The organism is Arthrobacter sp. B0316-5-4 (assembly GCF_059090325.1).
Map to the genome: position 1 here is coordinate 1 of NZ_JBNHFN010000007.1, position 90,980 is coordinate 90,980.

The 90,980-nt window shown below is 59.1% G+C and carries 82 protein-coding genes and 2 pseudogenes; 28 read left to right on the forward strand and 56 right to left on the reverse strand.

Annotated features, from left to right (window positions below; genetic code table 11):
• A partial coding sequence (locus AC5RU9_RS20055; protein WP_494017859.1) for a hypothetical protein occupies window positions 1-1,577 on the forward strand: 1,577 nt, incomplete at its 5' end.
• Between the two features lie 335 nt (window positions 1,578-1,912).
• Here the strand turns inward: AC5RU9_RS20055 and AC5RU9_RS20060 are convergent.
• The 5 genes from AC5RU9_RS20060 to AC5RU9_RS20080 all read right to left on the reverse strand — a co-directional run bounded on the left by AC5RU9_RS20060 (window position 1,913) and on the right by AC5RU9_RS20080 (window position 8,902).
• Entirely contained in the window at window positions 1,913-3,622 is a 1,710-nt protein-coding gene (locus tag AC5RU9_RS20060) for a CBM35 domain-containing protein (protein WP_494017860.1), read from the reverse strand.
• A 74-nt stretch (window positions 3,623-3,696) separates the two neighbouring features.
• A complete protein-coding gene (locus tag AC5RU9_RS20065; RefSeq protein WP_494017861.1) occupies window positions 3,697-5,631 on the reverse strand; it encodes a glycoside hydrolase family 127 protein in 1,935 nt (644 codons plus the stop codon).
• 141 nt (window positions 5,632-5,772) lie between these two features.
• Window positions 5,773-6,591: a carbohydrate ABC transporter permease gene (locus AC5RU9_RS20070; RefSeq protein ID WP_494017862.1), complete on the reverse strand. Its 819-nt coding sequence runs from the start codon at window positions 6,589-6,591 to the stop codon at window positions 5,773-5,775.
• Window positions 6,588-7,553, reverse strand: a complete 966-nt coding sequence (locus AC5RU9_RS20075; protein WP_494017863.1) for a carbohydrate ABC transporter permease — start codon at window positions 7,551-7,553, stop codon at window positions 6,588-6,590. The genes AC5RU9_RS20070 and AC5RU9_RS20075 overlap by 4 nt, the downstream gene beginning before the upstream one ends.
• Window positions 7,554-7,645: 92 nt before the next feature.
• Window positions 7,646-8,902 carry a sugar ABC transporter substrate-binding protein gene (locus tag AC5RU9_RS20080; protein ID WP_494017864.1) on the reverse strand — a complete coding sequence of 419 codons (1,257 nt, stop codon included), beginning with the start codon at window positions 8,900-8,902 and terminating at the stop codon, window positions 7,646-7,648.
• Window positions 8,903-9,155: 253 nt separating this feature from the next.
• Here AC5RU9_RS20080 and AC5RU9_RS20085 point away from each other — a divergent pair, with 253 nt between their 5' ends.
• Window positions 9,156-10,196: a LacI family DNA-binding transcriptional regulator gene (locus AC5RU9_RS20085; RefSeq protein ID WP_494017865.1), complete on the forward strand. Its 1,041-nt coding sequence runs from the start codon at window positions 9,156-9,158 to the stop codon at window positions 10,194-10,196.
• 1,957 nt (window positions 10,197-12,153) lie between these two features.
• Here AC5RU9_RS20085 and AC5RU9_RS20090 read toward each other — a convergent pair.
• Window positions 12,154-13,011, reverse strand: a complete 858-nt coding sequence (locus tag AC5RU9_RS20090) for an SDR family oxidoreductase (protein ID WP_494017866.1) — start codon at window positions 13,009-13,011, stop codon at window positions 12,154-12,156.
• Between the two features lie 62 nt (window positions 13,012-13,073).
• Here AC5RU9_RS20090 and AC5RU9_RS20095 point away from each other — a divergent pair, with 62 nt between their 5' ends.
• A complete protein-coding gene (locus tag AC5RU9_RS20095; protein WP_494017867.1) occupies window positions 13,074-13,499 on the forward strand; it encodes a winged helix-turn-helix transcriptional regulator in 426 nt (141 codons plus the stop codon).
• A gap of 152 nt (window positions 13,500-13,651) precedes the next feature.
• Here the strand turns inward: AC5RU9_RS20095 and AC5RU9_RS20100 are convergent, their stop codons facing one another.
• The 9 genes from AC5RU9_RS20100 to AC5RU9_RS20140 all read right to left on the reverse strand — a co-directional run bounded on the left by AC5RU9_RS20100 (window position 13,652) and on the right by AC5RU9_RS20140 (window position 21,444).
• Window positions 13,652-13,786 carry a hypothetical protein gene (locus AC5RU9_RS20100; protein ID WP_494017868.1) on the reverse strand — a complete coding sequence of 45 codons (135 nt, stop codon included), beginning with the start codon at window positions 13,784-13,786 and terminating at the stop codon, window positions 13,652-13,654.
• Window positions 13,787-14,603: 817 nt separating this feature from the next.
• Window positions 14,604-15,182, reverse strand: coding sequence for a serine O-acetyltransferase EpsC (gene epsC, locus AC5RU9_RS20105; protein WP_494017869.1), 579 nt, complete (start codon window positions 15,180-15,182; stop codon window positions 14,604-14,606).
• Window positions 15,179-15,805, reverse strand: a complete 627-nt coding sequence (locus AC5RU9_RS20110; RefSeq protein WP_494017870.1) for a LysE family translocator — start codon at window positions 15,803-15,805, stop codon at window positions 15,179-15,181. Before AC5RU9_RS20110 ends, epsC begins: the two co-directional genes overlap by 4 nt.
• Before the next feature lie 55 nt (window positions 15,806-15,860).
• Window positions 15,861-16,103, reverse strand: a complete 243-nt coding sequence (locus AC5RU9_RS20115; protein WP_494017871.1) for a cupin domain-containing protein — start codon at window positions 16,101-16,103, stop codon at window positions 15,861-15,863.
• Between the two features lie 89 nt (window positions 16,104-16,192).
• Entirely contained in the window at window positions 16,193-16,906 is a 714-nt protein-coding gene (locus AC5RU9_RS20120; RefSeq protein ID WP_494017872.1) for a 2OG-Fe dioxygenase family protein, read from the reverse strand.
• Between the two features lie 97 nt (window positions 16,907-17,003).
• Window positions 17,004-17,384 carry an SgcJ/EcaC family oxidoreductase gene (locus tag AC5RU9_RS20125; protein ID WP_494017873.1) on the reverse strand — a complete coding sequence of 127 codons (381 nt, stop codon included), beginning with the start codon at window positions 17,382-17,384 and terminating at the stop codon, window positions 17,004-17,006.
• A gap of 72 nt (window positions 17,385-17,456) precedes the next feature.
• Window positions 17,457-18,164 carry an SDR family NAD(P)-dependent oxidoreductase gene (locus tag AC5RU9_RS20130; RefSeq protein ID WP_494017874.1) on the reverse strand — a complete coding sequence of 236 codons (708 nt, stop codon included), beginning with the start codon at window positions 18,162-18,164 and terminating at the stop codon, window positions 17,457-17,459.
• A 789-nt stretch (window positions 18,165-18,953) separates the two neighbouring features.
• On the reverse strand, window positions 18,954-20,204 hold the full coding sequence (locus AC5RU9_RS20135) for an acyl-CoA dehydrogenase family protein (protein ID WP_494017875.1): 1,251 nt from the start codon (window positions 20,202-20,204) through the stop codon (window positions 18,954-18,956).
• A 226-nt stretch (window positions 20,205-20,430) separates the two neighbouring features.
• Window positions 20,431-21,444: an AraC-like ligand-binding domain-containing protein gene (locus tag AC5RU9_RS20140; protein ID WP_494017876.1), complete on the reverse strand. Its 1,014-nt coding sequence runs from the start codon at window positions 21,442-21,444 to the stop codon at window positions 20,431-20,433.
• A gap of 228 nt (window positions 21,445-21,672) precedes the next feature.
• On the opposite strand from AC5RU9_RS20140, the gene styD reads away from it, so the two are divergent.
• Window positions 21,673-23,136: a phenylacetaldehyde dehydrogenase StyD gene (gene styD / locus AC5RU9_RS20145; RefSeq protein ID WP_494017877.1), complete on the forward strand. Its 1,464-nt coding sequence runs from the start codon at window positions 21,673-21,675 to the stop codon at window positions 23,134-23,136.
• Between the two features lie 48 nt (window positions 23,137-23,184).
• Here the strand turns inward: styD and AC5RU9_RS20150 are convergent.
• From AC5RU9_RS20150 to catA, 4 genes and pseudogenes are all read right to left on the reverse strand, one after another.
• Window positions 23,185-23,575 (reverse strand): annotated as a pseudogene (locus AC5RU9_RS20150) (IS3 family transposase); the annotation flags it as partial.
• 1,272 nt (window positions 23,576-24,847) lie between these two features.
• Window positions 24,848-26,704 (reverse strand): glycoside hydrolase family 15 protein, encoded by a 1,857-nt coding sequence (locus AC5RU9_RS20155; RefSeq protein ID WP_494017878.1) that lies wholly within the window; start codon window positions 26,702-26,704, stop codon window positions 24,848-24,850.
• A gap of 191 nt (window positions 26,705-26,895) precedes the next feature.
• A complete protein-coding gene (locus AC5RU9_RS20160) occupies window positions 26,896-27,180 on the reverse strand; it encodes a winged helix-turn-helix transcriptional regulator (protein ID WP_494017936.1) in 285 nt (94 codons plus the stop codon).
• A gap of 943 nt (window positions 27,181-28,123) precedes the next feature.
• Window positions 28,124-28,972: a catechol 1,2-dioxygenase gene (gene catA / locus AC5RU9_RS20165; protein WP_494017879.1), complete on the reverse strand. Its 849-nt coding sequence runs from the start codon at window positions 28,970-28,972 to the stop codon at window positions 28,124-28,126.
• Window positions 28,973-29,454: 482 nt separating this feature from the next.
• On the opposite strand from catA, the gene AC5RU9_RS20170 reads away from it, so the two are divergent.
• Entirely contained in the window at window positions 29,455-29,721 is a 267-nt protein-coding gene (locus tag AC5RU9_RS20170; protein WP_494017880.1) for a hypothetical protein, read from the forward strand.
• A gap of 80 nt (window positions 29,722-29,801) precedes the next feature.
• Here AC5RU9_RS20170 and AC5RU9_RS20175 read toward each other — a convergent pair whose 3' ends face one another.
• The 3 genes from AC5RU9_RS20175 to hpaC form a co-directional block, all read right to left on the reverse strand.
• Window positions 29,802-31,232, reverse strand: a complete 1,431-nt coding sequence (locus tag AC5RU9_RS20175) for an MFS transporter (RefSeq protein ID WP_494017881.1) — start codon at window positions 31,230-31,232, stop codon at window positions 29,802-29,804.
• A 98-nt stretch (window positions 31,233-31,330) separates the two neighbouring features.
• Window positions 31,331-32,650, reverse strand: a complete 1,320-nt coding sequence (locus AC5RU9_RS20180; RefSeq protein WP_494017882.1) for an amidase — start codon at window positions 32,648-32,650, stop codon at window positions 31,331-31,333.
• Window positions 32,647-33,165, reverse strand: coding sequence for a 4-hydroxyphenylacetate 3-monooxygenase, reductase component (hpaC, locus tag AC5RU9_RS20185; RefSeq protein ID WP_494017883.1), 519 nt, complete (start codon window positions 33,163-33,165; stop codon window positions 32,647-32,649). Before hpaC ends, AC5RU9_RS20180 begins: the two co-directional genes overlap by 4 nt.
• A gap of 224 nt (window positions 33,166-33,389) precedes the next feature.
• Between hpaC and AC5RU9_RS20190 the strand changes: the two genes are divergently transcribed.
• Window positions 33,390-34,010 carry a response regulator transcription factor gene (locus tag AC5RU9_RS20190; RefSeq protein ID WP_494017884.1) on the forward strand — a complete coding sequence of 207 codons (621 nt, stop codon included), beginning with the start codon at window positions 33,390-33,392 and terminating at the stop codon, window positions 34,008-34,010.
• Window positions 34,011-34,123: 113 nt separating this feature from the next.
• On the opposite strand, the gene AC5RU9_RS20195 is transcribed toward AC5RU9_RS20190, so the two are convergent.
• The 7 genes from AC5RU9_RS20195 to AC5RU9_RS20225 are packed head-to-tail and all read right to left on the reverse strand — an operon-like array spanning window position 34,124 to window position 39,779.
• A complete protein-coding gene (locus tag AC5RU9_RS20195; protein ID WP_494017885.1) occupies window positions 34,124-35,083 on the reverse strand; it encodes a PDR/VanB family oxidoreductase in 960 nt (319 codons plus the stop codon).
• A 57-nt stretch (window positions 35,084-35,140) separates the two neighbouring features.
• Window positions 35,141-35,881, reverse strand: a complete 741-nt coding sequence (locus AC5RU9_RS20200) for an SDR family NAD(P)-dependent oxidoreductase (RefSeq protein ID WP_494017886.1) — start codon at window positions 35,879-35,881, stop codon at window positions 35,141-35,143.
• 7 nt (window positions 35,882-35,888) lie between these two features.
• Window positions 35,889-36,446: an aromatic-ring-hydroxylating dioxygenase subunit beta gene (locus AC5RU9_RS20205; protein ID WP_494017887.1), complete on the reverse strand. Its 558-nt coding sequence runs from the start codon at window positions 36,444-36,446 to the stop codon at window positions 35,889-35,891.
• A complete protein-coding gene (locus tag AC5RU9_RS20210) occupies window positions 36,436-37,716 on the reverse strand; it encodes an aromatic ring-hydroxylating oxygenase subunit alpha (RefSeq protein ID WP_494017888.1) in 1,281 nt (426 codons plus the stop codon). Before AC5RU9_RS20210 ends, AC5RU9_RS20205 begins: the two co-directional genes overlap by 11 nt.
• The gene (locus AC5RU9_RS20215; protein WP_494017889.1) at window positions 37,713-38,240 is read right to left on the reverse strand and encodes a nuclear transport factor 2 family protein; all 528 of its coding nucleotides are present in this window, start codon (window positions 38,238-38,240) and stop codon (window positions 37,713-37,715) included. Before AC5RU9_RS20215 ends, AC5RU9_RS20210 begins: the two co-directional genes overlap by 4 nt.
• Window positions 38,241-38,243: 3 nt before the next feature.
• Window positions 38,244-38,618 (reverse strand): hypothetical protein, encoded by a 375-nt coding sequence (locus AC5RU9_RS20220; protein WP_494017890.1) that lies wholly within the window; start codon window positions 38,616-38,618, stop codon window positions 38,244-38,246.
• Window positions 38,619-38,639: 21 nt separating this feature from the next.
• A complete protein-coding gene (locus AC5RU9_RS20225; protein ID WP_494017891.1) occupies window positions 38,640-39,779 on the reverse strand; it encodes an acyl-CoA dehydrogenase family protein in 1,140 nt (379 codons plus the stop codon).
• 52 nt (window positions 39,780-39,831) lie between these two features.
• Between AC5RU9_RS20225 and AC5RU9_RS20230 the strand changes: the two genes are divergently transcribed.
• On the forward strand, window positions 39,832-41,463 hold the full coding sequence (locus tag AC5RU9_RS20230; RefSeq protein ID WP_494017892.1) for a PAS domain S-box protein: 1,632 nt from the start codon (window positions 39,832-39,834) through the stop codon (window positions 41,461-41,463).
• Window positions 41,464-41,766: 303 nt separating this feature from the next.
• On the opposite strand, the gene AC5RU9_RS20235 is transcribed toward AC5RU9_RS20230, so the two are convergent.
• From AC5RU9_RS20235 to AC5RU9_RS20250, 4 genes are all read right to left on the reverse strand, one after another.
• Entirely contained in the window at window positions 41,767-42,678 is a 912-nt protein-coding gene (locus tag AC5RU9_RS20235) for a LysR substrate-binding domain-containing protein (RefSeq protein ID WP_494017893.1), read from the reverse strand.
• A 64-nt stretch (window positions 42,679-42,742) separates the two neighbouring features.
• Window positions 42,743-43,957 carry an acetyl-CoA C-acetyltransferase gene (locus AC5RU9_RS20240; RefSeq protein ID WP_494017894.1) on the reverse strand — a complete coding sequence of 405 codons (1,215 nt, stop codon included), beginning with the start codon at window positions 43,955-43,957 and terminating at the stop codon, window positions 42,743-42,745.
• The gene (locus tag AC5RU9_RS20245) at window positions 43,950-45,209 is read right to left on the reverse strand and encodes a CaiB/BaiF CoA transferase family protein (RefSeq protein WP_494017895.1); all 1,260 of its coding nucleotides are present in this window, start codon (window positions 45,207-45,209) and stop codon (window positions 43,950-43,952) included. The genes AC5RU9_RS20240 and AC5RU9_RS20245 overlap by 8 nt, the downstream gene beginning before the upstream one ends.
• Window positions 45,202-45,954, reverse strand: coding sequence for an SDR family oxidoreductase (locus AC5RU9_RS20250; RefSeq protein WP_494017896.1), 753 nt, complete (start codon window positions 45,952-45,954; stop codon window positions 45,202-45,204). The genes AC5RU9_RS20245 and AC5RU9_RS20250 overlap by 8 nt, the downstream gene beginning before the upstream one ends.
• Window positions 45,955-46,691: 737 nt before the next feature.
• Here AC5RU9_RS20250 and AC5RU9_RS20255 point away from each other — a divergent pair.
• The 5 genes from AC5RU9_RS20255 to AC5RU9_RS20275 all read left to right on the forward strand — a co-directional run bounded on the left by AC5RU9_RS20255 (window position 46,692) and on the right by AC5RU9_RS20275 (window position 50,630).
• Window positions 46,692-47,531, forward strand: coding sequence for an enoyl-CoA hydratase-related protein (locus tag AC5RU9_RS20255; RefSeq protein WP_494017897.1), 840 nt, complete (start codon window positions 46,692-46,694; stop codon window positions 47,529-47,531).
• A gap of 1 nt (window position 47,532) precedes the next feature.
• Window positions 47,533-48,273: a 3-oxoacyl-ACP reductase FabG gene (gene fabG, locus AC5RU9_RS20260; protein ID WP_494017898.1), complete on the forward strand. Its 741-nt coding sequence runs from the start codon at window positions 47,533-47,535 to the stop codon at window positions 48,271-48,273.
• Between the two features lie 92 nt (window positions 48,274-48,365).
• The gene (locus AC5RU9_RS20265) at window positions 48,366-49,175 is read left to right on the forward strand and encodes an enoyl-CoA hydratase/isomerase family protein (RefSeq protein WP_494017899.1); all 810 of its coding nucleotides are present in this window, start codon (window positions 48,366-48,368) and stop codon (window positions 49,173-49,175) included.
• Between the two features lie 82 nt (window positions 49,176-49,257).
• Window positions 49,258-49,755, forward strand: a complete 498-nt coding sequence (locus AC5RU9_RS20270) for a MaoC family dehydratase (protein WP_494017900.1) — start codon at window positions 49,258-49,260, stop codon at window positions 49,753-49,755.
• A 2-nt stretch (window positions 49,756-49,757) separates the two neighbouring features.
• A complete protein-coding gene (locus tag AC5RU9_RS20275; protein ID WP_494017901.1) occupies window positions 49,758-50,630 on the forward strand; it encodes an HpcH/HpaI aldolase/citrate lyase family protein in 873 nt (290 codons plus the stop codon).
• Between the two features lie 860 nt (window positions 50,631-51,490).
• On the opposite strand, the gene AC5RU9_RS20280 is transcribed toward AC5RU9_RS20275, so the two are convergent.
• Window positions 51,491-52,123, reverse strand: coding sequence for an isochorismatase family protein (locus tag AC5RU9_RS20280; RefSeq protein ID WP_494017902.1), 633 nt, complete (start codon window positions 52,121-52,123; stop codon window positions 51,491-51,493).
• Window positions 52,124-52,243: 120 nt separating this feature from the next.
• Here AC5RU9_RS20280 and AC5RU9_RS20285 point away from each other — a divergent pair, with 120 nt between their 5' ends.
• Window positions 52,244-53,185, forward strand: coding sequence for a GlxA family transcriptional regulator (locus AC5RU9_RS20285; protein WP_494017903.1), 942 nt, complete (start codon window positions 52,244-52,246; stop codon window positions 53,183-53,185).
• A 6-nt stretch (window positions 53,186-53,191) separates the two neighbouring features.
• Here the strand turns inward: AC5RU9_RS20285 and AC5RU9_RS20290 are convergent, their stop codons facing one another.
• Complete coding sequence (locus tag AC5RU9_RS20290) at window positions 53,192-53,575, reverse strand: winged helix-turn-helix transcriptional regulator (RefSeq protein WP_494017904.1); 384 nt, start codon at window positions 53,573-53,575, stop codon at window positions 53,192-53,194.
• A gap of 99 nt (window positions 53,576-53,674) precedes the next feature.
• Here AC5RU9_RS20290 and AC5RU9_RS20295 point away from each other — a divergent pair, with 99 nt between their 5' ends.
• Window positions 53,675-54,076: a nuclear transport factor 2 family protein gene (locus AC5RU9_RS20295; RefSeq protein WP_494017905.1), complete on the forward strand. Its 402-nt coding sequence runs from the start codon at window positions 53,675-53,677 to the stop codon at window positions 54,074-54,076.
• Window positions 54,077-54,326: 250 nt separating this feature from the next.
• Here the strand turns inward: AC5RU9_RS20295 and AC5RU9_RS20300 are convergent, their stop codons facing one another.
• Window positions 54,327-55,379 carry a PDDEXK nuclease domain-containing protein gene (locus AC5RU9_RS20300; RefSeq protein ID WP_494017906.1) on the reverse strand — a complete coding sequence of 351 codons (1,053 nt, stop codon included), beginning with the start codon at window positions 55,377-55,379 and terminating at the stop codon, window positions 54,327-54,329.
• Between the two features lie 217 nt (window positions 55,380-55,596).
• On the opposite strand from AC5RU9_RS20300, the gene AC5RU9_RS20305 reads away from it, so the two are divergent.
• Window positions 55,597-55,899, forward strand: coding sequence for a DUF4193 domain-containing protein (locus tag AC5RU9_RS20305; RefSeq protein ID WP_494017907.1), 303 nt, complete (start codon window positions 55,597-55,599; stop codon window positions 55,897-55,899).
• A 164-nt stretch (window positions 55,900-56,063) separates the two neighbouring features.
• On the opposite strand, the gene AC5RU9_RS20310 is transcribed toward AC5RU9_RS20305, so the two are convergent.
• The 10 genes from AC5RU9_RS20310 to AC5RU9_RS20355 are packed head-to-tail and all read right to left on the reverse strand — an operon-like array spanning window position 56,064 to window position 67,248.
• Window positions 56,064-56,444, reverse strand: a complete 381-nt coding sequence (locus AC5RU9_RS20310; RefSeq protein ID WP_494017908.1) for a DUF4913 domain-containing protein — start codon at window positions 56,442-56,444, stop codon at window positions 56,064-56,066.
• Entirely contained in the window at window positions 56,441-58,165 is a 1,725-nt protein-coding gene (locus AC5RU9_RS20315) for a type IV secretory system conjugative DNA transfer family protein (RefSeq protein WP_494017909.1), read from the reverse strand. Before AC5RU9_RS20315 ends, AC5RU9_RS20310 begins: the two co-directional genes overlap by 4 nt.
• On the reverse strand, window positions 58,162-59,802 hold the full coding sequence (locus tag AC5RU9_RS20320; protein WP_494017910.1) for a putative type IV secretion/conjugal transfer ATPase: 1,641 nt from the start codon (window positions 59,800-59,802) through the stop codon (window positions 58,162-58,164). Before AC5RU9_RS20320 ends, AC5RU9_RS20315 begins: the two co-directional genes overlap by 4 nt.
• The gene (locus AC5RU9_RS20325) at window positions 59,799-61,361 is read right to left on the reverse strand and encodes a hypothetical protein (RefSeq protein ID WP_494017911.1); all 1,563 of its coding nucleotides are present in this window, start codon (window positions 61,359-61,361) and stop codon (window positions 59,799-59,801) included. The genes AC5RU9_RS20320 and AC5RU9_RS20325 overlap by 4 nt, the downstream gene beginning before the upstream one ends.
• A 24-nt stretch (window positions 61,362-61,385) precedes the next feature.
• Window positions 61,386-63,242, reverse strand: coding sequence for a hypothetical protein (locus AC5RU9_RS20330; protein WP_494017912.1), 1,857 nt, complete (start codon window positions 63,240-63,242; stop codon window positions 61,386-61,388).
• 34 nt (window positions 63,243-63,276) lie between these two features.
• Window positions 63,277-64,059: a hypothetical protein gene (locus AC5RU9_RS20335; protein ID WP_494017913.1), complete on the reverse strand. Its 783-nt coding sequence runs from the start codon at window positions 64,057-64,059 to the stop codon at window positions 63,277-63,279.
• Window positions 64,060-64,062: 3 nt separating this feature from the next.
• On the reverse strand, window positions 64,063-64,407 hold the full coding sequence (locus AC5RU9_RS20340) for a hypothetical protein (protein WP_494017914.1): 345 nt from the start codon (window positions 64,405-64,407) through the stop codon (window positions 64,063-64,065).
• Window positions 64,408-64,421: 14 nt separating this feature from the next.
• Window positions 64,422-65,600 (reverse strand): MinD/ParA family ATP-binding protein, encoded by a 1,179-nt coding sequence (locus tag AC5RU9_RS20345; RefSeq protein ID WP_494017915.1) that lies wholly within the window; start codon window positions 65,598-65,600, stop codon window positions 64,422-64,424.
• A 41-nt stretch (window positions 65,601-65,641) separates the two neighbouring features.
• Window positions 65,642-66,175 (reverse strand): hypothetical protein, encoded by a 534-nt coding sequence (locus tag AC5RU9_RS20350; protein WP_494017916.1) that lies wholly within the window; start codon window positions 66,173-66,175, stop codon window positions 65,642-65,644.
• Window positions 66,175-67,248: a M23 family metallopeptidase gene (locus AC5RU9_RS20355; RefSeq protein ID WP_494017917.1), complete on the reverse strand. Its 1,074-nt coding sequence runs from the start codon at window positions 67,246-67,248 to the stop codon at window positions 66,175-66,177. The genes AC5RU9_RS20350 and AC5RU9_RS20355 overlap by 1 nt, the downstream gene beginning before the upstream one ends.
• 364 nt (window positions 67,249-67,612) lie before the next feature.
• Here AC5RU9_RS20355 and AC5RU9_RS20360 point away from each other — a divergent pair, with 364 nt between their 5' ends.
• Both AC5RU9_RS20360 and AC5RU9_RS20365 read left to right on the forward strand, forming a co-directional pair.
• A complete protein-coding gene (locus AC5RU9_RS20360; RefSeq protein WP_494017918.1) occupies window positions 67,613-67,948 on the forward strand; it encodes an ArsR/SmtB family transcription factor in 336 nt (111 codons plus the stop codon).
• Window positions 67,949-68,117: 169 nt separating this feature from the next.
• Window positions 68,118-69,278 carry an alpha/beta hydrolase family protein gene (locus AC5RU9_RS20365; protein WP_494017919.1) on the forward strand — a complete coding sequence of 387 codons (1,161 nt, stop codon included), beginning with the start codon at window positions 68,118-68,120 and terminating at the stop codon, window positions 69,276-69,278.
• A gap of 3 nt (window positions 69,279-69,281) precedes the next feature.
• Here AC5RU9_RS20365 and AC5RU9_RS20370 read toward each other — a convergent pair whose 3' ends face one another.
• The 3 genes from AC5RU9_RS20370 to AC5RU9_RS20380 are packed head-to-tail and all read right to left on the reverse strand — an operon-like array spanning window position 69,282 to window position 71,095.
• A complete protein-coding gene (locus tag AC5RU9_RS20370) occupies window positions 69,282-70,196 on the reverse strand; it encodes a hypothetical protein (protein WP_494017920.1) in 915 nt (304 codons plus the stop codon).
• 6 nt (window positions 70,197-70,202) lie between these two features.
• Window positions 70,203-70,649, reverse strand: coding sequence for a hypothetical protein (locus AC5RU9_RS20375; RefSeq protein ID WP_494017921.1), 447 nt, complete (start codon window positions 70,647-70,649; stop codon window positions 70,203-70,205).
• A complete protein-coding gene (locus AC5RU9_RS20380; RefSeq protein ID WP_494017922.1) occupies window positions 70,646-71,095 on the reverse strand; it encodes a hypothetical protein in 450 nt (149 codons plus the stop codon). The genes AC5RU9_RS20375 and AC5RU9_RS20380 overlap by 4 nt, the downstream gene beginning before the upstream one ends.
• 620 nt (window positions 71,096-71,715) lie before the next feature.
• Between AC5RU9_RS20380 and AC5RU9_RS20385 the strand changes: the two genes are divergently transcribed.
• The 3 genes from AC5RU9_RS20385 (at window position 71,716) to AC5RU9_RS20395 (ending at window position 76,094) form a co-directional block, all read left to right on the forward strand.
• Complete coding sequence (locus AC5RU9_RS20385) at window positions 71,716-71,949, forward strand: hypothetical protein (RefSeq protein WP_018779737.1); 234 nt, start codon at window positions 71,716-71,718, stop codon at window positions 71,947-71,949.
• A 111-nt stretch (window positions 71,950-72,060) separates the two neighbouring features.
• Window positions 72,061-73,986 (forward strand): MarR family transcriptional regulator, encoded by a 1,926-nt coding sequence (locus AC5RU9_RS20390; RefSeq protein WP_494017937.1) that lies wholly within the window; start codon window positions 72,061-72,063, stop codon window positions 73,984-73,986.
• Between the two features lie 1,337 nt (window positions 73,987-75,323).
• A complete protein-coding gene (locus AC5RU9_RS20395; RefSeq protein ID WP_494017923.1) occupies window positions 75,324-76,094 on the forward strand; it encodes a ParA family protein in 771 nt (256 codons plus the stop codon).
• A 632-nt stretch (window positions 76,095-76,726) separates the two neighbouring features.
• Here AC5RU9_RS20395 and AC5RU9_RS20400 read toward each other — a convergent pair.
• Window positions 76,727-77,533 (reverse strand): hypothetical protein, encoded by an 807-nt coding sequence (locus AC5RU9_RS20400; protein WP_494017924.1) that lies wholly within the window; start codon window positions 77,531-77,533, stop codon window positions 76,727-76,729.
• Between the two features lie 131 nt (window positions 77,534-77,664).
• On the opposite strand from AC5RU9_RS20400, the gene AC5RU9_RS20405 reads away from it, so the two are divergent.
• Both AC5RU9_RS20405 and AC5RU9_RS20410 read left to right on the forward strand, forming a co-directional pair.
• Complete coding sequence (locus AC5RU9_RS20405) at window positions 77,665-77,790, forward strand: hypothetical protein (RefSeq protein WP_494017925.1); 126 nt, start codon at window positions 77,665-77,667, stop codon at window positions 77,788-77,790.
• Between the two features lie 329 nt (window positions 77,791-78,119).
• Window positions 78,120-78,908: a MerR family transcriptional regulator gene (locus tag AC5RU9_RS20410; RefSeq protein ID WP_494017926.1), complete on the forward strand. Its 789-nt coding sequence runs from the start codon at window positions 78,120-78,122 to the stop codon at window positions 78,906-78,908.
• A 5-nt stretch (window positions 78,909-78,913) separates the two neighbouring features.
• On the opposite strand, the gene AC5RU9_RS20415 is transcribed toward AC5RU9_RS20410, so the two are convergent.
• Window positions 78,914-79,798, reverse strand: coding sequence for a DUF2268 domain-containing putative Zn-dependent protease (locus AC5RU9_RS20415; RefSeq protein WP_494017927.1), 885 nt, complete (start codon window positions 79,796-79,798; stop codon window positions 78,914-78,916).
• 350 nt (window positions 79,799-80,148) lie between these two features.
• On the opposite strand from AC5RU9_RS20415, the gene AC5RU9_RS20420 reads away from it, so the two are divergent.
• Complete coding sequence (locus tag AC5RU9_RS20420; protein ID WP_494017928.1) at window positions 80,149-80,727, forward strand: recombinase family protein; 579 nt, start codon at window positions 80,149-80,151, stop codon at window positions 80,725-80,727.
• Window positions 80,728-81,562: 835 nt separating this feature from the next.
• Window positions 81,563-82,465, forward strand: coding sequence for a DUF8370 family protein (locus AC5RU9_RS20425; RefSeq protein ID WP_494017938.1), 903 nt, complete (start codon window positions 81,563-81,565; stop codon window positions 82,463-82,465).
• A 157-nt stretch (window positions 82,466-82,622) separates the two neighbouring features.
• Here AC5RU9_RS20425 and AC5RU9_RS20430 read toward each other — a convergent pair whose 3' ends face one another.
• The 4 genes from AC5RU9_RS20430 to AC5RU9_RS20445 form a co-directional block, all read right to left on the reverse strand.
• Window positions 82,623-83,282 (reverse strand): GntR family transcriptional regulator, encoded by a 660-nt coding sequence (locus AC5RU9_RS20430; RefSeq protein WP_494017929.1) that lies wholly within the window; start codon window positions 83,280-83,282, stop codon window positions 82,623-82,625.
• A 113-nt stretch (window positions 83,283-83,395) separates the two neighbouring features.
• Complete coding sequence (locus tag AC5RU9_RS20435; protein WP_494017930.1) at window positions 83,396-84,424, reverse strand: transketolase family protein; 1,029 nt, start codon at window positions 84,422-84,424, stop codon at window positions 83,396-83,398.
• Window positions 84,421-85,284, reverse strand: coding sequence for a transketolase (locus AC5RU9_RS20440; protein ID WP_494017939.1), 864 nt, complete (start codon window positions 85,282-85,284; stop codon window positions 84,421-84,423). The genes AC5RU9_RS20435 and AC5RU9_RS20440 overlap by 4 nt, the downstream gene beginning before the upstream one ends.
• Window positions 85,285-85,322: 38 nt before the next feature.
• On the reverse strand, window positions 85,323-86,660 hold the full coding sequence (locus AC5RU9_RS20445; protein ID WP_494017931.1) for an MFS transporter: 1,338 nt from the start codon (window positions 86,658-86,660) through the stop codon (window positions 85,323-85,325).
• Between the two features lie 251 nt (window positions 86,661-86,911).
• On the opposite strand from AC5RU9_RS20445, the gene AC5RU9_RS20450 reads away from it, so the two are divergent.
• The 4 genes and pseudogenes from AC5RU9_RS20450 (at window position 86,912) to AC5RU9_RS20465 (ending at window position 90,469) form a co-directional block, all read left to right on the forward strand.
• Window positions 86,912-87,685: an SDR family NAD(P)-dependent oxidoreductase gene (locus AC5RU9_RS20450; RefSeq protein WP_494017932.1), complete on the forward strand. Its 774-nt coding sequence runs from the start codon at window positions 86,912-86,914 to the stop codon at window positions 87,683-87,685.
• Window positions 87,686-88,641: 956 nt separating this feature from the next.
• Entirely contained in the window at window positions 88,642-88,968 is a 327-nt protein-coding gene (locus AC5RU9_RS20455) for an ArsR/SmtB family transcription factor (protein WP_494017933.1), read from the forward strand.
• Window positions 88,965-89,798 (forward strand): cation diffusion facilitator family transporter, encoded by an 834-nt coding sequence (locus AC5RU9_RS20460; RefSeq protein WP_494017934.1) that lies wholly within the window; start codon window positions 88,965-88,967, stop codon window positions 89,796-89,798. The genes AC5RU9_RS20455 and AC5RU9_RS20460 overlap by 4 nt, the downstream gene beginning before the upstream one ends.
• A pseudogene (locus AC5RU9_RS20465) lies at window positions 89,795-90,469 on the forward strand (DsbA family protein). Before AC5RU9_RS20460 ends, AC5RU9_RS20465 begins: the two are co-directional and overlap by 4 nt.
• 330 nt (window positions 90,470-90,799) lie before the next feature.
• Here AC5RU9_RS20465 and AC5RU9_RS20470 read toward each other — a convergent pair.
• A partial coding sequence (locus AC5RU9_RS20470; RefSeq protein WP_494017935.1) for a hypothetical protein occupies window positions 90,800-90,980 on the reverse strand: 181 nt, incomplete at its 5' end.

Sequence of the window (90,980 nt, forward strand, 5' to 3'; positions counted from 1 at the left end):
TCGCGGACGACAGTGCCGCGGGTGATACCAACGGTGACGGTACCGCGACCAGACCCACTGGCAGTGCCTGGCAGGGAATAACAATCAACTCCGGCGCGGACTTGTCCGCTGCTTACTTGCAGCAACGATTTGGCGCGGGCATTCAAGGTAAGTCCTTCACGCGGTTCAGCATCGTGAACTCGACCCTAACCGATGATGACGGCGGGATTTCCGCAACTGCCTACGCCCCGGTTCCGATCCTGGTTATGGACAACACACTGACCCGAGCCCAAAGCATCAGGGTTCAAGCGGGCACGGGTACCGTCGATGTCCCGATCCAGGTCAAGAACAATAAGGTTTCTGGAATCACTACTGAAGCCCAACCATTCGACATCAACGACGCTAAGCTCCGGCCCTCAAACCTGACCGGCAACACGGCTACCGGGAATACCGTCAACGTCGTCAGACTCTCCGGAACACTGATCGAAAATTGGACCATCCCGACCACTGGAACCAGGTACGTCCTGGCAACCAACGACGGTTCGTGGGTCCCGTTTAAGGTTGCTGCTGGGGTGACGTTGACGGTGCAGCCTGGCACGGTGGTGAAGTTCACCGGCGGTACGAAACTATCCGTTGATGGTGTGTTGAAGATCAACGGTACTGCCCTGCAACCAGTCGTGTTCACCGCTTTCGCGGACGACAGTGCCGCGGGTGATACCAACGGTGACGGTACCGCGACCAGACCCACTGGCAGTGCCTGGCAGGGAATAACAATCAACTCCGGCGCCCGACTGACGGGCACTAACGCTGCTCTACGCTTCGCTGGGACGGTTTTGACTGTTGAAGATGCAAAGGCTGAGCTTTGGAAGTCCAAAATCTCATCCACATCGGGGACCGCTATAGTGCTTCGATTGGGCGCAGCAGCAAGCATCGAAGCTGCCTTCAGCCAAGTGGCCGGGATCCTGTCAACGGACAGCAGAAGCACGGCGCAGCTCAGGGGCAGCGCAAGGACTCTTCCGGCAACCGCGCCGTTCATTACGGCTTGTTCGTGGGGTTCAGGCGACTGCTTCGTGGACGCAGCGTATTTCGATTGGGGCACTGCAGAAGGTCCCCGCCCCGTCGGTAAGCCGGCTATGGCATGTGGTTCAGTCTTGGCCTCACCATGGAGCTTTCTTGGTCAAACAACTGGGGGATCCATTTGGGCCACCGGTAACTGCAACGGCGGTACTTATGACCCTGCAGGCAGTATCCAGTCGTCGAAAAATGCCTTCGACCAAGCACAGGCTACTTCCCAAGCACTGTGCTCACAGGGTCCGGCATACGCTGACGCTTGCAAGATTGTCACGACTCGGAAGAACTGCCTTTCGGCGGCAAGAGCGATAGTCTCCAGCCAGTCGATGTTCCCTTTGCCGGACGAGAATCAAGCTATTGGCTACGGAAAGGCAGCGGCAGAAGCCGGAAGTGACGCCCTGAAGTTGTCGAGCAATAGGACGGTACAGACCGTCGCCGCGACTGCCGGAGCCGGAGCAGCGCTGCAGGCGGGGCAAGTTTTGGAGACCTTTGGCGCACTGAAGACGGCCCATGACTCCTGCCGCTAGCACAAACCGTCGTCACAGGGCCCACGAACAAATCCGAGGACTCAGCATCAGCGGTCCGTCAGAGACCTCGAACAAGCCAAGGGAATGTCAATTGACGCAGAAGCGCTGAAGCTTGACGGAATATCCGTTATCGGCTTTTTCAGTGCGTTTCCAGGCGAGAGAATCGCGCATTACACGGCATATGCCCGCACTCAAACAGTGGGCACATATGCCCAGCCTTGCACGACATAGGGCGCTCAACTGGGACCGTTCTTCTTACGTGCCAAGCCGGGTTGGCATAACGTAAAGGCCCGGTTTCCTTCCCAACGGAAGGAAACCGGGCCCAGGATAAGTCGCTATTTGGTGAGCGTGACGGAGTCCAACTCGGCGAAGCCGGTCCCACCGCCAAAGTTCGGCGAACCTTTGGCAAGCCGGATGGTGTTGTACCCGGCCTTGAGGTTGAGTTGTGTGTTGACACTTTGGCTGAAGGTTCCCCAGCTGCCGGTGCTCGGGTAGGACACTTGGGTGAAGGGACCGCCGTTGTAGGCCAATCCCTGGGTAGCTGTGCCTGCACCGCCATTCGCGTAACGGATGCTCATGGAATAGGTGCCCGCTGCGGGGACCTCGACGACGAAGTCAACGAAGCTGCTGTTCCGTGCGTTGGCTGCTCCGTCGATCCTGCCTACGTAGCCGCCGTTGGATGCTGTCCCCGCGGTGAGGACACTGGCATTGACCACTGTGGCGTTCTCGGCCTCGTAGACCTGTTGGTAGCTGGTGGTGGGACCTGCTGCCGGTGTGACAACCAACTGGTAGGCACCCAGGTAGTCCTGGTTGACGACAGGGACGCTGATGCTGCCGTTGGTGATGGGAAGAGTTGAGGTTGAGACGGTAGTGGGGGCATCGACGTTGCTCTGCCGGCCGGAGCGGGGGGTGTACTTCAGGGTCACTTGGGCCGAGGCTCCGAAGGTTTCCAATCCCTTGACCTGAACTGCGTTGTCACCGTAGGTTCCGCCGAAAGCCACGTTGACAATTTTGCGGGTGGAATCGTAGGAAGCAAATCCGTCAAGGTCCCCCGACGGTGTGACGGCCAACATGTTTCCGGCCATTTCGCCGTACCACTTATAGAGCCAGTAGGAACCGGTGGGGCGGTTGTTCCATACGAGACCGCCGACGGTGCCTGACTCGTACCAGTAGGCGCGCTCGGCATCTTTGATGCCGTTCCGTTCGAATTGGGCGATGTAGTGGGCTGCCACGCTGGGAGTGTCTACTTGGTTGGGCGAGCCGTATTCGTTGATCGAAATGGGGCGCGGGGAGATTCCCAGTGACCGCTCGATCGCACGGTAATCGGCCACGTGTTCGTCCACCAGGTTCCACGTGCCATCTTCTAGCTCATGCCAGGAAATGACATCCGGCAGTGTGTTGTCCGCCTTGGCTTTGGTGAGGAAATCGCGCAGCCATTGGCTGTCATACCTGCTGTAGCTGGGGCCGACGATGGGAGTGATGGTGTCTTGGAGTTTGACCTGCCGGAAGGTGCGGGTCCACCCGTCCAGGAAGGATCCGGCCTTTGCTGTGTCCCAGGTCCAGTCCGGTTCATTCCACAGCTCCCAACCGTTGATATTGGTGGTACCCGTTGCGTCCAGCCGGGCCTTGACCATGGTGTCCACCTTGGACTCCCAGTCGGCCCAACTGACCCAGCGATAGGGGAAGTCCGCGTAGACGTCCGGCATGCGGGCGTAGGACTGGGCGCCGTCGGAGGTGAATTGAGGTGCGGTCTTGAGGATGTCGCCCGTGGGGGTGGTGGCTCCGTTGCCAAGCTGTTTGACGCCCGGGGCCGGTTGCGTGTGTTGCTTCAGACGCAGGGGTGTGAGAAGCCCTGGCGCCGGGTCTGTGGCGGTCGCCAGCGCGTATAGACCGCCGGCGCCTACCCGTGTTACCGGTCGAATGGGTGAGGAGGCGTCTACTATCAAGGTGTTTCCGGCGGCCTGGGCCGGCAAGGCAGGAACGGTCAGCGAGGATACGAGGACAGCCATCGCGGCTGCCCCAAGGACAAAGCGGGATTTTTTCACGAGTGCTCCGTTGCGTTGGTGAGGTTGCGTGTGGTTCTGCCGGCTTTGCTGAACCGGCAAGGTACTGCTCTGTGTCAGGCCTCCTTTCTCTGCGGAGCAACAGCGGCGCCGAGGGAAGGCTCTGCTGTGGGTATCCAGACGCGCATGGTTACCGGACCGCGGTTCCCCCAGGTTGAATAGGGAACCAGCGGCACATCAACGGTTCCGGCGGAGTGGCTGGTGTACTGGTCCTTATAGGGCCAAGCAGGATTCCCTGGGTTCCGGAGTTGGGCACGGGCAACACTGCGACCCTCAACGTCAACGCGCAGGCCTTCAATGGCAATGTCATTGACCGAGTACCCGTCCGGCAGGTCGACGTCCTCGACACACAGGACCAAGGGGCCGCGCTCCACGGCGACGGTGCCCCTGATCGCATCCATCCGCGGGTCAGGGTGGGTAACCCGCGGCTCCATGGGCACATCCAGGACCACAACGTCACCAGCAGCGAACGGGAACCGGAGCTTTTGGGTAGCGCTGACCTTCACACCATTGAAAGTCATGACGGCCCCCTCCGCCCACGCCGGTATCCTCAGCTCGATGCCGAATTCACGACCTGGTGCTTCGAGGACCTCTACCCGGATCTTTCCGTCGTGCGGATAAGCGGTGCGTATGGACAGTGTGACCTCCCCCACGTCAGGGAGCGTGGTGCAGATGTCGATATCGCCGAATTGGTGAATTTGGACCGCATCACGGGTGGCCGTGGCGAAGTACAGCTCGACGCTGGCAAGCGTCCGGGCAACGTTGGTGGGGCAGCAAGAAACCTCGAACCATGGTGCCCGCAGTGTGGATAAGGCACGAACGTTGACTCGGTCGTCATCAGGCACGGTGCTGGCCGTGCGCTGGTGGAGGGTGTTGGTGTAGAAGAAGCCGCGGCCGTCTTCCCTCGGCGAGGCGAGGATGTTGTTGAGCAGCGTCCGTTCCATCAGGTCCGCGTATTTACTCTCTCCAGTTCGAAGGAGGAGACGCCAGCTGAGCATGACGCTTGCAATTCCTGCACAGGTCTCCGAGTACGCCCGGTCTGAAGGCAGTTCAAAGTCGGCACCGAACGCTTCATCCTGGTGGTGCGAGCCCATGCCGCCCGTGATGTAGGTGCGCTTTGCCGCGGTGTTGGCCCACTGTTCCTCCACGGCACGCACAAGCTCCAGGTCGTTGGCTTCCGTTGCCACATCCAACGCACCCGAGGCAAGGTAAAGCGCACGAACTGCGTGCCCACGCAGGACGGTTGCTTCCCGGACCGGCATATCGTCCTGAAAGTACTCCTGCCCCCATTCAATGCTGGCCAACGTGCCTGTCCCCCGGCGATCCACGAACAACCGTGCCAGTTCTATGGCCTGGGCATTGCCCGTTGCACGGCCGAATTCCACCAACGCGAGCTCAATCTCGGGGTGTCCACAAACAGCCGGGCGCCCTTCCGGACCGAACTCCCGGTAAACGTGATCCACAAGGCGTCGCGCCACGGTGACCAAATCGTCGTCGTACCCTGTCCTTAACCGCGCGACGGCGGCCTGCAGCAGGTGCCCGAAGCAGTACAGCTCGTGCCCCCACTCCAGGTCCGAATAGCGGGCCCGCTGGCCCGGCCGACCGAAACTGGTGTGTAAGTATCCGTCCGCTTCCTGTGCAGCGGCCACCCTCTGGACAAGTGCCGCGTACCGGTTTGCCAAATCGAGGCTGGATGCTCGGCCGAGTTCCCACGCCATGGCCTCAAGAAGCTTGTAAACCTCGGAGTCAACAAATTCAATCCCGGAGTGGTTGGTGGCCACGGTGCCTTCCGCTGCACGGTCAAAGTTGGCAATCCACCCGATCCGTTCCATCCAGTCTTCGCAGTGGGCAAGGATGACTTTCGCATTGAGTTCCTTGAGATCGCCCCAGAAACCTCCGGCCACTCTGACCTCGTGGGCACCAAGGGGGCGGAGGGTGGCGGTGCTTGGCTGGACGGGACCGCCGATCACGGACATTTTGGTGATGGTCACGAGGATTCTCCCGGATTGTTGAGGTGGTGGGGCAGGGTGGCGGGCACGCCGAAAGTACCCGGTGACTGCAAAGGGGACGGAGACCGGCTTCAAGATGGACGGGCTCAGGAATTTGGTAGCTGGTGCGGTGTTCGGCCGGTGCTAGTCCTTGACGGCACCTGCGGTCACGCCGGCCGCGACATACCGTTGGGCGATGACCAGCAGTACCGCTGCCGGAACCGACGCGATCACAGCCGTGGCCATAATGGCGTTCCACTGGGTGGTGTTGTTGCCGATGTACTTATAGATGCCCAAAGTGATGGGGATGAGGTCACCGCTCCGGTTCAGCGTCGACGCGAAGATGAAATCGGACCAGGACCAAAGGAAAGCGAACAACGACACCGTGAGGATGGAATTCCGGCTGATGGGAAGCACGATCAGGGTGAAGGTCCGCCACACCCCGGCACCGTCCAGCTTTGCCGCCTGAAGCAGTTCCAAGGGTATTCCGGACATGAAAGCCCGGAACATCAGGACCGCGAACGGCACAGCCACTGTGGAGTTCGCCAGTACCAGGCCGGGCAGTGTGTTCAGCATGCCGAGCCGCAGGTAAATGGCGTAGAAACCCATGGCCATCACCACTGCCGGGATCATTTGGGCCACCAACAAGATGAAGCCCAGCGCGTTGCGTCCCGGCAACTTCAGTAATGACAGGGCATAACCGGCAGGTGCCGCGATCACCAGGGTCAGGATAACGGTGGCTGCGCCGAGGATCAGACTGGTGGCCAGGTGCGGTAATTGCTGGCCCAACGCAGCCGTGTAGCCTTCCAGCGTCGGGTTCAGCGGGAGGAGGTTGGGTGGTGACTTCCTCAGGTCCGAGGTTCTGGTCAGGGATACGTTCACGATCCAATAGACCGGGAACAGCATCAAAGCGGTGAAGAGAAGACCGAGTCCGGTTTTCCACCAACTGCGGGAGGTTGTCATGATTCCTCCTGGTTTTTCTGTACCCGGAGGTACAGAAGGCCAAAGGCAAGGGCGATCAGGATCAGCAGGTTGCCAACGGTGGCGGCGGGGCTGAAGTCCGGCGTTCCGGTGCCGAAAGCCTCACGGTAGGACCAAGTGGCGAATGTCGTGGAGGTATCCCCGGGGCCACCTGAGGTCATGACCCAGATAATGTCCACCACTTTCAGCGTGTACACCAGGCCCAGGAGCAGCGTGATGGCAGTGACCGGGCGCAAAAGCGGGAAGGTGATGCTGCGGAACTGCTGCCACGACGACGCGCCGTCAAGTGCCGCTGCTTCGTAATAGTCCTTGGGAATGTTCTGCAGTCCGGAGTAAAGGATGACCAGGTTGAAAGGGATACCCAGCCAGATGTTGGCGATGATCACCGACGTCAGTGCCAGGCCCGGGCTGGTGAGCCAGTTGAGCGGCTCCATGCCCAGGCCCACCAGCACCGAGTTCACGATCCCGTTGTCGCTGTTCAGCATCCAGGACCACGCAGAAGCGGAGACGATCAGCGGCAACAGCCACGGGATCAGGAAGAGTCCCCGCAGTACGCCCGAGAGCCGGAACGAACTGCGGAAGAAGACAGCCAGCCCAAGGCCCAGCACGTACTGGAACACCAAAGATACTGCAGTGAAAAGCGCAGTGTTGGCCAACGCCGTGCCGAAGGTGCTGCTGTTGATAACGGCAAAATAGTTGTCCAGCCCCACAAACTTCGCGTTGCCCTGGACAAAAGCGCGGAGCGTGTAGTCGTGCAGGCTCAGCTCAATATTCCTGTAGAGCGGGAAGGCGTAAAACACCAGCAGGTAGATCACCAGTGGTGCCGCGAACAGCATGGCCGCTGTCCGGGAGCCCGGTGAGCGCCTCCGTCGCCGGGCAGGCGTCGCAGTGGCTTGGGTCTCCCCCACGCCCTGCCGGCGCTGCGCCGTGTGGGTCATAGTCATTATCTTTTCCGTTCTGTCTGTCCTGGTACAGCTTTTTCCGACGCGGGTTGCGGTGACCGCCATTTACGGCCGCCGCTTCCCGATGTCGGCCGCTACTTAGCTGCCGCGGCAGCCTTCTGCTGGGCATCCTTCAGCGCGTCCTGCGCGGACTCTGCGCCGCTGAGGGACTTCTGCACCGCAGTCCATAGCTGTTCGGAAATCACGGGGTACTTGGTACCCAGGTTGTCGCTGGTACGTCCCTTTGCCTGGTTAACGGCATCCACCCAGACCTTGAGTTCGGGGTGCTCAGTAAGGAGGTGTTCCTGGCCCGGTGCGGTGGCAGGGATGTAATAGGCGAAAGTATTGGCTGTCTCCACCTGCCCCTCCGTGGTGCTCATGCATTCAATGATCTTTTTCGACGTCTCATACCGGGCTTCGTCTTTCTGCACCGGCATCAGCATGAACTCACCGCCCGTGGGAGCCGGAGCAACTCCGCCTGCCTTTGCAGGGATGGGGATGTAGCCGGTGGAAAAGGCGGCCTTGGCTGCGCTGTTGACCTGCCAGGTGCCGTTGACCACGAAACCGAAGTCACCGGTGAGGAACTCTTCCCACGTGGTGTTCTGCGAGTTGTTGATCACCGAGTTCGGCGCCAGGCCGTCCTTAATCCAGGAGGTCCAGAGGTTGATCGCATTGACTGCTTCGGGTGAGTCCAAGGCGGTCAGTTTTGCCCCGGCGCCCCAGAAAAAGGGCAGGAACTGGAAGGAGCCTTCTTCGGTACCTATGCCCGCAAAGGTGATGCCTTTGTGCCCGGTGCCCTTGACCTTCTGCAAGGCGGCTGTCAACGAGTCCCAGTTGGTTATGGAGGCCGGGTCGACGCCGGCGGCTGTCAGTACATCCTTGTTGTAGTAGAGAGCCAGGGTGTTGGCTCCGAGGGGGATTCCATAGGCTTTGCCATCCACTTCCCCTGCCGCCAGCAAGTTGGGCTCAATGCTTGAGGTGTCCAGGTTAACGCTCTTCATGTCCACCAGGGCACCTGTTTCAGCCAGGGTGGAGACTGCGGGGTTGTCCAGCAGGATCACATCCGCTGACTTTCCTTCTTGGGCGGCAAGTAGGGCCTGGTTGGTCAAGGCCTGGGTGTCGTAAGCAGTGCGCTGGATGGTGACGCCTGCGTCCTTTCCGCACTTGTCGATCCGCTGGGCCCAGGCAGAGGAGGCCTCATGCTGGGGGTAGGGGTCCCAGACGGTGAAGCTTCCGCCGTCCTGTTCGGAGGCGGCCTCCTGCCCGGAGGCTCCGGAGCATCCGGTGGCGGTCAGAGCGAGGGCCAACGCCCCCATGGTGGCCAGGGTGACTTGGGTGAATTTCTTTGGCACGGTCGGTGGTCCTTTTCTCCGTTGAAAGTCCGCTGCTGAGTTCATGATGGTGGTGGAAGGCTGTATCCGGAAGGGTTCAAGGAACTTCCGAAAAAACAGAAACTAGTTTCTGAAAGGGAAACTATCAGCAGGACTGGCGATGGTCAATAGCTCTCCAGAACCTAAACAACAGCAAAGTTGATGGAGTTGGCGTTTCCGAAAAAGTTTCGTATATGGCACCATAGAGGAAGACACCATTGCGAAGGGGGACGCCATGACCAAGACCAAAAAACGCCCGGTACTCAACGACGTAGCTGCGGCCGCGGGCGTTTCGGTGGCAACGGCGTCGAAAGCGCTTAACGGCAGGCAACACGTCAACGAAGCCACCCGGCAACGAGTGCTGCAGGCAGCCGAGCAACTCAACTTCACGCCCAACCCATTTGCACAGGCACTCAACTTTCCCATCACAGGCACCATCGGCGTGCTGACCGCCGACCTGTCCAGCAGGTTCGTCCTGCCCATCCTGATGGGCGTGGAGGAGGCCTTCGGCGCGGGCTCCACCTCCGTGATCATCAGCGACGCCCGCAACGACAGGGTACGGGAACAATTCATCCTTCAGACCCTGATCGCCAAGCGCGTGGACGGGATCATCGTGCTGGGCGCCGACGCAAACCCGCGCCAATCAATCTCACATGACGTCCCCGTCCCCGTGGTGTACGCCTACACGCCGTCCGACCTCGAGACAGACTGCTCCTACACACCGGACAACGCCATGGGTGCACGGCTCGCAATCGACCACCTGGTGGCCCGCGGCCGCAGGAACATCGCCATGCTCAACGGCGAACCCCGCTACGACGCCGCGATCGAACGAGGAAATGCCGCAGTCGAAACCCTCAAAGGCCACGGGCTTGAACTGGCAACCGGAGAAGTGCTGTACGGGGACTGGAGTGAACGCTGGGGCCGGCAAGGCGCACAGGCACTCCTAAACTCCGGGTTGCCCGTGGACGGCATCTTCTGCGGCAGCGACCAGATAGCCCGCGGCGTCGTGGACGAACTCCGCGCCGGTGGCATCAGCGTTCCCCACGAAATCGGGGTGGTGGGCTTCGACAACTGGGAGCTCTTCAGCACCACTTCCCAACCGCCCCTGACTACGGTGGACATGAACCTGGAAGACATGGGGAGGGCTGTGGCAGAGGAACTTCAGGATGCGATTTCAGGTAAGCCGAGCCCAGGCCTCCACCGGCTGCCCGTTCAACTCATCCCCCGCGAATCCACCGCCAGCTTGGCTAGGGGCGCGGGGATTTCAGCGGCGTAGTTCATTGGACAAGTTGGCGAAGCTACGCTCATAACGGCGGTGGATGAAACAGCTGAGCATACGGGCTCCGCAGGTGCGAGATGGCGATTGCTCATTCCGGAGGACTTCGGTCCCAACCCCCATGGCACCACCTATCGCCGGTTCGGCGCCATCTAGGTGTGGTTCGCTAAAGGCACGGCAGGTCCGGGCCTAGCCGATGCGCCATTCTGCCCGTCCCGGGAATTCGGCTGGGCCATTAAATCACCTCCAGACCTGGACCATCCGCAGAGATACGGGCAGTCTTTCCCCACGACGAACCGGCCATCAGCTCTTCGGCCAAGCGAGCGGGACGCGCTCCAAGCCTAAGCCTCCAAGGCTCCGAGCTGCTGGGCACGAATGTTACAGCGCCCGGGGAAAGGCAAGGCGTCCGGCCATCAAGTGAACCATCTCCGCACCGGGCCAGAAGTCAGCCCAGCCAACGTCGAATGTCCTCGCAACTCAAAGGTTGGCAGCTCGACCGAGCGAGTCAGGACGGTTTATGCCGTTGTGGTCAGGTGGCGTCCTCCGCACAGCCCAAAGCTGTTCCCTCTTGGGTATACCGTCTGGGCCTATTGATCGAGCAAACTCTGGAGCAAGGCCCTGCATCGACGCCGTGGACACCGGACGCCTGGCCCTCACCCCAATGGGGTGCTTATCGCGGAGCATTGGTTGCGGCCGGCATGCGCAGCACACCGCACTTGGATGAACTCGGATCCGCCCGACCGGTCGCAGGATCACAGCATTGGGCGTGGCAGGGTTCACCGCGACTACCCAGCTGCCGCCGGAGCGCCAGGTTGTTTGAGACGTCTGGGTACCCGCCGACGTCCAGTAGAGACGGCGTACCTGCCACTCGGATCGGGTTCGCCACTTGCACAACCCTAAATTTCCCCTAGGCCTGCTCGGCGGTGAACTCGGGCTGATCGAGCCGACAAGTGATCAGAGCTAACACGAAAGAGAGAGAACCGTGCGGATGGGAACTCGGTATTGGCTCGAAGTTAGTGGACAGAAGCCGCGGCCTGCCCGACCAAAGGCTCTTTGACGGACTGTGCAATATCCAGTCTTTGAATAGCACGAGTAGAGCGGCTCGGAATTACCCGCCCAAGTGATCCAGATCCAGAAGCGGGGACGGTCGCGCGATGAACTAGGCAACGGTCCCCACTACCTTTTCCGTGAGTTGCGCGGCGTTCACCGTGCCGGCGATGTTTCTGTAGGTGCTTAGTGTGGAAGGACTTGGCGTGGCGCACCTGCCGCCCCCGGGGTGTGACTCGTCCCGGGAGTTCTTTAAACTTGGGTGGGTTTAGGTACGGTCAGCACCGCGATCATGCCCCCACTGCATTTGCCCAAGTGAAAAGTTGATGAAGTTACTCAGGTTCGCTGCGACTAGCACTCCCCCACCTGAGATGGCGAGAACGGCACCGGTGCGTCCAATTCCCAACGTGACTCCTAAGGCCGTGCCTCGTGTAGCTCCGGAGCAGTATGTTGCTACGAACCCGTTCATCTGGGCCCCACCGGCTACGTCCGCATAAGAGTTTCACTCTGGTGGTTGCTCGTGATTTTTCTCGCGGCGGATCACGTTGCTCATCGCGATGCCGGCGGCAATGCCGAGTAGGTAGAGAGGCCACGTAGCGGCCCCAGCTGCCAAGTCTAAAACGAGCGCGACAAAAGAGTATATGCCAAGAGTCAGGGCAACAAGGGACGCGGCTGTCAGATAGGAGCATGAGATCCGGCGGTGTTTATTGATCATTCTGCTCACCTACCCATTTGTGGTTGTACGACGGTAAGACAAGCCTGGTTCACCCCTTGTCGGAACTCGTTCACTCCTTGTCAGAACCAGGCAGCTTTTGGTCAACGAGGTATCTGGGTGGACTAGGAGCAGGTTGGGCGCTTATCGGCCTGCTCGACCAATAGGCGCTCAACCTAGAGACATTTCATGGGCTGCTCAGAATCCAATCTCTTTCAGCCACTCGGTGGCGCTTCGAGGGGTGACGCCAAGTATGTGTTGGGCGCTGGTGCGCTCTTCTATGAGGTGAGCATCAATCTCCCAAAGTCCCTGGTAGAGGTCGACCACACCCGCGGCCGCGGCTTCACCGACCGCGTCAGCTATGTTCTTGCCGAAATCCACTGGGGCGACAGCGTCGAAGCGGACTACACGTCCGGTATGGGTGGTGTACGCGGCTGCCAGGTCCTTGCCGGTGATGCCGGGAATGTGTCCGACGCCCACTACGCCTGTCACCTCTGTCTTGCGTAGCAGGAGCGAGACGGCAACGTCGGCGATATCAAGATGAGAGGCCCAAGAGATGGGCAGATCAGCTCGGACAGGGTAGTGCAATACGCCCTCTGTTCGGACGGACTCTGCAATCTGGGGCATCAGCAAATTCTCGAAGAAGAGCCGAGGTTCGATCACAGCGTAGGAGATGCCGGCCTCCGCGACCCCAATGATGAGTGACGACAGCGCGTCGTCTTGCGAGGGCTTTCCGCTGGTGGGAGCCATCCTCCCACTGGTGGAGATCACGACGCGAGCTGGCGCGGCTGTGTGCAGCGCTGTGAGGATGTTTGGTACAAGGGGTCGTAGAACATGATCGGGTGCGGCCGGTAGGTGGATGAACACTCCCTGCGCGTTGGTATAGGCGGTAACAAGCGAATCGACGGAGGCCATATCGGCAACAATGGTCTTAGCCCCTGGAACGGTGAGCTCGTGATTGCGGGTGACTGCTGCCACTTCGACTCCGGCGGCGGCTAGAGCTGAGACAACGGGGGACCCTTGGGCGCCGGTGGCGCCATGCACTATGTAAGTCATGTTCCATTGGTACAATTGATGCACCAGTTACATCAACTGCACCAAGGGAAGGGAACTGAAGCATGGGAAGCGTTAGAGAGTTTCCTGAGTGCGGGGTGGCGCGTTTCTTCTACCTATTGGAGGGGCCTTGGGCGAGTCTCATCGTCCGGGAGTTATTTGACGGGCCTCATCGATTCACACAGTTGCGACGGAACCTACCTGGAATCAGTCCACATACGCTGACGAGCAGATTGCGGCAGTTCGAGACCTATGGAATCGTCACCCGGCGCAGTTATCCGGAAATTCCGCCCAGAGTGGAGTACCAGCTCACCGAACTGGGCCACCGCCTCGGCCCGGTAGTAGAAGCCATGAGCGAGTGGGCGCTCTCGGTCCCGAATGTGCCCCCCGAGATCGGCGGGGGTCTCTCAGGAGCTCCTGGTGACGCCGAAAGGCCCGCAGAGGCTGCGCCGGGCACTGGACGGGTCAGAGCGAGCCACCCAAATAGGTAGCAATGAAGAGCAACAGATCCTGCTTGCCCTGTACGAGCTCCTAGGTTTGAACAGCTGAAGAGAGATGCCGCAGCTTAAACGCTGAAGTCCTACCCGGCGTGTCGACCGTTCAGGCATCGCGGCGCCCGGATGTTGCTGAGCATAGGTTCTCATCAGGAGTTCGTACGGAGCTTCAGCCGGATACCGTCCGGTCCCGCATCCTTGTTGTCCTGCCGGGTGAGGACGTCACTGGCAAAGGACCAGTAGGGCCCGCGGGCCTGCGCCATAATGGCGACTCTGGCGGTCATTATTTTTCGTGTTGCCATGGCGCTTCTCGCTTCATTGCGGGCTCCGCAAGAGCGGTGCAGGGTGGGAATGTCTGGTCTGGCACCCAGTGTGCGCCCTGCGGCGCGCTTGTCGGCACAACAATTCCGTTGAATAGTACCCAAGCCTCTAACTGAGGTTAAATGCCTGATGAAAACAGGCTCCGGACGACGGAGGCGGAAGGTTGCTTGAATTTTCGCACAGTCCGTGTGCCTGCAGGACGCGTCCGCGGAAGGCGAGGGGGCGCCGTGCGTTGGAAGGGAGGGCCTCGTGGCCAGTCCGTGAACGCGGTTCGATGCCAGGCCTTTTGAGAATGTCAATCTGATCTGAGCCCACTTTTCGCATGAATCGCAGCTTAGGCGGGACCCACTTTGGCCGGCTGTTGCCAACTTGAAGTGCGGTCTGTGGTTTATGACGTTGCTCATCCTCGAGAAGAGCCGCCAGTGGAAACTTGTCCGCGCTCGGGAAGACAATCCAGAAGCGCAGCGTCAGGTCCAGCACCGGGCTAAGTCTGGCTGCTTGAACAGAGGGTCCCTTCAGGGCATCTCTTACGTGACCGTGGTTGACAGGTAGACACTGCCCAGTTGGCTGGACACTAGCAAAAACTTTTCCCGGTCAGACATGGGCAAGCCGGTGAAAAAGCATTCTCTCGATGACACTTGGCCGATTCATCCAAGTGTCGAAGGGGTTTCTGGGCTCTTCACGGCACGCCATCCCTCCCGCCTGCGGACCGTCCCCTTGCAGGTCTCCTCGACGACAGTGGCATCAATCCCTAGCAACCGAGAGCGGGATGCAGCTTCCCTATATGATGAGTGCCGGGTCGATGAAATCTGTTCTCGGGTCCACAACAGCTTCTGGGTCTTTCCGGCGGGAAGTTGCGGGAATTCCGATTGCTACGGAGCGCGGCGGAACGTCGCGAACGACAACGGCATTCGCGCCTACGGCAGAGTCTTCACCGATCGTGATGGGACCTAGTATCTTTGCGCCTGCGCCGAGCATGACGTGATTGCCGATGGTGGGGTGCCGTTTCGTCTTGCTCAATGCCCGTCCGCCCAGTGTGACGCCCTGGTACATGAGGACGTCGTCACCGATTTCAGCCGTTTCCCCCACGACGATACCCGTTCCGTGGTCGATGAAAAGTCGTCGCCCGATTCTTGCTCCGGGGTGAATTTCGATCCCTGTGAGGGTCTTGGACGCTTGGGAGATCACCCTGGCCAAACCTCTCAGGTGCGGTTTCTGCCAGAGGGCGTGCGCTAGACGGTGGCTCCAGATGGCGTGAACCCCTGAATAGACTATGGCGACCTCGAAGAGGTTGGACGCTGCTGGGTCTTGAGTCTTGGCGGCCTGCAAGTCTTCCTTGAGGAGGTTCAGAATCGTCATTTTGTTCCTTTTCGGTAGCCGGCAACCACGCACGTCCATACTGATTCATGGGAAAGGTCAGAGGACAACATGACCACGGACAGTAACAAAAGAACGCCAAGGATCCGGTTGAGGTTTCTCAGGCCTTTCGTGGTTCGGATCAGTCGTGATCCGCCTTGGCCCAATAGCGCCCAAGCGCTGTTCGATATGAGGTTGACCGCAGTGAAAAGCACGCCCATAAGCACGAGGCCTTGGATGCCTCCACCGAGAGTTGCCGGGTAGGTGGCTGACGCGGTCAGCGCCATAAGCCAGGCTTTCGGGTTCACTACTTGGAGTGCGCCGAGTTTCCAGAAGCCAGCAGCAGACAGAGAGGGAGACGGTGTTGAAGGGTCACTACTGAAAATCTTCCAGGCCAAGTAGACCAGATACGCGGCACCCACAACCTTGAGCGAGAAGGATATGGCCGGAACGCTCTGAATCAGAGAACCGATTCCGGTGTTAGTGAGGGCCAGGAGCGCGAGGAACCCAATGGATATTCCAAAGATCGCAGGTAACGCCGCGCGGAATGGTCTGCCCACAGCCAACGAGGCCACTAAGACATTGTTGGGCCCGGGAGACATTGACACCGCGAATGCGAAGGTCAAGAAGGCTCCCACAGAGGCAATCGTCAATGGATCTCCCGGGCTTTAGTGTGCATGGCTAGATTCTGTAGTCTTCACGCACCGGCGTGAACACATCGATACATTTGACTTCGGTTGTTGCGATGCCGGAATGCAGCACCTCGCTGGGGATGACCAACCCGTCGCCGGCCACGAGGTTGAACGTCTCAGCACCTACTTTCATCTGGAACTCCCCAGAGAGGACGTTGACAATCTGCTCGTGTGGATGGCGGTGTTCGGGAATGACTGAGCCGGCATCGAGAACCCAAGTCGCGACGGTCATCGAGGCGCCATGAACGAACCGTCCGTGAGCACCGGGAAATACTTCGTGTACTTGAGCCTCTGAGGACCTCGTGTGCAGTGGGGACATAGTCAGTTCCTAATCTCGGGAACCTCGCCGTGTTCGAGAATCTCTCGGTGATCGGGATATGTCAGGATGATGACGTCTCGCCTTGCGGTGCTCTCGTTGGTGGGGATCAGCGGTGATGCGTCATGGATGACACGACGGTCATCGAAGCTGACAAGATCGCCTGGGCGGAGCACGATGTCATCGACGATTTTCTTGTCGGTACCGATCTCCCAGACTGATGTCAGAGCTGACTGGTCAGTGATGTCACGCCTGTCGACGACGAATACGCCAACGTATTCGTAGCCGTCGCGATGACGGCCTTCCGGAACCGGCTGACCTGCTCCGAGTGTCCGGATTTGATGTGCGGAAAAATTGAAGTCCGGGGCGTCAATTCCCTCGGCCCAGTGCTGAATCAAAGCCTTGAACGCGGCGTTTTCTTCTATTCCTTCAGGAAGGTCGTTGTAGTCCCTGCGGATTCCACCATAGTTTTCGAGCCGGTTAATGTCGGAGCTCTGGAATAGCTCGGCATTTTCCAGACGGACAATGGTGCCGTCCTGGAAGGAGAAGCGGGACTGGGTCCTGTGCCGGTATCCGCCCTTGAAGTGCTTGTCGAGCGGGATGTTCTCAAAGGACTCTTGAAGCTCGCTGAGCTCGAGTTCCGGGGTCGTGATTAACTGCGATTCATCAACCGGCGAGCCGTGAAGTGGGCCCCAAATAAACTGCAAACCCGGTCCCAAAACAAACTGCCATAATCAGCCTTTCTTACATCGCCGGTCCGGTCGAAGGTGACATGCTTGACGACAGTGTATTCATCGAGTGAATAGTCCTTAGCATTCATTGGATCCTCGAAACGTGGTAGTGGCTGATCAGCCAAGACCCGGAAACGAGTTCCAGCAATACCGTCAGGTGCACCGGTATGACCTCACCGCCTGGAAGGGTGAAGTCGACGTCTACGTAGGAGATGAGTGCATCATCCGAGAGCTGCCGGTGTTCCTGAATCCGGTACGTGGGATTGAGGCCGGGGGGCTGCTTGTCGTAATAGGCGACGATGCCGGACTTGCCGATGGTCTGTTTCTTGTCGAATCCTTGGAAAAGGGCCTTCTCCGTAAAGTAGGAGGCGACGACGTGCGGCCGGTGTTCGCGGATGCCGTTAGCCCATGCATTCAGGACGTCGGCCAGGATACGTACTTGTGCAGGCCTGTCTATGGTGATCATAGTGTTTTTTCCATTGTTTATGTCGTCGAAGACGGGGCAGGCGGTCGAGCCCGCCCCATCAAGGGCCCTGACTTAGCTGCCGGCGCTTAGTCCGCCGTCTACGTGCAGGAACTCGCCGGTGACGAATGGTGCCCGCTCGAGGTAGAGGACGCCGAGGGTGATGTCCTCGATCGTGCCGATCCGCTCAACAGGATGCAGGCCTGCCAGTGCTGCGTGCCTCTCTTCAGAGTGCATGGGTGTCTCGATGATTCCGGGGGAAACGGCATTCACCCGTATGCCCCGGCTGGCGTATTCGATGGCGAGGGACTTCGTGACGGAGGCCAGGCCTCCCTTGGTCAGCGAGGCGAGAGCAGACGGAACGTTGGAGTTGGCGTATTCAACGAGCGTCGTGGTCACGTTCACTACATGGCCGTTCCCCTGTTCGAGCATCTGCGAGATGGCCTGCTGCGTGATGTGAAAGAAGCCTCCCAAGTTCACCTGAAGAACCTTGGCGTAATCCTGCTGGGTATACTCGGTGAACGGTTTGCCGACGAAAACGCCCGCGTTGTTTACCAGGGTGTCGATCCCACCGAAATTCTCAATAGCTGCCGAGACTACATTTTCGGCCACGGTGGGGTCGGAAATGTCTCCTGCGACCGTGATCACGTCGGGGTCGTGGGACGCTTCGATGGAGCGTGAGTTGGCGATGACGGCGTAACCGAGGCCGCGGAAAGCAGAAACCAGTCCTGCCCCGATGCCTTGTGATGCCCCGGTGATGACGGCGACTTTGCGAGATTCCATTGCTAGACATCCTTACTAGATGATCGGTTTACTGCTTGGTCTTTCAGCCTCGCCGGGTCGTTCGGATGCGGATTGATGGGGTGTTTGACCGTCATCCAGTGGCATGACGAACAACCCGGCTCCCTTGGCACTGCGTTTGGTGTGCCCTAAGGCCCGGGGTATGAGCCCTCCGTGCCTGCTTGGAAGGCCGTAAACAGCGCGGCGGCAAGGGCACCGGGTGCAACTTCTGCAGCTGGGCAACTGAACTGGGGTACTCGCCCACAGAGCGTGGCACCCAAAAACGAAACAGCTCCGGCTGCTCAACAAAAACAACAACATCGTGACATTTCCGCGACGGGCCGGCCTCGGTGGCACCTTCAGAGGCAAGGCCTTCAACCTAATTCGCCAGGTGGTCGCACGGCAACGAAAGACTTGGCGTAAGGCAATCCTCCACTTTCAACGGAGAACATACGGATAGTCCCCCATCCGCCCACATCCCTAGGCTGGCGCCAAACGTCGTGATCCGTCGTGCTGTCCCGTCCCGCATAAACAAAGCGGACACAAAGCTGCGAAAGGGTGGTGGTGGTTTATGTACTGACCTCTCGCCATCGGACGCGGATTGCGCTGGAAGCCTTGAACAAGTGGGCCAGGTGGTACCAGCAGAACAATGGAAACTCGCGCCTTTCGGAGGCGAGGGTCTCCGTGAGAAGGCACTGTCAATCTCCCCGAGTACCATAAGTGCAAGCCGACCCGTACGGCTGAGAGGGCCACGAAGCCCGACTCCGTGGCCCGCTCATTTTTACCGACCGGTTAGGCGTACGGCGCCGTCTCGGACCGGTAATCGGCGGAAAGCATCAGCTCATGCAACTGCCGCCGCCTCACGCCCATATTCCCACCATCAAATAGCGGGAGCGCAATGGCATCTTGAAGTATCCGGGCAAGCGGCAAATTATGATTATAGCTGTCTATACCAACCAAGCGCATAAGATCGGTGATTACCTTAACGGCCGTCTCTGTGCAATAGAGTTTAGATTGAAGGGCCAACTCCAAAGCCCCGGGGTGGTTGGTATCTAGAGCATTGCAAGCCTTCCAACTTAGATAGCGGGCAGCTTCTATGGATGTCTTCGCTTCACCGAGAGCGTATCCGACGGCCTGGTGCTCGATGATTGGGACAGCGCCACCGCGTTTTTCCGTCTTCGCAAAGTTAAGAGTAAAGTCAAAGGCCGCCCGCATGAGTCCTACCCCCAGTGCCCCTGCGAGAGCCGCCGTTCCTGTGAAACTAGCTTCGACCAATGACTTACCGGCGCCAACGGTGCCAATAACGTTGCTCTTGGGTACTCTCAAGTTATCGAAGTGAAAGCGCGGTGTCAGATGACCGCGGTGTCCGAGTGTGTCGAAGTCCTCATCCCAAATGAGCCCTTCTTTGGAGTCTGTCACCAGAATTAACGAAAATGATTCTTCGGGGGGTGTTTCTGGTCCCGTGGCTGTTCGACAAACTACGGTCAAAACGTCAGCCCCTTCTGAGTCCCAGCCCGTTGCGTTACTCACCCACTGCTTGGATCCGTTGACGACCCACTCGTTCCCTTCAAGAACCGCCCGGGTCCTCGAACCTTCCGCCGGCGGCGCTGCGGCAAAATTTGCAGTACCTCCCGGCTCGGAGTGGCACAAGGCTGCAAGGGGCGTGCCGGTACCGCTCAGAAAGGGAGCGACGGCCTTCTGAATCTGTTCAGGGCTTCCCGCGCTGAACACTGGGAGTAGACCAAGGAGGTTTGCGAAGATCGTCAAGGATACGTTCGGATCAACAGCGTAGAACTCTTCGGCAATAAGAGCCGCGTCAACGAGGCTCTTACCTTCCCCTCCTACAGCAGCAGGTAGCATCCTACGCATCCACCCCTGCTTGACCGCTTGCTCGTAAAACGGCTTTGTGGCCATAAATCGCTCTCGCGGGGTTTGAAGGTTTCGGATGGCTTCCGCCACACCGCTAAGCTCTTTTTCGGCGAAGGCGCGCGCTTCGGCCTGCAATACACGCTGTTCGGGGGTTAGGGTGAAATCTATCGGCATTCAAACTCTCCTGCTCTGGGCAACCGCAACTTCTGCTGGCGCTGCCGTGGTGCGGGTTACGCTGTAACCCTTACCACATATCCTGCAATGGCAGCGGTCGTCTGGCTTGCGCCGGAGGCGCATGAAGCTAGCGTGCAAGCGCACAGCCTACTTTCCCTAGGTTGGCATGGCACGCCAGACCAAACAAGACGCAAGTAGGCTCTCCTGCGCGCTGGCCGCGTCGGCCCTAGCTACGTGGCGTAGGCGGATATGTTCGGACCGGCTCAAGCCTAAACTCGCGCGGAGACACGCCATAAGCGTCTTTGAACTGCCGGGAGAAATGTGAGGCGTCGTGTAGTCCCCATCTGCGGGCAATTGCGCCAATCGATGTCGTGCTAAGTCGCGGATCGATCAGATCCTCGCGGATGCGATTTAGGCGGCGTTGCCTAATCCAAGTGCTGGCGGTTGTGCCCTCGTCTTCGAAGAGCTTTTGGAGATATCTGATGGAAATATGATTCGCGGCAGCAACATCAGCGACCGTCAACCTGGGGTCTCCTATTCTGGTCAAAATAAATTCTTTGACTTGCAGGAGCATAACTTCTCGCTCCGAGGCCTCGCGCGCGCCACCACCCAGGGTCTGGACTATAGAAGCAGAAGTGAGCATAAGCAGTGCTTCCGAAACTCCGGTGCTGGCCGGCACTCCCCCTGTATTGAGCTGGGTGTCCATCGCTCTCAGTAAAGACGAGGTCAAGGCGCCGAGTCCTTGTCGGCCGGAAATGTGGACAGCAGTGGAGCTTTGGAGCGCCTTCTTGCCCAGGCTGAGTCTCTCTGGGGAGAACATTAACACTAGAGTGCGGAACCGCTGGTCTGTGCGTACAGCATAAGGGCGACTTGTGTCGTATATGGCGAAATCTCCTGGGCGAAGGATAGCTTCCCTTCCGTCCTGAGTGACTACGCTTCGCCCCGAGACCTGGAGCGCGAGTTTCAGCACGCCAGGATCGTTTTGTGCAATAAGCCGCGCAGTCCTGTGGACCTCCATAGATGTACCCGAGACCTCACTGAGCGTGGCTTCCCCAATGTTCTGAGTGAGAAGGACCCCGTGGAACGCCTCGACGCCCCTCGCAGTTACGTCTAAAGGAACGAACGCCTTGCTCACCGCAGCATGCCATGCATCGAAAAACTCCACCGGGTCCAACCCGTGGCCGTCAAAGGCGGCAATTGCTCCTGACATATGCACCTGCGGATCCGTTGTGGCGAGCATTCAGGCTCACCTGTGGCATAAATACTGTTCGTCCCAGTGCAACTCTCGTGCACCCAACGGTAACGACACAGGTCGGGCTGTTGGGGCAGATTGGAATCAACGGCTAGGACTGGACGTGGGCGGACCCTCTGCCCACGACCCTCTTCGTCCGCTGGCTCGTTTGTCGCTACCAGACGAACTGGACAGATCTTATGCTCCATCGGTCAATTTTGGAAGAAGGAAGTACTCATGACGATCCAGGTGCAGGAAACGGTGCAGCTGACACAGATGCTCATCAATGGAGATTGGATTGAAAGCGCAGGGGGCACGTTTGATGACCTAAATCCAGCTACCGGAGAGATTTTGGCAAAAGTAGCATGTGGCGGCTCGAAAGACATCGATCAGGCCGTTGCGGCTGCCCGGTCAGCTTTCAACGGGGCTTGGGGAAGGACATCTGGCGCCCAGAAGGGGCATCTCCTCAACCGGCTTGCAGATCTCGTCGAGCGCGACGCGGAGCACCTGGCATTGCTGGAAGCCCTCGACATCGGCAAGCCTGTAAGTCAGCCGCAGATTCTGGATGTCCCGAACGCTGTAGCTGCTTTTCGATACTTCGCCGGCTGGGCTGACAAAATCAAGGGGGAAACAATCCCGACATCGGGATACATGGGGCAAGATACATTGTCCTACACAGTCCGAGAGCCATTAGGAGTTATCGGCGCGATAGTCCCCTGGAACAGCCCCCTGATGATTCTGGCGTGGAAACTTGCGCCGGCCCTGGCAGCAGGCAACACCGTGGTCGTCAAACCCCCGGAAGACGCACCCCTGTCTGTCCTCCATCTAGGTTCACTTTTTCGTGAGGCAGGGTTCCCCGACGGTGTTGTTAACATTGTTCCGGGATTTGGAAAGACTGCTGGTGACGCACTGGTTCGGCACCCCGATGTTAACAAGATTACTTTTACAGGAAGCCCGGCTACGGGCAAGGCGGTTCAGATCGCCGCAATTGATACCTTTAAACGCGTAACTCTGGAACTCGGCGGAAAGTCCCCTCATCTGATATTTGCCGACGCGGATATCGAAGCTGCCATACGTGGGGCAGCTGTGGGCCTGTTTTTTAACCAGGGTGAGGTTTGCGCCGCGGGCACGAGGATTCTCGCGCACCGCTCTGTTTATGATCGCGTGGTAGCTGGACTGGCGGCCGCAGCCGACGGCCACGTCATGGGAGATCCGCTAAAGCCGGAGACAACGATCGGCGCGCTCGTGAACAAGAAGCAACAGGAAACCGTTCTGTCCTACATCGAAAAAAGTAAGGAAGAAGGAGCTCGATTGGTAACGGGAGGTAACCCCGGTGCGGGCAGCGGATACTTTGTCGAGCCCACCGTATTCGCGGATGTAACTGAGAATATGACTATCGCTCAGGAAGAAGTCTTCGGCCCTGTGGGGGCTGTATTCGCATTCGACACGGAAGAGGAAGCCATTGGAATTGCCAATGGGACCCGATACGGGCTCGCCGCCAGCGTTTGGACAAAAGACGTTTCCCGGGCACATCGCGTAGCTGCAAGACTCCAGTCTGGCGCCGTATGGGTAAACGCCTGGGGTGCCATTGACCCTGCACTTCCTTGGGGTGGAGTGAAGAGCAGTGGCGTAGGACGAGAACTAGGATGGGCTGGCATTGTGGCCAGCACAGAAGAAAAGGTCGTCACAGTCGTGATGTAAAACATCTTCGTAAACCGGGACTGCGCCGGCTTTTGTTGACTCGGGGTCTTAGACGGCGGTGAGCGGGGCCCGGATGATAGGTTCATATTCGATTTCGGAGTGAGTTTCCTCGTTGTCGGCGCCGGTGGTGGTAGGCCCGCTCGATCCAAGTCGTGATGGCCAGGCGTCAGGCGCAGGTCTGCCCAGTGAGCCATCGCAGACGGTCAAAGACATTCTTTGCATCATTTCGAAGAATGACTCCATCGCGGCGTTGTCCGTGCACGCCAACCCTGCCGATCTAGCCGGTGACCCGGTGGTGCCGGAGCGATTCGAGGAAGCGGCAGGACCTGATCTGGAATCGTCGGTCCGGGCACGTCGTCCTGACAGGACGACGTGCCCGGACTGCGTTTCTTCAGAGCTGCGACGGCCCTCGAGGGCTTTACCGCGAGTCCATCGAGTATCAAGTGATCGTTCCGGAAAAGACGTTCGGGGAAGCCCAACTCGCAGTTGTCAGCGGCGAGCAGGGCCGCCGGATCAGTGAAGCCCATGCCGAGGACCACATCGTCGGCTCTGGGCATAGGTGAATTCTTTAGCTGAGCGAGGAAATTGCTATGCCGGCCGCGAAGAATCTCCACTTGATGCGTAATAAGCGACCCCATAGTTTTGAAGCAGACTCGATCGATGCCCGGATTCACTGCGAAGGACAAAGAGATGACAAGGGAAGAAGCATACGCGCGCTGTTCCACTGACTCATACGTAGAGTTTTACGGGGGGCAATGGTTGATTGTCCCCTTTGCGCCGGTGGAGCAGCCTTCTTTTTTTACCTGCGTACCGGCCCGTACTTCGCCTGACCAATAAGCGCCTGGCCAATAAGCTTGAGCAGCTAGGTGTGGTCCTCGGACTAAGTCTTGGCACATAACCAGGTACGCGCATTGTGGTACTGGAGGTTAGCGGCGGCCCTCAGCTCGTCCTCGGCAGAGGGTGTCCGTATCGTTGAGCAGCTGCTGCGGCTTTCGCTTCCGCCAAGGGTGCCATGGAGGCCAGTAGGCAGCCCAACCACCCAGATGCCCTTAGGCGGGGAGAACAAACACGACGAGGACCGGTCAACTAGCTTGAAGTCAAAAGCTGGGTAACCATTCGTGCGGTGCCAAGACGGGCAGACCATGCACAGACCGGTTTCCGCGCTCACTATTTCTACATCAGCATGACTGATGCATTTCATCCAATTTAGCTGAACCTGTGCGCCTCGATCTCACGGAACTCGCTGCCAGTGCCTTCGTTGGTCGAGCGCATATGCCTCCTTCCCGGCAGGTAATCCGGCCCCCCGAAAGTGAGCAAAGCCATGACTTGGACCCCGCCCATAAGCTCCTCCTCAAGCCTGATGTACAAACGACCCCTCGACAGGCCGGTTTTGGACTGGAAGGAACTCCGGCCTGGCGAAGACGTTGTAGTGGTCGACCGGCGAGGCATGCTCACACCTGCATTCGTAGACACTGTCACTGACGACGGAAGCATGGTGTGGTTGAAATCTCTGGGTTTGGAGCACAGAACTCTGTACCTCAGAACAGAACCAATCGTGATCCACCGGATGCACTAGGCAGGGGTGTTCGCTACTTAGTGCATGCTGGGTCCAGGTTATCAATTGTTTCAGGGCAGCCTGAGCAGGTAGCTAAGGGCTGACTCCCTGCCTGCCCTGACCCTGAAGTATTCCCGAGGGTGAGTTAGCTTGTTCCTACTTTGATCCTGGTTCCTCCGATGCTGTGCCACTGGACTGTAACGAGTTAACAGCTAGTGAGAGGCGGTCGACCCCGTGCATAGCGTCGGCTGCTCTTACCAGGGTCAGGTGTGAGAATGCTTGGGGATAGTTGCCGGCCATCCGTCTTTCGGCTGTTGCGTACTCTTCGCTCAGCAGGCCGAGCTCGTTGGCGAGCCCTACGAGTTTGTCCATCAAGGTCTTCGCCTCGATTTGTCGACCCGTGCGCGCATACTGCTCCACTAGCCAGAATGAGCACGCGAGGAATGGATGTTCGCCCGGCTCCAGACCGTCTACGCCACTTTCCGTTCGGTATCGCAGCAAAAGGCCGTCGTCGGTAAGGAGTTCCTGTTCCAGCCTGGCAACTGTACCGAGCATGTGCTTGTCGTTGTAGGGGAGAAAACCGACCTGCGGCATGACGAGTAGTGCCGCGTCTGTTTGCCGTCCGCCATAGGTCTGGGTGAAGGAGTCGATGCTCCGGTCGAATCCGTCGCGCATGATCTCTTCGCGCAGCCGGTCGCGGAGGTGTTCCCACTTCTTGGCATATCCGGGTAGGCCGTGGATTTGTACCGCTCGGATCCCGCTGTTGAACGCGGCCCACATCATCACCCGGGAGTGGGTGAAGTACTGTGCATCGCCGCGCATCTCCCATAGGCCGAAGTCCTTGTCATCAAAGTGTTTTTCTACGAATCCCAAGAGTGCCCGCTGCAGGGCCCAGGAGAAGTGGTCTTCTTTGCCTCCGGCCATGCGCAGTTTTTCCAGAGCCACCATCACCTCGCCGACAACATCAGCCTGGAACTGCAATACTGCCGCGTTTCCAACGCGGACGGGCTTGGAGTTTTCATAGCCAGGGAGGTGATCGAGTTCGCGTTCAGGGAGTTCCCGCTCTCCCCCTACCCCGTACATAATCTGTAGTTGCTCGGGATCGCCGGCCAGGGCGCGAAGGAGCCAGTTGCGCCACTGCAGTGCCTCGGTTTCATAGCCGTGGGTCAGCATCGATTCCAGCGTCAAGGCCGCATCGCGCAACCAGCAGTACCGGTAATCCCAGTTCCGTGGCCCACCGAAGTCCTCCGGTAGGGACGTCGTGGGCGCTGCGACAATTCCGCCTGTTTCAAGATGCGTAAGGGCCCGCAGCACTAACAACGAACGCTTCACTGCACTCCCAAAAGCACCGTCCTGCCGCGCGTTGCTTCCCCAACGCCTCCAATACTCAGTAGCATCTTCAAGCGCTACATCGACGTCAGTTGCTGCTGGCAAGGGGCGGTGCGAGGGGAACCACGTAAGTTCGAAATCCACCGTCTGACCCTGCGAAATGAGGAACTCTCCCTCGTGCCCATGTGCATGTGCTTGCGGTAGATGAGGTCCCCGCATAGCGAAGGCATCCGGCCCAGCCATGGCCAACAGAATAGGCGCCGCCGACGACCCACTGTCGCGGACACGACTCACCCAAGGCAAGACCGTTGAATATCCTGGCCGGATCCGAAGTTCCTGGTGCATTTCCACGCTGCCGTTCACCCCGGTAACCCGGCGGATAAGGGACGAACCGTTTTCCCCCAGCGGCATGAAATCGGTGACGAGGACCTTTCCGCCACTGGCCTTCCACGTGGTCTGGAGCACGAATGTTGATTCGACATAGCCTCGGTGGACAACGTCAGCACCTGATTCGCTGGGAGCCAACGACCAGTATCCGTGGTCTTCCGTGCCTAGGATTCGGCTGAACACCGAGGGTGAGTCGAAGCGGGGGAAACAAAGCCAGTCCACGCTGCCATTCCGGGAGATAAGAGGGCCCGTTTGGAGATCCGACAACAACGCATAGTCTTCGATGAGTGCAGCCATGCCCACACTTTTTCACATTTAGGTCCCGACCGCCGCATGTAAATTTTGGTCGGTGCGGCACCGCAAGGTCCTTCTATTCCTCACCGGAATCCGGTTCACCTCGCAATGACTCTTGCAGCATGCGGACTGCTGAAAACCGACAGAAACTGCAAACGGATACGTTTGCGTCGCGGAGATCGGCAGGGATCCACTCAACAGCAGCGGCCAGAGGGTTTGGACCAAGCTTCAGGGGGTACGGCTCGTATGGAAAACGCTGTCAGTGTGTCGTCTGACACGGCCATGGGCACTGACCGCCCCCAGTGGTTCATAGCCCCCAGTATCGCCTCCAACTGGCGTCCGCGCCGGGTTGGTTCGTAAAACATCCTCGGCAGGATTTCCGGATTGGAAGTACGTGTCACCAGTTCGTGGTCTTCGAACCTGCGCAGGAGGTTCGTCAGCGTGTGTGCACTGATACCGGGCAGCTCGTCCGGGTTCACTCCTTGCTTAAGATTCCAGCGCGCCCGGAGCAGACGCTCGTCATTAACGGGTTTTTCACTTGCTGCCCCGGTGCCCAATCAAGATGTTCGGCATCCCTCTCTAGTATGCGGGTGCCAGGACCGCCGGGGTGCAGGAATATGGCATTGTCAGGAGCGTTGGCAAAAGAGTGATTGTCATCCAACGTGAGTCCCTTGGCAGCAACCGCGGGCTTCCCGTCCTTGGACACCATCGACCGCAAACCATCTTCGGGAAAGCTCTTAGTCCAGTAAGACTGCACTTCCAGGGGCCGACAGCACTTACCTCTTCGACGCCGTCAGAGAGGAAATTCCAGTGTTCCGTGTCATCCGGGGTCGGCTTTAGTCATCATTGAGTCACCGGTGCAACGTCTGTTCTGGCTATGGAATGGTCAGAGGCGCCTGATAGCGAACGTATTCTGCCGGCTGCGTTGTCGGCGCCTGCGAGTAACTATTGGCGCTATTGGAATCGGGCAGCGGACCGAACACTTTGCCGCCCAGTTGGCTGGTCTTCATGAGATAGGGGAGGTACTCATCTGCGGACAACATCATTCTCGATGATCATGCCGAAAGGGACAGTGGGTGAAACGGCGACGGAGAAATGATCGAAACCGTGGCGCGTGACTATGACACCAGACCGTCGAGTACCTTGATCCGTCATAGCAGCTCTTACCGCTTTGTTCAGACTGTCGTCCATCTCGGCTTTGCTTCGAACCCGGAAATTTGCGACAACTTGCATTACTTGTCCTTTTAAGTGGGGGTCTTGGGGGCAGCGTAACTATGGGATCAGGCTAGGGAAGAAAATCACTAACAAGGGCGGCGGATGGGCTCATCAGAGAATGCACGCATTCAATTGCTGCCAGCACGTGGTCTCCCCTGATTCAAGGGAAGACCACGTCTGCACCATTTTGCTTGCTGTCAGGTGTTGCTATTTGGCAGATGCGAGGACGAAGTCGTAGGTGACCTGCCTGCCTGATCCGTCCTTCTTCTCCTGCGGGTCAAGGATCAGCTCTGGCTTGACTGCCGAAGCGACGTCATCAGTAAGATGCTTGTCGGTGTTGAAGTAGAGCTGGGTGGTGATTAGCTGGTGGTTATCCGCGCTAACTTTCAGGTGCAGGTGAGCGGGCCTCCAAGCGTGCCACCCGGCTGCTCTGATCAGCTTTCCGCTGGGGCCATCGGTTGGGATCTCATAGGCCGCTGGCTGCACCGTATGGATTTCGTAACGCCCCTCGTCGTCCGTTAGGAACGTACCGCGGAGGTTCCATTGGGGAATTCCAGGGGCGAACTGCGAGTAGAAGCCCAAAACGTCGGCGTGCCAAATCTCCACTTTTGCACCAGCAAGTGGGCGCCCATCTACACTGGTGACTTTGCCCTGCAGGACCAGTGGTGTTCCCCGCTGATCCTCGTTCATAGGAAGCGCACCTGGGTTTGCTAAGACCGGCGCGTCGGGCACATAGTACGGGCCCTCAATGGATCCGGTGCTTCCTTCGCTGTTTTCGTTTGCTACCTCCTCAACAGCATGCTCCACCCAGACATCCAGGAAGAGCGGCCATTCTCCAGTTTCGCCTACCTCGATCAGCCAGCTCTTGAGGGCATTGAACTCCTCGTATGTGACTTTTTCTTCATGGATGATGTTGACGATTGACTTAATCGCGCGCGAAGCTAGCAGGCTGACGCGATCGGTGGCGACCTCAATGGAGGCGCTTTTGTCAGCCTGGAATCGCTTGGTTGCCTTCGCTCCGGAATCAGCGGCCGTTGCCTGGATTTCTGTGGACATGGTTTTCCCTTCGTTATGGCTGGTTCGAAAGTGGGAGCTAACCGGCCTGTTTCTCTGCTTTGAGTGGGTGAGGGCGGGAAACTAGTGAACTCCCGCATTCTTTTTGGTATAGAGATGAGTTCGACAATCCTTGGGCATTTTTAAGTTGAATTGCCAGTTGTTTTGCCACTAAGTTTTATATGTCAATGTTGAAACTCTCCAAAGCTGCAGTTGTCATGATTTTGCTGCCCCGGGAGTAACTAAATATCTGCAAGCCGACTAGAAGTATGCGTCGCTAAGTATGCGTCGCTGCGATCTGTCGCAGCCGGTCACCTAGGTACACAGTGCCGCTGGTGTGTCGATGATTCATCCCTTTCAATTTTCAAGGGGGAGCCAGAGAATCAAAAGACGAAGTTTCACTGTGCGATGTAAGGATTTCTCTCCTTTCGCTACAGGGAAATCCGTCGTAGCGTTCGGAAGAAACGAGACCAAGGAGGACGCTGATGCGGCAACGGAATTTCCATCGCATGTTTTTGACCTGCTACATGGACACATTTGGCTATGGCTGGCACCACGTGGACCTGTTCGTTCATGATGAGCAAGGACTTGAGGTGAACTGGGTTCATTGGCAGGTTGATGAGGATGGGCCAATGGCGGCTGATGCCGTCACTGCATTGGTCGAGCCTGAGCTGAAACGCATCTCTGAGTGGCAGCACGGACTGAGTGCCAACGGCATGGAGTACTGGACGGCCGACGCAGCCTGGCGTTAGACGCACAAGTAAATAGGCACGCGAAATAAGAGTGGCTCCGCTGGATTCCAGCGGAGCCACTCGTCCTAGTGAGATGTTTTTCACTTGCCCGCCGGGTCAGCACTCTCATCGGTCATGGCCGTCGCATATTTGCGCTGCAGTATCCGTCCTGTGCGGTCGGGGTTGAGGAAGAAGACGGACAGGATCCCGGCGACCAGGAGAAGCGCGCCCAATACGCCGAATGACTGGTTCACTCCGGCGGTCATGTTCGAGATCATTTCGGCTGTGTCCTTTTGCCCGGGGCTGGGGGTTCGGTATCCGGCGTTCTCCATGAAGAGGCCTATGGCTGTCGGCGAAATGATGGCACCAATAGAGGCGATGCCTCCCAGAGTGGCCATGAGGACCGGCCGTTGCTTCGGTCCGACTGCGTATGCCATGGCGCTTGGCGCCATTGGGTAGACGCAACAGCACCCGGCAGCGACCGTCAGGAGTGCCACTGAGGCCGCGCCCGTTGTTGAGGGCAAGAGCAGAAACGACACGCCGGCAATAGTAAGGGACACGCCGAACGGTATACCCATGGCCCTATGGACGCTGACTCCGCGCCGCATCAGGTACCGGCCGAGGATTCCTAAAGACAGTAGGACGGCGGCTCCGAAGAGCCACGGGAAAGTAAAGAAGATGGCGACTGTCTCGGGAGGGAGGTTTACAACTCCTGCCAGGTACTTGGGCGACCAGGTCGTCAGGAACCCCTGAGTCCAAAAGTTTGTAAATCCTGCAAAAACAGCCACTACGAAGGACCCCGCGGTGAGGATTGCTCGCCAGGGAACCCGCTTTTGGAGGTCAATTCCTTCAAGCTTGTAGTGTTCGGGGGAAACGTTTGCCGAAGCCTCCGTGACAGCAACTGCCTCCGCCTGCAGGTCGAAAGCCTTATCTGATGTTCCGGTTTTACGTGATTTGGCTCGTTTGCCGGCGTAGGGGCCGTCAGCTCCTAAGATGAACCAAGCAACCGTCCAGAGGAGCCCGATGACTCCCAGCACTCCGAAGGCCCACCGCCAACCGAAGTTGACGATGACGACGGCCAGCAGAGGAGCTGCCACCACGGGCCCCAGTGTGGAACCGATGGCGATTAGGTTGCCGGGTAAGGACCTGTCCGCGGGGCGGAACCAGGAATGTGCTGATGAAAGTGAAATGGCGGTTGCTGGTCCTTCTGCGCCGCCTAGAAGAATCCTGGTTACCAGCAGGACTGCTGCGCCGCCGCCCAGGAGCATCGGAAATTGGAGGATCGCCCAGCTGAGGCCCATGGCGAGAAGTACCCATTTGATAGGGACTTTTCCTGCCCAGATTCCCAAGAGTACGGATGCTATGGCGTACAGGAAGAAGAAGGCGCTGCCGATAAAGCCAAATTCGACTGTGCTGATACCCAGGTCAGGGATCGCTTGTTGGGCCACGAGGCCAAGGACGGCCTTGTCGGCGAACGCGATGATCTGGAAAAGAATGAGCATGCCTGTGATCAGCCACGCCCGTCTGTTCATGCGGCCGTTTTGGACCGCCTCCGTCAGCGATCCTGGTTTTACGGTTGGGGATGTCATATCTACCTCTCGGTGTCGGGGTGAGTGAGAAAGCAGTAGTTCTACTGCCCGTGGGCCAAAGCTGGTACGAACGGATCCCCGGCAGAGCCGCGGAGGGCGTGTTCTATACGTTCACCGATGTCGAAAAGTTGCGGCTCCCGGCCAGGGATGCCGATGAGTTGCAAACCAAGGGGCATTCCGGAAGGGCTACGTAGTCCAGGTATGGTCAGCACGGGCAGGCCCATCGCCTGCCAAGGGCGGCTGAGGACAGGACTTCCTGTCGCGTCTATGCCGTGCGGTGCCGGGCCCAAGGCAGCAGGGCCTAGGACCGCGTCGAATCTTTCCAGCAGTGCCAGGACTTTGCGGCTGGCGCGGGCAACGCGCTCGAGGGCGGCACGGTACTTGGTCTCCGTAATACCTCGGCCGGTGTGGAGGAGATCGACAAAAGGTAGGCTCAGGGCCTCGAGATGGTTGAGCTCTTCGATGCGCTCGGTGGCGGCTTCTGCGGCCATGATGATGCCATGGTCTGTGGCCAAGTTGCGGACAAGGTCGTCATCTGTCCACTCGGTGAGGTGGATTTGATGGGCGTTGCCGAGGAGTGAGGACGTGTGTTGCAGGGCTGCCCTCATATCGGGTGTCAGTTCATCCAGACCGCTGCCGTTCCAGAGCAAGAGATCCACCGGGGTCCGGTTGTCTTGTGATTCGCTTGGCTTGTGCCCGCTGAGGGCGTTCCAGGCATAGTGCAGGTCTGTTACGCCGCTGGCAAGTAGACCGAGAGTGTCCAGGGATTTGCTCAGTCCGGTAACGCCGTTCATCGAAAATTGTCCTTGTGCTGCAACGAAGCCTGCAACACCGCAGTAGGAGGCGGGGCGGGTTAGTGACCCGGCGGTTTGTGTTCCGATGGCTAGTGGAACCGTGCCGGCCGCGACGGCTGCTGCTGAACCGCTGGATGAGCCGCCGGGGGTGTGTTTGGTGTTGACGGGGTTACGGGTCGGGCCCGGGCTGAAGTACCCAAATTCCGTTGTGACGGTCTTACCAAGGATCACTGCGCCGGCCTCCCGCAGGAGGCGGACGCAGTCTGCATCCGCCTCAGCAGGAACACCGCCTTTCAGCCGTGACCCGCACCCCGTCGGCAGGCCTTGGACGTCAATGAGGTCTTTCACGGCCACGGGAACGCCCCACAGCGGCCCCTGTGGGCCACCGGCAGTTTCAAGGGCGGCGGCTTGCCTGACGGCGCCCTTCTTATCGACCTTCACCCAAGCCCTGATTGACCCTTCAATATCTGCAATGGAATTGAGGCTGTCCGTGACCGCATCACGGGGGGTGATGATCCCGTTCTGGAGTTTGGCCGTAAGTTCCAGCAGGCTCTTGTGGGTGTTCAAACTCCGACCAGCTCGGGGGTTACGGAAAGGCGATGAAACTGCCTCTTAAAGTAAACGAGGCTGTCACGCTCTTCCTGGACTTCGATGCGTTCAACCCGAACGAAGATCACTGAATGAGATCCTTGGGTGGTGTGGTCGCTGATTCGGCCGACAATTTTCACCAGTGCGTCCCTCAGTACCGGCACGGTTCCGGCGTTCCTTTCCCAGATGTCCCATCCGAAGCGTTCCTCCATCGGCACCTTGGTTGCACCTGAGAAGTGGCGGGCAAGTTCCTCGTGTTCGCCACTGAGGACGTTGATGCAGATCTCGCCGTTATTCTTGAAGATGTCGTGTGTGGCACTGCTCTGGTTTACGCAAACGAGGACGGTGGGCGGCGCATCCGTGACAGAACATACCGCGCTGACAGTAATGCCTACCCTGCCGTGGGGGCCGTCCGTGGTGACCACGTTAACCGCTGCCGGCAGGTGGGCCATCGCTGAGCGGAAATTCTTTTGGATCTCGGAAAGTTCGGGCATTTCATTTCTCCAACCGCCGTGACCGGGAACCGGTCGTTCGTGAATTCCTATAAAACGAACTTAGGGTGATTCCCGGCTAATGAGTATTGCGATTTGCCCCAGCATGCTTTAGCATTCGCCTTAGATAAATAGGTGACATCTTTACGTGCTTCTTCGTTGACTACCGGGTTGCGGGCTGGGTAGCTTCAAAGAAGCCCATTTCCCCCTTGGCAAGGTCGTCATCCATGGATTTACCCGAAGCTCTCGTCTATATCGTTGACGATGATCAGGAGCTATGCGACTCACTCTCGTGGCTGCTGGAGTCGGTAAACATCAAGTCACGTATCTACAACGACGTGGCCACGTTCCTTGCCGAATACGATCCGGAACTTCCGGCATGCCTGGTGCTGGATGTGCGGATGCCTAGAACTGGCGGGTTCCAGTTGCAGGAGACTTTGAATCAGGTTTCCTCGCCGATCCCCATCATCTTCGTATCGGCACATGGTGACATACCAATGTCGGTGAAGGCATTGCGGCAAGGTGCGATGAACTTCCTGGAAAAGCCGTACGATCCCCAGCACATGTTGGATGTGGTCCAGGAGACTCTGGACCTCGCTCAGGTGCGTTTTGAAGCTGACCGCGGCAGACGGGAAATCAAGAAACGCATTGCCGGTTTGACTCCCCGGGAGCGGGAAATTCTCGCTTTAGTCATCGAGGGCCTGCCGAGCCAGAACATTGCCCGAAGACTGGGCACCAGTGTGAAAACGGTTGACGTGCACAGAACCCGGATCAAGGCCAAGACAGGGGCAGACAGTATTGCCACTCTCGTCCGGGACATCCTGCAACATGATCTACCAGTGAACTGATCCGGGGAGGGCGGCCATAGTTCCGAGGACCAGAAGATGCAGCAAGGCCAGCCCAAGGGCCGGCCTTGCTGCATCTTTTCACTCATTTTTACGGGGGGCCCGAAACCACATCTTTAGAAGATTTCCAAGACCAGACGGGAACTCTTGGCTCTCGAAACGCAGGCAGCGATCTGGTCATTAGCCTTCTTCTCGCTGCTGGACATGCACTGGTCACGATGGTCAGGCTGCCCCGCCAGGACTCCCATGATGCAGGTACCGCAGATGCCTTCCTGGCATGTCGTGTCAACTTCAACATCGTTTTCCGCCAGAACCTGCACAATGGACTTGCCCACAGGAACCTCGTAAACCTCTCCGTCCAGTTCGACCTCAAAGGGAGAGTCGCTGTCAGTATCTACTGGTTCCCCGGCCTGAAAATGCTCTATGTGCACATTGTCTTCCGGGATCACCGCCGCGGCGTGCTTTTGAACACGTTTCATGAAGCCCTCTGGTCCGCAGGTGTAGACATGCGAAGCGGAGGTGAGGCCGACGAAGGCTTTGTCCAGAATGGATGGTTGGTTCTCGCGTTTGAGACCGAAGTGGAAATGGACGCGTTCACCAAATCCACTTTTTCGGCTGAGCAAGTCACAGAAGGCGGCGTCGTCGCGTGATCGTGCAAAGTAATGCAAGTCAAATTCTTGCCCGGCGCGATGCAGGTGGTAGGCGATGCTGATCATGGGCGTGACGCCGATTCCGGCGGCCACAAGTATGTGACGGTCAGCGCCGGGCGCGACCGCAAGAAGATTGCGTGGGGCGCTGATTTCGAGTTCATGGCCGACTGCCACCTGGCTATGGAGGGCTGCTGAACCGCCCCGCGATTGCGGTTCACGTTTGACGGCGATGAGGTAGTCACCAGTGGAGTCCGGCGGGCTGCACAGAGAGTACTGGCGGACCACGGCTGTGGGTCCGACGATATCGATGTGGGCACCCGCCGGGTAGGGCTCGAACGGTGCCCCATCTACGCGCTGGAGGCGGAAGGATTTAATGTTGTTCGTCTCTTCCAGTACTTCAGCCACTCGTACCTTGAACATACCCATGGGGCAACGCTCCTTTCTAGTTTTCAGCTGTCTGGGTTTCGGATGTCCTGGGCGGTGTTAGCGCATGTAGATGCCGCCGTTGATGTCCCAGCAGGCTCCGGTGACCGACGACGCGCCAGGGGAGGCGAGAAGGGCAACTGTGTCAGCGATGAACTCTGCATCCCCGAATCGGCCTACAGGTATGCCCGCCTTGATGGAGTCCAGCTTGGTGGGGTCCACCATTTCGTAGACGACCGGAAGCTCCAAGGGGCCGGGGGAAACGGCATTGACGGTGACCCCGGCGGAAGCGAACTCCCTGGCGAAGACCTTCGTCAGGGTGGAAACGCCACCTTTGGAGGCGGCATAGTGTGCGCCTGTGGCGGTACCGCCGTTATGTCCTGCGAGGGAGTGGATGTTGATGATCCTTCCATAGCCCCGGTCCCGGAAATGTGGAGCGAAGACCTGGCATCCCAGGAAGGTGCCTTTGAGATTGATCTCCACATTGGCTGAGAAGTCGTCGGGGGTTATTTCCAACAGTGGGGCAACCTTCGACCGGCCCGCGTTGTTGACCAGGACATCGGTCCCGCCCCACTTCTTGGCCAGGGCGTCCCGCACTGCTTCGAAATCGTCCTTGTTGCGGATATCCAGTGCTCCTGCCCAGACGGTCTCCCCAGACGGGTCGAGACTGTCCGCGACAGGCTGTACGGATTCGGCGCTGGTACCGGTGAGAGCGACACGGAATCCTTGCTTGTGAAGTGTCCTTGCGATAACCTCACCCAGCCCGCGGGCGGCGCCGGTAATGAGTGCGACGTTGTTCATGGTGCTCCTAGAGGAGGAAGCCGGAGGCGTTTACGGCTGAGTCGGAGTTGACGAGGTGGATCACTTTGAGCTCGATCCGGGCATCATCGCCGACAATCCTGATGCGGTGGATAAGGTCGGCGCCCATCATCTGGAACTTGTCCCGTTTGAACCCCACGAGTACCTGCGCTGACCGCAACGTCACGGTGTCATCCGTGAGCTCCTGGACGGTGAAGCGGGATATCGTCCGGGAAGTACGGGCAGCGGCGACGGCTGACATGGAGTACCCCTGCACCAATCGGGTAACGCGCATGTGGCGCATCCGGGCGTCGTCGTAAACCAGATTCAAAGACGACTCAAAGTCGGCTGCCCCCGGTTCAACGGGAATGACATATTTAGCATCTTCGGTATATAAGGTTTGCCACGCCTCGTAGTCTTTATCGTCGAGAAGTTGGGCTTCAAGCCAGATGAGCTCAATCGCACGGACCACACGGGGGTCTGATAGGTTGCCAAGCCCCAGATCAGAGGGTTTGCGGGCAGGGCGGTTGTCGATTACTTCCACTTCTTGGGGGGCCTCAGTTGTCATCGCTCATCATCCTTTTCCACATTCCATACGCTTCGCGCATGCCCGTTTCATCCGTTACATGCGAGGTCCTCCAGCCTTCTTTAGTGGTCGCTTCCCGTCCAAGACCGCGATTGACCAGGATCGGCATATCCGGGTTGGCTACTGCTCCGCGTTGTACCCGGTCCCACGCTTCAGAGTCATCAGAGGTGCCGAAACCGAAGGGGCCCTGAAAGTGTTCATGGATCCGTAGCCGTTCCCGGTTGACGCTTTCGGGTCCTCCGTCCAAGCCGAGTGCCATGTGCTGAATTTCGGTTTCATTGACGGAAATGGGGCGGAGCACACGGAAGAAGGACATCGACAAGGAGAGGTTGGGAAACAGATTCAAGTTGAAGCCGGCGCCATGCATGGTCCGGACGATGCGTCGCACCTGTTCCGGAGGCATGGTTGCAGACAGCTCATCGATGATGTGGCGGAACCGTTCCTGGAGTTCTTCAGAACCGTCATCCTCGTCGAGGTCAACATGTTCGGTGACCATAACAGCGACGCTGTGCCCGTTGCCTAGTGCATGGGTTACGGCCTTTTCGTCAGTCATAAAGGAGAGCATGTCAGCGGTTTCAGCGTCCACGGAAGCCATCCAGGAGCGGTGCACGATAGGGAAATGGTAGCCATCGGTCGTGTTCTCAAGCTGAATCTTCCAGTTGCCGTCAAACCGGAATTTATGTTCGCCTTGGACCTTCACGGGAAAGTTTGCACTCTGCTTCATAAAGCGGTCGATCCAGAGCTTCGCGTCACCGAGAAATTCTGTGAGGGGTTCAATGTCTGTCTTGAACGAGGCGAAAATGAGGCCGTTGTATGATTCGACCCGCAGCTTTTGGAGGGAGAGTTCCTGCTTTTCAATGACACCCTCGTATCCGTCCGGATACGGAATGCCCCGGAGGTTCCCCTCAAGTGAATACGACCAGGAGTGGTACGGGCAGGTGAACCCGTTGGCTTTGCCCTTGGGAACCTCGCAGACACTCGCGCCGCGGTGACGGCACCTGTTGAGCAGAACGTTGAAGTTACCCTTGCGGTCCCGGTTAACCACTACCGGTTGCAAGCCAACATGCGTCATTTTGAAACTTCCCGCGTCGGGAATCTCGCTCTCGTGAGCGACCCACACCCACGTGCTGTAGAAGATCTTCTCCATCTCCCAATCAAAAATCTCAGGATCGGTATAGAGCCGGGCGGCCACACGATCGTCACCCGCCAGTGCGGAGAAACCTCCGGGCTGGCCTGACATCTGAGAGGTCATTTGTACTCCTTCAATTGCAAGTCAAGTAGTGGTTGAGTCGCTGGTGCATGGATGCCCAGTTCGTGGGAAAAGAGTTTTTGTGTTTGAAAGTTGCTGATCAGGATCCTGTCTCCCTCGATCATGAAGTCGACATTGAGGCGGGCGATGATCAGTTCTCGTCGTTCATCCTGGTATTCAGAGATTTGCTGCATGATCCACTGCCCACTTGCAGCGGCCTTGCGAACTTCGATTTGTCCTTCTCCCAAAACGTGGACATTGGTCCTGAAATGGGGCGCTGGGGGAAGGAAGGACTTGAGCATCGCGAGGATGGATTCGCGGCCCTCAATCCGGCCGAACTTTCGCGCATATTCGGGCCCCACCCCCTCCCACACCGCGTCCGAGGTGAACAGCGCGCCAAGGTCATCGTTCGGTGCTTGCGGACGGGGGATATCGCAGAGATCCAGATACCGGGCAATAGTTGCCCTTGCAGCCTCCTTTCGTTCCAAAGGGGTCCAGGACACGGGCGCCGTTGCGGGTGCTGCCACGGCCTATTGCGCCGTATCCACGTCGTCGCGGATTACGAGGACACGGCCCATACGGGCTTCGACCTTGCCGTAGTGCCACAGTGCGTGTTCACCGACCATTGTGGTCCGGAAAAGGTTGCAGGCCGCTTTCACAGTTTCCTGAGTGTCGACGTCGGCGAGGATGTAACAAGTCCACGGCCAGCCCGTTGAGGGGCCGACCGTATGGGAATCGTCATCCATGTTTCCAATGACATGCACGCCCGGCATGTTGGCCATTTCCGCCATCATTCCGGAGAAAGCGGTCCAGACGCTACCAATTTCGTTCTTGGGTAGGTCGAAGAAGTTCTGGTTAATGCCGATGCAGAACAGCACTCGCAGCGGTTCGGTGGGGGTAGTCACTTTAGCTCCTTGGTGTTGCTTCTAGATGAATGCCGGGATGGCCGGCGGGGTGCCCATGAGGACTGCCCCCGCGCCGTCGTAAATGCCGTCTCCGAGGAATGCATGCTGGGTTACCACAGAGGCGTCCCGGAGGTAGCGCTGCATAGGATTGGAATCGTAAATGGCAGCTGTGCCGGATAGCGTGTAAGCGCTGAGCACTGCTGCGGCACCAACCTTTGCAACGTGGGTAGACGCCAGACGAAGGAGAGCCTTCTGCTTGTCAGTGGCTGGGTCGCCGGCGCTGACAGTCTCGAACACTTCTTCGGAAATGTCGTAGAAAAATGCACGGGCCGACAGCAGAGACGCTTCGGCTTTGGCAACATCTATCCGGTAATAGGCGCGGTCAGCCAGTTTCGGAGCGCCGGTGATCCCACTGCTTCCACTCCCTACCTGGATGGCGTAGTCGAGGGCCGCACGGCCTGTTCCGAGGTTTACAGCCGCGAGTACCTGGGCAGCATACGCAATCGCCGGGTAGCGATACAGCGGCTCATCCACGGTTGGCTCACCACCCCTGATAAATGTCCATTCCTCCGGTACGAACTCGCCCTGCACCTTCAAATCGTTGCTGCCTGTTCCCCTTAACCCAACGACATCCCAGTTCTCTACTATCTCGACTTGGTTAGGGCGAAGCAGGGCCGTGAGCGGCTTCCCGTTGCTTTCGTCTCCGCCTGCCAGCCCAACACCGATAATGTCCGCACCGCGGCAGCCACTTGAGAACTTCCACTCCCCCGTGACATTCCATCCGCCCGGGATCCTGTCCACCTTCTGGATAGGGAAGAGGCCACCGGCGAATACAACATCCGGACCTTGCGCGTATAGCTTTGCCTGGGTTTCAAGAGGAAGCGCAGCAAGATAGACAGCAGAACCGAAACTCGCAACCCAGCCGGCTGAGGCATCAACAGTGGAAATTTGCTCAATTATTCTTAGGAAATCAGCGGGTGGCAAAGCATCCCCGCCAAATTTTTTGGGGGTAGCTGCCCGATAGATCCCGGCCCTCTTGAATTCGTTGATGACATCAACGGGTACTGACTTCTGCTCGCCGAACTCGTCACGGCGACACGCTATCGTCTTCAGCACCTCATCTAAGGCTGCCCTTGAATCCTGGTTCAGGACTTCTGTCATTTTGTGTGACTCCCAGCTTCGATTTGTCTGCTTCAAAGCTATGGGCGCGCGGATGACGCAACAATTGGAGATTCTTCGCGGGCCAGCACAGCATTTCCTCCTGCATCTAAGGGAATCTCCTATGTCGAGCTGTGGCTCTGTGGACGTAAAATTACTTGTGCTCAACTCCTCTCCAGCTAACAAGCAACCGTTTCCAGAGGTAGGGGACTACGCCAGCCTCATTCAGTCCCTGTCATACTGCATCCTCATTCACGACGCGGAGACCAAAGAGATCCTTTGGGGCAACCAGGCAGCATGCGACATGCTCGGATTCGGCCTTAACGAACTGAAACTCCTTAAGGCCCCGGATATGAGCAGCGCTAATCCGAGGTTCATGCGCTCCGTTGGTGTGCATTGGCTACAGGACGCCGCTGACCACGGGACCAGTCGCATTGAGTGGATGTACAAGTCCAGATCGGGGCGGGAGTTCCTCTCGGAAGCGATCGCTGTGAGGGTGGAACTGCGTCGGCGGACGGTCATCATGGTCCAGTTTCGTGACATCGAAAAGGAAGAAGTGCTCAAGTCCGACCTGCAGCGCACTGAGGGAAGGCTGCAGGCCTTCCTCCGGCACATGGCGGAGGGGATCCTAGTCGTGGATCAGGACTCGGTCATCAGTTATGCCAGCGTCGGAGGCGGGGAGCAGCTCGGCACGGATGCAGATGAACTGGTTGGCACTGAACTGTTGGGTATGTGTTCAGCGCAGTCCAGGCCTGCCCTGCAACAGGTCCTGGCGAACCCAGACCCGGACGGTTCCCCGGTGAGCCTCCGTCTGGAAATTTTCCGCCCCGAAGGAAGCACGGCTTGGTTCGCGGCGAGTTGCCAATACATCGCTCTGGAGCACGACCTGACGGGCACCCTCGTGCTTCTTCACGACATATCCAGCCAGGTGGAATCCGAGGAGGAGCACCGCAGAGACCTCGAACACCTTAACTACCTGGGCCGGTACAACGCCATGGGTGACATGGCTATGGCAATCGCCCACGAACTCGGCCAGCCTCTTGCCGCTGCAACTAACTTTATTGAAGGAGTGGCCCGTAGATTGGGCAAGCCAGCGACCAGCAGCCTCGACTTGGAATATGGATTAGACAACGCAAGAAAGCAGATCAACAGGGCCAACCAGATTGTTTCCAGTCTCCGCGCATTCGTCGTCCAACTTGAACAGTCCGAACAGATAGTCGATCTGAATGACATTGTAGAAGACTGTCTCTACTTCATCATGCTCCGGGCCCAACAACATGAAACCGAAGTTCAAGTCGTCAGGAGTGCCCTTCCCATCTGGATTCGCTGTGAGAAAGTCCTAACCGGACAGGTGATACTAAATCTCTGCCACAACGCCATAGACGAGATGTCGGGGTGGGCGCCGAAGGAACGCCACGTCACAATCACCACCTACGCCACAGCTGAAGCCGGTGTGTTCCGCGTCGCTGATCGAGGCAAAGGGCTGGCCCACATCCCCGATGGCCGCATTTTCGACGGAGCCTTCACTTCCAAGTCCACGGGCAGCGGGATCGGCCTCGCCCTTAGCCACCGCATTATCACCCGGCAACAAGGCCGCCTTTGGGCCGAAGAAAATCTATCTCGAGGAGCATCCTTCATCTTTGAGTTGCCGCTGGCCCTTCCTGAGCGCGGCCTATACGAAGAATAACCAGCATCAACTTCGTACAGACCGACGCCGCAAACAAAGAAGCACTCCGCGCAGACGCGGTGGCCGGCTTGACTCCTACAGCTCGGCCCGGTCGGCAAACGGCCGTCCAAGTGCCCCAGGCGAAATCTGTAGATGAATTTCCGGATGGCTAGTTACGGGCATTCTCCACTTTGCCTAGGGAAAGCAAGTCGTCAACAGCCCGAAACTACGAGCTCCTCCCCAGTAGCCCACGCACTACGCTGCGCCCTGTCTGATGGGGCTGTTTGTGCCTCGCACATCGCGACATGCAGTTCAGGGGGCGGACTATGTGAGTCTGTCCGGCTTGGGGATGCGGCCAACGATGTCCAGGAACCGGTGCAGCAAGGGACTTTCGTTGTCGCGACGCCACGCAAGAACAAGGTCACTTACAGCAGACTGCCCCACGAGTGGCTTGTGTACGGCTCCTGCCACTTTGATGTTTTGGACAGACTCCGGGGCGAGGGCCACTCCGAACCCCGCGGCGACAAGACTTACGAGTGTTGAGGTCTGTGTAGCTTCTTGGACAACGCGCGGGGCGAAGCCTGCCTCGACACAGGTCGACATTGTTAGTTCGAACATAGCTGATCCGGTCCGGCTTGGATATGTCACGAAAGGCTCGTTGGCCAGATCGGTTACTTGGATTGCTTCCTCGCAGGCCAGTCGGTGGTCTTGGGGGAGCACGACTGACAGCTGTTCCTGCCAAATTACCCGAGATTCAATTTCCGGATTCGATGGCCGCTTGCGGCCAAAACAGACATCCAGCTGCCTGGTGACCAGCGCGTCGGTCTGCGCTGGAGATAACATTTCACCCTCGGCATGAAGAACCGCGTTGGGTATTTCCTTGCGGAAGGCACGCGCAACCAACGGGAGCAGCGAGTAGGTATTTGATCCTGTAAACCCTACCCGGAGGCGCCCGGTCATACCCAGCGCGGCATATCGGGCCACTTCTGCAGACCCGTCGACTGCCCTAAGAATCTTCCGTGCCTCTTCCTCGAAGGCCCGTCCCGCCGGCGTAAGACTTACTGACCTCGTCGTGCGATGGAACAGTTCCGTGCCGATGGCCTTTTCCAACTGTCGAATCTGCCGACTTAACGGCGGCTGTTGCATATGCAGGCGTTCTGCCGCCCGGTTGAAGTGCAATTCCTCGGCGACTACGAGGAAATAGCGAAGGTGCCGGAGTTCCACGGAGTTCAGCATTGCACACCTTTAACGCCTTGGCACGTCTTCCTTGCAGTGCTAAGCATCTGTCCGTGCTGGCAGGTCATGGGACGCGGGCGAAAACGGCAGCGAGTCCTTGGCCGCCTCCAATACACATCGTCTCTAGTGCGAGATCAGCCGAGCGTCTGTGCATCTCCCGGGACAGCGTTGCCAAGACCCTTGCTCCCGTAGCGCCGACTGGATGGCCAAGGGAGATACCGGAACCATTTACGTTCATCCGGGCAAAGTCGTCTTTTCCAAATCCCCACGTTCGAGTAACTGCAAGGGCCTGGGCAGCGAACGCCTCATTGAGCTCAATCAGATCCATGTCGGCCATAGTGAGACCTGCCTTCTCCAGCGCCATGGCCGAAGCAGGTACTGGACCGATTCCCATTGTACGAGGAGGAACTCCCGCAACAGCCCATGAGACAAGCCTAACAAGCGGACGAAGACCGAGCTCCTCGGCGCGATCTGGGTGCGTTACTAGACACATCGCTGCGGCATCGTTCTGACCGCTCGAGTTGCCTGCGGTGACAGTCGCTCCAGGCATGTCAGATTCCATCATGGGCCGGAGCTGCGTTAGCCTGGCCATTGAAGCGTCGGCGCGGGGGTGTTCGTCGCGGTCGACGTGATTGATTTCTCCCCGTCGGCCGGGCACTTCAACATGTACGATCTCGTCATCGAAAAGGCCTGAGTTCTGGGCGGCGACGGCGCGCCGGTGAGATTCCACAGCAAAGGCGTCCTGCTCCTCGCGGCTGATGCCGAATTCCACGGCTAGATTCTCGGCCGTCTCGACCATACCGCCAGGCACTGGATAATGACGGCCGCCCGCCATAACTCTGGCGCGTGCAAGGCTGTCGTGAAGAGCGATGTCGCCTCCCCGTTGTCCCCAGCGGATTGCGGTTGAGTAGAAGGTAGCATTACTCATGCTTTCGGTTCCCCCAGCGGCAACAACATCCATCATGCCGGACTGTACCTGCATGGCTGCGGAGAGCACTGCCTGGAGGCCGGAGCCGCATCGACGGTCAACGTGGTAGCCGGGTACCGAAGTCGGCAACCCTGCGTCCAGGGCCACTACGCGTCCTATAGAGGGAGCATCGCTCGAAGCGTTGCAGTGCCCCAGCACGACATCGTCAATCTCTCCCGGGTTGATTCCTGTCCGAGAGATGACGCCACGAAGTGCAATGGCACCGAGCTCGGCTGCGGTTACATCCTTCAACGCGCCGCCGAATCGGCCGATAGGGGTACGGAGGGGCTCGCAAATTACTATCTCACGCACGTGCGGTGTCCTTACTCTTGTCTAGCGCAATCTGTCTAATCGGCTCACTCGCGTGGCCGAGGTCGAGCATTACGTCGATTTCCTGATTGGTAAGGCCGGTTTCCAAGAGTACGTCCCTGCTGTGTTGTCCCAACACGGGTGGCGCAAACCGCATTGTCGGGGGGGTCGCCGAAAGTTTGACTGGATTGCCGAGGCTTCGGACGTGGCCGACGGTACTGTGCATCAGCTCCACGATCATGTCCCGCTCACGCAGAATAGGATCTGTGAGCGCCTCGCCGACCGTGTTAACGCGCGAAGCCGGCACGCCCGCCGCATCTAGCTTCTCAAGCCACACAGCTGTAGCAGCTGTGCCGAACCGGTGCTCAAGTAATTCGCGCAGTTCTGCGCGATTGGCCACCCGCTGAGCGTTGGTCGAAAAACGATCATCTGAGGCCAGATCGTCTAGACCCAGCGCACACGCCATCCGGCTCCACATCTTGTCGTTGCCGGCGGCAACCATGAGCATGCCGTCTGCTGCCCTAAAAGCCTCTGAAGGGACTATGCTCGGGTGACCTGTACCATAACGAGCAGGAACGTCTCCTGACGCGAACCACGCGCCGGCAACATTTGTTAGCCACGATACTTGGGCGTCGAGGAGCGAGATGTCAATGTGCTGCCCCCGGCCTGACTGGGCGCGGCTGACCAGCGCAGACAAAACGCCTATGACCGTCCACATACCCGCACTAATATCGGCGCTGGCGACACCCACTCGCGAGGGATTACCCGCCCGGTCGCCGGTGATGCTCATCAAACCACTACGAGCCTGCATGATGGGGTCGTATCCTGGCTTCGCTGCTTCCGAGCTGGTTTGCCCGTAACCGCTGATGGATGCGTAGATAAGGCCCGGATATCTGGAACTAAGCTCGGGATAACCGAGCCCCAACTTGGCGGCGACACCCGGGCGGAAATTCTCCACCACGATGTCAGCGTCAGCAACCAGCCGGTGAGCTACAATTTTCCCACCCTCCGATTTTAGATCCAAGGCAAGGCTACGCTTGTTTCGGTTAACGCTCAGGAAGTATGCGGACTCTTGGTCAATAAAGGGCGGGCCCCACTGCCGGGTGTCGTCACCTCGCCGCGGGTCCTCGATCTTGATGACATCAGCTCCAAGATCAGCGAGAATCATGGTGGCGAAAGGCCCGGAAAGGACCCGCGTGAAGTCCACTACCTTGAGCCCGGTCAACGGTCCGGCTGAGGGCGTCTGCTTATCCACTGAATACGCCCCCCGCACGACCGAGTGAACGACCCCCATCAATCACGAGATTATGACCGGTGATGTACGATCCGAAGTCGCTGAGGAGGTAAACAGACGCGTTCGCTGCCTCCTGTTTCGTCAGCATCCTCTTCATAGGAACAGCCTGCACCTGCTCGTCCCACTGTCCCTCTTTCCCGAAGAGGAACTGCATTGCCCCGGTGTCCTCAGTCGGCCCGGGCGTCATCACATTTACACGGATGCCGTGCTCGGCCCAGGCGGCGCCGAGGGACTTGGCCATCGCGATAACCCCTGCCTTTGCGCTGGTTGAGTGCACAGTGCTGGGACCCCCGATGATCGCCGCAGTTGTCCCAATGCTGAGGATCGATCCGCCGCCACCTCTCGCGATGAGGTGCCGCCCAACCGCCTGGCTAAAGTTCCAAGTACCATCCAGCACAATCCTCACAACGGCAGACCATGCGTTGGGAGAAAGGTCTTCCGGCTTAGCCTGAAAGTTGCCCGCCGCGCTGTTGACGAGATGGTCGATCCGTCCCCATCGGTGAACTATGTCGTCTACAACCTTGTCGGCGTCCTGGCGCTCACGCACATCCATCGGGTAGGTGAGCACCCGCACGCCATGAGCTCTCAACATTTCAGCGGTAGCCTCCAGTTGCTCAGCGCGACGGCCGACTATCGCGACATCGGAACCGAGCCTTGCCAACTCAAGTGCTATCGCCTCACCAATTCCTGACGAGCCGCCTGTCACGAGCGAGACGCGACCTTCGAATGAGCCATTAGGAAGCAATTTTGGTCCTACCTTTCAATTTCACTGGTTGGCCGTCGCAGGTTTGCAAAGACCGAGAGCACGTCAAACCCATGCCCCGCTAACATATGGAATTGCTCTGATACTTACAAGGACTTTCTAAGTTGCCATTGGTACTTCCTAAGTATCGTGGCCGAGAATCTTATTGATACCTGAATACGAACCTATTGGGCGGATTATTAGTCCTTCACGCACAAGCAAAAGTAGGTGACTGTAGTTGTTGGGCTATCTCTATACCGGAATTTGAGGAGTTTTCTTGCAGCAATTCCATGGTTTCCTTACTTCCGACAACTCGGTTGCATTGACCCGACTCACTGCTTCTGGTCCCACCACCGGTCAAACACCTGGGAGGACATATCCCAGGAACGCTGTGCGAGTAGTGGCACCGCATCCAGCGGTTTGGCTCACGGATGTGCTGCCGGCGCCGTTACACCTTGGCTGGAAAGCGCGTGGGAATGAAGCAATGGTGGAGAACGTGGGCTGCGGAAGGACCGAAAGGCCTGCCGATGTTCGCACCATCAGCAGTTCAGACATGGTGAAACCGTGAACGGGCATGTCCGATACAAGTTGAAGGACTTTGGGCAGGCCGCGGCTGGTCCATTTCGAAGACCTTCCGGTGGAGATTCGACCGTAGAAACCGGGCGGCAATTTGCCTCCATAAGAGAAAGCAGGCATCAGCGATGACTTCTGAAGGTACCGACGATGTCGTCCTATGCGAAGTTGACGGACGAGGCGTTGCCCGGCTTACTCTCAACCGGCCTCGGCAGGGCAATGCTTATAACCGCGAACTCCTCGAGAATCTCAGTAACGCCGCTGACGCACTATCCGTACGGCAGGACGTAAGGGCAGTGCTAATTACGGGCGCTGGACGGCATTTCCAAGTAGGAGCGGATCTCAGGTGGCTCAGCACACTTCGCAATTCTGGACCTAGGTCTAACCTCGAAGCGTCAGATCTGATTGCAGCTACTTTTAAGAAGCTCCGTGATCTCCCCACTCCGTTAGTTTCTGTTGTCCAGGGTTCCTGTTTCGGCGGTGGAACGGGAATCTTGGCAGCATCAGATATCGTTCTGGCCTCGGAGAGCGCAACTTTCTCGGTAGCCGAGGTGCGTTGGGGGTTGCAACCCTCGATAATTCTGCCCCAACTCATTGCGGCGATGTCCCAGCGCCAGGTTCGCCGCTACGCGATCACAGGTGAACGGTTTGGGGCAGCCAGAGCGGCCTCCGTTGGCCTGGTCCACGAAGTCGTGACCGGTGGCGAGCTACACAGTCGGAGCGATGAAGTTCTCGCTGAGATCCTGCGCAATGGCCCAATTGCCGTTCGCGCCACCAAAGCTCACATTAACTTATGCAGCACCGGCAAGCCTGGAGAAGTAGAGAGGTTGTTGCTTCAAGATCACTCTACTGCTCGTCAGTCAGGAGAAGCCGCGGAGGGCGTCGCATCCTTTCTTGAGGACCGGCTGCCCACATGGCAGGGAGCGCGAGACAACGTTGAAAACAAACAGAGCATGGAAAGGAAATGATGTGGAACTGCTCAAAGGCAAGGTAGCCATAGTCACGGGAGGGGCACAAGGAATCGGTCTGGAGATCGCTCGTTCTTTCATACAGCACGGAGCACGGGTGGTCGTAGGTGATATCAATGAGGATGCTGGATACGCGGCGGTCGAAGAACTCGGCGGCTCGAATGTCGCCAAGTTTTTCCGCTGTAATGTAACGTCGGCCTCCGATATCAGCAGCATGCTTGATGTCGCCGAAGCAGGGTTTGGCCCCGTGGACGTCATGGTGAACAACGCAGGTCTGACCCGCGATGCCACCATGAGAAAGATGTCCGAGCAAGACTTCGACGACGTTATCGCGGTTCACCTCAAAGGGTGCTGGCTCGGTACAAAGGCCGCCGCAGCCAGAATGCGTGATCAAGGCCGGGGTTCGATCATCAATATCTCGTCGATCTCCGGCAAGGTGGGAATGATTGGTCAAACGAACTACTCGGCGGCCAAAGCCGGCATCGTGGGGCTAACAAAAGCCGCGTCTAAGGAAGTCGGCTTCCGAAACGTGCGAATCAACGCCATCCAGCCAGGCTATATTCGCACCGCGATGACAGAGGCTATGCCGGATCACGTAAAGAAGCAGAAAGTGACGGAAGTTCCGATGGGTCGGGCCGGAGAGCCGGCCGAGGTGGCGGCGGTGGCGACATTTTTGGCAAGCGACATGTCTAGCTACATGACGGGCACAGTTCTTGAGGTTTCTGGTGGCAGGCACATCTGATGAATCATCGAAAGACGCACCGAGATGCGTAGGACATCCTTTTCCGGTGAGAACCAATATGGCTTCATCCCTTTCGGACGATGGGTTAAGCCATGACTGACAACACGTTGCTTGTCTCACGACTGGGCGCGGTCCAGACGCTGACGATCAATCGTCCCGGAGTTAAGAACGCGGTTGATGACGGGACCCTGCAACTCTTGCAGGATGCGCTGCGCACAGCACGGGAAGATCCTGACGTCCGCGCAATCGTAATAACAGGAGCGGGGGGAGACTTCTGCTCCGGAGCGGACGTGGGTGCGGAGCGGCGAAGGGGACACCCTGTCGACAGAATGCGTTGGTTTGGAGAAACAGCCATCATGCTTCACGAGATGCCCAAACCCGTCATTGCCAAGGTTTCTGGCGTTGCCGTCGGTGCTGGTTGCAACCTTGCAATGGCCGCGGATTTTGTTGTCTCAACGCCCGATGCGCGTTTTTCCCAGATATTCTCACGGCGCGGCCTCTCCGTTGATTTTGGGGGCACTTGGTTGCTTCCCAGGGTTGTGGGACTTATGCAAGCCAAACGCTTGGCTCTCCTCGCGGAAATTATTGACGCTCAGGAAGCCCTGCGTCTTGGTCTCATTACCTGGATCAAACCGATCGCGGAGATCGACGGATTCGTCAGTGACCTGGCTGACCGCCTCGCGAACGGACCTCCCATCGCAATGGCTCAGTCGAAGGCAATGCTAAACCAGGCAACCGGGCAGAGCTTCCGCGAGGCAATCGAGAACGAAGGAAGGGCGGCAGCCATCAATCTCGCCACCGATGCATTGGAGGCACGGCGGGCCTTCACTAAGAAGGTCTCCCCAATATTCACGGGATCTTGGCAAGTAGTGTCGACCGAGCCGGCTGAGAACGCCCCTTAGCCGCGGATCCCTTCGCGAACATGCCGCAGGACAGCCTCCTCCAGCACCAGAAACAGCTCTGTCTACCAGCTTGCCGCAGTCTATGCGGAAACTACTTAGAAAAGGGATAACGTTGCTTGTCATTGAAAATGTCCACGAGCTTATAAATCGCGTTGGCACCACTCTTGGTGTCAGTGATTGGGTAGAAATAACTCAGGAAAGAGTCAACACATTCGCTGATGTGACTGGAGATGGGCAGTGGATTCACGTCGATCCAGTCGCGGCCAGAAACGGGCCATTTGGGACCACGATTGCGCATGGGTTCCTGACACTGTCCCTCCTTCCTGGGATGGCAAATCAGCTCTACCAAGTGAATAACGTAGCGTCGATAATCAACTACGGTGTCAACAAGGTTCGCTTTCCATCTCCAGTGCATGTTGGATCGAAGGTACGGGGAAGATTTGAACTCCTATCGGCAACTGAAGCCAAGGGACGGATGGAAGTAGTAACGCGTGTGACATTTGAGGTGGAGGGACGCGAGAAACCCGTGTGTGTCGCGGAATCGGTTCGTCTCTATGTCCCCGGGAAGAGTGAGGCTTAACCATGGCACCCGAGAAGGAGCGAACAACTCCACAAAGCCGACGATCCGCGCTGTATGTACCCGGGAGCAACCAGAAGGCACTGGCTAAGGCAAAATTCATCAACGCAGATGTGCTGATATTCGATCTCGAAGACTCGGTGCCTCCGACCCGCAAGGACGAAGCGAGGCGTGCTGTCCTAGAGCGCGTTGCTTCAGGAGACTACCCCGGCAGAGAACTAGTGATCCGAATAAATGGGATTGGCACTCCATGGCACTCCGCGGACGTGTCCGCCGTAGCGGCTTCGAACTCGGCCGGCATACTGGTGCCGAAAGTCGAGTCGCCCGACGACGTCAGTGAGTTGTCAGAGCTTCTGGACCGGTGTGGTTCGAGCAGTTCTTTGTGGCTCATGATCGAAACACCTCGCGCCATCCGACACATCTACGAGATTGCCGAAGCAAGTATTCGTACCGAGGCACTTGTCTTTGGTACGAACGACTTCATCGCAGAGCTTGGGGCACGGCATGTCAAAGGACGCTCGCCCATAGTTTCCTCCCTCGAAATAACCGTCCTGGCAGCGCGTGCCGCCGGAATATTGGCGTTGGATGGCGTGTTTAACGATGTTGGCGATGAATTTGGATTTGAGGAGGAGTGCATTCAAAGTCGCGACTTCGGATTCGATGGGAAGACATTGATCCATCCGAGCCAAGTTGTCCCCACAAATATTGTTTTCACGCCGTCGGCGGAATCTGTGGAAGAGGCTAAAGAAGTCATCTCAGCCTTCGAGATTGCGTCCCGCGCTGGTTTTGGCGTAGCCACTGCCAATGGACGCATGATTGAAGCGCTTCATGTGCGAGAGGCGGAGCGGACACTAAGGCTGGCAGGGCTCTCGGACTAGACGATATCGGCAGGAACGTGTTGGCCAATGGTTCATCGGCAATGACGGAAGAACGCACAGCGCCGCAACCTCAAGCTAACCCATTGTAGGAGCGCCAGGAACGGATGGTATGCGCCGACACTGATCTGGCAGCGGGTGGTGTAGCTGGAAGAAGGCCACTTTGACATGGTCCAGTGTGACGGAGGGCCGCCCGCCTCCCGCAGGACAATTGATATCCCGATCGAGGTCAGTGTGCCGTCCACCCATCCAACCCAACCGTCGACGATGTGTTCTCCAAAAACTGCGCTGGGCTCGCAGGATGGTGATGGCGACATAGCCTGCTGAGGTGTTCAGGCACAACGCAACCTTCGCACAGGAATTGTTATCTTGGGCTACTGCTCCCCCACGGCTCCCGTTCCAGCCGCGGATAACCTGAAGTGACTCCAGCCACGGACGGAACGGGGCAGTTTTTACCGGGTGGTGCGGCCTTGTGCGTCGGAGGTGATGGGATCGCCTTTGGTCAGCGGCGCGCCCTTATGCACTGCTCCGGTCTGGGTTGCCGTGTCGGTGACGGCCGCCCGGTCGAGTGCAGCAGGTCCATGAGGGTCTCATGGACCTGGCGTGCTGGCGGCTTGGAGGCGGCGCTAGTCGGGTGCGGCCGAGATGCAGGCGCCGGGTTTTTGGCCAGCCGGTGGTCCTGGACGGCCAGGGCGGCGAAGAGGCCATTAGCTGCCTCGGGGTCGATACCGACGGTGAGGCAGCCAATGATGGTCACGTCACAAGGGCCCACGCCGAGATCGCCTTGAGCAGCTTTTGATGCTCGAAACTGATCAGCTTCGAGCATCCGGTGACCCCTCACCGGCTACTGGAGAAGATCATGATTATGAGTGTAGTGCGGCTCCTGCCATGGCGGAGCTGCCCAGATCGCTCTTTTCCAGGGCCTGCCCGGACTCAACGGCTTTGGCCCATGCTTCGGTGGGTGCAACCGCAGCCCAGTTGGAGTTCAACAGCGCCATCAAGGTGGTGTGCACGGTCTTCGCGTCAGCGGTTCCTGCGTGGTTGCTAAGGTTGATGGCCCCCGTGGCATCAGAGAGAACTTCTGAGGTGAAGCCAAGGAACTCCGCTTCAACGGCTGAGGCCAGGATGCAGTTGTTGGTCATGTAACCCACCAAGGTGACAGTATCGACGTCGTGCTCGCGCAGCCACGCGGCAGCGTCGGTGCCGGCGTAGACCGAGCCGTACTGCTTGACCACCTCTTTCCAGGACCCGGTCCTGCGGGCTTCTACATCAGGGTGCAGCTCATATTCGGGTGTTCCCGGGGCGAAGACAGGTGCGCCTTCTCCTTCGTTGTGCTGGACTACCGCAATGGGGATGCCGGCGGCAGTTGCAGTATCGATAGCCTTCACGATCATCGAAAGTGACTCTTGGTGGTCCGGATACTGAATTTCCAGTGGGCCGCTGAAGTACTGCTGCTGAACATCGACCAGGATAAGGGCTCGGCGTGGTGTGCTCATGGTGTGCTCCTGAAGTGAAGAGATGGCTGTTCTTCCATCATTCGACCTATGATCTGCGGGTACCAGTGGCACGTATGCCCATATACGATTGATTCGGGCCAAATGGTGAAGGAGCACAGTTTGAAGATCGCGGTGTATGTCTTCGACGGCGTCACGATGTTTCACCTCGCAGTACCGCAGATGGTCTTCGACGAGGTCTCGCGTCAGGGGTTAGCCGAGTGGAATACCGTCCTGTTCTCTGACCGGTCGGGTAACGTCCAAACCGCTGAGGGGTACTCGCTGGGGGAGGTCCAAGGACCCTCGGCCGCGGAACAGGCCGACGTCGTGGTGGTGCCTTCCTGGTTCGACGAAGAACGCGAGCCCAACGAAGCCCTCAGCGAAGTCCTGCAGCAGGCCCACGGCAGGGGCGCAACCATTGTGGGCCTCTGCTTGGGAGCCATTCCCGTTTCCGACGCCGGTCTCCTGGACGGACGTTCTGCCGTGACGCACTGGCAAGCCTTTGATACCCTCGCTGACCGGCACCCCGACGTCTCCCTGGACCAAACTGTGCTGTACATCGATCATGGGGACGTCCTGACATCTGCCGGTACAGCGTCCGGACTCGATGCTTGCCTGCATGTTGTGAGGGGCCGTTTAGGCGCCGAGGCAGCCAACCAGGTGGCGCGAAGCCTGGTCATCGCTCCGCACCGTGAAGGTGGACAGGCCCAGTACATCGAGCATCCCCTTCCTCCGCGCGCCGAAGGCGATCCGATGGCGCGATTGCTTGAGTGGGCCATGGGCCGGCTGGGCGAAACCCTCAGCATTGACCGGCTCGCGGCCCAAGCCCACATGAGCCGACGAACCTTCGTGCGCGCCTTCCGCGCGTCAACCGGGACCACACCGTCGGCCTGGATCCGCACCCGCCGGCTGGATGCTGCCCGCCGTCTGTTGGAAACCACCGACTTGTCCATTGACCAGGTCGCGGCCGACTGCGGCTTCGGGAGCGCCGTGACCCTCAGGCAGAACTTTGCCGGCGCTTTTTCCACCTCGCCCACGGACTACAGGCGCCGTTTTACCGCCTGACACGCTTTACGGCAGGACGCGTGTGCCAGGTCGTTCGTCGTAGGCATCGCGGGCGGCCAAAACCTCGCTGATGTGCTCTTCGGCCCAGTGTCCCAGTGCTGCCAGGGGCTCACGCAGGCTGTGGCCCAGTGCGGTCAGTTCATACTCCACCCGCGGCGGCATCTCGTTGTACGCGGTTCGCTCGAGGATCCCGTCGCGCTCTAAATCCCGCAACGTATCTGCAAGGACCTTGCCGCTGATGCCATCCACCTCTTCCCGGAGCTCTCCGAATCGCAAAGGGCCCTTGCTCAGGGCTATGACGATCATGGCGGTCCACTTATTGGCGATCTTCGCGAGGGAAGTGCGCGAGGGGCACGTTGCCACCATGATGTTCCAAACCGGTGCATCCATCGAACACAGCTCCTTTGTGAACACGGCTCCGTTAGTTACGTTGATGTAACAGGTTACCAAATGTAACTATAGGCGGGTACGGCAACTTGAGGAGAACCGATGAACGATCAGACGCCAGCGGCCGTGGCCGCCTCGTACTTTGATGCACTTGGCCGGGGAGATGTGCCGGCTGCAATGGGACTGCTCAGCCCTGACGTGGTGTGGCATCAGCCAGGGTCCAACCGCTTTGCAGGTGACCATACGGGACTCGACGGCGTGGGTGCCTTGTTGGGCGGGATGATGGAAACCAGCCAAGGAACATTCCAACTCAGTGTTTCCGGGCCGGCAATGGTCAACGGTGAGTTCGTGGCCGTCCCCGTCGCGTTCTCGGGCACACGCCCCGACGCCTCCATGGACATGGCCGGCGTAGACCTGCTTACTGTCCGCAACGGGAAGATCGTAGAAGTCCGACTGTTCTCGGCAGACGGAGCAGCGGAAGACGCATTCTGGGGAAACGCCTAATTAACAGCCCAAGCGATGCGATGCCGCGCTGGCTGCTCTGGCTCGCGAACCTTCCACGCCGTGAAGGCCCGGATGGTTTGTCGAATGGATACGCCGAGCAGGACCCGACATAGGGGTGCTTATCGGCGTTATCTGGGTGCAGCACCGGTGTCGATGGTGGGTAAGGTCAATTGTCCAAAGTTCTTTGGACAATCTGGTTTGCCAATTGGCCCATTAGCTTCTGCTGAACCTGGTTCGTCTCGGGTAGTACCTAGCCGGGCTGCGGTTCTCCTTCGCCGGGTTCTGCCCATTCGAGGGCCGCGACGAGATGTCCTTCGTTGGGCAGGGCCTTTTGCTCGGCTGCTGGGAGTTTATCGTAGGTGTAGGCCGCGACGGCCATGGGAGAGGTGGAGCGGCCGAGGCTGTACCTGACGCTTCGGTCGTTTTTGGTGCCGCAGATCAGGATGCCAATGGTTTCGTTGTGATGTTCACGGCGAAGCACGTCATCGACGAGCGCGACGTAGAAGTTCAGTTTGCCGGCGTACTCGGGCTGGAACTTTCCTGTTTTGAGCTCGATAACCACATACCGGTTCTGGTCCATGTGGAAGAAGAGCATGTCGACGTAGTAGTCGTCGCCATCGACATCGAAGTGGACTTGCCGGCCGACGAACGAAAATCCGGGTCCGAGTTCACGCAGGGTTTCAGTGATCCGGCTGGTCAGCGCCAGTTCCAGGTCTCGTTCGGCAACTTCACCTGACAGGCCCAGAAATTCGAAATTGTAGGGGTCCTTGGCGACCTGCTGGGCTAGCTCGGAATCTTGTCCAATAAGCCGTTGGACAAAGTTCGACGGCGCCGCGCCGGTCCTTTCCAGGGTCCGGTTCATGATCATGTTCAGCAGGACGTTGCGGGACCATCCGTGCTCAACTGCGGCGCCGGCGTACCAATCCCGGTCACGTCGATTGTCCAGTTTGTCCAGCAGCACCGTGATGTGGCCCCACGGCAATTGTCCAACAGCCTGTTGGACAATTGAATCCGGCCAGGCGGTTGCGAATCCCCGCATATAAAAGAGGTTCGATCGCGAAAGGCCCTTCATATCCGGGAACTCTGCCCGGAGATCCTCAGCCAAGCGTCCCATGACCCCGCTCCCCCATTGCTCGACCTGCTGGCGCTCCAACACGGTCTTCCCGATCGACCAATACAATTCGATCAGTTGTGTGTTGACGGTTCGAAGGGCGGCCTGACGCGCGGACCGGACGCGTTTCTTGAGCGCTGCCAAAAGATCGGTGTAGCCCGCGGGCAGGGCCAGGGCGCGTGCGTCAGTCATGCACTCCACCCTAATAGGCTGCCACTGGCGCTCAAGATTCAATCGTCCAGACTGCGTCTGGACGATTGACTTCTTCGCGATGGGAGATGTGGCTCCCCGCGGAGCAATGTTCTCCAACTACGTCTCTTCTCCAGCCCGTTTATCCGTGGGAACAATGACGCGGTGGTGCGCGTTGCAGTGTCGTCAGAACCGAACACCAGAAAAGAGAATGACTTAAGTGGCAACTGATTACGACGATCTCCGCTCCGACGTCAAGGAGTCTCAGGATCGCTCGCTGGAGGCCCTGAAGTCTGCCAACGCGCCTGATGCCCGCAGCGTGGTCACCGAATTGGACGAGGCAGATGCCCTTGATGAGGGCCTGACACCCGGAGGAGAAATTGTCTCCGAGGAGCTCATAGTTCAGGTCATCCCTCAGGCCGAAGACGAGTTCACCTGTTATTCCTGCTTCTTGGTCCGACACCGGTCCCAACTGGCCCGTAAAACCAATGGCCATTCATACTGCATCGAGTGCGAAGGCTAAAGCCGGGTACGACAGCGAATTGGACGGCTTCGCATAATCGGGCCAGGAGCCGCCAGATCTCGAATGTCCGGATTGCGCCTCGGGGTCCCGGACGGCCGTGTGGTCTGTCGGCTCTGATCTCTGCACAGGCAGCAGCGATTGTCCCTGACGGCTTCGTGTCCGTGTCATGGTGCCCAGGCTTTAGGGACAGCTTCTGTTACCAAGCGTGGCGTGTACGTGTCCTGGCGGTTGAAGAACCGGTGCCCTTCCCGGCACAGCTCGAACGGACCGGTGGCAGAGAAGAGCGTCCTAGCGTGGGCGTCCCAGTGGTAGACGAACCAGCCGGAGAGGGTGTTTTCGTCCTCTGCCCGGACGTACTCTTCGTATAGGGCGCGGAACCGGGTGACGGCTTCGGGGTGGTTCCACCACTGTGGGCACCAGTACCGGGTGTTTTCGTCGTCGGTGACAGCTTCGATGTCGTGGATGAAGGCTTCAACCCAGTCCACGAAGTTATCGATGAGTTCCTGTTCGCTCAGCTCAGGGTTTTCTGCAGTTGTGTCGCTCATGCTGCGACCTGCTTTTCAGGAACGGGATCGGTGGCAGGCTGGGGTTCGCCTTTGGCCATGGCGGTCGCGGCCGCCATGCCGGCCTCAATGGTCTGGCTCAGTTCCTTGTTCTTGTGCCAGGGGGTGAGCCGGAGCAAGGTGGCCGGGGCAGCGCTGCTGCTGAGGATCCCGGAGAACTTTGGGAGGTCGGCGAAATCCTGCACACTGACCTTCGGCAGACGCTCCTTCCTGTCGGAATCCCTTTCCTTGCATTGGTAGGTGCCGATCGCCTTTGAGAGGCCTTCAGTCCAATCGGTTTCCTCGTTGCTGCCAACAAATCGGGTACCGGACATTTGCCACAGCGTCTGCATGCCTTTGGTGCCCCATTCGCCGCAGCCTTGGGACCAGCCCTGCAGGTAGAGGGTGAAGCAGAGGCCGCGGGAGCCGTAGTGGCTGAAATCCTGCGGCAGCGTAGGCCAGGGAACGATGTTGGCCACTTCGTCCAGCTCGCCGACCAAGGGGATGGTCAGCCGTGCTTCGCCGGGGGTTTTGCGGACGGCGGCGTTGCAGATGGCTTTGATCATCGCTGTGAGAACGGCACCGGCACCGCCGGGGCCACGTTCGGAAAGTAGGATCATGGTCTGACGTCCCTCCATGAACTTGGCTGCGTCGAAGTTCCTGATACCCGGCGTGGGAGTGGTCCACGCCAGAATTGCGTCGTGCACCAGGTCGCGGCACATGCGCTGCGTGGTGGCCACCAGGGACCCGCGTGTACGGTCAGGCCACTTGTCGAAGCCCCTCATCTCAGAAGCAGGGCGGGGGTATTGGTCGGCAAGGATGTTGCTGACTTTTTCGAACGATCCTTTGGAGATCCATTCGTGGACATCTCCAAGGGCCTTCCCGGTCAGAGCCGCTGCCAGCAGCGTCCAGGCCAGGCAAGATTCACCTGAGGGGCCGAACTGGGCGTCTTCGGCCGCTTCGCTCTCGGTACGTGGGTTGTTCTTCAACGAAGCTGTGATGATCCACGACGCCAAACGCATGGCGTCCTCGGTGCCCTTCACTTCCCACAGAGGGCTGAAAATGAAGTCCGGTTTGTCGGATTGCCGGTAGATCTTGCCGGTATCCCACAACCACACCGTTCCCAGCTGGTGGCGGGCAGCGATGACCTGTGCAACGCCGTCAACCTTATTCGACGTCATCAATGCCGCGCCGGGAGCCGCGGCCAGACGAGGAACGACCAAACAGGACGTCTTACCGGATCCGGGGCCCATGATGCAGACACCCAGATCCCGCCAGCCCTGATAGAGAACGGCAGGTTTCCCGGCGGCAGTCTGGCCCAGCACTTGCCCGGGAGGTAGATCCACGGCTTTCGGGTGCAGCTGTTTGGCGTCCTTCTTCCGCTCTTTCTCCATCAGGGGGGCGAGCTTGGCGCCGGTTGCGAGTCGGCTGCCCAGCTCACGTTGCGCTGCGCTGCCCGCGCCGCCACGGCTGGCGGACAGGAGAGCTACCCCGAAGAGAGCCATAATCGCCAAGACGATCGCAATCCACGTTGCGGCTCCTGGCCAGACGAAGGTGCCCTCCTTGAACCGCGCCACCAACTCCGTGAAGTTCGTCCACGGCATTCCCGTGGGAGTCAGGAACTCACCGAGCAAAGCCGCGACCCAGGCGATAGCCGCCAGTCCGACAACGACACCGGCAAGGCCCAGCTTTAGCAGGGTGTCTGTTGACGTTTGCTTGCTCATGCCGGGATGACCTCCATGGCTTCGTCGGTGATGGATTCTTCGGTGAACGCGATAGTGGAGGTGGACTTCATGGCACCGTCCGTATCGGTCAGCTCGACTTCCAACGGGCTGCGGACGTGGATAGCTTCGAAGGGATCGTATTGGTCGATTTTGAACAGGCACGTTCCCTTGACCAGCTTCGTGATGACCTCGGCTGTCCCGACCGGGAGCGTGAACATCTCTTCACAAGCCAACGCGTCAGCACTCTTTTGCTGCTTGTACAACAGGACTGTGCCACATTCCTTGAGCATGGAGATCGCCGGGCTGTTGGCCGGGATGTCGGAGATGTGGTGGAACGCGAACTGGCACGAGAGGGACAGTGCACGGGAGAGTTTGGTGTTGCGACGGGTCACCGTGGCCACCGACCCCTGAACGGTGTGCCACGCTTCCTCGATCAACAGGACCGTGGGGACTGCTTCTTCCTGACGGTAAAGAGTGTTCGCCAACCAGGTGTTGATGATCGTCATGACGATCGGCAGCGCCGGACCGTCTTCGGGAAGCAACGACACATCAAAGACGGTCAGGCCGGCGTTGAGCTGGATGTCAGAACTAGTTTCCCCGTCGATCAGGCCAGCCAGGTCATCTTCGATCATGCGTTCAAGCTCGAAGGCCGGGTCCTGACCCCATTCGCGCAGCTCTTCCACGGTCAGGTTCGTGGCCTTCGCGGCATCTTCGTTGGGCGCGTAGAGGGCTTTGAGGACGTGCCCGATGTGGGCGACTTCCCCGGCTTTCTTCGCATCCGTCAGTGCCTGCCGGTGGGCCATGCGGACTGCTTTGCCTTCCTTGGGCGTCATGGGACGGCGGAGGGCTTCTTCCATGACGGCACGGACCAGCATGGACTGGCCGGCCGGGGTGCGGAACGCTTCGGCGCTGTCGTGGGTCTCTTCGTTCAGGCGGGCAGCGATGCGGGGGTCCAGGATGTTGATCCGGGATCCGCCGCCACCGATGCTGAACCGGACCGGCGCGACGCCGAGCTTCCGTGCAAGGGGTGTGTACTCGCCGCCGCCGACGTCCTTTTGGTACTTCTTATCGATCACCACGACGCGGCGGCCGAGGATCAGCTGGCGCAGCACGCCCCAGGTTTTCATAGCCGAGGACTTCCCCTGCCCGAGGTCACCGATGTAGCAGACGTTCGGGGATTCGAGCGTGTCACCGTAGGCGGTGAACGGGTCATGGACGATCATCCAGCCCGAACCGGCATCGACGCCGAACACCAGGCCGCGGTGCGAGGTCGGCGGGGAGGCAATGGCCATATGGGAGAACTCCATCTGCCGTGTGGAAGAGGCAATGCCCGGCGCGGCCGGGTCATAGAAGCCCAGCTTTGAGGCGAACGCCCACTTACGTTCGTGGTGCCAGCGTGTCTTGGCATTGGCTTTGGCCTCAACCAGCTCACGTTCTTTGGCTTCCTTCTTCTCAGCCTTCTTCACTGCCCGCTTGCTCAACGGTTTGTTGCGTCGCAAGCCTTGGGCCGCGGTATCGGCTGCAGCTGCTTCGAGCTCCAGCTTCCCGGCTCGGGCCTGGGACCTGAGGGTCCGCTTGGATTTGCTGGCAAGAGCCCACGGCAGGATCAAACGCTTGGTCTCGTTCGTGGTGCTCATCGGATTCCCCTTGTGAACGGCATGGTGGTGATCATGGCAAGGTCGTTGCGGTGGTCCAGCCAGTCAATGAACTCGATACCGGCATCGGAAGCAGCTGCCTCAACAATGTCGGTGGTGGACAGGATCTCGTTTGCGTCTTCCACGGCGAAGGAGATGTACAGCCCGTAGGCTGCGCCGTGGTGGCCCGAGCCGGGCTTCAGATCCAGGAGTCGCTGGTGGGAGGCGCCCATCAACACTTCTTCGGTGCCATCGGTGACGACACCGGACTTGCTGACCTTATTGCTCGTGGCCCTGTCCATGGCGGCATCCGTCCGGGCTTTGGACCGAGCGCTGCGGGCGTCCTCCAGTTCCATCACCATGGACACCGAATGCACCACTGCCGGTTGGATGCCGCTGATGATCGCTTCCAACGCCTCAACCGGGATAGGGGCGGGACTGAACGCCGAGGCCTGCACGTAGCCGGTACGGATATGCCAGTGATCATTGACCACCAGGGAGATGGGAGAAGATGCACCGTCCAGGTGCTGCCAGCAGTCCATCAGGTTCGCGCCGTCGTAGTCGTCAATGTCGAAGTCCGGGTCCTGCAGGTGACGCAGGAGCGCGGCCATGGCCTGCGGCCCAAGAGGCCGGGAATTGGTGATCGAACCCATCATGGACGCTTGCGCCATGGCGGAGCGGATTTCCTGATAGATCGCCTGACCAATGCCTTCATCCCCTGACCCGTAGGCTTCCGCCCGCCGGTACAGGGCAGCGGAGCCGGGGATCCGGAACGTCTCATAGGTGCGGTGTTGTTCGGAGCGTGAACGTGTCGTCTCGCACAGTTCGCCGTAGGACTCCAACAGGATCCGCGGAACGTTCTGCGCGACCCGCCGTTTGACCCACAGCAGGTGGTCGGCCGAATCCATCGGCACGGCCCGGGCCAGGGTCTGGACATGCGTCACCAGGGATTGACGGCGTGCCAGCCGGGCGAGGTACTGTCCACGGGCCACATGTCCGGATTCCTTCCGGTATTCCTCCCGGATCCCCGAGGACGAGCCCATGACTTCCATCGTGGCCGTGTAGTAGGACTTCTTGACCTTGCCCTGATGCCGGGAGATGACCAGCGGCCCTTCCGGGGTATCGATGGAGAAGTGACGGACAGTACCCACCATGAGCGGCGCGTTGTCCTTATGCCGGATGGGAACTTCGATCATGCCCTTCTCGTCGGCGCGTTCGCGGTCCTTTTTCCCGGCCTTGATCATCCGCGTCTGCGGGCGGTCCTTGACCGGAACATAGACCAGGGACTTGTTCTTGGCCCGGACCTTCTTGTGCCGGACCTCCACAAACAGGGCACCCAAGGAGCGGTGGCCGGAGAACTTGTTGGGTGTGGTCAGGATGACCCCAGCCAGGACCAGCACCGCTGCGATGATCAGGGCGACGATCTGGCTGCCGCCCGCCAGGACGATCACCAGCGCGGCACCGACGGAGATAGACAGGCCGATCCATTCCGGCGCTGTCCGGTTTCCCCCGAACAGGCCGCGGCTCTGGACCTCACCGCCGACAACAACCATTCTTCCCATGACGACCTACTCCTTGTACTTCCCTTACCGGCCACTGATGTGGTCGGTATCCGGTGCCATCGAACGGGCAGAACGCTGACCGCGCATGGAGGCCTGACGCGCCGCTTCCCGGCCCGCCAGCAGGAACGCCGTCGCGCCACCGGCTGCTACCTTCGCGGATCCCCGGCCCACTGCCCCGGCACCGGTCTTGAACGCCTGTGCTGCCTTCGCCCCGCCGGTTCCGGCACGGTCGGCTTTTTGCAGCTCCCCGATCGTGCGGGTTTCTGGCTGTCCTTGTCCTTGTGCCTGGCCGCCTTGGCGGTCCTGGCCTGAGGGTGCACCTTGCTCGTTCGGGACTCTGGAGGCTGCACTGCGGCGTCCCGAGATTCCCGAACCGTTGGATCCCAGTCCTGAACCACCTTGGCCCTCTGATTGGGTTGCCATCGACGAGGGACCGTTCGTGGCGGCCCCGCCGCCGTAAGGACTCCCGCTCCGCCCGCCCGTGGTGCCGGACTGTACTTGGGCGGTCCGTTTCTGCCTGATCGCCGAGGAAATCGCAGCGCCTGCGCCGGCGACCATGGCCGGGCCAGCGATGGACTGGCGGCCCTCACCGAGGCTGGTCGAGGAGGACGGCAGGATCGGGACGTACTTGTAGAGCATCGGCAGGGCGAAGGCCAGAACGCAGATCGCGGCCGCGGCCAGGAACACCGACGTGGCGTTCACCATGCCATCGTCCACGCCTTCGCCGCTAAACGCCGGACGGGAGGCGATGTAACTGAACACGGCACCCATGAGCAGCAGCAGCAACGGCTTTGACAGGGAAATCCCGAGCCACAGAGCGCCGACCTTGCCTACGCGTTCGCGGTACTTAGGGTGGATCATGAACCCGACCATCAGTGCGATGCCGAGGCCCAGAAGGTAAAGGGCCAACGGCTGCAACGCGAGCAGCCCGAGCATGGCCCAGGCGGCGATGAACAGAAGCCCGAACAGCAGGACCGCCGCCAAGGGGCCGAACGCGCCGCTGGATTCGTAAGACGCGAACCGTGAGATGGCAAACCCGAAGTCCGTGACTCTGCTGGAAGTCCAGAACGTGATCCCTTCAGTGAGGCCGCTCATCCATCCGTTGACCACGTAGCCGATAGCCGGTCCGAACAGCACCAGGATCATGGACAACGGCCCGTACCAAAGCAAAGACGTCCGGGCGGAGTCCATATCTATCTCTTCGTTCGAAACGTCCTTCCAGAGCTTGAAGTACATCAAGCCCATGACGATGATCCCGATCCCGGCGAACACGGCCCACGTGGCACGGAAGGCGTCATCAATCTCGAATACGGAGACCTTCAAGAGGTTGTTCAGCACCTCGTTGGTGGACTTCACGCCCTCTGCCTTGACAGTGTTGGCGAACTTCTCAAACCCGTCCTTCGCGTTGGCGATGAACGCCACGGTATCGACCGTGCCCAGGACGACCTGCCCGCCCGGCATTGTGGAGATGACCGTGCGCATCACCACGCCGGCAATGGGAGCGAAATCTTTAAACGCGGCCCCTTGGGCGCACCACGCGGTGGCAGATGCCGGTGCGCCGGCGCCGGACAGCGCCGCGCAGAACGGAACCGTGTTACTGCCGTCGTAGTCCAGGGACTTCTCGGGCGTCGTCAGGAAGGTACCGAACGCTTTGGCCGCAACGTTTTCACAGTTGCTGCCGCCCATGGCTCCGAAAAACCAAGGATCGGCGCACGCTGACTTTCCCAGTTCCTGGTTCAACCGGTCTTTGATCTTTGTTCGCTGGTCCTCCGGTAAACCAGCAAGACGCTTGAGCTGGTCCGCATTCAACTTCTCGGACTTGTTCACTTCGTCCGCTGCCTGCGCAGGACCAGCAGCGATTACCCCGAAGCTGAGGAACAAGGCTAAAAAGACTGCGACGACGCGGATCGTCCTGCTAACGCTTAGCGTTCGCATACTCAACCCACCCCTCGCGGCTGATGTCCTTGAAGAACGCGTTGACCAGCTCGTCCCGCAGAACCGGCGTGGCCTCGTCCTCCATGTTGGTGCCCACGCTCATCGGGCCGGAGTCCTTGACGCGTCCTTCGAAATCCTGTCCCTTGGCCACAATTGCGGCATCGGAAATCTTCCAGTCACCATCCCAGACCAACTCAAACGTGACAGTCTGGAAGACACCGTTCGCGGCCTTGTTGACTCTGGCGGAAACGGCTCCCGTAAACACCTGTACAACGGCTTTCTTCTTCTCGTCGCAGCTGGCAACCCGGTACAAACCACCGGCAGCCACATCAGTGCGCGAGTACCACCCACCTTCGAAGGACCCAGGAACCGGACTCTTCGCTTCGGCGAGTACGTTGTTTGAAGAGGTAATCCTCTCGAACCAAGGACCCGGCTTGGCTACCTCAGTCAGGGTCTTCTTTTGCTGTGCCCACGTATCAAGTTTCAGGTCTTTGATGAGGTGGGTGTAGTTGGCGGCGGCTTGGGCGGCCGAGTCGCAGCTGCCGTTGTAGCCGGTGATGGTTTTGCCGCCGCTGGCGGTTTTGGTGCCGCCTTCGCCGATCTTGATCCCGGAGACGGGGAAGCCGAACTTCCCGGATGCCTGCAAGGAGCTGGGGTCATCCGGTTTGGCCCCCGGTGCCGGTGGGTTCAGCAGGATGACGGCAACGGCGATGACCAGGATCACCGCCCCCAAGGCTGTAAGGAGTTTCCAGTGCTTCCGCATGGGCTAGGCTCCTGCTGCCGTGGCGAGGGCCAGGATGCCGCCGATGATGACACTGGCGCCGGCTGCGGCACCGAAGGCGATACCGGTCTTCTTGGCCCCTGCTGCGCCGTCTTCGATGTCGTCCGAGTGGCCACGGTTGCGGGCGATGCCCCACTTCATGAGGTTCCAAATGAACATGCCTGCCAGGAGGATCAGGGCAAGAGCCCAGAGGGCGCCGAGGACCATTTGGACAGCTCCGGTGAACTTCACGCCGAGGACGTCGATGCTGGGTGTCACGCCGTCCAGCGGGTTGTCGATGAGGGGCACGGCTGTGCGGATGATGATTTCGTTGCTGATGGTACTGAACATGATTTTTGGTTTCCTTATCGGTTGGTGGTTTTGGTGGAGGTGGCGCGGTCAACGACCAGGAGGCCTTCGGCGATTTCCGCTGAGGCTCGTTCGAAGGCGCGGCGGGCCGGGTCACCGACGAGCTGCCAGTCGATGATCGAGCCGGTATCCAGCGCCCCGTCGTAGGGGATGTCGATCAGGACCCGCACCGCGGAGGCCAGGTTCTCGCGAAGCTCCGCCTGCTCGGCCGCGGAGACCTTTGCCCCGCCGCCCTGGGTGACCAGGACGACAGCATTGGACACCAGGTCTTTGTAGTGCGGGTTGCCGGTGCGCTCGGACATGGATTCGAGCTGTTCGATCATCCGCAGGGCGGACACGACAGCGTTGCGCTTCAGCGTCGTGGGGATCACCAGCTGGTCGGTGACCTCGATCGAGGCGAGCCAGTTCGCTGAGCGGGTGTTGTTCCCGGTGTCCACGATGATGGTGTCGTAGAAACGGCTCACCACGGTGTGGATGCGGTTGAACTCATCGGCACCAATGGATTTCATCCGGTCCGCGTCCTCGTCAGCGACCAGGACCGAGAACTGGTTGTTCCCCTGGTGGCGGGTGTAGTAGGACAGTTCACCCTTGCGGGCGGTGACGGTCTCGAAGGACTCCAGAACGTTCAACAGATCCCAGACAGTGCGGGTGGAGTCGTTCGCGTTGGTCCGGACGCCGGCGGTGCCCATCATCTCGTTGTTGTCCCACACCAGCGTCTGCTGCCCGGAGTGGATCCCGAACGTGGAGCCCAGACCGACGCTGCACATCGTCTTACCCACCCCGCCGAGGGGCTGGGCGACCATGATCTGCATCGGACGGGAGTACACGCGCTGGATCGCGGACAGGTCCGCCCGGCGTGCCAGCTCGGCTGCGCCTACCTTGGGACTGATGAGGCCGAAGCTGACCGCCCGCAGAAAAGCCTGCCAGCCGGTGGCCGGCGGCAGCTGGTCGTTCACGTTCTCCTTCCGGAGCACAGCGGCGCTGCGACGGCCACTGACCAGCGGAGCCTCCCGGTGCAGGTCCTCCACCACAGGGGTTTCCGCCTTTGCTACCGCGGCCGGTTTGGCATCAGGTACTGCGTGGATGATCGCGGGATCCGTTGCTTCGGGTTCGGTGTCGGTCAGGCTGATGGGTGCGCGGCTCTTCCGTTCGCTTCCTTGCCAGTTCGTGCTCATCGGATGGTTCCTCTCGCTCGTTTCAGGTTCTGTCGTTGGGTTCAGGACGTCGGGTCTTGCGGGGATATGGCTGTGACCAGCCAGGGCTGCTGCTGACCGGTACGGTGCAGGAGCATCGTCCAGCGGCCCGCATCGGTGGCGAACGTCGCAGTGACGGTCAGCGGATTGCCGGCGTCCCTGCTGATCGCCGGGCCGTCCGTGACTTTCCGGATGGGAACCCGCGCCGGGTCGATGTACTTGGCATCCTCGGCATACTCAGGAGCCAGATGCGGGGCCAATTCAGCGAACCAGGTTGTCTCCGGAACATCGGGCCGGGCGAACAGGCACATGATCTTGGCTGCGGTGTCCTTGACCGCCTTCTCCGCGGCCGCATCCCACGTGACCTCGGGGACGCCATAGTGCTCATCGGCGCCGTGGTCGTGGCCGTCCTCGGCATGGTGGCTCTCCTGCCCTGTCTGTCCGGTGTTCACCGTGGGGGTGGAGCCGGCTGCCGGTTCGGTGCCCGCGTTTCCGGCGCAGGCACTCACGGTGAGCACGGCGGCCAGCGCGGCGGTGAGTGCGAGGTGCTTGCGCATCAGAGAATGCCTTTCTCTTTCATGATCGGTGTCGGGTCGATGGTGGGATTGATCGGGACCATGGGGTTGGGCAGGGCGCCTGCGAAGAATTCCATATGGAGGTGGCGGCCGGTGACGTTGCCCGTTGCGCCTTCGGTGCCCAGCGGTGTTCCGGCGGCAACGGTGTCGCCTTCTTTGACCTTCACCGAGCCTGCTTCCATGTGGTACATGCCGATGGTGAGCTTTCCGTCCACGGTCTGGCCGGTCACACCGGTGCCGAACAGGCCATCGAGGTTGCGGACTTTGACGATTTTCATGTCCGTGATGGCCACGATTGTTCCCGGCCCTCCGGGGTGAACGAAGTCGATGCCGTAGTGGAAGTTGGCCAGCACTCCCCCGGCGGTGCCGGGAGGGGCCGGGCGGGGGCCGTAGCCGCTGCTGTTGATCTCCCCTTCCATTGGCTTGACCCACTTACCGGCCAAATCCCCCACAACCTGGTTGCCTTCAGCCGGGCACACCCCGGACGGGTCCACGGCTGCGGCGGACTCCCCACCCAAAGCTTTGAAGACCTCCGTGGCCTGGGCACGGAACTTCGTGTAGTGTTTCGGGTCCGCGTTCCGCTGTGCCCTGTGAATGGCGATTGTCGGTTCGAGGGTTTCCCAGCCCTCCACACGCTGGAGGGCCTTGAAGAAGTTCGTCGCCGAAATGGTGGGGTCCATCCGGTCCGCATACGACCCCCACGCGCCATTGGCACGCTGCTGGAACAGCCCACGAGAATCCGGGCCCGCCCCGTCCCCGTAGTCAACGACGCGGAGCGTGGACTCACCGATAGCGGCCTGGATACCGATCAGCTGCGCTGCCACGGGTAGGCCGAGGGATTTGGCCGCGTTCATGATCGCCTGGGCGTTCTTCATCTGCTCGGCATCAAACCCGGCCACTCCCCCCGCAGGGGCAGGACCAGCAGCTACACCGGCAGGTGCAGCACACGATGATGCCGCCTGCGCCGGATCACTGTCATCCAGGACGACAGTGACAAGGCCAACGGTCAGGAGGGCAACGATCGAGGCGCCGGTAATGACTTTTCGGGCGGTCATCGATTAACCACCGAACGGTGCCTGCGGCAGGGCAGTGACGTGTTCGACGGCCGCTGTGTGCCGAACGGCAGCATGTTCTTCAAAACCTGTCCCTCCCCCATGGGCATCGCTTCTTGTCTACTGCCAGCTACTGACAATCAAGTCGCTGGTTGACGGGCCATTCTTCTCTGGCTCCAACCAAGATGCTTGTCACATCGTCCGCATGAGACGCATCTCGTCCTTCGGCGGATCCCCTCCCGGAGGACGTTGCGCGTCCTTCTTTCGAATAAGGCCTACAATTTGACTGTAGCTCAAAGTTGATCATTTAGCGATACACTTTGTTCTGCGACTCAGAGCTATCCGAATAATCGGGCAAGATAGACGCATGCCGCGCCTCATCCAGCCCAATCATCCGCAGGAGGTTGAGGCAGCCATCGATGTTCTCGGAAACCGAGCCCACGCGGCCATTCTGCGTTACCTGCATCAGAACGGCCCCTGCACCACCGGCGAAATCCTCAAGGGGATTGTCCTGGATGACAACAGGAAGTTGACCCGACCCAGCCTTCAACATCACCTGGAAGCCCTCGAAGCTTCCGGGGCCGTCACGGCAGACTTTCCTGCAGGTCAACGGCATGGCAGACGCGTGAAATACGAGGCCAATATTGATGCCGTGGAGTTCGAGATGCTTCCCGCCTATGTCAACTACCTCCGCGGTAGATGAGCGCCCGCAGTCATAACAAGCCTTGTCAAAGAGCAATACCTTCTTGTTTCACTAAGCACGTTACATGCCTGTAGTGAACATGTGCAACGCTTGTAGTGAGCATGATCTACGCGGCACCAGGCAGTAAGGGACGTTACGATGTCTGGGTCCAATTTCCCCTTGATCCGCCTTGGAGGACGACGATCCAATGCTGACGACACGGCGCATCCTGAGCTGCCTGGCGTTCCTTTTGCCGGCTACAGGGCTATCCGGGTTCGCCGTCGTCATGGCTCGGAAAATCGTCAAGCGAGGCCCAAAGGACTACCGCCGGGCAGAGATGGTGGACGGTGGACGCCGCATACGCATTGACTTGGACGACTACACCAAAGCCCCAGGTGACTTCGGCGTCTTCGACCCAGCGACAGCCAAATACACGCGAGTCGGTGAGGTCACCCTGATCGATGAGGAACAAAAATTCGTAGAAAGGCTGCTCGATCAGTCAGGCTCTACGCAGGGAGGTCTGGGCCCAATCGTCGATTGGACCCCCGACGTTTTCTTCGAGCCCGCTGCTGTCCGCGGGCACTATCAAGAGGTGGATGTCCCCACCGAGTACGGTGCGGCGCCGGCATGGCTATTTGAGGCCGAAAATCAGGACGTGTGGGTGATCCATATCCATGGCAGCTGGACGGACCGCTCGATCATGTTCCGAGATGTCCATGCATTCAGTTCCTTAGGATTCACATCGCTGGTTCCCACATTTCGCAGCGACGCCGAGGTCAGCCCGCCCCAGGCGGAATCGAGTCACCTGGGGCAAACGGAATGGCGTGACGTGGAAAGTGCCGTGTCCTATGCCGTTTCTCATGGAGCCAAGCGCGTCATCCTCTCCGGCTGGTCCATGGGTGGGACCATGGCGCTGCTCACGGCAGAGCGCAGCGCCCACCGGGACAGGATCGTCGGGCTCGTCCTGGTAGGTCCCGTCACCAGCTGGCGGAAAGCCATTACAGCAGGAGCAGTGCAGGCCCGGGTGCCGGCGGCTGGTGCAGACCTTGTTATGAGCCTGTTGGGTACCCGTGTGTTCGCGAGAATGCTAGGGCTGAAAGAACCGATTGATTTCGATGCGCTCGACTGGGTGGACGTAGCCAACAGGGTGGATGTCCCGACCCTGGTCTTGCACTCGACCGCTGATCAAGAGGTTCCTTGGGAGATCTCGGCCGCCTTCCAACGCGCGAATCCGGCCACCGTCACCTTGATATCACTACCCGAGGCTCACCACACCCAGGAGTGGAACGCCTCGCCTTCTACCTTCACCAACGAACTGACCAGGTGGGTCAGCAAGACGGTCTTGACCTAATAGCTAGGTCCGCGCGTCCAGCTTGGCTTCGATGTGGCTGATCCTGCCTTGAACAGAGTCCGGGAAGTCCATCAAGTTCACCCGCTCGTAGTTGTGCAGAACAATCAGGCTTTTATAGACGCCGTTTTCGAGCGTTTCATTAAAGAGATCCCAGGCCGGACTGACTCGTGACCGATCGGCACGGACGCGCATCCTCAACCCGGTCAGCCACAGAGCATCGATCATCCAGAGCCGCAATCTGGGCAGCTGCTTCGACAGGAAGAGAATCAGCCATCCCGCGGCGGTCACTGAAAGGCCTACATAGAAAAGGCGGTCAAACCAGGCGCCGATGTCCCGGGCGAGGGCGTCCCAGGGCGAGAAGTAGAACAGCACCACGTAGGTGATGTGGCACGAAACGGCGACCGCCACCACCAGCAGGCCCGCTGAGAATGTGGCGTACAGTCCCCTGGCTTTGTGCCGAAGCATGTAGATGATCCTGAGGACGGTGAACAACAGCGCGAGCATGTATATGCCGCTGTACACGGCGGTAGCGAGCTGGTCCATGCGGGTATCGATGAAGTCCGCGGCCGTTGGAGCTTTGTCCTGGATCAGGGCGAAACTGACGATCATGATGGGAATGCTCAGCAACGGCGCGTAGTAGGTCCATCTGACTATGGGTACGTTCGCCAGGCGCCGCACGCTGTCGTTGAAGAAGAAAATTGCCAGGAGCGCGAAGACGGCCTGGAGCAGGTTCGTCACATTGATGCCGCCGAGGTAGCGGTCAATATCCTCCAGCGGTGTAACCGTTCCCAAAACATAGAGTGCCGCGAGCCCGAAGATCGATGCCACCCACGAGGCACGGGATTCCGCGACCTTGACCACCGAGGGGATCCGAAGGAGGCATAGGGCGCTCAGCAGCGCAAAGAGCAACAGTTTCATGGTTTATCAGAGGAAAGGATCAAGATCGGACGAGCTGCGTGAACGCGTCTTCTTCGACATCTCGAACGCGAAATCCTCCACCCACCGCTCGACAGGGTGATTCGGAACCGACCGGCAGGTGATGCTAATCGCGTCCGCGGTTTCCCTCAGCATCTCTCCAGAGAGATCCGGCAGGGCCAGGGCTACCTGAAGGCTCTCCAGATAGATGTGTCCGAGCTCGTGATAGATGCAGTGGAGCTTGTACTGCTGGGACTTCTGCGGGGGGAAATACACGTTGATGCGATCTTCGAATTCGGCCTTGAATGCCGTCAGCGAACCCCAGGACTCGTTGTACTCGATCAGATTGATCGGCTTCTCGCAGATCAACGTCAGGCGTTCGACGACTTCCGTCATCGACGTCGTGCCGGCACCGCACAACTCCCGAACCTTGTCCTGTACAGGTGGGAGAGTCATTCATCCTCACCGTTCATCGACGAGTCGATAATCCTCGTGATCATTCTCAGTGTTTCCGGCGACGTCGCGCCCAGGTTTCTCGCGGCGAAGTTCTTCACCTTGAGCTTGCGCATCTGCACAAGGAACTCCATCCGCGCTTCCACCTCCGGAGGAGTCTCACTGTTGAGATCAACGAGATAGCTGGCCGGCACACCAAAAACGAACTCTGCGATGCCCTTCAGAAGTTCCTGATCGGTCACCAGGCTGCCAGTGCCATTGATCAAGTACGACCACCGTGTCCGCGACAGATGGATCCCGTTGGCAGAAAGTTCTTCCTCCACGTGATTGTACTTAAGCGCCGCGTTGTTGTCGGACTCCCAGATATCCACCAGGATGCCCATGCGATCCGCTAGGCGCTCCTTCTTCTGCTGTTGCGTTAGGAACACGCTACGACCCCCATTTGCCATCTCAAAGCTCCTTCAGCCAAAGTCAGCTGCTTGCGATGCGACCGCTATAGAGCAGGCGGACAGCCGACACAAAACTTTACCTGATCTCATTCATAGCGTATAGGCCATGAGTAATAACTGAGTTGTGCATGTGCGAAGCATGTCTGTAGGCTGTCGCATACTTGAGTTTCTTGGGGGAATTCAAGTCGATGCCGCCGGAACCCGTACGGGAACCTACAGGTTCACTGAAACCCGGGTTTCGGCGGACGCTTGTCGTTGGAGCGAAAGGATGGCGTGGCTTGAATTCAAGGTACGGCCGCCGCGGGCGCCCCCGTTTCGGGGAGCCCCACCCAGGCATGTTTTCTTTACCCGCCCCGACTGGCTGGCAGTCGAGCCCATGTGCGTGAATAGACGGAGCGGACATTCACCCGCAGCAAGGCTGAAGCCAGCAATCAGCTTCATAGGCAGTGGGCGGCGACACGCAGGGCCGTTTTCTGTAAACAAATCCCCCGATCAGACTCGGCGCGGTGCTAGGTTCGATTCAGTCGATAGCTGTAAACAGAAATTCGATCGACTGCACGTGGCACCAACGATGAACCAGCTACAACCCCTGGTTGTGCGAGATTCAAAGGACCTGACAAATGAGCGCAGTAATCAATCGTGGAGGCGGTCGGCCCAGCAAGGGCCTCCGCAAATACATTGGCTTCCGCACGCCGGCCAAGACCGCGGAGGACGTTCACATGATCGCCGCCGCAAAAGGCATGACTGTCACCGACTATGTTGCCTCTGCAGTCGACCGATCCTTGCGCGAAGATTTGGCCTTGCTTGGTCAGTTCACTCAGCAGGATGAACTCCCGATCCGCATGGCCTCATAGATACAAGGAAGGCCCGCCATAAGCGGGCCTTCGAAGCTGAAGATTCACGATCCGGATAGCTTGCCGGCAGACAGATCGTAAATCGTATGGAAGTCCTTGACAGGCCTTCATTTGTGTAACAAAACCGATCTGGCAGGATCGGCCCTTCGTCATTCCCTGAACAGGAACAAAATCATCGTACAACAGCACGCTCTCTTGCTGCCAGCAGCCGACGCGACTGGCGTGTCTCAGGAGCCATCCCAGACCTCCAACGCCGCTCAGGCGTGGGCTGCGCTGACGCCTCTTCTCGCAGGTCAACCCCGCATCCGCCTCTCCCGGGACGGCGGTAAGACCTATCCTCAGAAGCACGAACGCGCCCTGACTGAGACCCTCCCCACTTTTCCTGCGGCCGTCCGGATTTTCGGCAAAGATGGCAGCTGCTCGGCCATCTTCCTTGACTTCGACTCGTCGATTGCGGGCATCGACTGGGTGGAAGCCGACGTGAAATCTCTTCAAACGTGGCTGCACAACTGTGGGGCTCGGTGGATTGAAGATCAGTCGCCCAATGGCGGACGACACGTATACATACCCCTGGAAAAACGGATTGCCTTTTCTGAAGCACGAGATGTTGTCGAGGCACTAGGCACCCGTTACCGCACGTTGGACAAGACGCCGCACCAGAACATGCTTCACGGTTGTATGCGGACCCCTGGGTCACCGCACAAGCGTGGCGGCTACCAGGAACTCGCCATGAGCCTCAGCATGGCCTACGACGTTGCAAAACGCCCAAACAAGGAACAAGTATGGGCAACAATTCGCGCAGACCTAAAGGACGAAATCGCTGGCGTACGAGGGCTGAGACTGGAGCACCCACTGTCGGCAGACAACGAAGCTTATGAAATCCCGCAAGTGGCCGGGCGAATGTCCAGGCCTATGCAGCAGATGGCGCTATCGGGCCTGTACGACGCGAACCGGTACGCCTCAGATTCAGAGGCACGTCAGGCTGTCCTGACGGCGGCGGCCGCCGCGGGCATGAAACTCGTCGATGTAGAACGGCGAGTCCTTCAGGGTGTTTGGCCCGGACTCGCGTCTTTCTATGCCCGCTACCCTTCCAGCCACAGGCTTCCCTCACTGAAGCGGGACTGGAAAAACGCGATCACCTACCTACGAAAAAACCAGATCAACGATGCAGGGAATATCAATGCACGTAGATCCCCCACAAGCCAGCCAAATACACAGCCCCCACTAGGAACCGCGTCTAACCTAGATGCCACCAGTGAGCACCGTTACCTGCGGACTTGGGAAAACGCGCTGCGACTAAGAGAGCCCGTTTACGCTAGCTCCCGCACCGGTCTGGCTCGGCGGATGGTTCTGAGAGCTCTCGGAGCAGCCGCTCACATGTCCGCTTCTCGTTTTGTTGAGTTCGGTGATAGGTCAATCGCAGTGGCGACAGGTCTTGACCACACAACCGTGGGCTCCCACCTGAGAGCTCTGCGTTCTGAAGAGGATCCTCTAGTGACCTTGGTGGAGCGCGGGCGAGGGACCAAGGGCGACTTATACATGTTGACGATTCCTGAAGGCCTTCGGCCAGGTGCTGAAGATTTGTCCTGGCGAAAGGGGAAGATCCATGCGCTCAGACCCGTCTTCAGGGAACTGGGCCTGCCTGCAGCGTTTGTTTACGAAGCACTGGAGCGCACTCCCGGTTTGACCACCACGGAGTTGGTGGGTCAGACAAAACTGTCCAGGACAGCCGTGAGCGAAAGTCTTGAGACTTTGGCTGCCTGGAACATGGTGTCAAGGAATGGTGGAAGATCCTGGACAGTCATCGCTTCGACGTCCCTCCACGAACTTGCTGAATACTTTGGAGTTCTCGAGTCCGTGGCCGGCCAGCTACAGAGGTACCGCATCGAGCGGGTCATCTGGAGGGAGTGGCTTTCGAGAAATGTGAATACGGTAGCGGAACTCCTATCCCCCGCCGAAGATTACCCGTGGGAAGCATATGAAGGACCACCTGACGAATGGACCCTCGCTGATATGGCGTTCACCAGAGCGATGTGACCCGGAGCGGGAGGATTACAGGTCTCCGACGACGAGATCGGTAGCAAGCGGAGGAAGAACGCCATTTGTTTCTAAAGGTCGGGTAGCTCCATCTGAGGAGGATTACCTAGATCGGTTCCATCGTTGATGTGCTGCTTGGCGTGACATTCCAGTTTCTGCGCCTATATCGGCCCATGTCAGACCAGAGTCTCGTGCAGCGTTGACAGCCTCGTCCAGACGGGCAGCTGCGCGGTCATAACTGCGAGCGGCCATTTGCAGTGTCCAGGCCTTTACGTGTTTCTGCCATTCGCTCAGGATGGATTCTTCTACCGACAAGGGCGGTATGGCTGGTGATCCGATCAGTGCTTTTGCTCGGTATCTCGCCATGTCGGTACTGCCTGCCCCAAGGACGCGCTGCCACTGTCTACCAGTCCAGCCGCATTCGCAGCTACCTTGCCAACCTGCAGCTGCGCTTTCCACCACCAACTCATAGCCCGGCCTGTGCGGGTCTCGTTTGTGTCGGCCAGTGATTCCTTGGACGCTGATCGTCCCTTCGTGTTGGTGGCTGGACCCCAGTCGACCATCGTTCAAAAGGACCCCAATTCGTCCGCAGTGGAATCCGTCTCCCAGATCCCATTCCATGCGATGTCCTATCTGTCAGGTTTTATTGACGATCCCCCACTTTACGGGTTGCAGGCGCCATAGGCTTGCCGCGGATTATTCCGTGCTTTTACTTGTTCGCCCGGAAGCGGGGCGGCTGACGCCTCGTGCCTCGAGTGCCACCTAGGAAACTCACATGTAGTTGGCGTAACTGTCATTAAATAATTATGTCATGACAGAAAGATTGATTGATGTCCACCTTAGGCCATCGACGCTTGTTCTCAGCCTTGTGAGGCTCTCTGCCGCGCACAGTGGGGGGTGAACTGTACTGGTTGCCCAGGAAGGCGGATGGGGTGGGTTGGGCTAACCACCACCCCCCCCCGCGACTCTGGGCAAAGCGGTAACCCATTAATAAATAATTATGTCATGACAGAAAGATTGATTTATGTCCACTTTAGGCCATCGACGCTTGTTCTCAGCCTTGTGAGGCTCTCTGCCGCGCACAGTGGGGGGTGAACTGTACTGGTTGCTCAGGAAGGCGGATGGGGTGGGTTGGGCTAACTACCCCCCCCCCGCGACTCTGGGCAAAGCGGTAACCCATTAATAAATAATTATGTCATGACAGAAAGATTGCAGGATGTATTGATGGATTGCGGGATGTATTGATTGCTTGATAGATTGATGTCTGGATCGAATGATTGATTGAAGGATGTATTGACTGATCTTCATCAATACCCGGCAGGCTTTGGAGGACCAGTATGAAAGTTACGGCTATAGGTAACCGCAAGGGCGGCGTGGGCAAGACGTCAGTGACGTTGGGCCTGGCAACAGGCCTGCGTTTAATTGGAAAGCGCGTGCTGGTCATCGACCTCGACCCTCAATCCAATGTAACGGAAGCACTTGAAGGGGCTGGGGAGTTTGACGTGTTCGATGTGCTGTACGGGGGAGAAGCTGGGACACTCGGGCAAGCCATCACCCAAACTACATGGCCGGGTATTGATCTGATCCCAAGTTCTGAGTCCCTGGCACGACTTGAGTCGGAAGCTCTCTTAACGCCCGAGATGCGTCTCAAGACTGCAGCATATGGGGCAGACGAGCTTCGACAATACGACCACATACTCATAGATCTTCCACCAGCCCTCGGGCGACTGACGTTGAACGGACTCATCTGGGCGGATCGTGTACTTGCCGTCACTGAACCGGCAGCCTTCTCAGTGAAGGGCGTGACGGAGTTCCTCGACACAGTGAAGAAGGTTAGGTCACTTCCGCACTTGAATCCTCAGCTGGAATTCCTAGGCATCATTATCAATAAGACGAGTTCACCCCTCACTTCCGAACACTCCTTCCAAATCGGAGAGCTGGAGGATACCTACGGCACCGACGTAAGAGAGCCTCATCTTCCTCTCCGAACGGCGATGCAGGACTCCGTCAGTACACGTTCGCCACTCACGAAGCTAGCCGGCCGTGGAGCGGCGATCATGACCGAAAAATTTGTTGCGCATGCACGCTACCTGGATGGGGTGAATTAATCATGGCTTTGGATCGCAAATCATCAATCCGCAAAGCACCAGCCGCAGACGTCGTGGACGTTCTGACATCCGCGGAGAAGCGAACTGTAGCTGTGGAACCGGGGGAGGCTACTCAGGCCACCGCCGCGAACGCAGAAGTCCAAGCGGAACCGGCACCCCTAACTGACCTCGAACCGAGGCGTCCGGGCCCAGGAAGACCGAGAAGTAAGCGCCGCATGGAACCCTTCTCATCAAAGATTGAAATTGGCCTTCGCGACGAACTGGATGCCTACTCGATGAGATACGGAATCACCATTACAGACCTACTGGACGAGGCCTTACGGGAGAGACTCCGCCGAAATTAAATCCGTCTGGACATAATTATTCCTGACGCCACTCTCTTACGCTGATCGGCTCACCTTGGACATCGGACAGGAGTTCTGTGACAGGCCCACTGGCAGAACCGTTCAAGTACGCCGAAGCGCTCAAGCCGCCCAAGCCGACAACGAACAGCGGAACAACGCCGCCAACAAGACGCCGACTACGGGCGCTGACCACCCACGACAAACCAAAGAAGCCCTGCACAGCAATCCGCAGTGCAGGGCATCTCCCGTCTGTTGAAACGTGGGTCTAACGTGGCGCCGCCCTTCGAGCTAGAAGCGACGAACAACTTGGACGAGCTGCAATAGCTGAACGATTAAAGGCAGGCCCAGACCCAATGCAGGCAGTGCCACGGCGGCCCACTTGCCCACTCTGTTGAGTTCCCACGAACTCGTGGTGAATCGTTCGGCAACGATGTCGACAAGGGTCAGATGAACCGTGGCAGGGATGCTCTGCACGTTACTAACCGTGGGTTCGTCCAGGAACATTGTGATGCGGACTATCCGGGGATCGACGTCCGGAACGCCTACCTTACTGGCGTATTTCAGGAAACGCCGGCCCTCCGTAGCCAGGAGCCGGCGGTGCTGACTACTACGCTTCGCGAGCAATTTCTTGGCCGCCCTGGAGAGATTAGCTCCGGGGTCCATCCCGCGCGCGACTGACACGCGATTTTCGCACCAGATGTAGATCAGCAGGACTAGCAGCGCTGGCAGGAGCGGAAATACGAGCCCAACGGCTAGATAATTCAACGACGCCGAGTCAGGGATCACTCCGGCTGCAACCTCGGTCCCAAACGAGTAGACCATCAAGAACACCGCACCTCTGACCAGCCGTACCGGGAGAACGATGTAGGCATTGCTCAGAATCACCTTTTCTGACGAATCCAAGTTTTTGGGGGCAGATCCCAAGAACCCGAAATCCCTAACAACCCGGCGGGGCACGAACCACCGATCCGGGGAGATTCGACGCCGGATGAGGTACCAGAGGTAGGCCCCCGCAGCGACCATGCCCGCCACCGGGACCGCAACAAGGCACACGACGGAAACGAGATTAAGGATTACCGCGACGTCAAGGTTCATAGTCGTTGCCTATCACTGCGCACCGACAAAATATGATCCCTTGGCGCCCGAGAACGTCTTTAGTGAGATCGGGGGGTGTGGTTCCATTCCGCCAACATCCGGGCCTCTGCATCATGGGAGTTTGGTCGGGCATGAGATTGGTTGACGGAGTAGTGGATCCCGAGTCAGGGGCTTTCAGGATCCTTGCTTTCGATCCGGCCGATGACGCACTGCGGCCCCGAGACTTCGATTGGACGCTTCCTGCCAGCGAAGTCTAAAAGCTCGCGAGGGACCTCACATGTAATAGCGCGGCGTCGTCCGTGGGGTCGTATCGCTGACGACCAGTCCGGCCTCGACTGACAGGGCAAAGGTTCGTCGCCCCGATGAGGTGTCTCATAAATCTAATGCTTTCTGAGGCAGTGCTGCGTCTGGGGTCGGCAAGCCAGATATTCAGAATTTCCGCGAACCACGGGGCTCGGTTAGTCGTCTCGCCGTGAAGCGTCTCAGTATCGGCAGGGGAGGGGGTTTCCGAGTGAGGGAACGCAAGGGGATCCCTTACCGGACGCCGTTGGTGCTGTTGGGGCCCCGCGCCTGTAATGCTGGGTGAGTGAATGATTTTGGTGCTGTGGGGGCGGTTGCGCGCTTGTTGGGTGTGAGTGTGCGGACGTTGCATCATTGGCACCAGATTGGGGTTGCTGTTCCTTCTGATCGGAGCACCGCCGGTTATCGCCTCTACTCCGAGGCCGATGTCGCCCGGCTTCGGAGGGTACTCCTGTTTCGTGATCTGGGCGTTCCCCTGCAGAGTATCCCGGACCTACTTGCGGCCGGAACCGCGGTACGACGGCAGGAGTTGGAGGATCGGCGGGCAGAGCTCGGAGCGAAGATTCGTCATCTCCAGGAGCTGGAACGGGAAGTTGGACTCCTCTTGGCAGCAGATGAACAGGGCACATTGTTGTCCGCGTCTGATGAGGCAGAGGCTTTCGGGGAAGGCTGGGACAACTCTTGGACAACGGCTGCGCGTGAACGGTGGGCGGACTCGCCCCAGTGGGCGGAGTACACGGAGCGTTCTGCCGTGCGCACTGCAGAGGACTGGCGTGTAATTTCGTCGGCCATGCAGTCCGTCACTAAAAGCCTGGCCGAGGCAAAACGAGATGCGGTCCTCCCCGGCAGTCAATGCGGGAACGCCCTGGCGGAAAAACACCGGGAAGTGATGAGCGAGTACTTCCACTGCACTCACTCAATGCACGTTCTAATCGCACGACGGTACGTCACCGAGGCAGGCTTCCTGCAATACTACGAAGCGCTGGAGCCCGGATTAGCTCACTGGTTGAAACAGACCATCGACGCCAATGCGCGCGCCGCCGGAGTGGATCCCGACACCGCGATTTGGGGGTAACAGGCTCAACGAAGTACGCCCAGAGCGACGTCGATGATCTCCTGGCTCGAAGTATGCAACGCCTGAGCCGCCGTTATGCCGGCGGCTTCGAGGTACGCATCAACCAAGCGGTTACCGGCCGCGTACCCTGCCCCTGTGGGAAGCCCGACAGGGTCACAGCCGAACCGTCGGGCTGACTCGTCGCCGTGCACCCACGCTGTGAAATTCTGCATGCCGCGAACCTGCAGCCCGGTCACTACCTTTTCAAAAACTCTGTCGTCGTGGAGGTGGGGCAGCCCGATGGGCGTGTACCCGGTGTGACCGTAGAGTTGCCGGGCAAAGGCGTCTGCCAAGCCTTCGGAGATGATCTGCTCACCGACCGCAACCCGACTTGGGTCCCAGATGACCCCTCCGGGTGCATAACGAAGGTTGTGGTTCAGCTCGTGAACTGCAGCCGCTTCAATCCGGTTGAGGTTCTCCTCTGTCGGCCACAGAGTCAGCGAGATGTAGCCGGTGGCACTGCCGTTGCCGCTGAATCCTCGGAGTGGACCCATGAAGTACTCGTCGTTCGGGTTCCCGAGCATGATCAGGACTTTGATGTCCGGGATGTCGATGCCGGAGGTTGCGGCGAGTTGCTGCTCCACCGCTGTTGACATTGCTGTTTCCACCCGTCCCCAGACATCGGCATTATGTAGAAGGTCCAACGCCTGCTGCGCCTCTTCACCTGGCAGGTCCAGGGGGAACCCGAAACTCATCGCGTGCATCATCAGCAGGTCGACCTCGCCCGGGAAGTACCTGAACATTCCTTCCATGGGAGTAAGCACGCTGCGGAGGGCTTCAGTACGTTCGGCTTCAGAAGCCTTCAGCACGGCTTCCAGCCCCTCCATCGTGTCCAAAATCGAAATAGTCATGAAATGGACCGTAGAGCCTGACGTTGCGTGAGGGTCAAGCTCTGTCAGCGCCCGTAAGCCGGTCCCTCTACGCCCATCCATGAAGGCTTATCCAGGACGCCGTCGCATCACGAACCCCGGCATGCACGTAAGACCCGCACGGTGATATGCACGATGACGGGGGGATAACAGCAACCTGCCGGCTCCCTGCATTCATCTCATCAATGGATCCTTTGATAAGAACCTCGACCTTGACCGGGTACGACGATTCCGGTCCGCGGATTTTCGGCGCAACGCCTGTCCCAACAAAGTGTCTCACTAGGATATTCTCAGAATTATCAACATTGGCCCTTTGATAAGACGGAGATGTGATGGCACGCCTGGGATACGCCCGCGTCAGTCTGGCTGATCAGAATACTGATATGCAGATCCGCGAGCTGGAAGCGGCTGGGTGCGAGCGGATCTATAAAGACCAGGGGATCAGCGGAACCAGGGTAAGCCGTCCAGAGTTGGACCGGATGCTGGATCGTCTGGGTCCAGGGGATGAAGTCGTGGTGTGGAAGCTGGACCGGTTGGGGCGCAATACCCGGCACTTGCTTGAGCTTTTGGATGACTTCAAATCCCGAGGCATCAAGTTTCGTTCGCTACGGGATGGCATTGCCACTGACCCGGCCAGCGAGGTCGGGGGAGCGATGGCCCAGGCAATGGTCACCATCATCTCCGCATTCGCCCAGCTTGAACGAGACCAGCTTTCCGAGCGCACCAAAGCCGGCATGGCCGCCGCAGCTGCTAATGGAAGAAAGGCCGGGCGCCGGGAGGTCACCACTGACCATGAGAAGGTCAAGAGGGCACATGAACTGAAAGCCCGAGGCCTCAAGCCATCGGACATCGGAAAGATCATTGGAGCCAGCCGCGCCACCGTCTACCGGTACTTAGGCATGGACTCTTGAGGCCACAGAGCTGATTCCCGGAAGTTGTCTTTGTGACTGCCGCCCGCGGCAGATCTTTTGGGATAACCTCCGGGACGGAAATGTTACGAGGTGGCCGGCGGTCAGCGTCTCGGCAAATCCGCACTCCGAGCATCAGGGTTAGCGCCTCCGCCCAGCACGGGCAGCCGCCCACGACGCCCGGATTTCCTCGCCGGAAGGACGAAATTGTGGTCCCCGGAAAAATTTTCTGTTGAAAGTTATCCACAGGGTCGGAAGCCTTCCGCGGGCCTTGGTCCGCGACGAAGCTCAACTCTAAACCTCATGGCAAGATGCGAGCCGTCAGGGCCTTCAATGAGCCATCAATGACCTTATGGATGTCCCAAAAAGCCCGAAATCACAGGGATGTAACTCTCAATTTGGCGTAAGCCCAGCACATCTAAAATCTTTTTGTCAAGGGGCTACGAGGCCCCTCTGCGGCCCTGAGGGGCCTCTCTGGGCCTCCCTGTGCACGAGGGTGCATAGTTTTTGCCCACAGGACGAAATAGGCCGTTATAGGGCGAAATAGGGCCATTTGAGAGACTCTGTCCGCAGGAGGGTGGATCCCATGCTGTAAACTAGAGGTAAGAGTAGGGCAACAAAAAAACCCCGCTCTGAAGAACAGCTCTTTTTTGGCGAAAAGAGTAGTCCGAGCGGGGCTGATGTATTCGTTTTGACGGGCGAATATGCATCAACTCTACATCGGATCTGGGCTTCTGGCGCACATATGTGTCCAAAACCATGCCTCGGGCGCCCGCCCGTGGCACCGATCCTTGGGGCATAACACCCCGGAAAGAGTTGAGGTAACCCCTTGATTCCTGTGTCTACGGCCTTTGGCCTTCCCACCCATCAACTTCCGTTTCTCGACGTGTGTGTCGATACGGACAATCCCCTCGTCTTGGACCCGAGTGCTATACGAAACAGCACTCACCCTCGCGCTGCGAAGGCCCAAGAATGCCTGCGCTCCTTCTTCATCGAAGTGCTCCGCTGCCGGGACAGCTCGGTGCCATCCGAACTTCGCAGGGGACTCCAACTCCTGCAAGATCTTCACGAACCCAATGAGACTCGCCTGGGGCTGACAGCAGAAGGTATCCGCGGCAAAGGATTTGGGCCTGAAATGGGCCTGCTCCTCTGGAAAGAATTGCAGAGTCCTGTCTGCCGCAGCGCTGCTCTGACCAGGTTGGAAGATCTCGCTCTGTTCGTTTCCGGAGTCGGCAAGGATCTCACTTCGGACATGACGACCCGCGTCACCTTCGGAGTGCTGGCCGAGTTCACCCAAGAAATGATGCAAACCTACCCCTCGCTGGCAGCAGGCGCGGTCGAGAAGACCGTACGCATCTGGGACACAAAAGCACTCGATTGGGTCGAGCAGAGCGTCCTCCTGCCTTACGTTGATGACAAACAGCTGCTGTTGATTCCGGTCGAGTGGACCCGCGGAAACCTGCTCATGGCCAGCCGTTCCTTCTACAACCGGAAGGCCACCGAAACGCTTCAGGAAGAGCAGACGGTCCTGAACGGCGACGTGAAGCTCATCCCGTCGAAACGGCTTCTCAAGGAACAGAACCCGGAAGTTAAGAAACTCAATGGCTCCCAGGCGGTCACATACCTTCCTAACCGAAACCTCGTGGAGGAATTCCGGAGCGAGGTGGACAGGGACTTCACAGCCATGACCTCAGAGGAAGCTGTCCGCCGCATTTCGCGAGGCGGGCGCGGGGCAGCGTAAGCGCCCTGAATGGGCACCTTCCGCCCGAAGTCCATCAGGGCGGAAGGTGCTCAGTGACGCCGATCGTGGGGGAGTGCCCCGAACTGGATGTCCCACTTCCAAGGAAGTGGAACACAGGCCAGATCATATGAATTGGCCGAGGCCGGGGCTTGCTTGCTTAAGCTACGAGGTTGCCGGCGGCAGTGTCCATGTGTTCGCGGATGGTCTGGCGGGCGAGGGTCGCGTCACCGGTTTCGATAGCAGAAACGATGTCCCGGTGGCGGTCCACGCTCATGTTCTTTACGCCTTTTTCCAGGCCGGCGAACATGATGGACATCCGGATGGATCCTTCGAGTGCGGTCCAGGAGTGGAGCAGGGTTTCGTTGCCGGTCAGTCGGCACAGGGTGCGGTGGAATTCCATGTCGGATTCGACGCGTTCTTCCAGGGAGGAGTCCTGCGCGGCAGCCATGACGTCGATTTTATGATGCAGTGACTCGATGGCGTGTGCTCGGTCCGGGAGTTCGCATAGGGTGCGGGCGGCTAAGGATTCGAGGGCGGCCCGTACGGCGAAAATGTCGCGGATTTCCTTCTCATCGAGGTGGCGGACCGAGAGCCTGCCGCGGGGACCTGCGGAGAGCAGGCCTTCCTGCTCGAGCTGACGCAGTGCTTCGCGGAGGGTTCCCCGGCTGATCTGGAGCATTTCTGACAGTTCTGTTTCCACCAGGTGGCGTCCGGGTTTCAGTTCCCCGCTGGTAATGGCTGTACGCAGGGCCGAGAGCGCTTGTTCCCGGAGGCTTGTCTTTTCCAGTCCCAGCAGGGGTGCTGTCAGTCCGGCCATGGCCACAGTCCTCAATGTTGTAATTCGACTGTTTACAGTCGTTGGTTTGTTTCGATGGTACGACAAAAGCACGGACCCGGTCCGGGACCGTGCTTTCGTCGTGGCCTCTACGCCTAGCTCAACTCGGCGAGCACCTTTGCGACGATACGGTCGACGGACAGGCCGTACCGTTCGTGCAGCGTGGGCAGCGCACCGGCGTCGAGGAATTGGTCCGGAAGCGCGATGGGAACCACGCGCTTGCCGAGGCCAGCGGTGACGACGGCGGAGGCAACAGTTTCAAACAGGCCGCCGACAACGGTGTGATTCTCCAGCGTCACGGCGAGACGGTCGGTGTCCAGCTCTGCGAGCACTGTGGCGGAATCGAAGGGCTTGATGGTGGGCGTGTGAACCACGGCGACATCCACGTTGTGCTTCGCCAGGGCATCTGCTGCCTGTAGCGCACGCATGGTCATCAGGCCTGAGGAAACGAACACAACATCGTTGCCGCCGCGCAGGACCTTGGCCTTGCCGAGCTCGAACTTGTAGTCGTACTCATCCAATACGGTGGGCACATTGCCGCGCAGCAAGCGGAGGTACGTGGGCCCGTCAGATGCAGCGAGCTGGGGAACTGCCTGCTCGATGTCCAGGGAGTCGCAGGGGTCCACGATGGTCAGGTTGGGCATGCCGCGGAAGATCGCCATGTCTTCGGTGGCCTGGTGGCTGGGTCCGTATCCGGTGGTCAGGCCGGGGAGCCCGCCGATGATGTTGACGTTCAGGTTGGGCTCGGCGATGTCGAGGCAGAGGAAGTCATATGCGCGGCGGGCTGCGAAGACGGAGTAGGTGGAAGCGAACGGGATCAGCCCGGTTTCGGCCATGCCTGCGGCGGCACCGAACAGGAGCTGCTCGGCCATTCCCATCTGGAAGAACCGTTCCGGGTAGGCCTTGGCGAAGATGTGCATGTCGGTGTACTTACCCAGGTCAGCGGTCAAGCCAACAATGCGGGAATCAGCCTCGGCGGCCTTGACCAGCGCATGCCCAAAGGGAGCGGAGGTGGTCTTCTGGCCAGGATCAGCGAAGGAGGCGATCATGGCGGAGGTCTTCAGCTTCGGCTTGGCCGCCGAAGCGGCGGCGGCACCGGCCGCCGTCGTGGTAACTGTGCTCATGCTGATGCCGTCCCTTCGTATCCTGCGGTCAGCTGTTCGCGGCAGATCTGCCACTCGTTTTCTTCGATGCGCATGAAGTGCGCCTTTTCGCGGGTCTCCAGGAGCGGCACGCCGCGCCCAACCTTGGTGTCGCAAAGGATGACCGACGGACGTCCGACTGGTGCCGCAACCGCGGCGATGTTGTCGAACGCTGCCAGCAACGCACCGACGTCGTTCCCGTCCACGCGCTGGGTGTACCAACCGAACGATTCCCACTTTTGGGTGACCGGTTCGGTGCGGAGCACGGTGTCCGTGGCGCCGTCGGCTTGGAGGGCGTTGATGTCAACCATGGCTGTCAGGTTGCCCAGCTGGTGGTGGTACGCACCCATGGCGGCCTCCCAGGTGGAGCCTTCATCGAGTTCGCCGTCGGAGAGGAAGTTGATCACGCGGGACGCGGAGCTCTGAAGACGCAGGCCAAGAGCCATTCCGACCGCGACCGTCAGGCCGTGACCCAGCGAGCCGCCGGAGATTTCCATGCCCGGGGTGTAGGTGGACATGCCGGACATCGGCAGGCGGGAATCGTCGGAGCCGTACGTTTCGAGTTCGGCAATCGGGACGATACCGGCTTCGGCCAACGCGGCGTAGTGGCCGATTGCGTAGTGTCCGGTGGAGAGCAGGAACCGGTCCCGTCCCTCCCAGTGCGGGTCTTCGGAACGGTAGGTGAGCTGGTCGGCGTAGACGGAGGCCAGCATGTCGGCGGCGCCGAGCGCCTGGCCAACGTAGCCCTGGCCTTGGACCTCGCCCATGTTCAGGGTGTGGTGGCGGATCCGGTAGCCGGCGGCGGAAACCTCGTGGATGCGTTCCGTCGTTGGGATTGCCATGGTTTGTGCTGTCATTTGGGCCTCTTCTGTGGTGGTCATCAGGCGGTCACTGACTGGGGGGTGTTTTTGGTGGCTTCATCGGCGAGATGGCGATCGCGCTTGCCCCAGGTTTCCCGTGTGACGAGGGCAGCCCAGAGGCCGATGGCTGCGTAGAAGCTGAAGAGAAGGGCCGGGCCCATCCAGCCCAGACTTACGAACAGCAGCGTGGTGATGAAGGGCGTGAATCCGGAAACCATCGCGGAGATCTGGTAGGCCAGCGAAGCGCCGGAGGAACGCGTTTTCGCTTGGAACAGTTCCGGGAACCAGGGGCCTTGGGCGCCGGCAAGGGAGTTCTGGCAAACAGCGTAGGAGATGACGATGGTGGCGATCACGAAGATGAACAAGCCGGTATTCACGAGCAGGAACATGGGAATGCCGAAGAGTACGGCGAAGGCGCAAGACCAGACGTAAACGGGGCGGCGGCCGATCCTGTCGGTCAGCCTCGCCCAGGCCATGGTCGCGAAGATCCCGACAGCTGATGCGATGCAGAGGGCCACCAGGGTTTCGGTCTTGTCCGCCAGTTCCTGAGTGTGCAGGTAGGAGATCATATAGGTGATGGACACCGCGTAGCCGGCTGTCTCAGCGATGCGCAGGCCGATGCCACGGACAATGCTGCGCCAGTCAGTCTTGATGACCTCGATGATCGGGGACTTGACGATGGAGCCGCTTTCCTTGACCTCATCGAATACCGGCGATTCCGGGACCTTCGAGCGAATGATCAGGCCCACTGCGACCAGGACGATGCTGGCCAGGAAGGGAACACGCCAGGCGAGCTCACCACCCAGGTTCACACTGACGAGGAAGACAACGTTCGCCAGGAGCAGTCCAACAGGGAATCCGGCCTGCACGATCCCGGTGTACTTGCCTTTGGACTTCCACGGTGCGTGCTCGTAGCTCATCAGGATGGCACCGCCCCATTCTGCACCGAAGGCCAGGCCCTGGACCACACGGACGAAGACCAACAGGGCGGGAGCGAGCAGGCCCACCTGCTCGTAGGTGGGCAGGAGACCGATGAGGAACGTGGCCACGCCCATGAGAATCAGGGAAGCCACGAGGACAGGCTTGCGGCCGACCTTATCGCCGAGGTGGCCGCCGATGATGCCGCCGATGGGACGTGCTGCGAAGCCGACGCCGAGTGTGGCGAAGGCGGCCAGCGTTCCGCTCACCGGATCGCCGGTCGGGAAGAACGCGGTGCCAAAGTACAAGGCTGCGGCGGTACCGAACCCGATGAAGTCGTATGTCTCAATGACGGCGCCAACACCAGAACCGATCGCGACGCGCTTCGCGTCCTTGGTGCCGTGCACGTGACCGCGCATTTTCAGAGCTTCATTGCTCATTGGAGTTGTCCCTTTCGATAAGCGATGGACTTGAAGCCCGGCGCTGTCGACTGTTAACACTGATGCGTCCATAGTGATGCACATCATGCTGACTGTCAACAGTCAATGTTCAGGGTTGACTGTTAACATTGATCAATCTACAGTGATTCACATCACGCATGGCGCGAACGGTGCCGACGCCGGCTCCTCTCTCGCCCTACGCCTTAAACGTCCCGCAAAGCCCTGCCCACCACAAGCTTTCAAGGAGCACCATGACCACCATCCAGCGCACCGCTGTCCTCACCGGAGCTACCTCCGATCGCGGCATCGGCCTGACCACCGCCCGCCGCTACGCCAACCAGGGTTGGGGCATCGTCATTCTGGACCTCGACGGCGAGAAGTCCGCCAAGGTTGCCGCTGAGATCGCCAACGAATTCAACGTCCCGGCGTTCGGTCACGAAATCGACGTCGCCAACGAAACCTCCGTCACCGCAGCCCAGGCCGCCGTCGCAGCCGAAGTCGCCGCCGGAACCCTCCCGCCCGTGGGAGCCCTGGCCAATATTGCCGGCATCACCTCCCCCGCTCCCTTCCTGGAGACCACGCTCGAGCTATGGCACAAGGTCATGGACGTCAACGCCACCGGCACCTACCTCGTCACCAAGGCATTCCTGCCGGACATGATCGCCAACGGCTGGGGCCGCATCGTCAACATGTCCTCGGTCTCCGCCCAGCGCGGCGGCGGCGTATTCGGCAAGGTCCCCTACTCCGCAGCCAAGGCCGCCATCCTCGGCTTCACCAAGGCACTCGCCCGCGAAATCGGCGAGACCGGTGTGACCGTCAACGCCATCACCCCCGGCGCCGTGGACACCAACATCCGAGTCGGCAGCACCGACGAGCAGGAAGCAGCCATCAACGCCGGCATCCCGCTCGGCCGCAACGCCACCACCGAGGAAGTCGCCGCCGTCATCACATTCCTCTCCTCCGAAGACTCCGCCTACCTCACCGGCACCACCATCGACATCAACGGCGGAAGCCACCTCCACTAAAGGGACCACGCACCCGCAAAGGAGCCGGCCATGACAAGAAGCGCTCGTGATTCCACGGATGGACCGACGTCGGGATGGCCGGGTCCTGGTCCGTTCGCCCCGACTCTTCAAGAGGATCCCCGTTCCAGGCATGAACGAAGAAGTTCGCAGCTCGGCGGTGGTGCATACCAATCCCGTGGCTGGAACCGATTAGTCGGAATCCGAGTGGAGATCCGCAAAGACTTCGAGATCGTCAGGAACGGAATAGTCGACGACGCCATGCCCGACTCTTCAGTTCTCTGGCTGGCCAGCGACAGCACCGACGGTCGAGAACTATTTAGCGAAGCAGGGGTATATCAAGTTTGGGTCCGGCCGCAGGAACTGAGTGTCGAGTGCACCTACAGACTGGCTGCGGCTACATTGCTGAAGGCCTAAGGCGGCAGGGCAATGCGCTCGGGCGGCAGACAGTAGGCACAGAACGCAAACGACGCGCGCTAGACGTGGAATACTCGCCACCGTAGGGAACATGGCGCGGCTGCCACTGCAACCGCGCGCTTAGCGCGGTGGGGTTCGGGGGATTCAGGTAGTAGTGGCGACCGTTTCCATGATCAGTTCGAGTCCGCCGTCGATTTCGGCTGTGGTGAGCGATGCGGTGATGTCGGAGAGTCCGGCGAGGTCGTGGATGTGAGTGTCGCCGCAGGGGATGTTGGTACGTCCGTGGGGAAGTTCGCAGACCCAGTAACTGTACTTCAGGGGGGACGGACAATTTAGCCGCCGGGGGCGGTGTGGACGGCTTGCACGCCAATAGGGGACAGGGCGGTTTCTAACCAACGTCGCAACAGGTCTGGCTCTGAACGTAGCACCTGCCGCGTGGATTCGAAGGTTAGTACTACTGCAAAGGGGCGGGGATGCATTCGCTGGCCAACTCTGTTGAATACAGAAATGCGTGAATACAGCACAGGATGTACTTTCGATGTATGAAAACGCTCACCCAGGCACCTGTACTGGCCCAATTCGGCTATGCAGTGTCCGACCCGACCCGCGCACGGGTTCTTCTTGCCCTCTCTGATGCCCCGTCATATCCCTCGGATCTGGCCGATTCATTGGGAGTGTCGAGGCAGAGCATGTCCAATCACCTGACGTGCCTGCGCGGCTGTGGCTTAGTGGTTGCGGTTCCTGATGGGAGGCGGAGTCGGTATGAGCTGGCGGATGCCAGACTTGGTCACGCCATCAAAGACCTGATCGGCGTCGTCCTTGCAGTGGATCCGGCCTGCTGCGCCCCGGACGGGGAGTGCTTCGCATGACAGCCTTGGTGAATGCGCCCACGTCGGATCGCCGCGCGGTCCTGAGCCGCCGGATCAGGCTATTCGCAGCCGCGACCATTACATACAACGTCATCGAGGCAGTCGTAGCGCTCTGGGCCGGAGGCGTAGCGGACTCCTCCGCGCTGATCGGCTTCGGGCTGGATTCGGTCATTGAAGTGACCTCAGCTCTTGCGTTGTCCTGGCAGTTCGCCGCCAAGGATCCGGAGCGGCGTGAGCATCTGACGTTGCGGATCATTGCCATCTCTTTCTTCGCCCTCGCCGCATTCGTGGCCGTGGACGCAGTCCGCTCACTAACAGGTGCAGGAGAAGCTCAACACTCAACAGCGGGCATCGTCATCGCTGCGCTGAGTTTGGCGATCATGCCGGTGCTGTCGTGGGCTCAGCGCCGTGCCGGGCGGGAACTCGGCTCCAGGACCGCCGTCGCCGATTCCAAGCAGACCTTGCTCTGCACTTATCTCTCCGCCGTCCTGCTGATCGGCCTGGTCCTGAACAGCACCTTGGGCTGGTGGTGGGCTGATGCCGGTGCGGCACTTGTTATTGCAGGTATTGCTGTCCGGGAAGGCATCAACGCCTGGAAAGGCGAGGCTTGCTGCGCCGTTCCGCACGCTGATCACGGCCACACCGACGAAGGAGATGACGACTGCTGCGCACCCACCGACAAGACTCCGGCAGCATCCGCGCCGGTGAGGATCGAACTGGTACGCCCAGTAACCACGGAGGCAGCGGAGTCCTGCTGTGCCGGGTGCGGATCGGACGTCGCGGCTAAGCCGGTGGCTGTCGAGCTTGGAACAAAGCCGGCTGATCGATGAGCCGAGTCATTTCCGCCCGGAGGGTCCGCATCGCCATATGGATCCTCCTCGCGGCAACAGTAGGCGCCGGCGTGATCTGGTGCGCCGTGCTCACCGCCAACAAGCCAGCTCCAGCTGTCCCTCTCGCGGCCGCTGACGCCCAGCTCGCCAGAGAAGACAGCCACCGAGTCACGAACCCGGCCACGGAGAAAGCCCAACTTGTCTAATTCCTGGACTTCGAATGCGAATCCTGCCGCGCCGCTGAGCCCTGGGTGGAGGAGTTGAAGAAGGAATACGGGGACAAGATCACGTTCATCCACCGCTACTACCCGCTGCCGGGCCACCGGAACTCCGGCACGGCAGCCTTGGCCGCGGAAGCCGCCGCTCAGCAAGGCAAGTACGAGGCTATGACTTCCAAGCTGTTTGAGACCCAACCAGAATGGGGCGAAAAGCAGGATTCCCAAGCAGCACCGTTCAGGACCCTCGCCCAGGAACTAGGGCTGGACATGGTGGAATATGACGCCACAATCGCGGATCAGGCTACCAAGGACCGCATCGACCAAGACGTTGCAGACGGAAAAGCTCTTGGAGTCACTGGCACTCCGACCTTCTTCCTCGACGGGAAGAAGGTCACCCTGAATACCGAAGCCCAGTTCCGTCAGCTCCTTGAGGACGCGGCTAGCCCGAAGTAGCAAGAGCTGCAGCCGTGTGCTCGCTTCCGCTGTTCCTGGGATCCATCTGCCCAGCAGCGGAGTGGTAGACCGCGAATCGGGCAGTTGCGCTTGACCAACTCAGGACCGCTCTGGGACGGCTGTTGATCTCATCAGCGGCGAATAATACAGCTGCCGAATCCACCGTGCTCAGGTCATCTCCCTTCCGAAAATACTGACGGAGCAATGGAGTGGTCCCCGGAAGTTGGACATCCAATTTAGGATCCTTCTTCAGGGGAGTAGTCAGATGTACTTGAGAAGCACGTTGAGTCACTCCGATGCCGTGTCGGCTATCGAGTTGTGTTGCTGTGTCTAGTAGCGCTGCTGGTCCGGCCGGCGCATGGTCTGAACGGCGCTTCCAAGGCAGACCGCGCCCGAAACGATCAGGATTACGGAGGAGGCGATGAGATACCAAACGCCGCCGGTAGTCGCGGCGCAGTAGAGGCCGTATACAAGGAAGCCGGTCCCCAATAGCGCCCAGATCAGCGCTGCG

Bases quoted from the DNA above. Each gene is read 5' to 3' on its own strand.
- AC5RU9_RS20300 (WP_494017906.1), bottom strand. From the start codon at position 55,379: ATGACTGACGCACGCGCCCTGGCCCTGCCCGCGGGCTACACCGATCTT.
- AC5RU9_RS20095 (WP_494017867.1), top strand. From the start codon at position 13,074: ATGGGAAGCGTTAGAGAGTTTCCTGAGTGCGGGGTGGCGCGTTTCTTC.
- AC5RU9_RS20100 (WP_494017868.1), bottom strand. From the start codon at position 13,786: ATGACCGCCAGAGTCGCCATTATGGCGCAGGCCCGCGGGCCCTACTGG.
- AC5RU9_RS20170 (WP_494017880.1), top strand. From the start codon at position 29,455: ATGCGGCAACGGAATTTCCATCGCATGTTTTTGACCTGCTACATGGAC.
- AC5RU9_RS20385 (WP_018779737.1), top strand. From the start codon at position 71,716: ATGAGCGCAGTAATCAATCGTGGAGGCGGTCGGCCCAGCAAGGGCCTC.
- AC5RU9_RS20380 (WP_494017922.1), bottom strand. From the start codon at position 71,095: ATGGCAAATGGGGGTCGTAGCGTGTTCCTAACGCAACAGCAGAAGAAG.
- AC5RU9_RS20395 (WP_494017923.1), top strand. From the start codon at position 75,324: ATGAAAGTTACGGCTATAGGTAACCGCAAGGGCGGCGTGGGCAAGACG.
- AC5RU9_RS20435 (WP_494017930.1), bottom strand. From the start codon at position 84,424: ATGAGCACAGTTACCACGACGGCGGCCGGTGCCGCCGCCGCTTCGGCG.
- AC5RU9_RS20155 (WP_494017878.1), bottom strand. From the start codon at position 26,704: ATGGCTGCACTCATCGAAGACTATGCGTTGTTGTCGGATCTCCAAACG.
- AC5RU9_RS20290 (WP_494017904.1), bottom strand. From the start codon at position 53,575: ATGGATGCACCGGTTTGGAACATCATGGTGGCAACGTGCCCCTCGCGC.
- AC5RU9_RS20140 (WP_494017876.1), bottom strand. From the start codon at position 21,444: ATGCTCGCCACAACGGATCCGCAGGTGCATATGTCAGGAGCAATTGCC.
- AC5RU9_RS20225 (WP_494017891.1), bottom strand. From the start codon at position 39,779: ATGACAGAAGTCCTGAACCAGGATTCAAGGGCAGCCTTAGATGAGGTG.
- AC5RU9_RS20445 (WP_494017931.1), bottom strand. From the start codon at position 86,660: ATGAGCAATGAAGCTCTGAAAATGCGCGGTCACGTGCACGGCACCAAG.
- AC5RU9_RS20280 (WP_494017902.1), bottom strand. From the start codon at position 52,123: ATGAGCACACCACGCCGAGCCCTTATCCTGGTCGATGTTCAGCAGCAG.
- AC5RU9_RS20115 (WP_494017871.1), bottom strand. From the start codon at position 16,103: ATGACCGTCGCGACTTGGGTTCTCGATGCCGGCTCAGTCATTCCCGAA.
- AC5RU9_RS20135 (WP_494017875.1), bottom strand. From the start codon at position 20,204: ATGCCGATAGATTTCACCCTAACCCCCGAACAGCGTGTATTGCAGGCC.
- AC5RU9_RS20130 (WP_494017874.1), bottom strand. From the start codon at position 18,164: ATGGAATCTCGCAAAGTCGCCGTCATCACCGGGGCATCACAAGGCATC.
- AC5RU9_RS20450 (WP_494017932.1), top strand. From the start codon at position 86,912: ATGACCACCATCCAGCGCACCGCTGTCCTCACCGGAGCTACCTCCGAT.
- AC5RU9_RS20070 (WP_494017862.1), bottom strand. From the start codon at position 6,591: ATGACAACCTCCCGCAGTTGGTGGAAAACCGGACTCGGTCTTCTCTTC.
- AC5RU9_RS20295 (WP_494017905.1), top strand. From the start codon at position 53,675: ATGAACGATCAGACGCCAGCGGCCGTGGCCGCCTCGTACTTTGATGCA.
- AC5RU9_RS20440 (WP_494017939.1), bottom strand. From the start codon at position 85,284: ATGGCAATCCCAACGACGGAACGCATCCACGAGGTTTCCGCCGCCGGC.
- AC5RU9_RS20370 (WP_494017920.1), bottom strand. From the start codon at position 70,196: ATGAAACTGTTGCTCTTTGCGCTGCTGAGCGCCCTATGCCTCCTTCGG.
- AC5RU9_RS20190 (WP_494017884.1), top strand. From the start codon at position 33,390: ATGGATTTACCCGAAGCTCTCGTCTATATCGTTGACGATGATCAGGAG.
- AC5RU9_RS20345 (WP_494017915.1), bottom strand. From the start codon at position 65,600: ATGAGCACGAACTGGCAAGGAAGCGAACGGAAGAGCCGCGCACCCATC.
- AC5RU9_RS20375 (WP_494017921.1), bottom strand. From the start codon at position 70,649: ATGACTCTCCCACCTGTACAGGACAAGGTTCGGGAGTTGTGCGGTGCC.
- AC5RU9_RS20235 (WP_494017893.1), bottom strand. From the start codon at position 42,678: ATGCTGAACTCCGTGGAACTCCGGCACCTTCGCTATTTCCTCGTAGTC.
- AC5RU9_RS20400 (WP_494017924.1), bottom strand. From the start codon at position 77,533: ATGAACCTTGACGTCGCGGTAATCCTTAATCTCGTTTCCGTCGTGTGC.
- AC5RU9_RS20405 (WP_494017925.1), top strand. From the start codon at position 77,665: ATGAGATTGGTTGACGGAGTAGTGGATCCCGAGTCAGGGGCTTTCAGG.
- AC5RU9_RS20430 (WP_494017929.1), bottom strand. From the start codon at position 83,282: ATGGCCGGACTGACAGCACCCCTGCTGGGACTGGAAAAGACAAGCCTC.
- AC5RU9_RS20310 (WP_494017908.1), bottom strand. From the start codon at position 56,444: ATGAGCGACACAACTGCAGAAAACCCTGAGCTGAGCGAACAGGAACTC.
- AC5RU9_RS20315 (WP_494017909.1), bottom strand. From the start codon at position 58,165: ATGAGCAAGCAAACGTCAACAGACACCCTGCTAAAGCTGGGCCTTGCC.
- AC5RU9_RS20355 (WP_494017917.1), bottom strand. From the start codon at position 67,248: ATGACCGCCCGAAAAGTCATTACCGGCGCCTCGATCGTTGCCCTCCTG.
- AC5RU9_RS20415 (WP_494017927.1), bottom strand. From the start codon at position 79,798: ATGACTATTTCGATTTTGGACACGATGGAGGGGCTGGAAGCCGTGCTG.
- AC5RU9_RS20275 (WP_494017901.1), top strand. From the start codon at position 49,758: ATGGCACCCGAGAAGGAGCGAACAACTCCACAAAGCCGACGATCCGCG.
- AC5RU9_RS20350 (WP_494017916.1), bottom strand. From the start codon at position 66,175: ATGCGCAAGCACCTCGCACTCACCGCCGCGCTGGCCGCCGTGCTCACC.
- AC5RU9_RS20175 (WP_494017881.1), bottom strand. From the start codon at position 31,232: ATGAACAGACGGGCGTGGCTGATCACAGGCATGCTCATTCTTTTCCAG.
- AC5RU9_RS20270 (WP_494017900.1), top strand. From the start codon at position 49,258: ATGCGGAAACTACTTAGAAAAGGGATAACGTTGCTTGTCATTGAAAAT.
- styD (WP_494017877.1), top strand. From the start codon at position 21,673: ATGACGATCCAGGTGCAGGAAACGGTGCAGCTGACACAGATGCTCATC.
- AC5RU9_RS20075 (WP_494017863.1), bottom strand. From the start codon at position 7,553: ATGACTATGACCCACACGGCGCAGCGCCGGCAGGGCGTGGGGGAGACC.
- catA (WP_494017879.1), bottom strand. From the start codon at position 28,972: ATGTCCACAGAAATCCAGGCAACGGCCGCTGATTCCGGAGCGAAGGCA.
- AC5RU9_RS20265 (WP_494017899.1), top strand. From the start codon at position 48,366: ATGACTGACAACACGTTGCTTGTCTCACGACTGGGCGCGGTCCAGACG.
- AC5RU9_RS20255 (WP_494017897.1), top strand. From the start codon at position 46,692: ATGACTTCTGAAGGTACCGACGATGTCGTCCTATGCGAAGTTGACGGA.
- AC5RU9_RS20210 (WP_494017888.1), bottom strand. From the start codon at position 37,716: ATGACCTCTCAGATGTCAGGCCAGCCCGGAGGTTTCTCCGCACTGGCG.
- epsC (WP_494017869.1), bottom strand. From the start codon at position 15,182: ATGACGATTCTGAACCTCCTCAAGGAAGACTTGCAGGCCGCCAAGACT.
- AC5RU9_RS20085 (WP_494017865.1), top strand. From the start codon at position 9,156: ATGACCAAGACCAAAAAACGCCCGGTACTCAACGACGTAGCTGCGGCC.
- AC5RU9_RS20090 (WP_494017866.1), bottom strand. From the start codon at position 13,011: ATGACTTACATAGTGCATGGCGCCACCGGCGCCCAAGGGTCCCCCGTT.
- AC5RU9_RS20205 (WP_494017887.1), bottom strand. From the start codon at position 36,446: ATGACAACTGAGGCCCCCCAAGAAGTGGAAGTAATCGACAACCGCCCT.
- AC5RU9_RS20460 (WP_494017934.1), top strand. From the start codon at position 88,965: ATGACAGCCTTGGTGAATGCGCCCACGTCGGATCGCCGCGCGGTCCTG.
- AC5RU9_RS20325 (WP_494017911.1), bottom strand. From the start codon at position 61,361: ATGGGAAGAATGGTTGTTGTCGGCGGTGAGGTCCAGAGCCGCGGCCTG.
- AC5RU9_RS20455 (WP_494017933.1), top strand. From the start codon at position 88,642: ATGAAAACGCTCACCCAGGCACCTGTACTGGCCCAATTCGGCTATGCA.
- AC5RU9_RS20195 (WP_494017885.1), bottom strand. From the start codon at position 35,083: ATGGGTATGTTCAAGGTACGAGTGGCTGAAGTACTGGAAGAGACGAAC.
- AC5RU9_RS20335 (WP_494017913.1), bottom strand. From the start codon at position 64,059: ATGCGGAAGCACTGGAAACTCCTTACAGCCTTGGGGGCGGTGATCCTG.
- AC5RU9_RS20360 (WP_494017918.1), top strand. From the start codon at position 67,613: ATGCCGCGCCTCATCCAGCCCAATCATCCGCAGGAGGTTGAGGCAGCC.
- AC5RU9_RS20200 (WP_494017886.1), bottom strand. From the start codon at position 35,881: ATGAACAACGTCGCACTCATTACCGGCGCCGCCCGCGGGCTGGGTGAG.
- hpaC (WP_494017883.1), bottom strand. From the start codon at position 33,165: ATGCCCGAACTTTCCGAGATCCAAAAGAATTTCCGCTCAGCGATGGCC.
- AC5RU9_RS20230 (WP_494017892.1), top strand. From the start codon at position 39,832: ATGACGCAACAATTGGAGATTCTTCGCGGGCCAGCACAGCATTTCCTC.
- AC5RU9_RS20320 (WP_494017910.1), bottom strand. From the start codon at position 59,802: ATGAGCACCACGAACGAGACCAAGCGTTTGATCCTGCCGTGGGCTCTT.
- AC5RU9_RS20340 (WP_494017914.1), bottom strand. From the start codon at position 64,407: ATGTTCAGTACCATCAGCAACGAAATCATCATCCGCACAGCCGTGCCC.
- AC5RU9_RS20125 (WP_494017873.1), bottom strand. From the start codon at position 17,384: ATGATCACCATAGACAGGCCTGCACAAGTACGTATCCTGGCCGACGTC.
- AC5RU9_RS20420 (WP_494017928.1), top strand. From the start codon at position 80,149: ATGGCACGCCTGGGATACGCCCGCGTCAGTCTGGCTGATCAGAATACT.